At 38.9% G+C, this 110,514-nt stretch carries 84 protein-coding genes; 42 read left to right on the top strand and 42 right to left on the bottom strand.

Translation table 11 applies throughout. From position 1 onward, the window contains the following. Positions 1 to 162 precede the first annotated feature (162 nt). From I6F49_RS11180 to udk, 3 genes are all read right to left on the bottom strand, one after another. A complete protein-coding gene (locus tag I6F49_RS11180) occupies positions 163 to 873 on the bottom strand; it encodes a substrate-binding periplasmic protein (RefSeq protein ID WP_197180486.1) in 711 nt (236 codons plus the stop codon). A 309-nt stretch (positions 874 to 1,182) separates the two neighbouring features. Next, a complete protein-coding gene (locus tag I6F49_RS11175; RefSeq protein WP_166421342.1) occupies positions 1,183 to 2,409 on the bottom strand; it encodes a NupC/NupG family nucleoside CNT transporter in 1,227 nt (408 codons plus the stop codon). 17 nt (positions 2,410 to 2,426) lie between these two features. Continuing rightward, positions 2,427 to 3,059: a uridine kinase gene (gene udk, locus I6F49_RS11170; protein ID WP_166421341.1), complete on the bottom strand. Its 633-nt coding sequence runs from the start codon at positions 3,057 to 3,059 to the stop codon at positions 2,427 to 2,429. 192 nt (positions 3,060 to 3,251) lie between these two features. Here udk and I6F49_RS11165 point away from each other — a divergent pair, with 192 nt between their 5' ends. The 3 genes from I6F49_RS11165 to I6F49_RS11155 all read left to right on the top strand — a co-directional run bounded on the left by I6F49_RS11165 (position 3,252) and on the right by I6F49_RS11155 (position 5,482). Continuing rightward, the gene (locus I6F49_RS11165) at positions 3,252 to 4,484 is read left to right on the top strand and encodes a phosphopentomutase (RefSeq protein ID WP_197180484.1); all 1,233 of its coding nucleotides are present in this window, start codon (positions 3,252 to 3,254) and stop codon (positions 4,482 to 4,484) included. Continuing rightward, entirely contained in the window at positions 4,484 to 5,188 is a 705-nt protein-coding gene (deoD, locus tag I6F49_RS11160) for a purine-nucleoside phosphorylase (protein WP_002959109.1), read from the top strand. The genes I6F49_RS11165 and deoD overlap by 1 nt, the downstream gene beginning before the upstream one ends. Before the next feature lie 105 nt (positions 5,189 to 5,293). Next, complete coding sequence (locus I6F49_RS11155; protein WP_197180482.1) at positions 5,294 to 5,482, top strand: hypothetical protein; 189 nt, start codon at positions 5,294 to 5,296, stop codon at positions 5,480 to 5,482. Between the two features lie 159 nt (positions 5,483 to 5,641). On the opposite strand, the gene I6F49_RS11150 is transcribed toward I6F49_RS11155, so the two are convergent. Then, complete coding sequence (locus I6F49_RS11150) at positions 5,642 to 6,532, bottom strand: tetratricopeptide repeat protein (protein WP_166421803.1); 891 nt, start codon at positions 6,530 to 6,532, stop codon at positions 5,642 to 5,644. A gap of 796 nt (positions 6,533 to 7,328) precedes the next feature. On the opposite strand from I6F49_RS11150, the gene katG reads away from it, so the two are divergent. Then, positions 7,329 to 9,509, top strand: a complete 2,181-nt coding sequence (gene katG / locus I6F49_RS11145; protein ID WP_197180480.1) for a catalase/peroxidase HPI — start codon at positions 7,329 to 7,331, stop codon at positions 9,507 to 9,509. 150 nt (positions 9,510 to 9,659) lie between these two features. Here the strand turns inward: katG and I6F49_RS11140 are convergent, their stop codons facing one another. After that, positions 9,660 to 10,568 carry a LysR family transcriptional regulator gene (locus I6F49_RS11140; protein ID WP_197180478.1) on the bottom strand — a complete coding sequence of 303 codons (909 nt, stop codon included), beginning with the start codon at positions 10,566 to 10,568 and terminating at the stop codon, positions 9,660 to 9,662. 113 nt (positions 10,569 to 10,681) lie between these two features. Between I6F49_RS11140 and I6F49_RS11135 the strand changes: the two genes are divergently transcribed. From I6F49_RS11135 to I6F49_RS11115, 5 genes are read left to right on the top strand one after another with little or no spacing between them, the layout of a single operon-like run. Then, positions 10,682 to 11,902, top strand: a complete 1,221-nt coding sequence (locus I6F49_RS11135; RefSeq protein WP_197180476.1) for an acyl-CoA dehydrogenase family protein — start codon at positions 10,682 to 10,684, stop codon at positions 11,900 to 11,902. 9 nt (positions 11,903 to 11,911) lie between these two features. Further along, entirely contained in the window at positions 11,912 to 12,733 is an 822-nt protein-coding gene (locus tag I6F49_RS11130) for an SDR family oxidoreductase (RefSeq protein ID WP_166421807.1), read from the top strand. 12 nt (positions 12,734 to 12,745) lie between these two features. Then, a complete protein-coding gene (locus I6F49_RS11125; RefSeq protein WP_197180474.1) occupies positions 12,746 to 13,819 on the top strand; it encodes a phosphotransferase family protein in 1,074 nt (357 codons plus the stop codon). Further along, the gene (locus tag I6F49_RS11120) at positions 13,819 to 14,523 is read left to right on the top strand and encodes a histidine phosphatase family protein (RefSeq protein ID WP_197180472.1); all 705 of its coding nucleotides are present in this window, start codon (positions 13,819 to 13,821) and stop codon (positions 14,521 to 14,523) included. Before I6F49_RS11125 ends, I6F49_RS11120 begins: the two co-directional genes overlap by 1 nt. Before the next feature lie 12 nt (positions 14,524 to 14,535). Next, positions 14,536 to 15,282, top strand: coding sequence for an SDR family oxidoreductase (locus I6F49_RS11115; RefSeq protein WP_197180470.1), 747 nt, complete (start codon positions 14,536 to 14,538; stop codon positions 15,280 to 15,282). 62 nt (positions 15,283 to 15,344) lie between these two features. On the opposite strand, the gene I6F49_RS11110 is transcribed toward I6F49_RS11115, so the two are convergent. Next, positions 15,345 to 15,917, bottom strand: coding sequence for a short-chain dehydrogenase (locus I6F49_RS11110; RefSeq protein WP_197180469.1), 573 nt, complete (start codon positions 15,915 to 15,917; stop codon positions 15,345 to 15,347). Positions 15,918 to 16,109: 192 nt separating this feature from the next. Between I6F49_RS11110 and arfB the strand changes: the two genes are divergently transcribed. Then, positions 16,110 to 16,523 (top strand): alternative ribosome rescue aminoacyl-tRNA hydrolase ArfB, encoded by a 414-nt coding sequence (arfB, locus tag I6F49_RS11105; protein ID WP_197180467.1) that lies wholly within the window; start codon positions 16,110 to 16,112, stop codon positions 16,521 to 16,523. Positions 16,524 to 18,039: 1,516 nt separating this feature from the next. Here arfB and arfA read toward each other — a convergent pair. The 3 genes from arfA to I6F49_RS11090 all read right to left on the bottom strand — a co-directional run bounded on the left by arfA (position 18,040) and on the right by I6F49_RS11090 (position 22,178). Further along, complete coding sequence (gene arfA / locus I6F49_RS11100; protein WP_197180465.1) at positions 18,040 to 18,240, bottom strand: ribosome alternative rescue factor ArfA; 201 nt, start codon at positions 18,238 to 18,240, stop codon at positions 18,040 to 18,042. Between the two features lie 204 nt (positions 18,241 to 18,444). After that, positions 18,445 to 20,973 carry a TonB-dependent receptor plug domain-containing protein gene (locus I6F49_RS11095; protein ID WP_197180463.1) on the bottom strand — a complete coding sequence of 843 codons (2,529 nt, stop codon included), beginning with the start codon at positions 20,971 to 20,973 and terminating at the stop codon, positions 18,445 to 18,447. A 251-nt stretch (positions 20,974 to 21,224) separates the two neighbouring features. Beyond that, a complete protein-coding gene (locus I6F49_RS11090; RefSeq protein WP_197180461.1) occupies positions 21,225 to 22,178 on the bottom strand; it encodes a sensor histidine kinase in 954 nt (317 codons plus the stop codon). 200 nt (positions 22,179 to 22,378) lie between these two features. On the opposite strand from I6F49_RS11090, the gene I6F49_RS11085 reads away from it, so the two are divergent. The 5 genes from I6F49_RS11085 to I6F49_RS11065 all read left to right on the top strand — a co-directional run bounded on the left by I6F49_RS11085 (position 22,379) and on the right by I6F49_RS11065 (position 27,740). Continuing rightward, a complete protein-coding gene (locus I6F49_RS11085; protein WP_197180459.1) occupies positions 22,379 to 23,707 on the top strand; it encodes an HD domain-containing phosphohydrolase in 1,329 nt (442 codons plus the stop codon). 74 nt (positions 23,708 to 23,781) lie between these two features. Then, positions 23,782 to 24,801, top strand: coding sequence for a ferrochelatase (gene hemH, locus I6F49_RS11080; RefSeq protein ID WP_166421630.1), 1,020 nt, complete (start codon positions 23,782 to 23,784; stop codon positions 24,799 to 24,801). Positions 24,802 to 25,677: 876 nt separating this feature from the next. Beyond that, a complete protein-coding gene (locus I6F49_RS11075) occupies positions 25,678 to 26,421 on the top strand; it encodes a ferredoxin--NADP reductase (RefSeq protein WP_197180457.1) in 744 nt (247 codons plus the stop codon). Between the two features lie 251 nt (positions 26,422 to 26,672). After that, positions 26,673 to 27,410: a nuclear transport factor 2 family protein gene (locus I6F49_RS11070; protein WP_197180455.1), complete on the top strand. Its 738-nt coding sequence runs from the start codon at positions 26,673 to 26,675 to the stop codon at positions 27,408 to 27,410. Between the two features lie 9 nt (positions 27,411 to 27,419). After that, entirely contained in the window at positions 27,420 to 27,740 is a 321-nt protein-coding gene (locus I6F49_RS11065) for a hypothetical protein (RefSeq protein WP_197180453.1), read from the top strand. A 774-nt stretch (positions 27,741 to 28,514) separates the two neighbouring features. Here I6F49_RS11065 and I6F49_RS11060 read toward each other — a convergent pair. The 3 genes from I6F49_RS11060 to I6F49_RS11050 all read right to left on the bottom strand — a co-directional run bounded on the left by I6F49_RS11060 (position 28,515) and on the right by I6F49_RS11050 (position 32,287). After that, positions 28,515 to 28,976, bottom strand: a complete 462-nt coding sequence (locus I6F49_RS11060) for an REP-associated tyrosine transposase (protein WP_166421626.1) — start codon at positions 28,974 to 28,976, stop codon at positions 28,515 to 28,517. Positions 28,977 to 29,714: 738 nt separating this feature from the next. Continuing rightward, positions 29,715 to 31,313 (bottom strand): ABC-F family ATPase, encoded by a 1,599-nt coding sequence (locus tag I6F49_RS11055; RefSeq protein ID WP_197180451.1) that lies wholly within the window; start codon positions 31,311 to 31,313, stop codon positions 29,715 to 29,717. A gap of 236 nt (positions 31,314 to 31,549) precedes the next feature. Further along, the gene (locus tag I6F49_RS11050; RefSeq protein WP_197180449.1) at positions 31,550 to 32,287 is read right to left on the bottom strand and encodes a substrate-binding periplasmic protein; all 738 of its coding nucleotides are present in this window, start codon (positions 32,285 to 32,287) and stop codon (positions 31,550 to 31,552) included. A 248-nt stretch (positions 32,288 to 32,535) separates the two neighbouring features. Between I6F49_RS11050 and I6F49_RS11045 the strand changes: the two genes are divergently transcribed. The 8 genes from I6F49_RS11045 to I6F49_RS11010 all read left to right on the top strand — a co-directional run bounded on the left by I6F49_RS11045 (position 32,536) and on the right by I6F49_RS11010 (position 43,909). After that, positions 32,536 to 33,774, top strand: coding sequence for a UPF0149 family protein (locus tag I6F49_RS11045; protein WP_197180447.1), 1,239 nt, complete (start codon positions 32,536 to 32,538; stop codon positions 33,772 to 33,774). Positions 33,775 to 33,970: 196 nt separating this feature from the next. After that, positions 33,971 to 34,567: a class I SAM-dependent methyltransferase gene (locus I6F49_RS11040; protein ID WP_197180445.1), complete on the top strand. Its 597-nt coding sequence runs from the start codon at positions 33,971 to 33,973 to the stop codon at positions 34,565 to 34,567. Then, a complete protein-coding gene (locus I6F49_RS11035; RefSeq protein ID WP_197119049.1) occupies positions 34,564 to 35,664 on the top strand; it encodes an HNH endonuclease in 1,101 nt (366 codons plus the stop codon). The genes I6F49_RS11040 and I6F49_RS11035 overlap by 4 nt, the downstream gene beginning before the upstream one ends. A 659-nt stretch (positions 35,665 to 36,323) precedes the next feature. Continuing rightward, positions 36,324 to 36,653: a hypothetical protein gene (locus I6F49_RS11030; RefSeq protein ID WP_197119051.1), complete on the top strand. Its 330-nt coding sequence runs from the start codon at positions 36,324 to 36,326 to the stop codon at positions 36,651 to 36,653. After that, entirely contained in the window at positions 36,650 to 38,020 is a 1,371-nt protein-coding gene (locus I6F49_RS11025) for an ATP-binding protein (protein WP_197180443.1), read from the top strand. The genes I6F49_RS11030 and I6F49_RS11025 overlap by 4 nt, the downstream gene beginning before the upstream one ends. Further along, positions 38,013 to 40,832 carry a Z1 domain-containing protein gene (locus tag I6F49_RS11020; protein ID WP_197119831.1) on the top strand — a complete coding sequence of 940 codons (2,820 nt, stop codon included), beginning with the start codon at positions 38,013 to 38,015 and terminating at the stop codon, positions 40,830 to 40,832. The genes I6F49_RS11025 and I6F49_RS11020 overlap by 8 nt, the downstream gene beginning before the upstream one ends. Beyond that, positions 40,825 to 41,802 carry a PD-(D/E)XK motif protein gene (locus I6F49_RS11015; RefSeq protein ID WP_197119830.1) on the top strand — a complete coding sequence of 326 codons (978 nt, stop codon included), beginning with the start codon at positions 40,825 to 40,827 and terminating at the stop codon, positions 41,800 to 41,802. Before I6F49_RS11020 ends, I6F49_RS11015 begins: the two co-directional genes overlap by 8 nt. Continuing rightward, positions 41,795 to 43,909, top strand: a complete 2,115-nt coding sequence (locus I6F49_RS11010) for an AIPR family protein (RefSeq protein ID WP_197119829.1) — start codon at positions 41,795 to 41,797, stop codon at positions 43,907 to 43,909. The genes I6F49_RS11015 and I6F49_RS11010 overlap by 8 nt, the downstream gene beginning before the upstream one ends. Here the strand turns inward: I6F49_RS11010 and I6F49_RS11005 are convergent. Further along, positions 43,906 to 45,432, bottom strand: coding sequence for a DNA cytosine methyltransferase (locus I6F49_RS11005; RefSeq protein WP_197119828.1), 1,527 nt, complete (start codon positions 45,430 to 45,432; stop codon positions 43,906 to 43,908). The two genes, I6F49_RS11010 and I6F49_RS11005, sit on opposite strands and share 4 nt — an antisense overlap. A 779-nt stretch (positions 45,433 to 46,211) precedes the next feature. Between I6F49_RS11005 and I6F49_RS11000 the strand changes: the two genes are divergently transcribed. The 3 genes from I6F49_RS11000 to I6F49_RS10990 all read left to right on the top strand — a co-directional run bounded on the left by I6F49_RS11000 (position 46,212) and on the right by I6F49_RS10990 (position 49,444). Then, entirely contained in the window at positions 46,212 to 46,694 is a 483-nt protein-coding gene (locus tag I6F49_RS11000) for a hypothetical protein (protein ID WP_197119827.1), read from the top strand. Between the two features lie 2 nt (positions 46,695 to 46,696). Next, positions 46,697 to 47,830 carry a DUF1570 domain-containing protein gene (locus tag I6F49_RS10995; RefSeq protein WP_197119826.1) on the top strand — a complete coding sequence of 378 codons (1,134 nt, stop codon included), beginning with the start codon at positions 46,697 to 46,699 and terminating at the stop codon, positions 47,828 to 47,830. A 630-nt stretch (positions 47,831 to 48,460) separates the two neighbouring features. Beyond that, entirely contained in the window at positions 48,461 to 49,444 is a 984-nt protein-coding gene (locus tag I6F49_RS10990; protein ID WP_197180441.1) for an IS110 family transposase, read from the top strand. 317 nt (positions 49,445 to 49,761) lie between these two features. Here the strand turns inward: I6F49_RS10990 and I6F49_RS10985 are convergent, their stop codons facing one another. The 3 genes from I6F49_RS10985 to I6F49_RS10975 form a co-directional block, all read right to left on the bottom strand. After that, positions 49,762 to 51,261: a phospholipase effector Tle1 domain-containing protein gene (locus I6F49_RS10985; RefSeq protein ID WP_197119825.1), complete on the bottom strand. Its 1,500-nt coding sequence runs from the start codon at positions 51,259 to 51,261 to the stop codon at positions 49,762 to 49,764. Between the two features lie 110 nt (positions 51,262 to 51,371). Continuing rightward, positions 51,372 to 53,468, bottom strand: a complete 2,097-nt coding sequence (locus I6F49_RS10980; RefSeq protein WP_197180439.1) for a cupric reductase — start codon at positions 53,466 to 53,468, stop codon at positions 51,372 to 51,374. A gap of 131 nt (positions 53,469 to 53,599) precedes the next feature. Then, positions 53,600 to 54,904: an NAD(P)/FAD-dependent oxidoreductase gene (locus I6F49_RS10975; protein ID WP_197180437.1), complete on the bottom strand. Its 1,305-nt coding sequence runs from the start codon at positions 54,902 to 54,904 to the stop codon at positions 53,600 to 53,602. A 242-nt stretch (positions 54,905 to 55,146) separates the two neighbouring features. Here I6F49_RS10975 and I6F49_RS10970 point away from each other — a divergent pair, with 242 nt between their 5' ends. Both I6F49_RS10970 and I6F49_RS10965 read left to right on the top strand, forming a co-directional pair. Further along, positions 55,147 to 57,075, top strand: coding sequence for a RecQ family ATP-dependent DNA helicase (locus I6F49_RS10970; RefSeq protein ID WP_197180435.1), 1,929 nt, complete (start codon positions 55,147 to 55,149; stop codon positions 57,073 to 57,075). 45 nt (positions 57,076 to 57,120) lie between these two features. Further along, a complete protein-coding gene (locus I6F49_RS10965; protein WP_010554993.1) occupies positions 57,121 to 57,429 on the top strand; it encodes a YkgJ family cysteine cluster protein in 309 nt (102 codons plus the stop codon). Between the two features lie 143 nt (positions 57,430 to 57,572). Here I6F49_RS10965 and I6F49_RS10960 read toward each other — a convergent pair whose 3' ends face one another. From I6F49_RS10960 to I6F49_RS10945, 4 genes are all read right to left on the bottom strand, one after another. Beyond that, a complete protein-coding gene (locus tag I6F49_RS10960) occupies positions 57,573 to 59,192 on the bottom strand; it encodes a methyl-accepting chemotaxis protein (RefSeq protein ID WP_197180433.1) in 1,620 nt (539 codons plus the stop codon). Positions 59,193 to 59,441: 249 nt separating this feature from the next. Continuing rightward, entirely contained in the window at positions 59,442 to 60,059 is a 618-nt protein-coding gene (locus I6F49_RS10955; protein WP_197180431.1) for a glutathione S-transferase family protein, read from the bottom strand. A gap of 49 nt (positions 60,060 to 60,108) precedes the next feature. Further along, a complete protein-coding gene (locus I6F49_RS10950; RefSeq protein WP_197180429.1) occupies positions 60,109 to 61,137 on the bottom strand; it encodes an NADP-dependent oxidoreductase in 1,029 nt (342 codons plus the stop codon). A 185-nt stretch (positions 61,138 to 61,322) separates the two neighbouring features. Next, entirely contained in the window at positions 61,323 to 61,823 is a 501-nt protein-coding gene (locus I6F49_RS10945; RefSeq protein WP_197180427.1) for a GNAT family N-acetyltransferase, read from the bottom strand. A 147-nt stretch (positions 61,824 to 61,970) separates the two neighbouring features. On the opposite strand from I6F49_RS10945, the gene I6F49_RS10940 reads away from it, so the two are divergent. Beyond that, positions 61,971 to 63,176 carry an anhydro-N-acetylmuramic acid kinase gene (locus I6F49_RS10940; protein ID WP_197180425.1) on the top strand — a complete coding sequence of 402 codons (1,206 nt, stop codon included), beginning with the start codon at positions 61,971 to 61,973 and terminating at the stop codon, positions 63,174 to 63,176. A gap of 41 nt (positions 63,177 to 63,217) precedes the next feature. Here the strand turns inward: I6F49_RS10940 and I6F49_RS10935 are convergent, their stop codons facing one another. The 5 genes from I6F49_RS10935 to I6F49_RS10915 all read right to left on the bottom strand — a co-directional run bounded on the left by I6F49_RS10935 (position 63,218) and on the right by I6F49_RS10915 (position 67,967). Further along, positions 63,218 to 63,703 carry a hypothetical protein gene (locus I6F49_RS10935; protein WP_197180423.1) on the bottom strand — a complete coding sequence of 162 codons (486 nt, stop codon included), beginning with the start codon at positions 63,701 to 63,703 and terminating at the stop codon, positions 63,218 to 63,220. A 227-nt stretch (positions 63,704 to 63,930) separates the two neighbouring features. Further along, positions 63,931 to 64,788, bottom strand: coding sequence for a nucleotidyl transferase AbiEii/AbiGii toxin family protein (locus I6F49_RS10930; protein WP_197180421.1), 858 nt, complete (start codon positions 64,786 to 64,788; stop codon positions 63,931 to 63,933). Next, positions 64,769 to 65,758, bottom strand: coding sequence for a type IV toxin-antitoxin system AbiEi family antitoxin (locus tag I6F49_RS10925; RefSeq protein WP_197180420.1), 990 nt, complete (start codon positions 65,756 to 65,758; stop codon positions 64,769 to 64,771). Before I6F49_RS10925 ends, I6F49_RS10930 begins: the two co-directional genes overlap by 20 nt. A 319-nt stretch (positions 65,759 to 66,077) precedes the next feature. Next, entirely contained in the window at positions 66,078 to 67,205 is a 1,128-nt protein-coding gene (locus I6F49_RS10920; protein WP_166377571.1) for a zinc-binding dehydrogenase, read from the bottom strand. Positions 67,206 to 67,289: 84 nt separating this feature from the next. Then, positions 67,290 to 67,967, bottom strand: coding sequence for a glutathione S-transferase family protein (locus I6F49_RS10915; RefSeq protein ID WP_197180418.1), 678 nt, complete (start codon positions 67,965 to 67,967; stop codon positions 67,290 to 67,292). A 174-nt stretch (positions 67,968 to 68,141) separates the two neighbouring features. On the opposite strand from I6F49_RS10915, the gene I6F49_RS10910 reads away from it, so the two are divergent. The 3 genes from I6F49_RS10910 (at position 68,142) to I6F49_RS10900 (ending at position 71,822) form a co-directional block, all read left to right on the top strand. Beyond that, positions 68,142 to 69,068 (top strand): LysR family transcriptional regulator, encoded by a 927-nt coding sequence (locus I6F49_RS10910; RefSeq protein ID WP_166419857.1) that lies wholly within the window; start codon positions 68,142 to 68,144, stop codon positions 69,066 to 69,068. A 221-nt stretch (positions 69,069 to 69,289) separates the two neighbouring features. Beyond that, complete coding sequence (locus I6F49_RS10905) at positions 69,290 to 71,257, top strand: hypothetical protein (RefSeq protein ID WP_197180416.1); 1,968 nt, start codon at positions 69,290 to 69,292, stop codon at positions 71,255 to 71,257. A gap of 106 nt (positions 71,258 to 71,363) precedes the next feature. Beyond that, positions 71,364 to 71,822, top strand: coding sequence for a TlpA family protein disulfide reductase (locus I6F49_RS10900; protein WP_197180414.1), 459 nt, complete (start codon positions 71,364 to 71,366; stop codon positions 71,820 to 71,822). 465 nt (positions 71,823 to 72,287) lie between these two features. Here I6F49_RS10900 and I6F49_RS10895 read toward each other — a convergent pair whose 3' ends face one another. Beyond that, positions 72,288 to 73,166: a LysR family transcriptional regulator gene (locus I6F49_RS10895; protein WP_197180412.1), complete on the bottom strand. Its 879-nt coding sequence runs from the start codon at positions 73,164 to 73,166 to the stop codon at positions 72,288 to 72,290. A gap of 121 nt (positions 73,167 to 73,287) precedes the next feature. Here I6F49_RS10895 and I6F49_RS10890 point away from each other — a divergent pair, with 121 nt between their 5' ends. Continuing rightward, positions 73,288 to 74,370 carry a YeiH family protein gene (locus I6F49_RS10890; RefSeq protein ID WP_197180410.1) on the top strand — a complete coding sequence of 361 codons (1,083 nt, stop codon included), beginning with the start codon at positions 73,288 to 73,290 and terminating at the stop codon, positions 74,368 to 74,370. 26 nt (positions 74,371 to 74,396) lie between these two features. Here the strand turns inward: I6F49_RS10890 and I6F49_RS10885 are convergent, their stop codons facing one another. Both I6F49_RS10885 and I6F49_RS10880 read right to left on the bottom strand, forming a co-directional pair. After that, on the bottom strand, positions 74,397 to 75,716 hold the full coding sequence (locus tag I6F49_RS10885) for a DASH family cryptochrome (protein ID WP_197180408.1): 1,320 nt from the start codon (positions 75,714 to 75,716) through the stop codon (positions 74,397 to 74,399). A 132-nt stretch (positions 75,717 to 75,848) separates the two neighbouring features. Then, positions 75,849 to 77,576 (bottom strand): DUF885 domain-containing protein, encoded by a 1,728-nt coding sequence (locus I6F49_RS10880; protein WP_197180406.1) that lies wholly within the window; start codon positions 77,574 to 77,576, stop codon positions 75,849 to 75,851. Positions 77,577 to 77,802: 226 nt separating this feature from the next. On the opposite strand from I6F49_RS10880, the gene I6F49_RS10875 reads away from it, so the two are divergent. Next, positions 77,803 to 78,390 carry a DUF4202 domain-containing protein gene (locus I6F49_RS10875; protein WP_197180404.1) on the top strand — a complete coding sequence of 196 codons (588 nt, stop codon included), beginning with the start codon at positions 77,803 to 77,805 and terminating at the stop codon, positions 78,388 to 78,390. Positions 78,391 to 78,425: 35 nt separating this feature from the next. Beyond that, a complete protein-coding gene (locus I6F49_RS10870) occupies positions 78,426 to 78,923 on the top strand; it encodes a TFIIB-type zinc ribbon-containing protein (RefSeq protein WP_197180402.1) in 498 nt (165 codons plus the stop codon). Between the two features lie 80 nt (positions 78,924 to 79,003). On the opposite strand, the gene der is transcribed toward I6F49_RS10870, so the two are convergent. The 9 genes from der to ndk form a co-directional block, all read right to left on the bottom strand. After that, positions 79,004 to 80,470, bottom strand: coding sequence for a ribosome biogenesis GTPase Der (gene der / locus I6F49_RS10865; protein ID WP_024592997.1), 1,467 nt, complete (start codon positions 80,468 to 80,470; stop codon positions 79,004 to 79,006). Between the two features lie 74 nt (positions 80,471 to 80,544). Next, complete coding sequence (gene bamB, locus I6F49_RS10860; protein WP_165728755.1) at positions 80,545 to 81,723, bottom strand: outer membrane protein assembly factor BamB; 1,179 nt, start codon at positions 81,721 to 81,723, stop codon at positions 80,545 to 80,547. Between the two features lie 10 nt (positions 81,724 to 81,733). Then, positions 81,734 to 82,354, bottom strand: a complete 621-nt coding sequence (locus I6F49_RS10855; RefSeq protein ID WP_165740736.1) for a YfgM family protein — start codon at positions 82,352 to 82,354, stop codon at positions 81,734 to 81,736. 19 nt (positions 82,355 to 82,373) lie between these two features. Then, positions 82,374 to 83,654, bottom strand: a complete 1,281-nt coding sequence (hisS, locus tag I6F49_RS10850) for a histidine--tRNA ligase (protein ID WP_197180400.1) — start codon at positions 83,652 to 83,654, stop codon at positions 82,374 to 82,376. Positions 83,655 to 84,052: 398 nt separating this feature from the next. Further along, positions 84,053 to 85,171, bottom strand: a complete 1,119-nt coding sequence (gene ispG, locus I6F49_RS10845) for a flavodoxin-dependent (E)-4-hydroxy-3-methylbut-2-enyl-diphosphate synthase (protein ID WP_007583427.1) — start codon at positions 85,169 to 85,171, stop codon at positions 84,053 to 84,055. Between the two features lie 5 nt (positions 85,172 to 85,176). Then, positions 85,177 to 86,046, bottom strand: coding sequence for a RodZ domain-containing protein (locus I6F49_RS10840; protein WP_007583424.1), 870 nt, complete (start codon positions 86,044 to 86,046; stop codon positions 85,177 to 85,179). Beyond that, the gene (gene pilW, locus I6F49_RS10835; RefSeq protein WP_197180398.1) at positions 86,043 to 87,881 is read right to left on the bottom strand and encodes a type IV pilus biogenesis/stability protein PilW; all 1,839 of its coding nucleotides are present in this window, start codon (positions 87,879 to 87,881) and stop codon (positions 86,043 to 86,045) included. Before pilW ends, I6F49_RS10840 begins: the two co-directional genes overlap by 4 nt. A 126-nt stretch (positions 87,882 to 88,007) precedes the next feature. Beyond that, positions 88,008 to 89,138 (bottom strand): bifunctional tRNA (adenosine(37)-C2)-methyltransferase TrmG/ribosomal RNA large subunit methyltransferase RlmN, encoded by a 1,131-nt coding sequence (locus I6F49_RS10830; protein WP_007583420.1) that lies wholly within the window; start codon positions 89,136 to 89,138, stop codon positions 88,008 to 88,010. A 168-nt stretch (positions 89,139 to 89,306) separates the two neighbouring features. Beyond that, positions 89,307 to 89,738, bottom strand: a complete 432-nt coding sequence (gene ndk / locus I6F49_RS10825) for a nucleoside-diphosphate kinase (RefSeq protein ID WP_007377442.1) — start codon at positions 89,736 to 89,738, stop codon at positions 89,307 to 89,309. 216 nt (positions 89,739 to 89,954) lie between these two features. Between ndk and trhP the strand changes: the two genes are divergently transcribed. Beyond that, entirely contained in the window at positions 89,955 to 91,340 is a 1,386-nt protein-coding gene (trhP, locus tag I6F49_RS10820) for a prephenate-dependent tRNA uridine(34) hydroxylase TrhP (protein ID WP_197180396.1), read from the top strand. A gap of 231 nt (positions 91,341 to 91,571) precedes the next feature. Here the strand turns inward: trhP and I6F49_RS10815 are convergent, their stop codons facing one another. Continuing rightward, positions 91,572 to 91,952: a GreA/GreB family elongation factor gene (locus I6F49_RS10815; protein WP_166379200.1), complete on the bottom strand. Its 381-nt coding sequence runs from the start codon at positions 91,950 to 91,952 to the stop codon at positions 91,572 to 91,574. A 626-nt stretch (positions 91,953 to 92,578) separates the two neighbouring features. On the opposite strand from I6F49_RS10815, the gene I6F49_RS10810 reads away from it, so the two are divergent. Beyond that, positions 92,579 to 93,451, top strand: coding sequence for a DMT family transporter (locus I6F49_RS10810; RefSeq protein ID WP_197180394.1), 873 nt, complete (start codon positions 92,579 to 92,581; stop codon positions 93,449 to 93,451). A gap of 44 nt (positions 93,452 to 93,495) precedes the next feature. Here the strand turns inward: I6F49_RS10810 and I6F49_RS10805 are convergent, their stop codons facing one another. After that, complete coding sequence (locus I6F49_RS10805) at positions 93,496 to 94,389, bottom strand: LysR family transcriptional regulator (protein WP_197180392.1); 894 nt, start codon at positions 94,387 to 94,389, stop codon at positions 93,496 to 93,498. A gap of 562 nt (positions 94,390 to 94,951) precedes the next feature. Between I6F49_RS10805 and I6F49_RS10800 the strand changes: the two genes are divergently transcribed. After that, positions 94,952 to 95,212, top strand: a complete 261-nt coding sequence (locus I6F49_RS10800) for a hypothetical protein (protein ID WP_197180390.1) — start codon at positions 94,952 to 94,954, stop codon at positions 95,210 to 95,212. A gap of 333 nt (positions 95,213 to 95,545) precedes the next feature. Continuing rightward, the gene (locus I6F49_RS10795) at positions 95,546 to 98,374 is read left to right on the top strand and encodes an outer membrane protein assembly factor BamB family protein (RefSeq protein WP_197180388.1); all 2,829 of its coding nucleotides are present in this window, start codon (positions 95,546 to 95,548) and stop codon (positions 98,372 to 98,374) included. A gap of 634 nt (positions 98,375 to 99,008) precedes the next feature. Here I6F49_RS10795 and I6F49_RS10790 read toward each other — a convergent pair. The 3 genes from I6F49_RS10790 to I6F49_RS10780 all read right to left on the bottom strand — a co-directional run bounded on the left by I6F49_RS10790 (position 99,009) and on the right by I6F49_RS10780 (position 106,147). Beyond that, positions 99,009 to 100,571: a sodium/sugar symporter gene (locus I6F49_RS10790; protein ID WP_024594187.1), complete on the bottom strand. Its 1,563-nt coding sequence runs from the start codon at positions 100,569 to 100,571 to the stop codon at positions 99,009 to 99,011. A gap of 318 nt (positions 100,572 to 100,889) precedes the next feature. Then, positions 100,890 to 102,464, bottom strand: a complete 1,575-nt coding sequence (locus I6F49_RS10785) for a sulfatase family protein (protein WP_024594186.1) — start codon at positions 102,462 to 102,464, stop codon at positions 100,890 to 100,892. A 77-nt stretch (positions 102,465 to 102,541) separates the two neighbouring features. Continuing rightward, positions 102,542 to 106,147: a TonB-dependent receptor gene (locus I6F49_RS10780; RefSeq protein ID WP_024594185.1), complete on the bottom strand. Its 3,606-nt coding sequence runs from the start codon at positions 106,145 to 106,147 to the stop codon at positions 102,542 to 102,544. A gap of 403 nt (positions 106,148 to 106,550) precedes the next feature. Here I6F49_RS10780 and I6F49_RS10775 point away from each other — a divergent pair, with 403 nt between their 5' ends. The 3 genes from I6F49_RS10775 to I6F49_RS10765 form a co-directional block, all read left to right on the top strand. Beyond that, the gene (locus tag I6F49_RS10775) at positions 106,551 to 108,116 is read left to right on the top strand and encodes a sulfatase family protein (protein WP_024594184.1); all 1,566 of its coding nucleotides are present in this window, start codon (positions 106,551 to 106,553) and stop codon (positions 108,114 to 108,116) included. Further along, a complete protein-coding gene (locus I6F49_RS10770) occupies positions 108,113 to 109,654 on the top strand; it encodes a sulfatase family protein (RefSeq protein WP_197180384.1) in 1,542 nt (513 codons plus the stop codon). The genes I6F49_RS10775 and I6F49_RS10770 overlap by 4 nt, the downstream gene beginning before the upstream one ends. Before the next feature lie 201 nt (positions 109,655 to 109,855). After that, positions 109,856 to 110,514, top strand: a 659-nt coding sequence (locus I6F49_RS10765; RefSeq protein WP_269435372.1) for a multiheme c-type cytochrome, incomplete at its 3' end; no start/stop codon positions are given.

Below are 110,514 nucleotides of genomic sequence, written 5' to 3'. Positions count from 1 at the left end.
AGTAAGACCTTTACCAGCTTGAAGTTCAGCTAATGCTTTGTTGAAATCGAAAGATTGAGTCATGTGTCACTCCTGTTTTCTTAATAATACTGAAATGACACAGATTTCTAAACACTACCAAAGATAATTTTAACGTCTAAAAATATCGTTATCCACACTAACTTATTTTCCATAAGGTAGACCTTTATCCTCTTTTACTTTTAAAAAAGCAGCTTGTAATTTCTCAATTAAATCAGAGTTCGTTTCTTTATTAGCGGCTAAATAGGCATCAACAGTTAGCTCGTCTATTTTATAAATAAAGTTTAAGTACCCTTTTTCAAGCTTTAAGTAGTCACTCATTTGTTGCATATAAAGAGGGTCGTCTACAATTAAGTCTACTTTTTTAGCAAGTAATAGATCATATGACTTTTGAATATCACTAGTTAATACAACTTCAAAACCAAGCTTTGAAAGTGTTTGAGTAGAAAAGTCGTTTCGTTGCATTGCTATTTTGTAGTTTTTTGCTTGTTCGGTATTATTAATAATTATGTCGCAGCGCCCTGCGAGGCTAATAAAGCCTAAATGAAACTTACCAACTGGTGCAATCCAATGAAATTTATTTTCTCGCTCTACAGTGCGAGCAAGGCTGTATATAAAGGTGTTTTTGAGTTCACTCGCAATCTTATAAGCGCGTGCCCACGGGTACATTTGAATATTAGGCGTAAGCTCTGCTTCTTTAAATATATCTCTAATAAACTCAGTACCTACGCCTGCAACTTCTCCATTAATTAATACTTGGTTCGGTGGTGCTAATTCAGTAACTACTAATAAGCTCTCTTTAGCATGAATAAATACAGAGCTTATTAAGCATAAAAGATAAAGAAGGTATTTCACGTTCGAGAGTCATCATTCAATTAATACGAGTAATATCAGGTGTGGCTTAAAATATAAAAAACACAAAAGGTGAGACGCAAAAAGTACTAATTAAAGTATTGGTTTATTTGAGTTATGTATAACTATAAAGGATGTTAGATAGATAAGTGGCTTGAGGTTTGAAGTAGTTGAGGCTAAAAAATTAAAGCCCTAAAACGATAAAAGGGCCTTGCGGCCCTTGGTGAAGTATCGTTCAAGTCAGATAGAGCTTTAACCCCTTAAAGCGCTATCCTCTTGTTTTGCAACACCGGTGTTCATCTCAATAAGTTTCTAAGCTAGCGAGAGGAAAAACCCAGCAATTGCTGCGCTCATAAGGTTAGCCATAGATCCTGCTAACACTGCTCTGAGCCCTAAGCGTGCGATATCCTTCCGCCTGCTAGGCGCCATACCGCCTAACCCACCTAGTAAAATGGCTATCGATGATAAGTTAGCAAACCCACATAAAGCAAAAGTAACAATTGCTTGCGTGTGCGCACTTAACGTATCGCGATAATTTATAAAGTCTAAGTAAGCAACAAACTCGTTTACTACTATCTTTTGACCAATAAAGCTGCCGGCTATAATCGCTTCATCCCATGGCACACCTAGTAACCATGCAACTGGAGCAAATACATAACCTAATATTTCTTGTAGCGTTAATGTTGGGTAATCAAACCACCCGCCAATACCACCTAATAAACCGTTTAATAATGCAATTAGCGCTACAAAAGCAAGTAACATTGCACCTACATTAAGTGCTAAATGCATGCCGTTTGCGGCACCTGATGCAGCTGCATCAATTACATTAACAGGCTTATCGTCGTCATCTAAATCTAAATCAGCTAAGTTATCTTTAGGCGTTTCAGTTTCTGGCACAATCATCTTGGCCATTAAAAAACCACCCGGAGCGGCCATAAAACTTGCCGCAATAAGATACTTAAGATCTACGCCAATAATTACGTAACCGGCCATTACAGAGCCCGCTACAGTTGCTAAGCCACCTACCATTACTGCAAACAATTCCGATTTTGTCATTGTTGCTATAAAGGGCTTAACTATTAACGGTGCTTCAGTTTGTCCAACAAAAATATTTGCTGTTGCTGAAAGCGATTCTGTACGAGAGGTTTTCAATAATTTTTGTAAACCGCCGCCTAAAATCCTAATTATCCAATCCATAATGCCAAGGTGATATAACACAGCAACAAGTGCTGAGAAAAACACGATAACCGGCAAAACTTGAATCGCAAAAATAAAACCTAATGTATCTTGTGAGGCAAGTGGACCGAATAAAAATCCAATACCGTCGTTTGCATAACCAATAACCGATGAAACGGCTGATGACATGCTAGTTAACACATTTTTACCTGCTTCGAAAAACAGTACAAAACCACCAATAACAATTTGCATCGCAAATGCTATACCAACGGTTCTTAAATTAATTGCCTTGCGATTAGTTGACGCAGCAAAGGCAATGCTTAGCAGCACACACATGCCCACTAAGCTCATAAATGTTGTCATACAAATGTTTCCCGTTATTATTCTTGTAGTAAATATTTTATCTTACTTTTTATTATATCAATCGCAACGCGGTTCATACCGCCTCGAGTCACAACCAAATCGGCGTTATGTTTCGAAGGCTCAATAAATTGATAAAACATCGGTCTAACAGTTGCCTGATATTGCTCAACAACAGATTGTAACGTTCTGCCTCTTTGTTCCATATCACGTTGCATACGGCGCATTAAGCAAATATCTAAAGGTGTGTCTATAAACACCTTAATATCAAATTCTTTATTAAGCGCTTTATCACTCAATAGTAAAATACCTTCAACAATCAGTATTTTAGCAGCAGGCACACGGCGAGTTTTTTCGCTGCGTGTATGCTGAGCATAATCATACGTTGGTACTTCTACTGAGTTACCACAACGAATTTGCGTTAAATGCTCAAGCATTAACGCGTGTTCAAATGCATCGGGATGATCGTAGTTTGTTTGCGTACGATGAGCCATCGGCAAATGCGACTGATCCTTGTAATAAGCATCTTCTTCAATAATGGCGATAGCGCCTGGTTCAAGCTCGTTAACCAGCTCATTGTAAATTGTTTGGCTAAAAAGAGATTTTCCCGACGCTGATGCGCCCGCAATGGCTATAATAGTAGTTCGTGTCACTAAAGTTCTCATCCACACAGAAAGATATATTGTTGGTAGATCACAATAGCAAAAAAGACACGATTAATCTCTTTTGCTTCGCTCAAGAGTGCAAATTTATAATGTTTAGGTTTTATGAAACAGGACTTTTGTCCTGTACGAAAAATTCGATCAGCAGATAAAGTAACCGCCTAGAATCAAAGTGAGGTCAAAATGGCAAGAGCAATTATCTTAATGGCAGATAGCCTAGGAATCGGTGCAGCACCAGATGCAGATAAATTCGGCGATCTTGGAGCTAATACATTCGCTCACTTACTAAAAGCATATTACGACGAAACAGGCTCAGCATTGTCGCTTCCAAACCTATCAAAACTTGGGTTAGTGGACGCATGTGAAGCTGCCGGTGGAGAACCGTGTTTAATTTCAGACCGCCAAGCGCCTCAAGGTGCATGGGGTTACGCTAAAGAAATATCTAGCGGAAAAGACACGCCATCAGGTCATTGGGAAATGGCAGGCGTACCAGTGTTATTTGATTGGGGATATTTCCCAAAAACACAGCCAAGTTTCCCACAAGAATTTATAGACGAGTTTATTGCTCGTACAGGTATTCCTGGTATTTTGGGCAATTGCCATGCATCAGGAACAACTATTTTAGAACAGCTAGGTGAAGAGCACGTAAAAACAGGTAAACCAATCTGTTACACCTCAGCTGATAGCGTGTTTCAAATAGCCGCGCATGAAGAGTCATTCGGCCTAGAGAAGCTTTATCAAGTTTGCGAAATCGCACGGGCGCTACTTGATGAAATGAATATAGGACGAGTGATTGCGCGGCCATTTTTGGGTTCAAATAGTCAAGACTATGCTCGAACGGGTAATCGTCGTGACTATTCAGTACTTCCGCCAGCACCAACATTGTTAGATGTTCTAGCAAAAGACGGCGGCGAAGTAATTAGTATTGGTAAAATATCAGATATTTACGCGCATCAGGGCATAACTCAAAAGCACAAAGCGCCTGGGTTAATGAACTTGCTAGAAAAAACCAGCGAAGTAATGAAAAGTGCGCCAGATCGCAGCTTAATCTTTACTAACCTAGTTGATTTTGATGAAAAATTTGGTCATCGCCGTAACCCAGTAGGATACGCAAAAGCATTAAAAGAATTTGATGATTATTTACCAACTATACTAAACCAGTTAAACGCAGATGATGTATTAATGATCACTGCAGATCACGGCTGTGACCCGACCTTTCCAGGTTCTGAGCACACCCGTGAATATGTACCCGTTATTGCATACCAACCGGGTATGAGTAACACACCATTAGGTGAACGCAACAGCTTTGCAGATATAGGTCAAACACTGGCTCAGTGGTTTAACTTATCTGCGCTTGATTACGGCGATAGCTTTTTAAATAAGCTAACAACGCCAACTAAAAAGGAAAACAATTAATGAGTACTCCGCATATCAGTGCAAACGTTGGTGATTTCGCCGAAACAGTATTAATGCCAGGCGATCCGCTACGTGCGCAATATATTGCTGAAAACTTTTTAGATGATGCAGTACAAGTTACAGGCGTTCGTAACATGTACGGTTTTACTGGTACGTACAAAGGCAAGCCAGTAAGCATTATGGGTTCAGGCATGGGCATTCCATCAATGTCTATTTATGCACGTGAGCTAATTGTAAGCTTTGGCGTTAAAAATATTATACGTATTGGTACGTGTGGCGGTATTGGCACAGATATCAAAATTCGTGACGTAATTTTTGCACAAGGTGCAAGCACAGATTCAAACGTAAACCGTGCACGCGTACGTGGCTACGATTTTGCTGCTATTGCTAACTTTGACCTACTTTTAAACGGCGTAAACGCTGCTAAAGAGCTAGGCATTAAAGCAAAAGTAGGTAACGTATTTACGACAGACACATTCTATCAAGCAGATGACTCGTTCTATAAAGACTTAGACAAGTTAGGCATGCTAGCAGTAGATATGGAAACAGCTGGTTTATATGGCGTTGCAGCTGAATACGGCGCAAACGCAATGGCATTATTTACAGTAAGTGACCACGTAATCACTGGCGAAGCAACACCAGCTGATGAGCGTCAAAGCACATTTAACGAAATGGTTAAAATTGCATTAGAGTCAATAGCTTAAATAATACATAACAGTTCCTTGGTAACGTATTCACTAAGTTTTGGAGACACGCCCAAAGTGAAGTGAGACTAAACCTCCAAAGCCGCATTTTATGCGGCTTTTTTTATGGCTGAAGAAAATGAGCCACCATACAATATTGCATCGCATTTTGACGTGATCCGCTGTGTTGTAGGCGCTAAGCATGCTCGCGCGAGAAGCGTAGCTTCTAATTACTTAATCACCCATCCTAAAAACTACGTTTTTAAACGCCTGCAAGCAGCGCGTCTACAGGTGAATATTATAATCGCATTTTGACGTGATTCGCTGTGTTGTAGGCGCAGAGCTTGCTCGCGCGCGAAGCGCAGCTTCTAATTACTTAATAACCCAACAAACTTAACCTTTAAAAACAAAAAAAGGGCTTAAGCCCTTTTTTATTACATTTGTGGCCTGCTCAGGCAGGCTAAACTCTAATACTTAAACTACTTCACCAGCCACTATTGTATTAAAGCTGTCGTTGTCATGTAGGCTTGCAAATGCGCTCTCATGTAATAGCTCGTTACGTAAGTTAGGCGAATAATCAAGAGCCATTTTAATATCGGCTAATGCATCAGCATGCTTATGTGTTAGCGCATAAGCACATGCTCGTTGCCAATAGGCATAACCATAATCACTGTCTATATCAATGGCTTGATTACACAGCTCAATGGCTTGTGCTGTTTCGTTTATTTCTAGTAACGCATCGGCTTTATAAGCAATGGCTTCAACATCTTCTGGTTTACGTTTTAAGATTTCATCAAATATTTCAATTTTATTAGCAAAATCACTTTCTAAATTGGCACGCATCCATAACGAATGAACCTCGTTGGTAACCGAGATACGTTCTTGGTTACTGAGTATTTCTTCAGAGCGTACGCGTAGTTTTTCTTCAAGAATTTTTAATCGGTCTTCATACTCGTCAGTTATTACACTTACACGCGTATTTACAATATCTTCTACTTTATTTTTAACATCGCGTAGCGAATTCCAACCCACTAAAACCAAAATAGATGCTGTAGCGGTAATTATAAAAAATACATTGTTGATAGTGTCTGTTGTGTACGTTAATGCACGATCGGCGGTATCAAGTTGCGCATGAGTAACCTGCTTAGTTACATCCTCACGGAGTTTTTGTTGATCTTGTCTTACCGCTTTTAGCTCGTCGAGTATGTAGCGCTCCATCAGCGGTTTATACATAGACTCTTTAAGTTGTCCAAGGGCTTGTTGTTCTTGTTGCGGTGTAGGAGCTGCAGGTTTTTGTTCAGCAGAATTTACTATGCCCGAAAAAAAAGTTAAACAAACAAAAAGTGTAGATAGGTAATAACGCATTGGTACGCCTAATTAAATTAATTACTGTAATAACTTTAACATGCAGGGCTTAATGGCACTAGGTTTACACAAAAGTTAGTTTAAGCAAAAAAGAGGCAAAAAAAAACCAGCTCAAAATGAGCTGGCTAAAACTGCTTAAAACAACAATATGTCGTAGGGATTCACAGGAGAACAACTTCATACTAACTGAATCTTTCTGAACAAATACTTAACTCAATTCAATCAGTTAAAAATATAATAATACTCAGGGTATTCGTTTATAAAGTAAAGGTGCATTGGGCTTAAGTAATGCACCTTTATCATTATAACTATATAACTACAATTTCATGGTGAAGGGGGGTATTCCAATGTGCGCTTTAAATAAATTAAAGCCACTTTCAAACCCTTCACATACCATTACGCCGAAATTTTTCAATTCGATCACAGGTCTAGTAAAAAGATTAAGGTTAACTTTTTTATTTTACATTTTTAGCCTACGCAATACTTTATACGAGCGTCATCAAATTTAGTTTTACTATTATTTAAAACGTGACTGTAAACCTATCTTTAAATACATAATTAGATAAAGACCAATTAAAAATATAAATCGAAGCAATCGTTTTAAATAGTACGTTGAGGCTGGCGTAGCATAATTTATGCGCCTATATTAAGGATACGTAAGTATTTAGGCAGGCATACTAAATCGTAAGCAAGCTGATTAAATAAAAATAACCGTTACTTTTTAAAAAGTTATAAATACATAAGCAACAATATTGATTGATAAAGTATTTTACTTTTCTATTATAAGGATTCCAGAATGAGCAACCCAAAAGCCGGCCAGTGCCCTGTAATGCATGGCAGTAATACTGTTACTTCAAAAAGTAATACAGATTGGTGGCCAAACTCACTTAACTTAGACATCCTTCATCAGCACGACACTAAATCAAACCCATATAGCAGCGACTTCAATTATGCCGAAGCATTCAAATCAATCGACCTTGAAGCGTTAAAAACAGACGTTAAAAATCTCATGACCGACAGCCAGGATTGGTGGCCAGCCGATTGGGGACACTACGGCGGTTTAATGATTCGTTTAGCATGGCATTCAGCGGGCTCTTACCGTTTAGCAGATGGCCGAGGAGGCGGTGGTACAGGTAATCAACGTTTTGCACCACTTAACTCATGGCCTGATAATGGCAACCTCGACAAAGCTCGCCGCTTACTTTGGCCAATAAAGAAAAAATACGGTAACAAGCTTTCATGGGCCGACTTAATTATTTTAGCAGGCACCATGGCATACGAATCAATGGGCTTAAAAACCTTTGGTTTTGCCGGCGGCCGAGAAGATATTTGGCATCCTGAAAAAGACGTTTACTGGGGAGCCGAAAAAGAATGGTTAGCGCCAAGTGACGAACGTTACAGTAGCGTGGATAAACCAGACACCATGGAAAACCCATTAGCCGCAGTACAAATGGGCTTGATTTATGTAAATCCAGAAGGTGTTAACGGTATACCCGATCCACTTAAAACAGCGGCCCAAATTCGCGAAACTTTCGCACGTATGGCAATGGATGACGAAGAAACCGCTGCATTAACGGTAGGCGGGCACACAGTAGGTAAAGCACATGGTAATGGCAAAGCAGAAAACTTAGGCCCAGAGCCAGAAGCAGCTGACGTACACGAGCAAGGCCTTGGCTGGAATAACACTACAACACGTGGTATTGGCCGCGATACAGTTACATCAGGCGTAGAAGGCGCATGGACTACGCACCCAACACAATGGGACAACGAATACTGTAAGCTTTTATTAACCTACGAATGGGAACTCACTAAAAGCCCAGCAGGCGCTCATCAGTGGGAGCCTATTAATATTAAAGAGGAAGATAAACCTGTTGATGTAGAAGATTCATCAATTCGTTTAAACCCAATGATGACTGATGCCGATATGGCGATGAAAGTGGACCCAACGTACCGTAAAATCATTGAGCGTTTTAATAACGACTTTGAATACTTTTCAGATGTATTTGCGCGTGCATGGTTTAAACTGACTCACCGCGACTTAGGCCCTAAATCATGTTACTTAGGTGCCGACGTACCAAGCGAAGAGCTAATTTGGCAAGATCCAATTCCAGCCGTTGATTACACATTAACAGACGACGAAATTAGTAATTTAAAAACTACCTTATTAAATTGTGGTGTTAGTGCCGCTGATTTAATAAATACAGCTTGGGATAGCGCACGTACTTATCGTGGTTCTGATAAACGTGGCGGCGCAAATGGTGCACGCATTCGTTTAGCACCGCAAAAAGATTGGCAAGGTAATGAGCCAGAGCGCTTAGCGTCAGTGCTTAGCGCGCTTGAAAAAGTGCAAGCAGGCTTAAGTAAACCAGTTAGCATCGCCGACTTAATTGTTTTAGGTGGTACAGCTGCTGTTGAGCAAGCTGCAAAACAAGCCGGTGTTGATGTAAACGTGCCGTTTTCATCAGGACGTGGAGATGCAACAGACGAAATGACTGATGCAGAGTCGTTTGATGTATTAGAACCCATTCACGATGGTTTTAGAAATTGGCTGAAAAAAGATTACGCAGTATCAGCTGAGGAGTTATTACTAGAGCGCAGCCAACTAATGGGATTAAGTGCACCAGAAATGTCGGTACTTATTGGTGGCATGCGCGTACTAGGCACTAACTGTGCAGGTAGCGAGCATGGCGTATTTACTAATAATGTAGGCTCATTAACCAACGACTTTTTTGTAAACTTAACTGACATGTCAAACCGTTGGGAGCCAACTCAAAAAGGCTTGTACAATATAGTAGACCGCCAAAGTGGCACTACAAAATGGACTGCAACACGCGTTGATTTAGTATTTGGTTCAAATTCTATATTACGCGCATTGGCTGAGTTTTATGCACAAGACGACAATAAAGAACGTTTTGTACATGACTTTGTAAATGCATGGGTAAAAGTAATGAACGCCGATAGATTCGATCTTAAATAATCTACACGGTCATAATAAAAGGGGGAGTATTAATTACTCCCCCTTTTTTATAAATTTAATATCAGTTATAAATTATTTGAGGCAAGCGTTGAGCTTGCTCGCGCGAGAAGCGCAGCTTCTAATTACTTAACTACAAAAAAAAACCTTTGCCTAACGCTTAAATATACCCTCTACTTGGCTGCGTAACCATATTAAGGCATCGTCTTTATCGGTGTTTTGGTGCCAATATAAATGCTGGTAAATAGCAGGCATAGTGGTAGGTACAGGGCGAGCTATTAATGTTTCATCAAGTAACTGACTTGCTATCATTGAAGGTAGAGTAAGTAAAAATGGCGAGTTTTTTATAACCTCTTTAGCTGCAAAATAGGTTTGGCAGCGTATCGCCACTTCTCGGTTTAAGCTCAATTGCAGCAATGCAATATCTTCAATTACTGTCCCCGTTGCTCTGTTAGATACCGCTACATGTTTGGCGCTTAAGTAATTATCAATATTTAATTGGTTTTTAAGCGGGTGATCTTTTTTCATTAATACACAAAAGTGATCACTCGAAAGCACAGCATGGCTAATGGGCGCTTTTATTGGCCGTGCTACATCTATCGCCATATCAATTTGATGATTAGCCAGTTGCTTGTGCATATCGTCGCGGTTTAACTTAACGCTCGCAAGGTTTGCCTTTGGGGCATGTTTTGCCAATATTAACTGCAATTTAGGCAGCACTATTGGCTCAATAGCATCGTGCAGCGCTATTTTAAACGTTTGTGCGGTAGTGGTTAAGTCAAAGTCGCCACAGGCTTGCAATACTTGTCGTAACTTTTCAAGTAAATCTATTAGCGCAGGTGCCATGCGCTGGCATGCAGGAGTGGGTAGCATTAACGGCCCTTGGCGCTCAAACAATGGATCGTTCAATACACTGCGCAGGCGTTTAATGGCATGGCTTACTGCAGAAGGCGTTATGTACAGCACTTTGGCTGTTTCGCTCATGTTTTTTTCAAAGTACAAACACTCAAAAATTTTAAGTAAATTTAAATCGAGTTGCTGAATGTGTTTAGCTTCTATCATTATTACCCGCTTATACTATGAATTATATTCACACTTGATTGGTAATATATTTCATTTAATTCATTGAGGCGAATGTTTTATGCTGGGTTAAATAAAAATAAACAGGTTACCTCATGAACTTTGAACCAAGCCAAAAAAGCCAAGACTATCTAAAGCGCGTAACAGCCTTTATGGATGAACACGTATTGCCTATTGAGCAAGCCGTTGTTGAGCATAACCATGCTAAAAATAACTCAAGCGATTGGACTACATGGCAGCTAAGTGAACACATTGAGCCATTAAAAGCCAAAGCAAAAGCAGCAGGCCTGTGGAACTTATTTTTACCCGACCAACATTTAGCACAAGGTTTAAGCTGTTTAGAATACGCACCTATTGCTGAGCAAATGGGGAAGTGTTTATTTGCCTCAGAGATTTTTAATTGCAACGCCCCCGACACAGGTAACATGGAAGTGCTTTATCACTTTGCAAACGATGAGCAAAAACAACAGTGGCTAACCCCATTATTAAATGGCGAAATACGCTCTGTATTTGCCATGACCGAACCCGACGTTGCCTCCTCAGATGCAACCAATATGCAAGCTACCATAGATGTTGATGGCGACGAGCTTATTTTAAACGGTAAAAAGTGGTGGACCACAGGCCTTGGTCATCCTAATTCGCAAGTGGCTATTTTTATGGGGCTTTCTAACCCTGAAAACGATAAACATAGTCAGCATTCAATGGTGTTAGTGCCATTAAATACACCAGGAGTAAATATTAAACGCATGCTAAGTGCTTGTGGCGATTTTGATGCGCCGTACGGTCACGGTGAAATGGAGTTTAATAATGTACGCGTGCCAAAGCAAAATCTTATTTTAGGTTTAGGTAAGGGCTTTGCCATTGCTCAAGGGCGTTTAGGACCAGGACGTATTCATCATTGCATGCGCGCAATTGGTGCTGCAGAGCGTTGCTTAGAACTTATGATTAAGCGCGGACTATCGCGCAGCGCCTTTGGTAAACCACTACTTAAATTAGGGGGCAATTTAGAGCGCGTAGCGCAAGCGCGAATGGCGATAGATCAAGCGCGATTATTAACCCTACATGCGGCATGGAAAATAGATACTCAAGGCGTTAAACACGCAATGACCGAAATATCGAGTATAAAAGTAGTGGTGCCCAATATGCTGCAAATGGTGTCAGATATGGCAATGCAAGTATTTGGCGGTGCAGGAGTGTCGAGCGACTTTCCTATTGCATCGTTTAATGCAATGGGACGCATTTTACGCCTTGCCGATGGCCCCGACGAAGTACATATGGGCATGGTTTCGCGCCTCGAACTTAACAAATACCGCTAAGGCCACCACATGAAAACAAGACTAATAATAACAGGTGGAGCCACAGGGCTTGGCAAAGCATTAGCACTTAGTTACGCCAATAACCTAGGTGCCAATTTACAAATTTGCATTGCCGATATAAACGCCGAGCGCGCAGCCGTCACAATTGCCGAGCTGCAAGCATTAAAAGCTGATGCCTTTTTTTATGCCTGCGATATAACTAAACAAACTGATATAGAAAGCCTTTGCGATATCATTCAAACCAAGTGGCAAGGGGTTGATATAGTTGTAAACAATGCAGGCGTTGCTACTGGCGGCTCGCTTGAAGGGGAGTCACTTGAGCAATGGCAGTGGATTATGGATATTAATTTGCTCTCAATGGTGCGGGTGTGCAAAACGTTTTATCCGGTATTTAAACAGCAAGGCAAAGGCTACTTTATTAATATTGCCTCACAAGCAGGGCTTACTCCTATTCCCTTTATGAGTAGCTACAATGCGGTAAAAGCAGCTGTTGTCAGTTTTAGTGAAACCTTAAAGCTCGAACTTGCCTACGACAATATAGATGTAAGTGTAGTGTGCCCCAGCTTTTTTAAAACTAACCTTGATGAATCAATGCGTACCAGCGAACCAGCTATGCAAACAATGCTAAACCGCGCGTTTGAGCGCTCGCCAATTACCGCAGAGCAAGTTGCTGATATTATTTATAAGCAATCGCTTAAGCGCCCGTTTTTAATTTTGACCCATAAATTAGGTAAACAAGCCTTTTTAATGAAAAAGCTTCTTCCCGTTGAGTGGTACATTAAAAGTATGCTGAAAAAAACACGCTCTATGCAACGTTTAAAATCAAAATAATAAAGGCAAACGATGAACACACAATTATTAGATCAAGCCAAAAGCGTGCGCCAAGGCGAAGAGCTCGACACACAAAAAGTAGATGCCTGGCTTAAACAGCACATTACACATTTAACTGGCGAGCCAAGTGTTACCCAATATGCAGGTGGCGCGTCAAACTGGACTTATTGCCTAGACTATCCAGAGCAATCGCTTATTTTACGCCGCGCGCCAAAAGGCACTAAAGCCAAAGGTGCTCACGATATGGGCCGCGAATACAAACTACAACATGCGCTAAAACCGGTTTACAGTTATGTGCCTCGCATGGAAGCATTTTGCGACGATGAAAGCATACTCGGCACCGATTTTTACGTTATGGAAAAACTCACGGGCATTATTCCGCGTAAAAACTTACCGCGCGACTTAACTGTAACGCCCGAGCGCACAAAGCAGCTTTGCGAAAATGTACTCGACTGCCTAGTTGAGCTACATAAAGTAGATTACAAACACGCTAATTTAAGTCACTTAGGTAAAGGCGAGGGTTACACGCAGCGCCAAATTAGTGGGTGGAGCGAGCGTTTTACAAAAGCTAAAACATGGAATGTACCCAGTGGTAAAAAGGTCATTAAATGGCTTGAAAACAACATGCCAAGCCATGAGCGAATTTGCATCACTCATAACGATTTTAGGTTTGATAACGTCGTGCTTGATGCCAACGACTACACAAAAGTACTGGGCATTTTAGATTGGGAGCTTGCAACGCTTGGCGACCCATTAATGGATTTAGGCAATACACTAGCTTACTGGGTAGAACCCGGAGATGACTTTTTAGCACAAGCTACACGGCGCCAACCAACTCATTTAAAAGGCATGCTTACCCGTAAAGAAGTTGTCGCTTATTACTGTAAAAAAATGGATATAACGGTAGACGATTTTACCTTTTACGAAGTGTATGGCTTATTTAGACTCGCCGGCATAGTGCAGCAAATTTATTATCGTTATCACCACGGACAAACTAAAAACCCCGCATTTAAAAACTTTTGGGTATTTGTACATTACCTTTTATGGCGTTGTAATAAAGCGATTAAAAATCAAGGAAAAGCCTAATGTGCATTTTATATTTAGTACGCCACGGGCAGGCCAGCTTTTCGGCTGATGATTACGACAAGCTATCGGTAAAAGGGCAACAGCAAGCGAGCTTACTTGGCGAATATTTAGCGCAAAAACAGCTAACGCCCGATGCCATTATTGCAGGCACAATGCTACGCCATAATCAAACTGCTGAGCTGAGTTTAGCTGCCCTTAACGATGCACCTATTGTAGTAAATGATGCGCGCTTAAATGAGTACGACCACGAGCATATTTTAGCGGTTTATAACCCAAACCTTGCAACTCCAAGCCAACTACGTGCGGTACTTAGCAAGCAAGCCGACCCAATGGAGTATTTTAAAAACGTATTTATTAGCGCCATAGAGCAATGGGTGCTTAATCCCGACAGCACTCTCTATAACGAAAGCTTTAATGCCTTTAGTGCCCGTGTACTCGGCGGGCTTGAAACAATAGCCAAACAGCATGATGGCAAAAAAGTGATTGTTTATACTTCAGGCGGACCTATTAGCATTATTACCAGCCATTTAATGGGGCTAAAGCTTGATCGTTTTATTGATATTAATTGGAGCCTAGTAAATGCAGGTGTTACTAAAGTGGTCGCGCGCGGCAAAGGTGAAAATCGTAAGCTGAGCATAAGCACCTTAAACGAACATCACTTTTTAGAGCAATATCCACAACAAAAACTAATTACCTATACCTAAGGAGCAAATACAATGCGCAAAAATATACTTATAACAGGTGCAAGTTCAGGCTTAGGCAAAGGAATGGCAAAAGAGTTTGCTAAACAAGGTTGCAACCTTGCTTTATGCGCTCGCCGCTTTGAATTATTAGAACAACTAAAGGCAGAACTTGAGCAAGTAAATCCTAATATAACTATTAGCATAAAAGTACTCGACGTTAACAACCACGAGCAAGTGTTTAGTGTGTTTAAAGCGTTTAACGAAGAGCTTAACGGCCTTGACCGAGTTATTATAAATGCGGGCATGGGTAAAGGTGCCTCTATTGGTACCGGCTATTTTAATGCCAACAAGCAAACCGCCGAAACTAATTTTATAGCGGCACTTGCACAGGCCGAAGCCGCAATGGAAATTTTTAGAGCGCAAAATTATGGCCATTTAGTCACTATTTCGTCAATTAGTGCTGTGCGTGGTTTTAGACGAGCGATGACTGTTTATGCTGCCACTAAAGCAGCTATTACCTCATTAAGCGAAGGCATACGTATCGATGTAATGAATACACCAATAAAAGTAAGCTGTGTACATCCTGGTTTTATTAGAAGTGAAATAAACGAAAAAGTAAAAACAGTCCCTTTTATTGTCGATACCGAAATAGGCTGTAAAGCATTAGTAAAAGCCATCAATAAAGAAAAAGCCAATAGCTTTGTACCAACGTGGCCGTGGTCTTTTTTACATTGGATTTTACGTATAGCGCCGTTAAGTACAATTCGTAAAATGTCGTAATTTTTAAATTTTAGGCATTAAAAAAGGTGGCAACAGCCACCTTTTTTATAAAATACTAAAACTTATAGAAGTGCAAAAAGCTTTTGTAGTTGTGGCATGTATTCGCTCACAAGTTCAAGGTTGCTTTCGCTTACTAAAGAATCCGTAGACTCCGCAGCTGCGCTTGACGATTTACCAAACGAACCCATTAATGAGCTAGCGCCTTTATCTTTAGCACTTTTAAGGCTTTGCAGGCCGCCCATTACTTTAGTTGCAGTTTCTTGGTTATCAGCAGAAAGGCCCGATTTAAGATTTTCGATATAAGCCATTGATACTTCAGAACCTACAGTTATTAGTTGCTCTGGTGTAAAACCATAACTGTTTGTAACATCCGCGAAGCTTTTGTACAGGTCTTGCTCTTTAATCATGCTTAATGCGCTATTAGCTAGCGAGCTTTGCTCACCAACACTTTGATCAGCAGAGCCACCTAGCATACTTGCTAGGTCTAAGTCTTTTAACGACTCTTGGCTGCTTGCCCAGCTAGTTACAGCAGGCAGTGCTTTCATGTAGCTTTGAAGTTGGCCTTCGTTAATATCTTCTGCGAGGCTTGAGAAACTCATTGCTAATAAGCTAAGTGATAAAAGTATTTTTTTCATTGGGCATTTCCTAGTATTAAAGTTGCGCTAATTAAAAACTAATTAACGGCGCTTGCCAACACAAAACGGAGTATTAGCGGATTTTATAGTACAAGTTATGAGAATTTACTTAAGTTCTAAGATTTTAGTTGATTCACCACAAGTCAATGTACAGATGATATAATACATTTTTGACAAATAGAGCTGAACACAATGTTAACAATTTCAAATACTGTCACTATCGATGAATGGGAACTAGAGCTTACGGCTATTCGTTCGCAAGGTGCCGGTGGTCAAAATGTTAACAAAGTAGCCAGTGCTATTCATTTACGCTTTGATATTAACCGCTCTAAATTACCTGATTTTTATAAAGAGCGTTTGCTAGCCTTAAATGATTCAAGAATCACCAAAGAGGGCGTTTTAATAATTAAAGCCCAAAGCCATCGCACGCAAGAGCTAAACCGCGAAGACGCCCTTAAACGTTTAAAAGATTTAATTCTTAGTGCCACGGTTGTCAATAAAGCGCGCCGCGCCACCAAGCCTAGCCGTAATTCACAGCGCAAACGTATGGATAAAAAAACCAAACATGGCCAAAACAAAGCATTGCGTGGAAGTGTGAAAGTTTAGCTGGTAGACGCGCTGCTTGCAGGCGTTTAAAAACTAAATTTTACGCTGTGGTTTATTTAACCTGTAGACGCGCTGCTTGCAGGCGTTTAAAAGCAACGCTTTTACAAAATTATTAAGCCACACATGCGTTAACTCCTACTCCTATATACAAAGCAATTAGAAGCTTCGCTTCTCGCGCGAGCAAGCTCTGCGCCTACAGCGAAAACTTAACGCTGTGGTTTAATTTAACTTGTAAACGCTCTGCTTGCAGGCGTTTAAAAGCAACGCTTTTACAAAATTATTAAGCCACACATGCGTTAACTCCTACTCCTATATACAAAGTAATTAGAAGCTGCGCTTCTCGCGCGAGCAAGCTCTGCGCCTACGTGACAAACTTAACGCTGTGGTTTAATTTAACTTGTAGACGCGCTGCTTGCAGGCGTTTAAAAACGCAGTTTTTAGGATGGTTTTAGGTTAAGTAATTAGAAGCTGCGCTTCTCGCGCGAGCAAGCTCTGCGCCTACGTGACAAACTTAACGCTGTGGTTTAATTTAACTTGTAGACGCGCTGCTTGCAGGCGTTTAAAAACGCAGTTTTTAGGATGGTTTTAGGTTAAGTAATTAGAAGCTGCGCTTCTCGCGCGAGCAAGCTCTGCGCCTACAGGTTAAACTTAACGCTATGGTTTAATTTAACTTGTAAACGCTCTGCTTGCAGGCGTTTAAAAGCAACGCTTTTACAAAATTATTAAGCCACACATGCGTTAACTCCTACTCCTATATACAAAGCAATTAGAAGCTGCGCTTCGCGCGCGAGCAAGCTCTGCGCCTACGTGACAAACTTAACGCTGTGGTTTAATTTAACTTGTAGACGCGCTGCTTGCAGGCGTTTAAAAACGCAGTTTTTAGGATGGTTTTAGGTTAAGTAATTAGAAGCTGCGCTTCTCGCGCGAGCAAGCTCTGCGCCTACAGGTTAAACTTAACGCTATGGTTTAATTTAACTTGTAAACGCTCTGCTTGCAGGCGTTTAAAAGCAACGCTTTTACAAAATTATTAAGCCACACATGCGTTAACTCCTACTCCTATATACAAAGCAATTAGAAGCTGCGCTTCGCGCGCGAGCAAGCTCTGCGCCTACGTGACAAACTTAACGCTGTGGTTTAATTTAACTTGTAGACGCGCTGCTTGCAGGCGTTTAAAAACGCAGTTTTTAGGATGGTTTTAGGTTAAGTAATTAGAAGCTGCGCTTCGCGCGCGAGCAAGCTCTGCGCCTACTGCGAAAACTTAACGCTGTGGTTTAATTTAACCTGTAGACGCGCTGCTTGCAGGCGTTTAAAAACGCAGTTTTTACAAAATTATTAAGCCACACATGTGTTAACTCCTACTCCTATATACAAAGTAATTAGAAGCTGCGCTTCTCGCGCGAGCAAGCTCTGCGCCTACAGGTTAAACTTAACGCTGTGGTTTAATTTAACCTGTAAACACGCTGCTTGCTTGAGTAAGTAAACAGTTCTTACAAAAGCCCTATTTGATCGGTGCTATTTAAGCCGCGATTAAATAGGACTCTTGCCCTGAATGTTTGTTGCTGCGTTTAAACGAGCCTTTGCCTTTTTTAGCTTTAACCACTTGTGGTTTAAATAATTTAGAGGTGACCAACGCTGCTAGTGCATTGTGGTTTATCACGCCTCGTCCTGTGTCTACCGCGCTGTTGTTTGCGGTTTTTGCTTTAGATTTTTTAGTCATATATTTCCTATAAACTAATGGTTATTTTAAGTTAAATAATAAAGAGGCTTTATATTAGCCTATTTATGAGATGGCGATTGTAGGCTTAATTTTCAACCGCGCAAGTATTTTTAATGCCCAACAGGTACTTTTTTAATAATAAAAAAACATAAAAAAAGCGCAGTTAATAACTGCGCTTAATATTACTTTAGTTTGCTTTATAAATTAAAAACTAAAGCTTACTTTTGCATAGTAAGTGCGCCCGTCAAAGCCGTATGGTAATGCACGTACAGGGTATTTAAATGCGCCATTTGTTATGGCATTAAGTACTTCGTCATCACCTAATTCGTCTGGTGTTTCGTCAAATACGTTATCGGCACCTACCGAAAGGGCAAACATGTCATTAATTTGGTAGCTTACGTTTAAATCAACTAACACAGCAGATTCAACCGTACTCGTTGGCTTAAACGAGCCATCTGTTGCAAGCTCTATATGGTCGTTACCAAAGTATTTTACGTCTGTTTCGCCAAAGTAGTTAAAGCGAAGTGTTGATGTATACGCGTCGCGCTCGAAGTCAAACGTAAGCGTTGCACGCTCACTAGGTTGTCCGTCTGTAAAAAAGCTACGTTGTAGGTCATCAAATGCAACTGCTTCAGGAATACCATCTTCTGCGTTTACGCCGTCAATTTTAGTGTCGTTTAGGTTACCGGCAAAGGTTACACCTAAATTACCGCCGTCAACTTCTGTACGGTACGATGCAATAATATCAACGCCTTGCGTAGTTGAGTCAACCGAGTTTGAGAAGTAATTAGCTTGTACAGCTCCTGTTGCTTGTAGCGCTGCAACGGCTTCTGAGCTAAACGATACGTCGTCGGCGGTAAGTAAGCTGCCAAGTGTAATGCGGTCTTCAATTTCTACGCGGTAAAAATCAACCGTTAACGAAAGCTCGCTTGTTACATCGTAAACAAAACCTGCACTGTAGTTTGTTGAGGTTTCAAGCTTTAAGCTATCTACACCTAACGCACTTGGAAAAGCGGTACCAGTGTTTGCTGTAAATGACTGCGTTAATGTGCCGTCTGAGCCTAGGTTAGTTGTGAAAGCTGTATAGCCACTTTGTTGAAGCGATGGCGCTCTAAAACCAGTAGATACTGCACCTCGTACTGCAAAGTCATCTGAAAATTCATAACGTGTTGCTAATTTACCAATTAAATCGTCACCCGCATCTGAGAAGTCTTCATAGCGTAGTGCACCACTTACGTTCCATGCATCGGTGATCATAGTTTCTACGTCTACATAAACAGCGTAGCTGTTACGGTCGCTGTCGTTAGCCGCTTCAGGGCGCAGGCCGTTATAAGCCTGAAAACCACACTGTGCAAATTGATCCGGATCGTTAACCGATGGGTACGAAGTATCCATATTTGCTAATCCACACGCGTATGATGCTTCATCGCCAGGCACTATTTCGTAGTTTTCTTTACGATACTCAGCGCCTATCGTTACATATAAAGGCTCACTTCGGCCAATATCTACAATACCGTTTACATCAAGGTTCACCGTTGTTTGATCAAACCTAAAGCCACCTGAATAGCCGCCACTTGGGCCTGAATTTGCTGCAATGTCAGCATCGCTTGCACTTGGGTTGTTAAATAAATACTCAGCCGCGTAAGAAGCGTTTAATGTATTGCGTGATGTAAAGTCGTATTGGTTTTCACCATAAACGGCCGAAACATCGTAATTCCAATCTGTGTTTATATCGCCTTTAAAACCTACCGCTACTGAAATATCTTGTGCTTCGTTATAAATGCGCGGTAAAAAACCATCGCTGTACACTTGTGTTACGTTTTTAGAGGCTTCGTTAAAGTTACGGTAAAAACCGTTACCCAGCGCAGTACGCTCAGAGTAACCACCAAACGAGTAAAGCTCGCCGTCGCCCATTGGTAATGCCATGTTGTAAAATAACGATGTAAATTCGCTTTCTGAATTACCTTGGCCCCAGCGTACATCTTCACTCAGTGTGCCTGGTTCAACATTAAGCGAGCCACCGGTATCGCGCTCGGCGCGGTTAGTGCCATCGGCATCACGGTACTCAAGCGATAAGTTAATAAAACCGCCTTCGTTACCTAGTTCAAAACCACGGTTTAAACCTGCTGAAATAGTGTCGCCGTCACCTTCACTTGTGCCGCCGTATTGTACAAAACCCGTTGTAATACCTGTTGAGTTATTAAGAGATAAGTTAATTACGCCTGCAATCGCGTCAGAGCCATACTGCGCTGCAGCGCCATCACGTAAAACTTCAACACCTTTAAGGGCCGTTAGCGGAATGGCATTCATATCGGTACCCGCAGCGCCTGCGCCTACTGTACCGTTAAGGCCAAAAATTGATTGATTATGGCGACGTTTGCCATTTACTAATACAAGAGTTTGATCTGGCTGTAAGCCACGAAGTGTTGCAGGTCTAAATAAATCAGAACCGTCTGATACTTGTGTACGCGAAAAGTTAAACGAAGGCGCTGTAGCTTGTAAGCTTTGACCAAGCTCTGTAAAACCACCTTTGGTTAAATCATCTGCGTCAATTAAATCAATAGGTGAAGAAGACTCTGTAGAGGTGCGGTTAGATACACGCGATCCTAATACAGAGATTTGTTCGATATTTTTAGCTGCTTGCACTGGCGCTTCTTCTGCGTTAACAATGCTTGGTGCGCTAAACGCGAAAGCAACGGCTACAGCAAGTGTGTTTAAACGGTATGTTGGCATAGTGACGACCCTGTTTTTGTGTGTTCTTATAATGTGTGTGGTTATGGTGCTCATAACCTGTTGCAAACATCCTAGCAACATATGCAAACAAAAAGAAATGAAAAAAACTAAATATTTGGTCTAAGTATGCAAATAAACTTCAACATGAGGAAAGATCACATCAAATAGATTAAAATAAGCACTACAAGAGGATTGAATTTCAAAAAATAGAATGGTAACAATTTATTTACATTGAGGTTTTATTAGTTTATTTATACTTTTAAAGGTAATAGGCAGCGGATGGTCGTACCTGTTCCTAATATGCTGCTAACTTCTATTTTTCCACCATGTTCATGTACCATAGCGTATACAAGTGTCATGCCCATTCCTGTGCCTTTACCCACCTCTTTGGTGGTATAAAATGGGTCGAACATATGCGTTATTGTGTCCTCACTCATCCCGCAGCCATTGTCTTTTACCTCAAGGCAAATATTTGTGTCTATTTCAAAAATATTTACTTCAATAATGCAGCCTTTTTCTAAATCATACTCACACGCCTGCCATGCATTCATTAGTAGGTTTACAAAAATCTGATTAATAGACGATAAATTGCACCAAATAAAGGGGAGTGGTTCAAACCGCGTTTTTATCTCGCATAGTTTAAGTTTGCTACTTAATAATCTTAAAGCATTATTAGCACCCGTTGTTACATCGGTTAGTTGTTTATCTTGCGAGGAGGAGGGGTGGGCAAAATTTAATAAGTCATGCACAATTTGTTTTATTCGTTTGAGTCCTTCAACGCTGTCGTTAACTTGTCCCTGCAAGTTGTTATAAAGCCACGCATACGGATACTGTAAGTTGAGTATGTCGATTTCGTGTTTAAAACGGCTCTCTTTAATTTCGTTGTTTAAGTATTGCTCGTTAAGCTTTAGCAACGTGATGAGCAAAGGAGTAGAATTTTGTAAGCTTTCTATATTACTCATTGCATAGGCAAGCGGGGTATTTATTTCGTGGGCTACGCCTGCACAAAGCGTTCCTAAGGTTGCCATTTTTTCGGTTTGCACAAACAGCATTTGCTGGTGTTCTAAATCGGCTACTTTTTTTTGTAATTCATTATTTATGGCAACTAAAACGGTGCTTTTATCTTTGAGTAATTGTTCTGCGGCCAAGCGCAGCTTTTGTTCGTTTAAAAAAGCACGTTCAAAATTACCATCTGATCCATTCATTCCTTTCATCCATATAGATAACTTTATACTTAACGTTTAGTCGTCTACATGCAAATTTGCAACTTTAGTGTGAGCATTTATCTACTTATAGATAATAACCACATTAGGTGACTCCTACTCTATATAAAAGGTAAGCATAAACAGGTCACGGATGTTTTTTTAAGCTATTATTTAGCCAGAAGTAATTTAAAGGCGGCGCAATGACTCAAGCAACACCAAACACACCCATGAATCAGGTTGATGTACTTTGTATTGATGATGACGAAATAGTACTACGTACGTTAACACGACTACTTGAAGTAAATGGCTTAACGGTTATTGTTTGCGATAATCCGCAAAACGCACTAACACTTTTTAAAAATCATGAGTTTGGTTTAATTATTAGCGATATGCGTATGCCGGTAATGAACGGTGCCGAGTTTTTAGAAAAAGCACGTGCGCTGGCACCCGACACTCAACGCATTTTATTAACCGGTTACGCCGATATACAAACAACCCTAGCAGCTGTTAATCAAGGGCAAATAAATGGTTATATTCAAAAACCATGGCAAAACGACTTATTACTTCGAAGCATTAAAGATAGCCTAGAAAAATTTGCGCTAAAAAAGCAAAACAAAAAATTAGAAACACAAGTTAAGGCACAAAACCAAGAACTACTAGAGCTAAACAACACGTTAGAGCAACGAGTAGAAAAACGTACCTTACAAATTAAACAAGTTTTAAAAAAGCTTGAAGACGCCAACGAGCGCGAAAAACAAGAGCACAAATCAACCGTTGAGCTGCTATATAATTTTGTTAACGCAAACCCTTACCTTGATGGCAACAAAGCACAAAATATTGCAAATACCTGCACACAAATAGCGCTTTACTTAAACCTGTCGCAAAAAAGCATTGATCTTGCCCCAATGGCGGGTTATTTAGCACAAATAGGTTTGCTTGCTATGGACCCCGATCTTTATAAAAAGCCAGTTAATCGCTTAAATGAGCAACAACGCAAAACATTTTATACTCACCCAAGCACTGCACAATTAATGCTAATGCCGGCAATACATTTACATGACTTATCGGATGCTATTTATTATCAGTTTGAACGCTTTAATGGTAATGGCATGCCCAAAGGCCTTGCAGGAAACGACATACCTATAGGCGCTATGGTGCTGGGTTTAGCGCGCGACTATTGGGATGCGTTTGAACAAAGTAATGCCAGTGATGAAAAGCAGCGCCACGATGACGCGCTCGAAAGTGTAAAGCTTTATAGCGGATCGTTTTATCATCCTAAAATTGTACGTGCACTTGAAGCAAGCCACGTAAAACTAAATGAGCAAAAAAGTACAGCAGGATCAGTATTAATTTGTAATGCCCATGAGCTTAAAGATCAAATGATACTCGGCCATGCCCTACACAGCCATTCGGGTATAATGCTGCTACCTAAAGGTCATGTATTTAGCTCTAAATCGATAGAAAAGCTTCAGCAGTTGGAGTCAAAAAAACCAACCCCGTTTAGAATAATGGTTAAAACTGCTAAATGATTGATCTAAACGACAGTTTTTTTCGTTACAATGTGCATAAAATACATTATTGAATTTGCTTGAAGGAGCACTCTGTGTCGCGATTTTCTGCAGTTACCGACAATCCCCACGACGGACGTTTTAATCAAAAGACGGGCATACTGCTTACTAACTTAGGTAGCCCAGATGCACCAACAGCTGCTGCGCTTCGTACATATTTGCGCGAGTTTTTATCAGATCCTCGAATAGTAGAAATACCACGCCTAGTATGGATGATAATTTTGCACGGTATTATTTTGCGCGTGCGTCCTAAACGTTCGGCTAAATTGTATAAAAGTATATGGACCGAAAATGGCTCGCCGCTTACCCACATTACTCGCCAACAAAGCGTTAAATTAAATACCTTACTAAAAGAGCAAGGTTATACTAATACTGAAGTGGTAATGGCTATGCGCTATGGCAACCCGTCAATAGAGGCAGGCCTTGAGGAGCTACGAGATAAAGGCTTAACGCGTATTATTATATTGCCAATGTATCCGCAATATTCAAGCCCAACAACAGGTTCAACCTTTGATGCCGTATCGAGCGTACTGCGTAAATGGCGTTGGGTACCAGAACTGCATTTTATTAATGGTTATCATAAAAACACCCGTTATATTGAATCCCTTGCTAATAGTATTAGTGAGGATTTAGAAGCGAATGGTATGCCACAAAAAATTGTTTTTTCGTATCACGGAATGCCTAAGTTATTTTTAGAGCGAGGCGACCCGTACCATTGCTTATGTTTACAAACCACGCGCTTAGTTGTCGAAAAACTAGGTCTTGATAAAGACAAAGTAATTAGTACTTTTCAAAGTCGATTTGGTAAAGCCGAGTGGTTAAAGCCATATACCGATGCAACGCTTGAAGCCTTGCCTGATGAAGGTATTACCGATGTAGCTATTATCAGCCCTGCTTTTAGCGCCGATTGCCTAGAAACACTTGAAGAGCTGGAAGGCGAAAACCGTGAAATATTCGAAAATGCAGGTGGTAAAAAATACCGTTACATAGCGGCATTAAACGATAGAGACGATCACATAGAAGCTGTGTATGATGTTATAAAACCTATGTTGTAAATCTGGTTTATAAAAGCGTATAGCTATAAATAGTTCGCATTAAGCGGTGTTAAAATTAACACCGCTTTTTTATTTTAAGGTTTTAGGGTTTTAGGGTTTTAGGGTTTTAGATTAAGTAATTAGAAGCTTCGCTTCTCGCGTGAGCAAGCTCTACGCCTACCCGAAAACTTAACGCTGCTGTTTGATTTAACCTGTAAACGCGCTGCTTTCAGGCGTGTGAAAACGCAGTTTTTAGGGTTTTAGATTAAGTAATTAGAAGCTTCGCTTCTCGCGTGAGCAAGCTCTCCGCCTACCCGCAAACTTAACGCTGCTGTTTGATTTAACCTGTAAACGCGCTGCTTTCAGGCGTGTGAAAACGCAGTTTTTAGGGTTTTAGATTAAGTAATTAGAAGCTACGCTTCTCGCGTGAGCAAGCTTTTCGCCTACCCGTAAACTTAACGCTGCTGTTTGATTTAACTTGTAAACGCGCTGCTTGCAGGCGTGTAAAAACGCAGTTTTTAAAATGGCTAAATAATCAAAAACTGCACTCATCGCAACATCAAGCTCTCCGACTACAATATCACACACCACCTACTATAAAACCTAACTCATAAATACAACTTTTTGCTAGCGCGTAAAGCTGTAAGTCTTTGTCACTTAATGCTAATGTTTATAAATAAAACTTACTTTAAAGTGAGTCATTCAAAACTTAATACCAATTCGCTTAATTAAGTTGTCTATTTTGAGGTAAGAAAACCGTGTCGATAACAAGGCAAAATTTCGTTATTTAGTTGTTCTATATGAGAAATTTTTAACGAAGTTAACGTGCGGTTTAATCCCTCAAATTGATTAGGTATTATTGCGGGTTGGTATAACTAGCTAAACCAAGGGGTAACTATGTCTAACTGGGTTGAAGCAACAGTAAAAAGTGTAACATGGTGGAGCGAAACGCTCTTTAGCCTAACCGTAAATGCAAACGTAGAGCCATTTAAAGCAGGGCAGTTTACAAAGCTTTCGATAATGGATGGCGACAAGCGTATTGCTCGAGCTTATTCTTATGTAAATGCACCTGAAAATCCCGATCTTGAGTTTTATCTAATTAACGTTATTGATGGTTTACTATCCCCGTGTTTAGCTAAATTACAGCCCGGCGAAACCGTACTTATAGAGCAACGCGCTACGGGCTTTTTTACCCTTGATGAAATACCACAAAGCGATCAGCTTTGGATGCTAGGAACAGGTACCGCCATAGGGCCTTTTTTATCGATATTACAACAGCCCGATGTATGGAAAAAATACAAAAGCATAAACTTAGTGCATGGTGTGCGTTTTAATAACGACTTAAGCTATCAGGCACTTATTAACGAGCTATTAAGAGTGTACCCCGAGCAGCTCAGTTATATTCCCGTTGTAAGTAGAGAAGAGCCATTACAAGGCTTAAGCGGGCGAATCACAAACGCTATTGAAAATAATAGCTTGTTTGAACATGTAAAATTAAACCCAGCTCCTAGTAACGCGCAATTTATGATTTGTGGAAACCCACAAATGGTAAAAGACACAACCGCGCTACTTCTCGATAAAAACTTTACGCGCAACCGTCGTAAAAATCCCGGCAACATTACCGTAGAGCAGTACTGGTAAGCTACAGTAGTGGTATTAACTACCCGATAACGTTAAAATTTGCTATGTTGCACCCTTATACCAATTTTATCAAAAATATGATCATTCTATCGCATTAAATAACTCACTAACTGCGTTAAAAATTATTCATATAGAACAACTATATGTCACAATTTTCGCCTTGTTATTGTGCTATTTTCTTGACGCTATAATAGATCACTTATTTAATGCAATTGGTATTACACGTGTTTAGTGTTCATTTTAGGAAAGTTATGAAACCGTTATCTATTATTTTTGCCTCATTAATCACTACCGTCGCGCTTATTACTTATGCTGCAGAACAAAGCGAGCCTGAGCAAAAAGAGCCGCAAGTTGAAGCTCAAGCAAACGTCGAAAAACCAAAAGCTGAACAACCAGTAACTCAAACCAACACTGACGACAAAGTAAATACGCTTGAATACAAAGCGCCAGAGCTTAAAAAGCCAGTTATTGATACGACTAAACCAGACGATTCAAAAGTACTAGGTAACGAGCAAATCAAACCAGCCGAAAAACCTAAAAATAAAATAGAAAAAGCAGTGGCTGTAGCGGAAGCTGAAAAAGCAGTAACGCAAGCAAAAGAAGCGCTAACAGTTAAGCAGCAAACTAAAGCTAAACAATCGCGCGAATCGCTGGCAGTGGTTGAGCAATTAGTTAAAGCGTATAACGCCCGTAATATTGAAGAGTTTCTTCGTGTATATGCCGAAGATGTTGAGTTTTATATTTTCCCTAATGAGCTATTATTTAAAGGTAAAGAAAAACTAATAGAACGTTATGGGCTAATGTTTAAAAAGTTAAAGTGTATACACTCATCACCGATTAAGCGCATAGTGCACGGTGATATAGTGATTGATCACGAACTGTCAGAAACCTGCTCAACAGACGAAAACGTAGTTGATAAACGCTCAGAACTTATTTCGAGCTACCAAATTAAAGATGGAAAAATAGTAAGAGTACTGTTTTTTAGATAAAGGCTTTATATGCAAATAAATGACGACAAAAAAATTCGCTTAATGTATCGCATTGAGCCCGGTTGCCTCGGCCCTGAAGGGGTTGACCATATTGAAGATTTTTGTCGTTTTGCAAACAAACATATTAAATCCCCATTTTATGGCCAATTTGTATTTTTACCTCGTTACGATAAAACCATAGACGAGCGACAATACAGCGTTAACAGCCGTAATTTATCACTTGCTCAGGCTCATGCGTACTTAAAGCATTTTGATATTGATATAGAAGAATTTGAAGAACAGCTCGACGAGCTCCTCACCAAAACCATCGATTTATACTTTAAGCGATAGCGTCTAATTACTATTGCTTAGGTACTCCCCAAAACTATTTTAATTATTAATATTTATTAAAAACTACGTTTTTAAACACCTGGAAGCAGCGCGTCTAAAGGTTAAATCAAACCTCAGTGTTAAATTTGGCGGTAGGCGTAGAGCTTGCTCACGCGAGAAGCGTAGCTTCTAATTACTTTGTATATCGGGGTAGGAGTCAATGCATATGTGGTTTAATAACTTTGTAAAAACTACGTTTTTAAACGCCAGCAAGCAGCGCGTCTACAAGTTAAATCAAACCACTGCGTTAAGTTTCGCGGTAGGCGTAGAGCTTGCTCCCGCGAGAAGCGCAGCTTCTAATTACTTTGTATATCGGGGTAGGAGTCAATGCATGTGTTGTTTAAAAATCTTGTAAAAGCGTTGCTTTTAAACGCCAGCAAGCAGCGCGTCTACAGGTTAAATCAAACGACTGTGTTAAGTTTTGTGGTAGGCGTAGAGCTTGCTCACGCGAGAAGCGGTAGCTTCTAATTACTTAATCACCCATTGTAAAAACTACGTTTTTAAACGCCAGCAAGCAGCGCGTCTACAGGTTAAATCAAACCTCAGTGTTAAATTTTGTGGTAGGCGTAGAGCTTGCTCACGCGAGAAGCGGTAGCTTCTAATTACTTAATCACTCATCCTAAAAACTACGTTTTTAAACGCCAGCAAGCAGCGCGTCTACAAGTTAAATTAAACCACAGTGTTAAATTTTGTGGTAGGCGTAGAGCTTGCTCACGCGAGAAGCGCAGCTTCTAATTACTTAAGCTCACCATCACAAAGATAAACACAATCCCAAAATGGATATTCACCAACATCATTTACAAGCCCAGCGCGTAACGGATTTGAAACGATATAGCGTGCTTGATTAATTAAATCATCTTCTGCTCTCAGCTGGTGCTCAAAATAGTTTTGTTGCCAAACTGGCCCTGTGGTGCAATTGAGCTTATTTATTTTCACAGTGGTAATACTTTTATACTGCTTCATAACATCAGCAAGCGGTAAATCTTTCAATTGAAATAACCAATGAAGATGATCTGGCATTAAGGTATAACAAATTGTATCCACCTTATTTTGCATATAAACCAAGCCTCTTGCCGCAATACATGCATTTTCAAAGTTCTTAAATAACGGAATTCTTTGTTTTGTGCATATTGTTACAGAGTAAAATTTATTTTTAGAGGAGTGGCGCCCAACTAATAATTTTTTAGAGGAATACATAAAGGTTTTAATTTATTGGTTTTTATAAATATAGATAAAAAAGGGTATTCAACAAGTTAAATCAAACCTCAGTGTTAAATTTTGTGGTAGGCGTAGAGCTTGCTCACGCGAGAAGCGATAGCTTCTAATTGTTTAATCACCCATCCTAAAAACTACGTTTTTAAACGCCAGCAAGCAGCGCGTCTACAGGTTAATTCAAACCACAGCGTTAAATTTGGGGGTAGGCGTAGAGCTTGCTCACGCGAGAAGCGCAGCTTCTAATTACTTTGTATATCGGGGTAGGAGTCAATGCATATGTGGTTTAATAACTTTGTAAAAACTACGTTTTTAAACGCCTGCAAGCAGCGCGTCTACAGGTTAAATCAAACCTCAGTGCTAAATTTGGCGGTAGGCCTAGAGCTTGCTCACGCGAGAAGTGCAGCTTCTAATTACTTTGTATATAGAAGTAGGAGTCAATGCATATGTGGTGTAATAATTTTGTAAAAGCGTTGCTTTTAAACGCCTGCAAGCAGCGCGTCTACAGGTTAAATCAAACCTCAGTGTTAAATTTTTTGGTATGCGTAGAGCTTGCTCACGCGAGAAGCGCAGCTTCTAATTACTTAATCACTCATCCTAAAAACTGCGTTTTTAAACGCCTGCAAGCAGCGCGTCTACAAGTTAAATAGCAACACACTATTCATCACCCATAAAAAACGGCGCTAAATTTAGCACCGTTTTTACAAGCAATTAAAAAAGCGTTTACGCTTTTTTCTCTTCACAACTTGCAAGGTATTCGTCAAACGTACCTTGGAAGTCGACTACTTTTTTATCTTTAATATCAATAATACGCGTCGCTAATGACGATACAAACTCACGGTCATGGCTTACAAAAATAAGCGTACCTTCAAAGTCTTTAAGCGCATTGTTAAGTGCTTCAATGGCTTCCATATCCATGTGGTTAGTTGGTTCGTCCATTACAAGCACATTAACGTCTTGCATCATTAACTTACCAAATAACAGGCGGTTTTTTTCACCACCAGAACAGTTACGCGCTTTTTTGTTTGAATCGTCTGCTGTAAACAACAAACGGCCTAACATGCCACGAACCATTAAATCGTTGTGCTTAGCTGTACGCCATTGCGACATCCAATCAAACAATGTTAAATCGTTTTCAAAATCTTTTGTGCTGTCTTGTGGGCAATAACCAAAGGTCGCATTTTCAGACCATTTAATTTCGCCTTCATTACTTTTAAGCTCGTCTACTAAACAGCGTAAAAAGGTGGTTTTACCCACACCATTTTCGCCAATTACAGCAAGCTTAGCGCCGGCTTCTAGCAGTAAATCACCACCAGTAAATAACATTTCGCCATCAAAACCATGGCCAATCTTGTTAACTTCAAGCGCTTGACGATACATTTTTTTACCTTCGTCAAACGAAAGCGATGGGCTCATACGGCTTGAAGATTTAACTTCATCAAGCTTAATTTTATCCATTTTTTTAGCGCGTGAACTTGCTTGTTTAGCTTTAGATGCGTTAGCACCAAAACGGTTAACAAAGTCTTGTAGTTCATCAATTTCAGCGCTCTTTTTAGCGTTTTCAGCTAAAAGTTGCTCGCGTTGTAGGCCGGCAGCGTCTAAAAACTTCTCATAGTTACCAGGGTAAATACGAAGCTCGCCGTAATCAATGTCGGCCATATGCGTACATACCGAGTTTAAAAAGTGACGGTCATGCGAAATAATTATCATTGTACATCTACGTTTATTTAGCTCGTTAGCAAGCCACGTAATTGTATGAATATCCAAGTTATTGGTAGGCTCATCGAGTAGCAATATGTCAGGGTTTGCAAACAACGCCTGTGCTAAAAGCACGCGTAGTTTCCAACCTGGTGCTACGTTTGCCATTAACCCGTAATGAAATTCTTTATCGATACCCGCTTCAAGCAAAATTTCTTCTGCACGGCTTTCTGCTGTGTAACCGTCCATTTCAGCAAATACGCTTTCAAGATCGGCTACTTTCATACCGTCGTCTTCGCTCATTTCTGGCAAAGAGTAAATACGCTCGCGTTCTTGTTTTACTTTCCAAAGCTCTACGTCGCCCATAATTACGGCATCAACTACGCTAAACTCTTCAAAAGCAAACTGGTCTTGGCTTAGGTTACCTACTTTTAACCCTGGAGTAATAGATACATTACCCGCACTTGGAACAAGCGCACCGCTTAAAATTTTCATGAAAGTCGACTTGCCGCAGCCGTTAGCGCCAATTAAACCGTAACGGTTACCGTTACCAAATTTAGCTGAAATGTTTTCAAACAACGGCTCTGCGCCAAACTGCATCGTAATATTTGCGGTGGAGATCAAAAAGGGTAATCCTAGATTAGTACTGACAGGAGTACGCTGCAGCAACACGCCACAAACAAGAACCAGACAATAGGGTAAATTAGCTGGCGAATTATACAGATCAGCCACAACGAATGAAAGATAAAAGGCAGCTAATTTATAACCAAGCGTTTGCGCTAATAAAAACAAGCAAAAAACACTGCATTGGTTAAGTAAATAATGCCAATAATAAAGCGTTCATCACGCTCCAATAACTGCTATTCGAAAATTGCTTTGAGCGCTGCTTCGTTATTTTTTATGTGCTTATTAATTATTTTAAGTTCATTAACCGACACCGTTCTTTTGCTAAGCATTAAATAAATATCGTCTTTATTTACATACTCAATGTTGGTGACTAATTTTATGTTCGAGTTTTCTTTGGCAAAATAAGCACCCACTAACTCGTCTTCAATAGCAAAATCAATACGTTGTTTATTAAGCATTTCAAAGCGTTTACTGGTTGCACTGGTGTATTCAATTTGTTTTTTATGTGTTGTTTTATATTGCTCAAACTCTTCGCCGTAGTAGCTTCCAAAGTTAGCGCCTATGGTTAAACCTTGGTCAAAAATATCAGCCAAACTTTTAACTACATGCGTATTGTTTTTGTTTTCGTATAAACGCATAACCTCAGTACGATAGCTAACAGTATAGTGAGCGTATTTAGCACGTTTTTCGGTATAGCTACCAGCCCAACCCAAATCTATTCGGCCATGTCTAACTTCAGTAAAAGCGCGTTTAGAATTAGGAAGTAGCTCTACTTTAAAGCAAAAAGGGGAGTCTTTAAAAATTAGGTTAAGCGCATCAACTTCAGTACCTTTAAATACATTACTCATGCCTATTACATACGGCGGCCAAAAGGCATCGTGCGAAGCAACGCTAAAGGTCCTGTCACAAGCAAATGCATTTATTTGAGCGGTAAACAGCACACATAAAAATATGGTTATTATTTTATTCATTGCGCCTCATAGTTATTATTTTTGCTCATTATTACAACAGTATAAACCAGCTTTTATGTTTTAGCGGCGCGGGTTTGTGTGAATATGTAAATAGCTCGTAAAAATGTATTTGAGGATAAAGTAACCTAGGTATAGTTATTGGTCACCTAATCTAAAATTGTATTTATTGTGTGAATTTAACAGTCATATTGTTGGTAACCTTATCTATGGGTACACTAATAATAAATTAATACATAGCAGGGCACGTTATGTCGCCAACTAAAATTCGCAACAATGTTATAAAACTCAGTGAATTAAGCACTAAACAACCAAACTACTATCTTATACAAGGTTATTTAATGGGGTTAGGTGTATTACCCCAAATGCTCACCCCGAGTGAGTGGCAACCTGATTTATTTGGAGATATTAACCTTCAAAAAGAGAGCGAGCTAAAATACCTCGAAAGCTTAATGGCGCTGTATAATCAAAGCATGGATAAAGTAATTCAAAACGAATTAAAAATGCCAGCAAAATGCAGCCTATCTAAGCAAGACTACCGGGATTCACTAAAGCCGAACATGCCCCTACCAAGTTACTGTAAAGGGGTTTTACAGGCGCTTAAAAATATAAATAAACGTATGCTTGATGCAGTGCAAAAGCAGGCGCTTAATAATCTAAGTAGCGTTTTAAAAGCGTTTACTAGCGAAAAAGCAGCGGCAAAAGAATTTGGTGAATTTGCCCAATACAACGCCCAAGAATATAAACGTAATTATGTTTATTACATGGCCGACGCTATTTTTGAGCTTCGCTTTAGTAACGACCTAACTTTAAGCGATGAAGATGAGGCACAATTTAACAACAGCTTTTTAGACGAAGAACCAAATGAGTTAGATGAGCTTGATGAACTACTTGAACTGGTACTTGCCGACACAGAACTAAAAGCACTTGAGCCAATGCTGATGCTTTTAGAAATGATGGAAGGGCACATAACAAAGCAATTTATTAAAGACAACACAGGGCACTTTTGGGGCTTGCACGAAACCCGCCCTTATATGATGCTTCGCGCGCATCGAGCAAAAATACATGCGCTGCATGGTTATACCCAAAAAGCACAGTCAGAGCTCGAAGAGTTATTAACGCTAAACCCAAACGACAATCAAGGTAATCGCTTTTTATTAATGAATTGCCTAATAATTAATAAAGAATGGGACAAGTTAGACGCTCTATTGGTTAAGTCCGACAGTGAAGAGCTACACGCAACAGCAAGCCGTGCGCTAAGTGCTTTTGTAAAACATGGCGATTCAAAACCAGCTAATGATTACAAAAAAATGCTCCAGCAGCAAAGTAAACACTTTGCCAAAATACTCACAGGGCAAGAAAAACTAAAAGAACAGCCGCCATATTACAGCCCAGGCAGTAAAGAAGAGGTAGGTGTTTATCTTGATTCGTTAGGTAAACAAGCGTGGATTTCGGTTCCAGCCAGTCTTTTTTGGCTAAGAAAAAAATAACAAAAAACGTTTAGCGTGATTTATGTCGCGCTCAGTGCTCAACATAAGCACTTAATAATAACAGCGTATTAATTTAAAAATTTCTACTTATTAAGCCTATATTTAATGCGCCTGTTCCTGTAGATTAAACAAATAATGAATGCAGTATTAACAGTGCCTTAGCTGTTAAACGATTAGCCAAGGAGCGGTGAGTCTCGTGTCAAATACCACACTTACTTATTACAACCAAAATGCCAAAGCCTTTAGCGACTCAACACTTAACGTTGATATGTCGGCACTTTATGCTGAGTTTTTACCGCACGTTGCACAACACGGGCATATTTTAGATGCCGGTTGTGGCAGTGCGCGCGATGCCGCATTTTTCAAAGCGCAGGGTTTTACTGTAAGTGCGTTTGATGCAAGCCCAGAGCTGGCAGAGTTGGCAAGCAGTTACTTACAACAACCTGTAGCGGTTAAAACATTCCAAGAGCTAGATTGTGTAAATCAATACGACGGGATTTGGTGCTGCGCTAGTTTATTACACGTTCCAAAAGTTGAGTTACCGCAGGTGTTTTTAAACCTACAACGTGCGCTTAAACCGAATGGCGTTTTGTATGTATCGTTTAAATATGGCGATACAGAGCGTGTGCATAATGGTCGTGAATTTACCGATTTAAACGAAACTGCTTTAACACATTTACTTAGCCATACGCAGCTAAAAGCCATTAAACAATGGCAAAGTGTTGATCAGCGCCCAGAGCGCGAAAGTGAAGTGTGGCTAAATGCGCTTATTAAAGTAGTGCACGTTTTATGATTGGAGCAATGCAGCAACAGCTCGACTTTATTGCTTATATTCAGCGCTTATTAGTTGAAGGTGATTTTAGTGCTACTTATAAGTTTGCACTTTTACATGCACTGGCTGATATTAGTATCGAAAAACATCACGCCGATCCGCAAGCACAGTTACAAATAAAGTTTGATGAATTAGTCGACAAATTTATTACTTTATATTGGCACCAAGCATCGCCATTTGGTGCAATTGGTAATAATAGAGAGCAACTACTTTTACAAAATACCAACTCTAATAAACAAGCCAAGATTATAACTACGCTTCATGATGCAAAATTAAATAATATTAATTCTATTAGCCAGCTAAAAAAGAGCCAAGATTGGAATAATATACGCAGTTCAACATTAAAAACCATTAAAGACGGCCCGCTGTGGCTATTACAAAAATTAAATGGCAAAGAAGAGTGTTTCTTGTATCCCCATATTAAAGGCCAATCATACATTACCTTAAATGAAGGTATTGCAGGCTGCTTTAGGCGTTTTTACGACCTAGTTGTTTATTTAGCAAAAAATGCATGGCTGCAAAAAATTCAAAGTATTAAGCATAACCAAGCCTTAATTGGCCCACAAAGCCAACTACATGACTTTTTATTTGGCTTCGATCGCAATGCACTGAGTAAAGCAAAGCCTGTGTTAATAGAGCTGCAGCATGGCAATTGTTTTTATTGCCAAAAACCATTGAACAGTAAAACCGAGGTTGATCACTTTATACCGTTTGCCCGCTACGCAAATGATTTAGGTCATAACTTTGTGGCAGCACATAGCACTTGTAACAACAGTAAAAGTGACTTTTTAGCCGCGCAACTTCACCGCGAACGCTGGCAAGAACAAAATTTAGTGGTTAATAGCCAGCATTTAACAAATGAACTTAGTGATTACTTCAATTGCGATTCAGATAAGTCACTTTCGGTTAGCGATTGGGCGTATCAGGTTGCACAGGCAAATAGTGCAAAGTTATGGGTAAAGAAAGGTTATTTTGAAGAGGCGGCTGGTTTTAAATATCAACAACCAATTACAGAACTTGATTTAGTAGCGGAAGAAAAGCCAAGGTATGACGTGTAGTCGTAGCGTAGTCGCGATTTTACATCGCGCTTAACTTGTAGGCGCTGAGCTTGCTCGCGCGAAAAGCGAAGCTTTTAAATTTCGGTGTAATTAATGTGTAGGTGCGATTTTATATCGCGCTCATAAATTGGTGTTTTGATGTGGATTTAAAGGATTAAAAACCTCTATTCGAGGTTATATCGCGTTGGCGATGGCAACCAAAGGGCGGCTGCCGCCGACCGCCCTTTGGAATCCCACGGCGCACCCGAGGATCATACTGTATCTTCAACTTACGTTAATGATGTGAACGTAACCAGCGTAGATAGGCCATCCATGGCCAAGCTACGCTTTTTACAGCATCCATGCTGTAAATTACTCATCATTAACTAAGTTTCAGGTGTGATCACGGGGAATTGGAGTGTGTTGGTAGTTGGATGTTTAATTTTTTTGTAGATTGCAAAAAGTTTATAGATCTAATGTAAATGTATTAATATTTATCTCATTTGGACTGTCTTTTACCCAAAGGTTCATGCTAAATTTATTTTAGGGACAAGATTTTACTGATTGTTTTAAAGCCATGGATTGGTTCATATAAACCTCCGATCCTTATATATTTAAGTGAAAGTCACTAAATCATATTTTTAAAACTTTATTTTTATTGGTTTATTAATGGTGTGCTTATGGATATAAAGTTAATTGACTGTGCTGTTAAGATTGCAGCATGTGTTTGTGGTAAAGATGGTGTTATCTCTCATACTGAAGAACTCGCTATCTATGAGTATGTGAACACTAGATTCTCAGAATATTCACAAGAAAGGTTTAACGATACATTGGATGAATTTTTTGATGAGAACCATCAAATTGAAATGTATTTAAACAATATAACGGATATAAATTTAAAAAAATTTATAATTAACTTATGTGAATTTAGTGCGGGTTCTGATGGTCTCGATATTAAAGAAAATATTGCACTAGACAAAGTTAAAATCGTTTTAAGTGAGGGACTATGAGCTACTTTGCTGATGCCTCACCAGATCCTAGGTCACATATTAAAACACTTATGCGTATTGGTTACACAATGCCTTCTGCAATATCAGATATTATTGATAACTCCCTCACAGCTAATGCGTCCAATATAAGTATTTACTCATTACCAAGCCTTGCTGAACCTAATATATCCATTCTAGATGATGGAGTCGGGATGTCTCCACAAGAATTAATTCATAATATGAAAATAGGCTGTAAAGATCCTAGTGATGAAAGACTGAGAGGGGACTTAGGGCGATTTGGTTCTGGTATGAAAACAGCTAGTTTTTCACAAGCTAGAAGGCTAACTGTATTTTCTAAGCGTCAAGGTTATCCTATGTGTGCGGCTGTTTGGGATATTGACCAAATAGAGAAAGAAAATACTTGGTGTTTAGAAATTTTGGATGAAAATGAAATTTTGCAACATCCTCTATTATTGCTTAATAAAGAAATGATTCAGGGAACTCAGATTGTCTGGGAAAAATTAGCATGTCTAAATAAAACAAGTCATTCATTGGATACAGATACTGTTTTAGCTGCAGCATTAAGTGAATTAGATTCTTATATTTCTTTGCATTTTCACAAGTTTATGGAAGGCAAAGAAAAGCGTAACTTCTTTATAAATAATAAAGGGTTACATCCAATAGATCCATTTATGACAAAATCTCCAGGATATCAAGAAGGGCGCTCAGAAAAGCTAAGGTGCAAAGGTGGATATATTGAAATCAATACTCACGTACTACCACACTTTAAAAGAATGGAGACTAAGCCACTTGAAAGGTTAGGAGGGGCTAATGGAATTGTACAAAATCAAGGCCTTTATATTTATCGTGAAAATAGATTAATTAACGCAGGCGGATGGCTTGGTTTGGCAAAAACCAGTCAATTAGGGGCTTTAGCAAGAGTTGAGGTAAATGTACCTTCTTCTTTAGATCAGGAATGGTCAACAGATGTAAAAAAAGCAAGTTTGCAGCTCCCTCCTAGAATTAAAAAAGAGCTAAGGAAGTTTCTTTCAGATCCAATAAAAAGATCTAAGCGAGTATATACCTATCGTGGAAAACAAGACCAAGCTAATAAATATTGGGATATTCAAGAAAACGAAACAAACAAAGTCATCAGTTATCAGATTTCACCCGAGAATGAAATTTTAATGGAAATACTCGGCAATTTAGATAAAAGCCAAAAGTCACTATTTATTAATTATCTAGGCCAACTTGCAGAAAATTTACCTCTTAATCATATTTACCAAAAAATGTCAGAATCTCCTAAAGATATAGTCCAAGAAAATGTAACGGACTATTTATTAGAATCTATTTTGAACAAAGTATTTGAAGGCTCAAGTAATGAATAATAATCTTTTTGATCAATTAGTATTATCAATTTCAGAAAGGCTAAAAGCTAGCCGGAGCACAGGAGTTAATATTACCCCTGAATTAGTTAGTAAAAATGTAATAAGAACTTTAGCTGAGCTTAAAGAAGACGCGCCAAAGGTTGAGTTTAATGACTCTGATATAAAGGCATTAATCTTTAATATATCCAACGTGTTTACAATTACTGTGGATGAAGAGCTAGTTATATTATCAGATACTCTGATTCAAAAATGGTTTGATTCATCCAAAAAAGATATTGAATGGGGTCATTGGAGTGCTTATGAAAAAATGCTCAAGAAACAAGCACGATCCGAAGCTACAATTAAAGCAAATGAAGATGTAATTAATGCTGTGCTTGATTGCTCTGGAGATCCTCGCAGGCAAGGTCCTTGGGCTAGCAAAGGACTGGTAATGGGTAATGTTCAATCAGGTAAAACACAAAATTATATTGGGCTAATAAATAAAGCGATAGATTGTGGGTATAAGACAATTATTTTACTTGGGGGTCATCTAAACGATCTAAGGCAACAGACTCAAGAACGAGTTGATGAGGGGGTACTTGGTAGGGAATCCAAGCATTTAATCGATATAAAAAAGGGAAAAACATCTCCTATTGGCGTTGGGGAGTTTGGGATAAATAATGTTAATTCCGGTACTACGACAATTGGTGACTTTACTAAACCGTTTGCAGATAAGCTTGGTTTCAGTTTAAGTGGTTCAGATCCTGTTATTTTTACAATAAAAAAGCACTCTGGGGTAATGAAACGGCTTCACGAATGGATTAGAGACCACCATTACTTAGATGTGAAAGAAGGTAAAAAATTAGATAATCCACTTTTATTGATTGATGATGAAGCCGATTATGCAACGGTTAACACTAAACATCACAGAGAAGAAATAACAAGTACAAATGAAGGTGTTAGAAATTTACTATCTTTATTTAACAAGAGCACTTATGTTGGTTATACAGCAACCCCATTTGCAAATATATTCATAGACCCAGATGAGAATACATATTCAGATGAGGATGACTTATTCCCCTCTGATTTTATGATAAAAATTCCCGCACCAAATAATTATTTAGGTCAGAAGTACTACTTTGATGGTTCTTCAAAGGCAATTATTCCGTTAGAAGCTAATAATTCATTATACGAACTAAAAAAAGATAGTGTAATAACAAAAATACCCAAGTCTTTGCAAAAAGCTGTACGGGCTTTTTGTTTAGTCTGTGCTATCAGAGCTATTAGAGGGGATGATAAAGCACACAGCTCAATGTTAGTAAATGTTTCACATCTAAAAGATCACCAGAATAAACTTGAACTTTTGATCCAAGATTATTTCGATGAATTGAAAAATGCATATACAGCCTACTCTGGGCTTGGAATGATAGGTGTTAGATCTAATCCGTTGCTCAGTGATTTAGAAGATACTTTTTATGAAATATTTAAAATAAAAGAAAACTATTCGGATGTATTTAAATACTTGGTTACTCCATTTGACGAGATAAAAGTATCGGCCATAAATCAGTCGAATGGCAAGAATGATAAAGTTTTGGATTACTCTACAAATAGAGAGAATGGGTTAAAGGTTATTGTTATTGGTGGGCATAAACTTTCACGAGGACTTACTTTAGAAGGTTTAGCAATATCTTATTTTACTAGAAATTCAAAAGCTTATGATACTTTAATGCAAATGTGTAGATGGTTTGGTTATCGACCTAATTATGACGACCTTTGCCGAGTATTTATGTCTAGGGAGTCTGAAGCTTGGTATTCGTTCATAGCGGAAGCAATTGAAGAACTCTACAGTGAATTAGGGATTATGCGAGATAGATCCTTCACGCCAAGAGATTTTGGTTTGAAGGTAAGAGAGCATCCCGGCGCAATGATTGTTACAGCAAAGAATAAGATGGGATCCGCTGTTTCGGAAGTTAGAACTCAAGACTTGTGGGGGCAAATTTTAAGGAGATTTAGGTTTAAGAGTGATATTAATCAAAACTCCATTAATTTAAAGTATACAAAAGATTTTTTAAGAAAATTATCAGATGATCGGAATGGCAAATTTTTTAACAAAGTTCCCATGATGTATAAAGATCCAAGAACTAGTTCATTGATTTTTTCAGAAGTTGGCTATGATGATGTAATTAACTTTATAAATAATATAAATCTTCCTGAAGATGATGTAGGTAATAAAGCACTGATACATCAGTTAAAAGAAATGAGTAAAGATAATACAATTCCTAAGTTTAAAGTTGCTATTTTTAATCAAAAAAATATTGGTAATACAACTTGGGAAAAAAATATCGATGACCAGTCTGAAATTGATTTTATAAATACACCATACGACTTGTTAGGTGAAAATATAAATATGCCTAAGAGATTATTACTCTCTAATGGCGATACATTCTATAAACCAAGTGTAAATCTAGGTAATAGTGATGATGAAAAAATATTTTTATCCGAAGAAGAACGAGATCGAATCAAAAGTATTAAGAATAATGCAGTAAGTTATGACTACATAGCATCACCAGATAGAGATTACCCAACTTTAATTATTTATTTTTTTGCAGTAGCAATTGATAAATTAGAGCAAGATAAAGACTCTTACAAGTTAGGGCACGGAAAAATGCCAACGGTGGGTTTTACAGTCGCAATACCTAGGCCTGAACATTTAAAAGGTAAGACTCAAAAAGAACTTAAGAAATTAGTAAAAAATACCAAATATAGTTATCAATTAAATAAAATAGCACAGCGCCTCAGTATTAATTTCATTGAGGAGTACACAGATGAGTAGTTATGATGATTTTTTTAGTAATGATCCTTGGAAGTGTATAGATAAGCCATGCTATCCAGAAGGGCACCGATTATATTTAGATGATGAACGCCTATGGGTTTCGATGGATACTAATGGGCATATACTTTTTTTTATTCACGACAATATCTCTACTGAAATAAGTCCACCAGAAAATTTAGCTGGTATCAAAATTGATTTCGTTAAATATATGAATAACGCAAGTCGATTAGTATGCACCTTAACTTCAAATGATCCCGATCTTAAAAGTAAGTTTATTATAGTTACTAAAGACATTGCGTATAAGTGCTCCGGTTTAAAAGGTCGAGTTCTATTTAAAAAAGTCTTGGATCTAATCGATTCTTGGGCAAGTTTTTTACAGCCACAAAGAAATGGTTTATCAGAGAGTGAATATATCGGTTTATGGGGAGAGTTGTATACTTTGGCTGAGTTTGTTTTAAAAAATTACAGCCCATCAGATGCAATGAGGTTTTGGGTAGGCCCCGAAGGGAAAAAGCAGGATTTTACGTTTAATAAATTAGCGATTGAAGTCAAAACCACTTTTTCAAGTAATGCTCGTTCAATAACAATAAGCTCTTTAGAGCAATTAGAGCAGATAACAGAAAAGTTGTATATCTTACATATTGTAGCAAATCCCTCAGATAATCACGTTGGTCTATCTTTGGAGGAGTTATATGAAAAGTGTAAATGTTACATAAGTAAAGAATTTACATGTGAACTTATTTTCTTTCAAAAAATTTCTGATATGTATGCTAAAGCTACGGTAAAGCAATTGAATAATAAAAACGTATTATTATCTGAAACTATCTATGAAGTTACAGATTCATTCCCTTGTTTAAGACCAATAGATATACCCAGCTCCATAGTTAATGTTAAATACGACTTGCTGATTTCGTCTATTCGTGAATATGAAAGCAAAAAGTCAGTTGAGGAGGTAATTAAAAATGGATGATATTTTAGAATATAAAAATGAGTTGTATAGCATTTCAAATATTGATGCCGATAAAAATTCTATTTTTCCAGAAGAAAGCTTTTTTGAGCATGTGAGCGAAATGCTTTCTGAGGCGGGTATAATGGATGATGTCGAATATTGTCCGTACCGGAATACGCGTAAAGGCATGCGATTAGATGGATATAGTTGGAACGCCTTAGAAAAAACTATATGTGGGATAATCGTTAATTTTACAAATGAAAAAGATTACATAGAAACGCTTATTAACTCTCAAATTAAAGATATAAGTAAGAAAGTAACAAAATTCTTCGAAGGGAGTATTAATAAAGACTTTATAGAAAGTATGGAAGTGACAGATCCGGGCCGATACGCTGCGCAAGAAATAAGTCATTATATTGAAGATGCTCTCAAAATTAGAGTAGTTATTTTTACAGATCAAAAGCTTAGTGACAGAGTAAAAAAACTATCAATTGGTGAAATATTAGACAAGGAAACTTCGATAGAGATTTGGGATATTGAGCGATTAAAAGAGCTCTCATATTCAGATTCTGACTCAGAAGAGTTTACTGTTGATATTAAAGCTCTAGGTGGAGAGTTAAAAGTATTGCCTGCTAATAATTTAGAAAATGGTGTAAGCACATATTTAGGTATTATGCCGGGAACTTTATTAAGTGATATATATGATGAGTTTGGACAACGATTACTAGAAAGTAACGTAAGAACCTTTCTTGATTTTAGAGCTGGTACTAACAAAGGAATGAGAAAGTCGCTTTTAACAGAGCCAGAAAGATTTTTTGCATATAATAATGGCCTAACAGTAACAGCTACAAGTATTAAAACCGAAATTGTTGATGGTCAAACGGTAGTCACTGAGTTGGAGAATATGCAAATAGTTAATGGCGGGCAAACAACAGCTTCTATATATTTCTCACCTAAGGATAAAGGAAAGCTAAAGGGTGTAGATCGAGAATATTCTTATAGTGAAATAGATTTATCTAAAGTTTTTGTCCAAATGAAGTTAACAGTCGTAGGAGAAAAAGAAACAGCCGATATTCTAAAAAGTAATATTGCTACGTTTGCTAATTCACAAAACTCAATTCAACAATCTGATTTAGTTTCAAATCACCCTTTCCATATAAATATTGAGAATCGCTCACGTAAACAGCTAATGCCAGCTGGTAAAACTGGTTTTCCCACTAAATGGTTTTATGAAAGAGCCAGAGGGCAATATTCAACTCAGTTGCGTGCTATGAGTACTAGTCGTAGTAACAAGTTCATTGCAGAATATCCGAAGGATCAAGTCTTTACGAAAACCGATATGGCTAAATATGAAAATACTTGGAGAATGAAGCCCTATGAAGTGAAGCGTGGAGCGCAGGCTAACTTGAAATTATTAGGGCAGGCAATTCTTAAAGAATTTGAGAATAATGAAGATGACTTTGGTGCTGTATTTTTTAATGATTTGGTTTCTAAAATGATTCTTTTTAGAAATGCTGACTATGCAATTCCAAGATCAGATTGGTACAAAGAGGAGAAGGGACTAAAAGCAGAAGTTGTAACTTATACCTTAGCTCTATTAAGGTATAACTTAAGAAAACAAGGGAAAGATATTAGCTTAAAAAGAATATACAATAATCAAGTTGTTAGCCCTAGTTTATTAAGTTTTATAGTTGATTTAGCTTATAAAGTTAGAAGTTGTATTACTGATCCTAATTTTAGAAATGGTGTTGTTAATCCATCTGAGTTTTGTAAGTCAGAGAAGGGTTGGTTGAAATTCCAAGAATTGGAAATTGACTGTAGTTTAATCGATCCAAGTGATTTATTAGATGAAAAACAGTTAAATGATATTCTAAAAGAAAATAATGAAGTTAAAGATACTTCAAAATCAATTTCAGACTTTGAATATGTTATGGGAGTTACAAGTGCAGAATGGCAAAGTATATCTGATTATTACTCAGCAACTTATCCAGCTACGCATAAAAATGTAGGGATTCCTTTAAAGTGTGTAGCCCTTCACTTATACAACAAAGTACCTTCTGATAAACAGATGAAAATGGCGGTTGAAGTTAGAAAAGCTGCTTATATATCAGGTTTCGACTTTGTTTAAATTAATTTAATAATTATTTCACCAATTTGCTGTGCCAAATATGGCGGCACAGCATTCCCTACCTGTACATACTGGTTAGTTCTAGTCCCTTCAAAAATATAATTATCAGGAAACGTTTGTAAGCGAGCGGCTTCACGTACGCTTAAACTTCTGCACTGCTGTGGGTCATAATGAACAAAGTAATGCCCATCTTTTGAGATATGGCTTGTAACTGTCGTAGCATATTTACTGGCAACTTGTACCCTAAATCGATCTGAATGTGTTCCAGTATCCCAATTAGCGTGGGCCGGGGCTAGTTCTTGTGGGAAATGACGAGACTTAGGCGATAAACCTTGAATTTGTGCGTATGCAGCACAGTATGAGTAACGTAGTAAATCATCAACCATATGTCCTCTGGTTTCATGATTTAGAACGACTTTAAGGCTTGGATCGATATACCAAGATTTTAAAGGCTCTGGCATGATTGGATCTTTGTTACTTAAAGCTTTTTCTTTTCTTGTTAAGCCTATTTTTGGTAAAAGATTCAAGCTGTTTGCTGATTCTTCATTAAATTGCTTTGTAAGAATTACTTTTAATTTAGCTGCATTTTTAGTAACCGCTGTTTCCCAATCTTTTGCGTTATCTTTTTGTTTTGAAAAGCCGCTGCGTAAATTTGGTAAGTCACTAATAGCTTGTTCTACGGTAACTTGGTGTTCGCATAGTTTTAGTATTTCTGGGGGGGCTTTAATATCCTCACGTACACCAAGTAAAATTACACGATGCCTAGCTTGAGGTATACCATATTGCTCACAGCGAATTAGGAAATCAGCAGAGTCTTTGTATTGTGGATCTTCCGGGGTTTTGGCATCAACGACTAATGAGTAGATTTTATATTTTGGAATCTTTTTATGCTTTGTTACTGAACCAGGACTACGCAAGTCTTCCAGTATTTGCGGGAACATCACTTGGCCATTTACTTTTGCCGTAAGTATTCCTCTTACATTTTCCATTACAAAAATATCAGGCTTCGCTAGGCAGATTACTTCTAAGTATTCTTTATATAAAAAATGGCGAGTATCTTCTTCTGCGATGTAACTTTTATTCCCAGCATTTCGAGAACGTCCTGCAAGTGAATAAGCTTGGCATGGAGGCCCACCAATTAGTACTTTTGGTCCTTTATGCTCTTTTACAAGATCTTTAATACGCTTATGAATAAGCTTATTATCTTTGCCAAGTTCTTTAGCACCATTGAGAGTTTCTTGATTAGCTTCTGTTGCAATATCAGGGTGAAGTTTAAACAACTCATCTCTTGTGATTTTTCCGTGTAGATAATTATAGTAATTATCTAATGGTTGAGACTTTGTTTTGAGTGAGCGAAAGAAAGCACGAGTAGTAAGAGTTTTATGGGCATGAAAATCTTTCTCGACAGAAATGCCTATTTGAAAAGGTGATTTACCATCTGAGGTTTGGGCTGCTGAAATCCCTTCGCCAAGACCACCAGGGCCTGCGAATAAATCTATAACAAGAATTTCACCGTTTTCCATAACTTTACTACTAAATAATTTAATGACGTAGGATGATACCAGGCTTATACACGGTCTTAAAGTTTTAAATAGTAGCACTACTACTAATAGAACAAATTAGCAGCACTAATTTAAATTTAAAGGCATTAGCCAAGGCAATCCCCCCGTGATCACACCCGAAATTTAATTAATGATGAGTAATTAACAGCATGGATGCTGTTAAAAGCGTAGCTTGGCCATGGATGGCCTATCTACGCTGGTTACGTTCATATTAATTATTTAAATTGAGGAAATAGTGTGATCCTCGGGGCGCCGTGGGTGACGAATGACCAAAGCGTAGCTTTGCAGCTTGAGGAAGTGGAAGCATGGATGCTGACAGGAACCCGGCTTCAAGGATGAATTATTAGCAGCAGAGCTTATTTGAAGAAGGCCGCCCCTTGATTGCCATCGCCAATGCGATATTAAGTCAATTATTTTAAAAGCTACGCTTTTCGCGCGAGCAAGCTGAGCGCCTACAGGTGTTTGGGTGAGCTTTGTAGCGTTAATTGGGATTATGAGCTAGTTACTAAAGAGCTAGTTACGAAAGATAAAGCGCGATGTAAAATCGCGCCTACGCTTTTGTTGAATATGGTGGTTTAATTATTGTAGGTGAGGTTTTATACCTCGCGGGTGCTTTGTAAAAACCAGCCACAAGGCGAACTCCCACCCATAGCTTTAATTTTTTTTGGATTAGTAATGTTGATGTGTTTTTTCACATTTATAGGTACACTATTTTAAAGTTTTAATTCAGGGAATGAATAATGATTAAATGGATCTTACTGGTATTTATTAGCGTATTTACAACTTTTCCTCAAGCTGGTGAGGCTTATACACAAGCCCAATGCGATAGCATTAAAAAGCAGCGAGAAGCTATTCGATCTCAATTTAGAAGTGGCTACAGTAATAAAGAAGGTGAGCGTTTAACTGCACGCGATAAAGCGCTATTTACTTTACTTGCTAATCACTGCAGTAAGCCTAAAAAGAGCGGTAGCGCTTATCAGGCTACTTCTACTCCAACTCGTACGCCTAATAGCAATTGGTTACTCAATCAAAAAGTATCAAACATGTCTTTGCACAGCGATAGCTATAAAGATGCCGCTAAGCTTGATGCTTGGTCAAAATTTTATAAATTGCCTAAACGTTGTCGTAAAAAAGGAATGGAGTCGGCCGATTTCGTATGGTGTAGCGAGTATCGGGGTAAGCAAAAAGAGTTATTTGAAGCACAGTGGCAAAGGCGCCCATAAATATGTTTAAAACAAAATTACGCGTGGTGATTGTATTTTTTGTGCTGCTAATTGCATCGGCGCTCATTGCTAATCATTTTACTGGGCGGGTATTTAATTATCACGATCCTATAGGCGAGGTTAAACGAATTTATAGTAGTTTATCGTCGCAGGTAACTACTGAACCGTTAGCAACTAAACAGCTTAAAAATGTAAGCTCGGCAACTTTACAAAATGTATCAGTATCTGCCGATAATCATTTATCGCAAGCTAACAATACGCGCTGCGTGGATGTATCGTTAGGGAAGGTTAAATATAAACGTAATGGCGATATATTTACGTGGACAGACAGTGACGGTGTGCCGCATTTTAGTGACAAAAAACCGGATTTTGCGGTAGCAACTTACGATCCTGGTTTTATTGAACCGTTAGATTACTTTGACCTCACTTTAAATACGCCTAATTTACCTTCGTCATTTAACCAAGCGTTACGCATAAAACTCAATACTGTATTTAAAGTATATGGACAGATTATTGGCGTGCACGCACTTAAAAAGGTAAAGCTTAATTTAACGGTACTGCCTACGCGCCGCACTTATGAGGCCGCAATTAAGCAACGCAGTGCTGACCCTACAAATACTGCGGGTATGTATTTTCATGCGAGTAACTCTGCTTTTATTCATTATGATAATGCACACAGTGCAATGCGAACTGCCGTACATGAGGCAGTGCATGCCATTAATAAAGCAGTTTTAGGCTACACCCCTAGATGGTTTAATGAAGGATTTGCTGAATACTTTGAGCTTACTAAAAATAATATGCAAACAGCTATTGTTGAGCCGAATAGTTCATGGACGAAAAATAACAATATTACTCAAAGTGTATTTTCAATTGATTCGTTAGTGGGTTTAGATGACTCGTGGAAAAAAGGTGATACCAGCAAGCTGTATGCAAGCAGTTGGGCTGCAATTTACTTCTTAATGGATACGAAAGCAGGGAGAGCGTTACTTAAGAATATAATGCTTGCTGAGCAAGAATTTCTCTGTAATAAGTTATCTGAAAAGCAATTAAAAACGATGATGTATAAGCAGCTTCCTAATCTTAACCGTGAATATTCTAAGCGGTTAAAAACTCCTTTAAAAGTGCATATATTTTAAATTACAAACCAAAAGCGCGAGGTAAACTCCCGCCTACAGCTTTTCTCGCGAGCAAGCTGAGCGCCTACAGGTGTTTAGCTTGGCCTTATTTAAAAGCCAAAGCGCGATGTAAAATCGTACCTACGGGTTTGTTGATAGTGGTGATTTAATTATTGTAGGTAAGGTTTTATACCTCGCTTATAAATGGATTTTTTTTACCATTGAAAAATGAATTATTCTTCTGTTTAACGCTTAAATGTAATGAGGCAATTAACTTTCCTATTCGCCTCATTGTATGAGGCAAATAAATTGTTATTCGCCTCACCATGTGAGGCGAATAGGTGTTTAGGTGAGCTTTGTAGAGTTGATTGGGGTAATGATCTAGTTACTAGAGGGCAAAGCGCGATGTAAAATCGCGCCTACAATTTAAAAGCTTCGCTTTTCGCGCGAGCAAGCTGAGCGCCTTGTATCTCTCATTGATAAATGATTAGCTATCATTTATCACATCGAAGTCAGTGAGCTTGCCTCAGCGCCTAGTATTTAATACTGCTCCGTAGATAAAGCCCTGACTTTCTATTCTCAGAAACTGAATGGTATCCAAGCACACTTTTATTTAAGTAGATGCTGTATGTACAAGGGGAGTAAGTAGAGATGATGTTTATCGGCATTGATATTAGTAAAGAGAAGATTGATTTATCGTGGTTGAGAGACCAGCTTACAAACAAGATTAAAACAAAAGTCTTTAAAAACAAGCATCAAGACTTTTTAGCAATAGAAAAATGGCTTTTAAATACAACTAAAAGCGCTGCTAATGAGCTCGTTATCACCCTCGAACCAACGGGTGTTTATCATGAAGCACTGATGTATTTTTTACACGAGCAAGGCTTTAATATTATTTTAGCGAATCCCGGTAAAGCTAAAAAGTATGCAGACGCTTTAAACATAATTCATAAAACAGACAAATCTGATGCAACGATGCTTGCCCATTACGGCTGTGCTAAGCACGCAGTCGTTAGTTATTGGCAACCTGATGCATTAGAAGTTAGAGAGCTTAAAGCCCTTATCCGTCGTTTAGATGCGCTTGAGAGTAACCGACAACGAGAAGCTAACCGATTAGAAGCAAGTGAATTCAGCAACGTTTCTGCGCGTGTTTGCCAATCAATAAAAGTGACTATCGCGTTTTTAGACGATGAAATTAAACAGCTTAAATCTGACATTGATAACCACATAGATAATGAACCTGATTTAAAAAGAAACAGGAAACTACTTGAGTCTATCCCTGGCATTGGGCCCGTATTATCGAGAGAGCTGACGTATTTATTTGCCGCTAAAAAATTTAATAAAGCCAAAGAAGCGGCGGCTTATTGTGGATTAATCCCACGGCACAATGAATCGGGTAAATTAAAAGGGCGAACATCAATCAGTAAACTTGGGCCAGCCAGAATTCGATGTAAACTTTATATGGCGGCCATTGTCGCTGGGCAATGGAATAAAACAATAAAACGACACAAGTTAACGTTAATAAATAATGGTAAAACACCGATGCAAGTTGTGTGTGCAAATATGCGAAAGCTAATTCATATATGTTTTGGTGTAATAAAAAACCAAGAAGCGTTTAAGCTCCAAGAAAGTTAAATACGACCTTGAAGCTTAAAATGAGAGATGGTATCTACAGGTGTTTGGGTGAGCTTTGTAGCGTTGATTGGGGTGTTTGAATTGTTGTAGGTGAGGTTTTATACCTCGCGGGTGTTTTTATAAGAGCAAAGCGCGATGTAAAATCGCACCTACGGGTTTGTTGAGTGTCGTGTTTGAGTTGTTGTAGGTGAGGTTTTATACCTCGCATGGTGTTTTTATAAAGCCAAAGCGCGAGATAAAATCGCACCTACAATTTAAACGCTTCGCTTTTGCGCGATGTAAAATCGCACCTACAATCTAAAATACTGTGCAATCTACTATTCCAACCGCGTTACTTTCACTTTTATTTTACCCGCATTAGCGCCATAAAAGCGGCTTAGGTCGTTTGCAAATGGGCAAAACTCGCCTGATTTATCTATTTTAATATCGGCGCCGTTGGCTATTTCAAAAAGGTGGTCGTCGTTTTTATTAATAGCACCAATGAGTGAAAACCATTGCGCGCGAGGAAATCGTCTAAATGGTTCGAGTACGGCCATTGGGATTTCTTTTACGCCAAGTTGTACGTTGTCGCGGTTCCAGCCTAATGGCGTGCACTTTATGCCATCGTCAAACCAGTATTGATTTGGATATGGGGTAAAGCGGTACGTAGCGCCTTGCTCTAGCATGAGCCCGGTTGCGTTGTATTGCTCAGAGGCAAATACCATTACATCTTGGCTTTGGTTAATGCTCAGCACACTCATGTTTTGATTAGCCAGTTCTATATGTTGGCTTAAACCAATAAAACTAAGCGTGGTGTTGTCGTTGTAGCTAATTTTGTAATGCAATTTTTTAAGCGACTCTGGGCGGTAACTGGTTAGCTTATTAATGCGTTCGGCTACGCTGAAGTGCACTAAGGGCTCAAGGTTGCTGGCTTCGTCATCAATTAATACATAGCACTCTCTATCTACTAATTTAAAAAACGGGTTAAACCAAAAGTAATTTTGTTGATGACTTAATGCGAGCGGATCGGGCGTTACTGTTACGTCATCTTGTGCTACTAAGTTGCTGTCGGGGAGTAAGGTTTCGTAATCTATGTCGTGGCTAGTGAGTAACGATATATTAAGCGGTTGTTCTATTAACCACTCAAGTGCATAGCGCAAGCTAATATCGGCTAGGCCATCGCGGTAGTAACCACCGCCAATGTCTGAATGCGCACCTGCAAACCATAGCTCGGTAATATTGTTTTGATGGTTCATGAGTGTGGGTTCAAAGGCGCGGCGTTTTTCGTCAAGGGCTACGCAGTGCAGCGCTTGAGTAATGTTGTTGGCAATGGTGTGGTTTTCAAAAATAACGTGCTCTGCGCCACGAGTGGCTTTACTTACTTTTGATAAGCCAATAGAGGCAACGGTATCAAACACACATACATACACGTTGTTGCTTATTAAGGGTTCTAAACATTTAGCAAAGCGTCTGGCAAGCGCAGCGCCTCGGCTAAAACCTGTTAGCAGTATGGTATCGCCTAATTGATAGTGAGCTTTAAAGTCGCTTAACGCTTGATTTAAAATACTGGCTACGTCGTCACCACGAGGTGCAAGGGTTTGGTTTAAAATACGTTTAAGGCGGCTGCCTTTGGTACCAATACCTTGATAATAAAAACTGAGTTGGTTTAAAAATGGAGTAATAGGGGAGTCTTCTAATTTACCGCCAAGCAGCAAATGCAGTTTTAGAATATTTGTAATATTAGAGTCTTCTTTAAAATGATCTGAGCTAAACTGTTCTGCGTCACGGGGCTCGTTTCCTGTGCCGTCAAAGTTAAAAATTAGCGTTTTACCCGTCATAACCCAATTCCCTTAGTTGTTTTAAATACTCTACACAGACAATGTTAAAAATTAAAGACAATATTCATCAGGTAATGACGAGCTAATTTATGGCTCGCCTGCTATGAAGATCAGTGATTATAAAAAGTATAGCTATTTAACGTTGTTTCCTCTAATGGTTTAAGCGCAGAGTTAAGTTGTACCAACTGCTGATAAACTTCAGGGTAAAATATTTTTAATCGGGCAACGCGAGAAAAGTGGTTTGGTTCAAATTTTTCAACAAGCTGCAAAGCTAAAGGAACCATTGGGCTTAACTCACCTTTGGTGTAGCTTTGTTCTAGCGCTAAGTCGAGTATATCTACGCCAAGTTTACTGGGAACAGTCGGTATTTTGTTATCAATTAGAAATTGGACTGCTTCGACAGAAGACGACGCAGCTTGTGTATAAACGTCGCGTCCATGTATATCGGTAATCGAAAAATCAAAACCAAGTTGTGCAAGTTCTTGCCATTGACTAAGCGGAATCCAGCTTAGTCTAACCAACTCTGTTGGAGGGATAGGTAGCGTTCGACTATTCCAAATAGGCACTAAGTCATATGGATTCTTAAGTAACCTAATAAATAGCACGTTTGTCTCTGTTTGATTTAGTGGAGTTGTCTGGCTGTATTCATGTGCTTTTTGAAATTCTTTTTTAGCTAAATACTCACGAAATACACTATCGCTTCTATCTGAAGAGGTACGGCGGGCAAGAGTGTTCCACCAATAATTAACTAAAACAGGGTCTATATTTTGTAATACGTCTTCAAAGTTACTGCCATACTCTTTTTCGATTTTGCGCACTTTGTCGTAAGCATCACTATCTCGTATGAGCTTTTGGGCTGCAAACAGCTTTTCTGTTAATTGATTACAATTGCTTGAGGCTGAATCTAGATCTTCTTTTTTATGTTGTAGCTCTAGTAAAAATTGAGATATTTCAGAGTTATCTGGCTCAGTTACTCTAGGCAGCATAGAGTTTTCAATTATAGAGATTTGGCTAAAGTAGAGGTAACTTAAAGGGTTTGTTTGCTCACTAATAAAAGTACCTTGTTGATATTTAAATTTGTTTTCAAAAAGTAGAGTCTTATCTGATGAATTTTTATAATTAAACTCACCATGGGCTTTATATCCTTCGGCGATTAAGTAATCCATCATATCAGTCTTACTTTTATCTAAATCTTCTAAAGTTAAGTTTCCGTTTTTAGGTAAATTAATTATGGCAATATCTAACGCTGTAAATAGGCCTGCTTTATTGGTTGGCGAGACTCCTGCTTGTTTTAATGCTTTTACTAAGGGTAAATTAAATTGGCTAATAGCTAAATCGGCTAAGTTATATAAAACGGTAAAATTGTCATAAATAGGCATATCATTAAGTGAAGGTACTTGCTTCATTAACGCAAAAATATACTCATTAGGTAGACCGTTATTTATAGCTACTGCGAGTTCATTTACCGTAAATTGATTTACTGTGATTACATGCTCAAATTCGTCAATTGAAAGTTTATTTGCATTGAGCATAAGTAGCGTGGCGGGAGAGATAACATTACTACCTTCAATACGAATAAACGACTGCAAATAAGTGGTAAACGTGTCGGAATTGTTTAATAGTGCATAGAGGGTTTCTTTTTTTACATTTTCATCAAGTGGAACGTTAAATGTTAAACCAGCAGGGCTTTGGGTAGCCGAACCTAACTGCTGCACCATCTCTTTTACTTTATCAGTGGTGAAATTTTGAATAGCTTCAATGCCTTGCCAGTCAGCTAAAATAGCTATGCTTTCAATTATTTTATAGTCTTTTTTTTGTTTATCTTTAATCGCTTCTTTAAGTAGCGTTGTATATGACTGATAAGATGCCTCATACAAACCTGAATACATTAATAGGTCGGCGACAGAAGTACCTTTGTTGAGTTCATTTTTAAAAAATGAAGTAAGCGATTGGTTTATTTCATTTATTTTGTATGCTTTATCAGCCGATTTATTTTTACAAAGGCTAATTTCGTGTTTTAGTTTTACTACTTTCTGTTGTGGGGATGCTTGAACGATCTGCTTTTGTTGTTTTATTTTGGGCTGAACTATATTTGAGGCAGGTTTTAAATTTTGCTTTACTACTGGTGAGCTGGATTGAGCTATAAATATATAAGTTGCCAATACAACCGTAGCAATGGCAATAAGCGCCAGGGGTCCTTTTTTCATAAACGTTAATCCTTTAGGTTCACTATTTCAATTATCCACATGGTACTATTTTAGATACTAATAGTGTAAGAGGCTTTAATAAAGTATTAATTTATTAAAGCCATTTTATAGGCTGCTAATTCAGTTTGCTTTTAATGCAATTTCATTTTAGGACGCACTACACGCAGTACTTTTTCGCTTATCCATAATGCAAAGGTTTTTGCGCTGCCATGTATGGCGCGTTGATGCATACGGTATAAAGATATATACATAAAGCGGGCAATTTTACCTTCAATAAAAAAGGTGTTGCTGGTTAGGTTACCCATTAAGTTACCCACGGTGCTGTAGCTTGATAAGTTAACCAACGAGCCATGGTCGCTGTATTTAAAGCCGCGTAGTGGTTGCTGCTTTAATGTTGCGATGAGATTTTTTTCGACGCACAACGCCATTTGATGCGCCGATTGTGCGCGTGGTGGTACTTGCTTGCCGTCGGCTTGGGTAAATGCGCAGCAATCGCCTAATACAAAAATGCTTTCGTCAACGGTGCTTTGTAAAAACTCGTTTACTTGAATTTGATTACTACGAGTAAGCTCAAAAATACCTAAGTCTTTAATAAAATCAGGTGCTTTTACACCTGCCGCCCATACCATTATATCGGCATCAATGTGTTCTTCATCTTTGGTGATAAAGCCTTGTGCGGTGCCTTCTTTTACTTGTGTTTGTTCGCGCACGTTTACGCCAAGCTTTAATAGCTCGCGTTTAGCACTTACGGCAATGCGCTCCGGTAATGCAGGTAAAATACGTGGGCCGGCTTCTATTAAATGAATATGCAAACGCTTAGACGACATATTTGTTAAGCCATAAAGCTTTAATAGCTCAGACACATGATAAAGCTCAGCTGAGAGTTCAACGCCCGTAGCGCCGCCGCCTACAATGGCAATATTAAGTGATTGCTGTTGGTTGTCGTCTTGATGAAGGCGGGTAAAGCTGTCGAGTAATGAGTGCTGAAAGCGCTCTGCTTGTTGGCTTGAATCTAAAAAGTAGCAATGATCTTTTATACCCGGGGTATTAAAGTCGTTACTTACGCTGCCAATGGCAATAACAAGGTGATCGTAGCGTACGGTACGCCCAGGTAAAATGGTGTGGCCTAATTCGTCGTTAAGTGGTGCAAGGGTAATTGTTTTATTGCTTTGGTCTATATTGCAAAAAGTACCAAGTTGAAAGTTGTAATGATGTTTTGCTGCATGGGCTGAATAAACAACGCCATCTAAATCGGGGTCAATAGAGCCTGTCGCTACTTCGTGCAGTAACGGCTTCCATATGTGGGTACGGTTTTTGTCTATTAGTAGAATTTCTGCTTGTTTTTTCTTTCCTAGCTTATGACCTAATTGCGTTGCGAGTTCTAATCCGCCAGCACCACCGCCAATAACGACAATTTTAGGTGTAGTAATATTCATAACGTTGCCCTCAAAAATAATATACCCAAATAATCTGTATTATTTTTAGTGTTTTGAGGTTACTTGGGTATGGCAAAAAGTTATTTTTGGCAAACGTGACTATTTATTTTTACGCTATTAGTCTGCGCCTAAATAAAGGATATGTCAGCAAAAAATGCTGAATAAAGGCATATAAGTTATACTCACTTTTTTATCGTTTAGCTGTGCAGTTAAATTGCTGTTAAAACACCAAAAGGACATTTATGACCACGCCACTAATTCAATCACTTGAGCAGCACTTTGGTTTTAGCCAATTTAGAACAGGCCAACAACAAACTATTGAGCAGCTTTTAAATGGTCAGTCGTCGTTGGCTATATTTCCTACGGGCTCGGGTAAATCGTTGTGCTACCAGCTAACTGCGTTGCATTTACCAAATTTAACCTTAGTTGTATCGCCTTTACTTGCATTGATGAAAGATCAAATTAGCTTTTTAAATAGCAAAGGTATTTATGCTGCCAGCCTTGATTCGAGCCAAGATCAAATGCAAAGCAGCACGGTAATGAATGACGTGCGAAATGGTAAAATAAAAGTATTAATGGTGTCGGTTGAGCGCTTTAAAAACGAGCGTTTTAGAGAGTTTATAAGCCAAGTTGCGCTTTCTATGTTGGTGGTAGACGAAGCGCACTGTATATCAGAATGGGGCCATAACTTTAGACCCGACTACCTTAAACTGCCGCGTTACCGCGAAGAGCTTAATATTCCTTTAGTGTTGTTACTTACTGCAACGGCCACTAAAAAAGTAAAACGCGATATGGCAGAGCGCTTTGCTATTGCGCCTGAGTGCATTGTGCAAACGGGCTTTTACCGCGCTAATTTAGATTTAAGCGTGCTGAGCGTTAAAACTGCCGATAAAAACACCGAACTTGCCAATATTGTACGTGCGCAAAGTGGCCCTGGTATTGTGTATGTAACGTTGCAGCAAAGCGCCGAGCAAGTAGCAAACACACTGAGTGCTCAAGGCATTCATGCTGTTGCCTACCACGCAGGGCTTGAAGATACGCTACGCTGGCAAATTCAAGATGACTTTATGGGCGGTAAAATTAACGTTGTAGTGGCAACCATAGCCTTTGGTATGGGCGTTGATAAATCTGATATTCGCTTTGTTATACATTACGACTTACCTAAATCGATAGAAAACTACAGCCAAGAAATTGGCCGAGCAGGGCGCGATGGCGATCCATCAAACTGCTACACGCTTGCTAACCTAGACGGCCTAAATACAGTCGAAAATTTTGTATACGGCGACACCCCAGAGCTGAGCGGTATTGAATACGTAATTAACGATATTCGCCAAAGCCACCAGCAATGGGAAATGCAAGAATATAGTTTATCGAGCGAAAGTAATATTAGACAACTGGCCCTTAAAACCTTACTCGTACAGCTAGAAATGCAAGGCGCTATAACGCCGCAATATGCATACTACGCCGATTTTAAATATAAATTTTTGGTTGATAAAAACGAGCTACTTGGTCATTTTGATGAGCAACGCCAAGCATTTTTAACACAAATATTTAGCCATACCGATTTTAAAAAAATATGGGGCACGCTAAATTTTGACTCCCTTACACAAGCTGCGCAGGTTGATCGAAAACGCGTAGTGGCTGCTCTTGACTACCTAGCCGAAAAAAACCTAATAACGCTCGAAACCAAACGTATTACCCAAGTATACAAAGTGCATGGAGAGGTTATAAATAACCCAGAGCTTGCCCAGCAACTTCACGACTACTTTACCGACAAAGAACAGGCCGAAATTAAACGTATTGCTGCACTGGTACGCTTTTTTGAGCTACAAAGTTGCTTAAGCTATAACTTAGCGCGCTATTTTGACGATCAAAATGCACCTGAGCAATGTGGGCATTGTAGTGTGTGTAGAGGTCATGCGGTTAAGCTTGAATACTCTATAGAGCCTGCATATATTGACGAGCAACTTATTTATCAAAAGGTAGATGAATTTTTAGCGCATATGGCAGGCAAAGGTAATCATAATGTGGGTATTGAAACCCAATGCCGCTTTTTAGCAGGGATGAGTGTGCCGTTATTTGCGCGTAATAAAGTGCGCCAACTGAGTGGTTTTGCGCTGTGCGAGCAAATGCGTTACAGCGATATTAAAGCAAAACTACTAGCGCGTTAAATTAGTTACTGTATCCTAGTGGCTTATTCAAAAAAGTAAGCCACTATGCCTCATATTGTTATTCCCGTTGAAAATATTTCTACTACCCCAGAGCCCGTTACGTGTGCTAACTGCCAAGCCTGTTGTTGCCAATTAGAAGTGCGCATAGTAACCGACACCGGCGTGCCTTTTAACTACATTGAATACGATAAATGGGGCAGCGAAGTAATGAAACGCGCTGACGACGGCTGGTGCCAAGCACTCGACCGTAATACGCTTATGTGCTCTATTTACGAAAACCGCCCATTAGTATGTCGCGAGTTTGAAATGGCGTCGGGTGAGTGTATTACCGAGCGCGATTTAGCAGGTATATAGTTAGTCTTAACTCAGTACAGTTAATCTCAATCCAGGTTAGTTAACTAGGTTATTACTATCTATAACTTATACCTACAATAAAGGGGCTTAAAGCCCCTTTATTAATTACTGCAAATCTTTTAATCAGAGTTTAGGTTAAACACTTAAACTTTAAAGTAACTAATATACTTTTTAAGTGTGTTTGAAAGGTCGGCTAATGCAACCGCTTCTTGTGCGTTACTGTTAAGCGACATGCTGGTTTCTTTAGACATACTGGCAATTTCTTCAACGCCGGTACTAATTTGCGCCACGGTAGCTACTTGGTTTGATGTTGATTCAACAATTTCAAGCACGTTACTTAATGAGTCGTTAGCTTGTTGCTGTATTTGATGCAGTAACTCGTTTGCTTCGTGAGTAAGCGTTAAGCCATTTTCTACTTGTGGTACTGTGGTTTCCATTGCTGTTACCGACGCTTGGGTGTTTTCTTGCACTTGCAAAATCATCTTTTCAATATCGCCTGTTGCATCACCCGTACGCTGGGCTAGTTGCCTTACCTCGTCAGCAACTACTGCAAAGCCTCGGCCTGTTTCGCCTGCTCTTGCCGCTTCTATTGCCGCATTTAGTGCAAGCAAGTTTGTTTGATCAGAAATACTGCGGATCACACTTAAAATATCGCCAATGTGTTTTACATGTTCTTGTAATACGTTTACTTGGGTAACCGTGGCTTTTACCGTTACTGAAATTTGCTCAATTTCGGCCGCTACTTTTTGCACTGCAATACTACCTTGCTGCGATAATTGCGCGGTTATTTTTGAATTATCTTCTGTTTGCCTAACCGAGTCGGCTACAGCATGAATACTACGGCTCATATCTTCTAGGCTGCTTACAGCAGAGTTTGTATAAGTTACTTGTGCGTCAGCGGCACTAAGTGCTTGCTGCGAGCCAGACGCTACGCTTGCAGAGTGCGTAGAAAGCTCTTCAGATGAGTTAATAATACTATCTACAATGGTTTTTAATTTAGATTGCATCACCACTACAGAAGCCATCATGCTATTTGGACAACACGATTGTACATCACCTCTCAAATCACCTTGGGCTATAAGGGCAATAACTTCTGCGGCTTCTTGTGGTTCGCCACCTACTGAATTTCTGATCAGTTGGCTAATAACATACGCAACGCTTGTGCCTATTAAAACAGCAATTACAGTAAGCGCAATCATCCAGGTTTTAAACGAGCTAGCTACTTCGCGGGTATCAATTGTTGTTATTTGGTTTGCTTGCTCTTGCAGGTTTATAAATTGGTTTATAACATTTAGCCACTGGGTAAACGCAGGGCGTGCATCAGTTAATAAAATGCGCTCTGCTTCGTTTAGGTTTCCAGTACTTTTAGCGTTTATAACACCTTGAATAAAAGGCTGAGTGCGTTGCTCTATTTGATTTATTTTATTAAGTAATGATTGCTCTTCACTCGACATTTTGTCGGTAAGGTCGCGCATTGCGCGGCTAGATGTTTGGTAAAAAGCATCTAGCTCTTTTATGTTATTTAAAACAGTGCGTAAATTGTTTTGGTCGGTAATTAACACTACATCGCGCACGGCTATGGCTCTGTCGTGTACGCTGCCTCTAAAGTTAATAGCGTAACGCTGTTTTACCGAGTTTACGTCGGTCATGTGGGTAATGTTATTATTAATGAGGCTAACGCGGGAAATGCCAATGATGGTTAAAATAAGCATCATTGATAAAATTACGCCAAAACCGGTCGCTAAACGCATGTTTATTGTCATGGATGATTCCAAGTTTGAGTTAATACCAGTAAGGGGAGCCAGCATTATTAGTGATAATTTCAAAATAATATCGGCATTATGCCCTATAAACTGAAGCTTTATTAGCAATAAGGGGGTATTTGTTAATTTAGTTTACAAGCGTAACTTTAGTGGGGTTGTTTTACAGGTATATTTTACTGACATATTTATAGGCATAAAAAAGGGGCTAAATGCCCCTTAGTGTTACATAAAAAGATTATATAAAAGTAGTTAGTCGTACTTTGCTTCTAGCTCATTCGCTGTATGAAACTTCTCATGGCTTTGTAATTGCTCGTCGTATTTAACGAGGTTTTTAAAGTGCGCTAATTGACCTGAATTTTTAACAATTTCAACAATAAACGACATCATAAAATCAGCGCCCGTTAGGGTATCGCCCACTAAATAACGCTTACCTTCAAGGCGGTCGTTAAAGTAGCTAATTACTTTAACTGTTTCGGCGTCGGCATAGCCCTCTAAAAACTGCGTTTTAGCGCCGTCTTTTAGTACAAACATTTTAAGTAAAAGTGGCAAAATTGCTGAGCTTTCTGCAAAGTGTAGCCATTGCTGATAATCAACGTATTCAGCGGTATCTACTTTTGGTGCAAATTTACCGTTACCGTATTTAGTAATAAGGTAGTCGGTAATAGCGCCTGATTCAGCAATAATTAGGCCGCCGTCTTCAATCACTGGCGACTTACCAAGTTGATGTATATGCTTTAATTCGTCAGGAGCTAAGAAGGTGTCTTTATTGCGCTGATAAGCCACAATTTCGTAATCAACATTTAGCTCTTCTAAAAGCCAAATTACGCGTTTTGAGCGTGACTTATTTAAATGGTGTAGTTTGATCATGTCAGTCCTTTTGAGCTTATAAGGGCTAAGCCCTTATAAGCTATTTAAATTAAAGAGGGTTATTAATTTTAACCACTGTTTTACCAAAGTTTTTGCCGCATATCATATCGTTGAACGCGCCTACTGTATTTTCGATGCCTTCTACCATGTGTTCACGGTATTGAATTTTTCCGTCTTGCAGCCATTTTTGCATGTCTTGTGCAAACTCGTCATAACGGTCGCCGTAATCATCAAAAATGATAAAGCCTTGCATTTTAATACGCTTAGTAAGCAATTGACCCATTAGCATACCTAAACGGTCTGGGCCTTCTGGCAAGCTAGTGGCGTTATATTGCGATACTAAACCACACAGTGGTACGCGTGCTGCGGTATTTAGTAGTGGTAGTACGGCGTCGAATACTTTACCGCCCACATTTTCGTAGTAAACATCAATGCCTTTATCACAGGCTTTTTCTAGCTGTTCTTCAAAGTCATCTGCTTTATGATCAATACAGGCATCAAAACCTAGCTTTTCAACAGCATGTGCACATTTTTCGCTACCACCAGCAACACCCACTACTTTACAGCCTTTAATTTTAGCTATTTGACCAACCGTTGCGCCCACCGGGCCTGTTGCTGCTGCAACAACTACGGTTTCGCCTTCATTAGGCTGGCCAATATCAAGTAAACCCATGTACGCGGTAAAGCCAGGCATACCCATAATACCTAATGCGTAAGAAGGATTAGCAGGCTCTTTACCTAATTGCATTAAGCCTTCGCCATTGGTAATGGCGTAGTCTTGCCAACCAGTGTAGGCAAGTACCCACTCGCCTTCGCTAAATTTATCGTTTTTAGATTCTTCTACTTGGCACACTGTTGCGCCAACCATTACATCGCCAATATTAACTGGGTCAGCGTACGACTTAGCATCACTCATGCGACCACGCATATACGGGTCTAGTGATAGGTAAATAGTGCGCAGTAAAACTTCGCCGTCTTTTAATGCAGGAAGCTCTACCGTTTTTAATTTAAAGTTTTCGTCTGTTGGAGCGCCATTAGGGCGTGATTCAAGAGTAAGTTGGCGACTAGTCGTAGACATATAAGATCTCCTATTAATATAAATAAACTACTTACCGAATGTTTACGCTTTAAAAATCGTGTTCAGCTAAACAATAATGCGCGCTAAGTAGTATAAGCATGTACAAATTTGTACCTTATAACAGGAGTTTTGGGCGGGGGACTGGTAATTCAACCCTTATAGGCAGAGTATTTATTCTAAATACTTTATTTAAGCTTGCTAAAAATGTGGCTATTGTAAAACACGCCGTTTTTATAAATGGCCTGTTTAAGCACAGCCTCGGCCTCAAAGCCATTATTAGTGAGAGCTTTCATTGAGCCTATATTACCAGCAAATACGGCACCAAAAATTCTATTTAGGTTCGATTGCGCAAACGCTTCTTCGCAAATAAGTGCAATAGCGCGAGTAATAATACCTTGCCCCCAGTAGGCTTTATTTAGCCAATAACCAATTTCTCCACTGCGGCTATACTCAAACTCCCCTGGGGTTATGCCAATACAGCCTGCAAATTGCTCATTTACAACAATGGCCTTAACCGTTGCATCAATTACGCCATTTTTTGAGCCTTGGTTTATCCACCAATCAGCATCGGCTTGCGTATACGGAAACGGAATTTTTGACGATAAATACCGTGTTACCCGCTCATCGTTTAAGGTTTTAATAATGTGTGGCGCATCGTGCGGTTGAAAATCTCTGAGCGTGATCATAGCGATAGCTAATTATTAGTTGAATACACGATAACTTAGCAATCATTTAAACCTTGTACAATCATTAAGATTAAACGGTTTACGGCTATTACTTTGTTTTAAAGTACTCTAATATAAGCAAAATATTACACCTGTTTAGATGCCATTATGCACCCACATATAGCCGCCCTTTATAATAGTGCCCAAAAGCCAAGCCGTTTAATTATTGGTTTAATGAGTGGTACCTCGTTAGATGGGCTCGATGTTGCACTGTGCAAAGTAACGGGCGCAGGCTTAAATACACACATTGAGGTTTTAAATTTTACCACCGTTGACTACAACGACGACTACAAAACCAAAATAAAGCAGGTATTTGCTAAGCGCGAATGCGATTTAGAGCTAGTTACCTTACTGCACCCTTGGGTAGGTAAACTCCATGGCGATATGGTTAACCAGTGCTTACATACTTGGCAAATAAACCCAGCAAATATTGATGTAATAGCCAGCCACGGGCAAACCATTTACCACTGCCCGCAGTCGCAGCATAACCATAAAGACTTTAATAACGGCACCTTACAAATTGGCGATAGCGACCAAATAGCCGTTACTACCGGTATTACTACCATTGGTGATTTTAGGCAAAAACACATAGCCGCAGGAGGCGAGGGCGCACCACTGGCGGTGTATGGCGATTATTTATATTTTTCGAGCGCTGTTGAAAGTCGGATTTTGCTAAACATGGGCGGCATAGCTAACTTAACATTTTTACCTAAAAATGGCGATGCAAACGGTGTGTTTAGCGCCGACATTGGCCCCGGGAATACCATTATGGATGCGTACGTACAGCAACATTTTAAAGATATGCATTATGACGATGGTGCAAAAATAGCAAAAGCAGGTACGGTAAATACGCCATTATTGAGTGCATTGTGTAATAACGCATTTTTTAAACTCCCAATGCCTAAAACAACTGGCCCAGAGGTATTTAACTTAGCGTATTTAAACGCCGCACAGCAGCAAACACATACTCAGCATTTAAGCCATGGAGATGTTATGGCTACTTTAAATACCTTTACTGCCACAGTAATAGCAAGCGCATTAAATGAGTGTGCAGAGCGCGCACAAAATTGTGTGGTGTATGCAAGTGGTGGCGGTATTCATAACCCGTTACTAATAGCGCAACTTACAGCGCTTTGCCCACGTATTAAGGCTTTTAAAAACACCGACGATTTAGGTATAAACCCTGATGCAAAAGAGGCTGTGTTATTTGCTATTTTAGCAAACGAATGCCTAGCCGGTGAGCAGCAACACCTAAGTAATACTGCACAAGGTATTGCGGGAGTTACTATGGGTAAAGTAAGTTTTGCTGATTAAGGTTTTATAAGTAGCGTCGCGTAATTTAAGTACAGCCAGCACTAAAACAGTGATAAAAACGTAGATCCCATACTCGCAAAGTAACCACGAATACCTTGAGGCTTAGCATGTTCAGTTGTTATGTGCTCAGGAATATAGCCTTGCTCAAATGCTTTAATGTACACATCGAGTTGTTGGGTTTCTTTTAAGGTCGTGTTTTTTCCGTGCAGCATCATTTGCACTACAAAACACTGGCTTTGTGTAATGTTACTTAAAGTTAGGTTTACAGTACCAGATTCAAGGTCTGCATTGCTCAGCGTTTTTTCAGTAAAATACTGCGCCCCACGTGCACTGGGCTGCGTAGCACTTAGTGAAATAACATCGCTCTCATTTGCGCCATCAGGCAACACACATTGCAGCGTAACATTATGCGCAGCACAGGCTTTTAGTGATAGTTTTTCATATTCCATAGCGTGGCTCATCGCCGCAGACATAGAATCATCAAATGATTGCTGTGCAAATGTTAGTTGCACTAGTGGTGTACTCATTTTACTTAGTCTTCTTGATTATAAAAAATACAGTTCGAGTTTGAATTATCATCTATTTTGATTGCACTTTTATGACAAATTGCACTTAATCGGATAATCACTGTTTTTTGATCAAAAAAGATCGCTATAAGCAAAGCTGTTTTAGTAACTTATGAGGAACAAGAGAATTGTATCGAGCGGTTTCAATAGCGATTACTTTATATAAAACAAAGCAGTCATTAAAACAGTTAAGAAGTATTTAGCTGCTTAGAAATAATATTTAAAAGCTCTTCAGCATCACTATATTCAATTTGAACTGCTCTGCTTATATCTAGTACTAAATTGTCTACTTTGGACTCTACATTGAACAATTTTTCATTAATGAACGAAAGAACTTCTGCGTTAGCGATGTTGCAAGCATCAGTGGCTAGTTTCATTGTGCTCGCTTTATGTTCATCATAGTCTTGTGCGTCCATAAAATCATCTTCATAAAGTGAGTCTGCGATAGTAGGTATTTTTGAGTAGTGCCTAGTAAGATAAAAAATATCCATTGCGTCTTTACGTCTAACGCCATGCTCCCTTTCTAGCCATGAGATTAACTTCAACAGTAGCATTCCAGCAGGCGATGCAACTTTAATATTAAGGTTGGGGCTATTGGCAATTTTTACGTCAAGTGCATGTTTAAATGCCTCGTTAAAGCCTGTTACTGACATTCCAATATCGTGCTGTGGCGGCCAAGTAATAGAGTTACCATCACCAGCAATATTTCCAAATGGAATAATATCAATTTCCCACTTTTCACCGCTAGGAACGGTAGTTACTAGTTGGTGTACTTTTGTTTTATCAGGTGTAAAACCATTTTTTAAGAGATGCTCCTTTAACTGTTCAAACTGATCCCAGTTTTGGACTTGTATACCAAAATCAATATCTCTTGTACCTCGCTCAATTGCAGCACCGTAACCATGATGGAGTATAATGTCTCTGGCGGTAGCACCTATGACTAGGTAAGGGATCCCTAATGCTTCAGTTTGGACGTTTATTTTTTGATAAAGGCCAACTAACCCTTGTGGTAATTTACCAACGACATTAAGCGATGTGCTTTTCATAAAACCTCGTTGCGGCATCTATGTTTCTTGCATCTCTACTAGCTAATAAATTGGCATAGATTAAATACGGGTGTACTAAATTAACCTTTGGGCCGACAAGTTTTTCTATGCCTAAAAATGGCTCCACTAAAACTACTTTTGTTAGTGCATCGTTTATATCATCTTCTGCTTTTACTTTTCGTAATCGTGCGGTTTTTAAAATGACTTTTTTATGTTCAGGGTTTACGTAAATTAGATAATTTTTTGCATTTAAATAATTGTCATATTGTTGAACAGCATATTCGCCTCCCCACATCGCTTTTACATTATTTAGTTTAAGTTTTTGTAGTAGCTCTGTGTTATCAGTGGTGAAGATTTCTTGTTTTAATTTAGCTTCAACAGTTACAGGGTAAGCGTCTAACCACTTATCTAGTAAAGCTTTTGAATTGTAGATTATTTTAGTGTGTTGGTCTTTTTGAACTATAAACTCTTGATATATTAAATCGTCAATTACTTGTTTAACCGTTCCCAGTGCAACTTCGGCCACCTTTGCAATTGTGCGCATGGGTTTATTTACTAGCTCCGGCTGCACTAAAAACATAAATACTACTTTCATGCCCTTAGGTTGAAATGCCTTACCTAATTGTTTAGCCAAGGCTATTTTATTATGGGCTTTTTCGGGCTTATTTCCCTGAATATCAATATAAATTGGAGGGCAATTAATATACGTGTTACCAACACAGTCTATAAAAGATATTTTTTGCTCTTTTAATAAGGCTGCTTGATTTGGATTGATGTACTCAGTAATTAATAGGGCATCGGTTATCTGATTCTTTATTTTGAATTCAGCAATATACTTTTGTAAGGTGGTTGTATGTAGGTGTTTTTTGCATTTAATAATTAAATTGCTTTTAACATTAGGCAAAGTGAGTTCGCCCTCAACACACTCTTTTTTAAAAGTTTTATACTCTGCGCCTAAACCTGTTTGCAAGTTTAGTTTTTCAATAGTTGCCTGTATTAGCTCTTGGTTTATCATTTGTTCACTAAATTAGACTGTTCATTATTTATGAACATAGGTAAAAATTGAACGATAGTCAAGTTTTGTTCACTAAACTAATATGTTCATTATTATTGAACAACTACTTTTAATGAACTCGGAGTATGGTAAGTTCTATTGTTTATAAAAGCTCAATATAAATAGCCCCCGTGTTAAACGTAAAAAAGTAGATACCTAATTAGCATCTGCTTTTATATTTAAAAACCACAGTGCTAAGTGCTGCGGTCTTTAATACTTAATTAAACCTATTTAATTAAGCTTGAGGTTTAATTAAATACTTTTCGCCTGTAGCTTGCTTTGAATAAGCGGCAATTGATTGTAAATGTAATACCTCAGCTAGTGACACTTCGTGCGTGTAGTTGCTCGCAAATGTTGTGGTGATTTCGTCTGCAATACGTTTGCGCATTTTTATTACTGTATCTGTGCCTAATTTACCTAAGGCATTAAATAACAAGAATCCGTTTACACCCCATGCAAAACCAAAGTTACGGTTTATTGTGATAGGGCCTCGGTTTAATGCACCATAAATATACACTTGTTTGTAAGTGTCTGAGCCATAAACGCTGTGCTCTTTCATATCGCGTGCAGCTGCAACTTCCATACAGTTAAGAATATCACTTGTTAGTTGGCCGCCACCGATTGGGTCGAACGCTATAGTTGCACCCGTTTCAATTATTGCAGCGGTTAGATCAGCAAGAAAAGTGTCGCTGCTTGAGTTAACAATATATTTTGCACCCATATCGCGCAGTAATTTTTCTTGTTCTGGTTTACGAACAATATTAATTAAATCAACGCCATCAGCAATACAAATACGGTTTAGCATTTGGCCAAGATTAGAAGCTGCAGCCGCGTGAATAATAGCTTTATGACCTTCAGCGCGCATGGTTTCTACCATTGCTAGTGCGGTAAGTGGGTTAACAAAAGATGATGCACCTTCTTTAGCGGTAGTCCCTTCTTTTAGCTCTAGGCAACTTTGTACATTGGCACAAATAAATTGACGATACGTACCACCGCCAATTACAGCAACGGTTTTACCCATTAATGCTTGTGCGGCTGGTGATGAACCTGCTGCTACAACGGTGCCTGCGCCTTCATTACCTACTTGTGTGGCTTTACCTACGCGTGTTTTAAGTGATGGCATAAATTGAGCTGGAACATCGGCAGTAATTACTGGGTTTTCATCAGTACCCGATTGCTTTGCAGTAGACATATCAGCTGCGCTGAATAAAACGCCTAAGTCTGATGGGTTTAATGGTGCAGCTTCAATACGAATAACCACTTCATCGGCACTAGGCTTTGGCATCTCGATGTTTTTTAAGGCAAGTGTTAGTTTATTGTCTTCGCTGATAGTTGAAGTAAGTTGGATATTTTTATCTGTCATTATGTTTGCTCCCACAAAAATGAGTATTGATTACTGTTATAGCTAAGGGCTGTTATAGCTAAAGGCTTCTTATATAGCTAAGGGCTATTTAGCGTTTACTGCTTGAATTTGAGCTTTCACTTTTTGCATAAAGTCAGCCATATTTGCTTGGCGGTCGGCCTCTATGCTTTGGGCAATGGCTAATTGGCTCATTGATTCGCTCCACTCCTTCATGCCAGGAACTTGTGCTAGTACATCCCAATCAAGCTGAGTAGAGCCAAAGGCGCTAACAATGGTGTTTACGTAATAAACGTAAATGTCTGCCATTGTGAATTGCTCGCCTGCAATCCAAGGTGAAAACTTACCTAGCTTGCTTAATGCAGTAACGCCGCGAGTTAATACTTGGCGTACTTCTGTTTTAAGTGCCTCAGGAACTTCATTACCCGAAAATACATAAGGGATGAATCGTCTGCTTGGCAGTTCAAAATAAAGCTCTGCTATTTTCATAATTTGACGTACAACTGCGCGCTCACCTGCATCTTTAGGGTATAGCGGAGTTTGTGGGTACGACTCCTCTATAAAGTCGCAAATAACACTCGACTCTGAAATATTAAGGCCATTGGCTGTGGTTATTGCCGGCACTTTACCTGCAGGACTGATTGCTAATAACTCTTCACTTCCACCGTAAACAAGGTGTTCTTTAAATGGCAGTTGTTTGTGTAAAAGTACATGTTTAACTAGGTTGTAATAATTGCTAGCAGCAAAACCGTGCAAAGTAATCATAAGTCAGCTTTCCTTTATTAACGTGAGGATACTCATTGCCAAATAATGCAATTTTGGTCCCCGTGTTTAAGTTGAACCTATTATTACTTGTTTTAATTTGCTTATATATAAGGGAAAATGCGAATCACTTTTGTCTTTAAGACAATAAAGAATTTTATTTAGTGGAGAAGCGACTTGGATCAACTAAAAGCCATACGGTATTTTATTAAGGTGGTTGAAACGGGCAGTTTTACCAAAGCCGCAAAAGCATTTGGTGTGCCGCCTTCGTCGTTGTCGAGGCGAGTTGCCGATTTAGAAAAAAGCTTAGGAGCAACACTTTTAAAGCGTTCTACCCGCATAGTTAAGCTGACTGAAGTTGGGCAAATTTACTACAGCGATGTACAAAAAATAGTGAACCAGCTTGAGCAAAGCCACGAAACGGTTCGAAGTTACCAAACAACCCCAAAGGGGCGTTTATCTATAAGTTGTATGGTAGGTTTTGGCGATAAAATGCTCATGCCGCTGCTTGATGAATTGAGCGCGTTATACCCTGAAATAATACTCGATGTAAGCTTAAGCGATGAGCTATCGACACTCGGGCGTGACGATGTTGATATTGCTATTCGTGGTGGTTATGCACCCAATGAGCGCGTGATAGCAATAAAACTTATGGATAATGGTTTTATACCTGTGGCGTCGCCCTGCTATTTACAAAAACACGGAGTGCCAAGTAACGCCATGGAATTAAAGCACCATAATGGGCTTTATTTTAAAACGCCTTCAGGGCCAACGCCGTGGTTATGTAAAGTAGATGAGCAATGGCATGACGTTTCTGGGCCTGCGGTCGCTATTTCAAATAACGGGTCGTGGCTTGCCAAAAAAGCATGTAACGGGGAAGGTATTTTAATGTCAACTCGATGGGCACTGGCTTCATATCTTGAGCTGGGTGAGTTACAAGAGCTTAAGTTTGAGCATGAGGTGGCAATAACTCAAAATTCTAATATGGCTGTTTATTTGTTGTATCAAAAACAACGTTATTTGGTACCAAAGGTAAAAGCGGCGGTCGATTTTTTAGTACAAAGAATAAAAGAAACAGGTGAAGGTAGTAAGCAAATAAAATAGCCCTTAAGAGTAAGGTGAGTAGATTAATAGAGTGTCGGATGGCGCTGCGCTTATCCGACCTACGCTTATCTGGTTTATCTTATCTGGTTTAGATTTATGTTTGTTTAACTTATTAATAAATTATTTGTATAAATAATAGGTAAAAAATGCGCCTTTAGGCTAAAGCTTTTAACTAAGCGCCCGATAAGTTACTTAATAGGGTTTAGCGATTAAGGATAATCATGGTTAATAATATATTAGGCAGTCAGGCTAATCTAAGCACTATGCTTGCCCAATCAGTTAATAACGCCAACCAAACATCTGCGACACCTTCACTGCATAGCAGTGGCGACCTTCAAGCTATTAATGATTTACAAACTAACGCGCCTAAAATAACCGACGAGTTATTAAGCCAGCTAAATGATGAAACGATTTACGAAACAATAAGTAGCAATCAAAAAGTAGGGGATATTTTACAACAGCAACTTACCTCGCTATTTATTATTACAAGCACGCCTAGCACGCTTAACTATAAACTCTCCGATGAAGAACTCGCCCTGCGCACCGTAATAAGTTCTCAGCATGAGGGGTTATTAAAAAATGAAAACAGCACCCAATTAATTGAGCGATTAAATACATCCGTTAAAAATATTCAGGGTGCTTATGCTAATACCAGCGATATTTTATCAAGCTTGGGGCAACTTGGGCATGAGCAAAAAACGTTTTTAGCCTCAAGCCAGCAACGTGTTGAGCGCACGCTTAATCCATACATGGAAAGTGCTAACCGTAGCAAGTACGAGGATGACGATAATTATTTATTTGAGCTCTCGGTAAAAACCAAAGAGGGTGATGTAATAAATATCACTTTTAATTCGTCACAAGGCTTTGATGAAAAAACGGGCGAAGCCGTTGATGGCTTTGGCATAAGTTACGAAGTAAATGGCGATTTATCTGAGGCTGAACATGCGGCTTTAACGCAGGTTATGGCGGGTGTTGGCGAAATGGCCGATGAGTTTTTTAAAGTGAGTGAAAACTCATTTAATCCTATTATAGTGCCAAACCAAACAGACATGAGTTTAGACTTTTTAGCAGGCTTTAATAGTGAGCAGCTAGCGGGTTTTAATGTGTCGTTTTCAACAACGCAAAATGATGCGCTTGATACAGGCGAAAACACGCTTGATTTAAGTTACTCAATAGATGAAGCGACAAATCAACAAGCACTTGTGTTTAAGGCTGAGAATGGGAAAAACGAAATCGACTTTGCACTCGATATGTCGACCATTGGCGCTAAAGACACACAGCAAATGCAGCAGTATTTAGCGTCCCTCGATCAAAGCTTAGAAGATAGCCGAGTAATCAGTACCGAGGATAGTAAAGACTCGGCATTTGGTCGTAAAGGGGATGAGACAATGCAGCAAGGTTTTGCATTATTTAAAGGCGCTTTTACAAGTATGTCGTCAGCGGCTGAACGTTATAGCAATATTGAGTCGCTTGCAGATAAGCAATTTAATGACGGGCGCGCTATGGTTGCCGATTTAGTTGATAACATGATCGCAAACGATCCCCGTTACCAAGGGCTTGGTAATAAAGCACCCAATACATTGGGGGCGGGTGTGTCTAAGCTCGCTGATTTTGATGCTACGTTTTCTTACGCACTGGATGGCGGTGACTATCAGCCTAAAAGTACCATTGAGCTAAGCCAAGCGACTGAGCAAACCCAATTAGGCGAGCTTAGCGGTTTAACACAAAGTAAAAATGTAAGTAGCCACTTTGATTATCAATACAGTCGCCCCGACTACTACGACAAAGAAGAGAGTTATAACGTAGGTACCGCAGTTAAAAATAAAGAACTTGTGGGGCTTGACCAGTCTCACGAAGTTGATGTTGATACAAAAATGTATGCGTTTAACCCTCAAACAAATCAATACGAGCTGCAAATGGCGATGCAAGAGCAAACCATTAGTAAAAGTGACATTCGCTTAATTGACGATATTTGGCTTGAAGAAAACGAAAACAGCTACAACATGAATAAAAAAGAGCGTGTTGAGAGCGACGAAAAGCAAGACGACTTTAAAACAACCAGCAGTCATTCTCATAATAAGTTAGTTACCTTAATTGGTGATTTAGACAAGCTGGCTGAAAATAAAGACATAAGGCGAGAATATTTAACTAACTTATCGCAAGTTAACTTTTTTATGGATAAAAAGTAACGCCTTAGAATTATTCACTCCGCGCTCAATATTGGGTATAGTCGTTTAATACCTAATTTAATACCTAATTTAATACTTAATTAAATACCTAATTAAAGAGTACCTTATGTTTAAACAATTAATTTTATTGTGTGCTTTAAGCATGCCGCTTGTAAGCTGCGCTGCTACGGCGCCATTTTCGGGCGAGATAAGTACGCAAGAACTGCTAAGCGACTACAACAAGTTTAACGAGCAATACAAAGCGTATACACCAACAGCACAAGATATAGCCCTAATGCAAAAGCTAGAAGGCAAAGAGCTTATTGTATTATTTGGTACGTGGTGCCACGACAGTGAGCGCGAAGTACCAAAGCTGATTAAGTTACTTGATGCGTCTAAAGTTGAACTTGCAAGCATTGAATATGTGGCCGTAGGTTACAACAAGCAAGACGATGCAGGCATTGCACAGGCTCACGACTTACAATACACGCCTACATTTATTGTTAAACAAAATGGCAAAGAGTTAGTACGCGTAATTGAAAAACCAACGGGTACATTGGCACAAGATTTAACGCAGGGTTTGTAAGTAGAAATTTGGGATATGAGATTACCGAATTTAGCTAATAGACTTATAAGTTAGCTGTTGGGTTATTATGAGTGATCTCTTAATATTATAATGTGTGAAGGAAATTTAGCCCCCTTGGCTTTTAGCCACTTAAGTAATGCATCTCCCCCTGTAGTGGTCAATAAAACTTGGCCACAATTTTAGAATCTTTGTATCTAATCTCAGATTCATCTGGCGCTAAATCTGAATTATAATGATGTCGCCTAACGTTGTTACAATATCCGTCGATATAGCAGTAATGCTATAATTAGCATCTTTAAAGTTTTCATACCGAACCTTCGGCATCCATTCTGTTTTAAAGCTTCTAGAAAATCAGTCCATTGGCGCATTGTCCCAACAGTTTCCACTGCTATTCATACTTTACTTACATTTACTTATTGAACATACGCGACTTACAGATCGAGTTTAGATTCACTCACATAATCACTATTCACTAAACAGGCTTTTTTCAAATGCTTGCGCAGCATGAGAAGAGGGTCTGTCTTTGTAGTGTAATTGGTATAATGGTCTTGATAACTCGACGTTATTTGGCTGTTTTAGCCGTGTTAATTTACCTAATTGTACTAAATCCTCAGTGACTACGTTAGGCAATAAAGCAACGCCCATTCCTTGTGCTACTGCTCTTGCTATTGCTTCATTACTTCCGAGTTGCATACAGTTTTTTGCTGTAATACCGTGTTGCTGTAGTAACTTAACCGACACCTCTAAAGTGCCAGAGCCAGGTTCGCGTAGTAGCCAAAATTGTTTGTTTAACCATGCTTTTAAGTTTTTAGCGGGTTTTAAATTACTCGGTATAACCACACTCATTAAATCATTTTGCCAGTGCTTACTTATAATATGCGGCTCGGTGGGTGTGCCCTCAACGAGTGCTAAATCGATGGTGCATTCAAGTAGTGCGTGCTCAATTTGCGCGGTATTAGCCACTTGTACTTCTACTTTTATATGTGGGAACTGGGCGCAAAATTTAGCTAAATAAGGTGGCAGCCAATAGCTGGCAATGGTGGTGCTGGTGCCTATAACAAGTGTGCCGCGCTTAAGCCCTGTGCGCGATTTAATATCGTCAATGGCGGCTTTTTCGATAGCAAAAATACTACGCGCATGTTCAAAAAGCGCTTGCCCGCCTTCACTTAAAGTGAGTTTTTTGCCTTTAGATGCACGTTCAATAAGTTGTATGTTTAGTTGATACTCAAGCTCTTTTAGCGCTTTAGATACCGCCGGCTGGCTTATAAAAAGTGCCTCGGCTGCGCCTGAAAAACTACCAAGCTTTGCTACCGTATAAAACACCCTAAGTGCATGTAAATTCATTGCGCCTCTCAAATTACATAACCTTAAGTTATCGAATCATGATTTTAATATATTGGAGTTATATTTTGGCCTTTATTAAAATGAAGTCAACTAATTAGAGTTGTTTGATTGAGGGAATATTATGCTTAGCGCTATTAAAAATGGGTTACAGCCTTTAGGTGTTAACACTAAACAGTATGGTGACTCTCGCTGGTGGATTGGCATGTTACTGGTTATAGTACTTGCGGGCGTTGCTGTTGCGCTTAGTAAATTACCAATAATGCAAACTGCGCAATTTAGCTCACTCACCATTGGTATTGTGGTTGGTATTATTGTGGGTAACAGTATTTTTTCGCGTATAGCGACTCATACCGATGTGGGTGTTGATTACGCTAAAAGTATTTTGCTCAAAGCGGGCGTTGTGTTGTTTGGTTTTAGAATAACCTTTACGCAAGTCGCGGGCGTTGGTTGGAGTGGCTTACTAACCGACATTGTTATACTTGTTGGTACATTTATATTAGCAATTCAACTTGGCAAACGTGTATTTAAGCTTGATGAGCAAACAACCATACTAATAGGCGCGGGTAGTTCTATTTGCGGTGCTGCAGCGGTAATGGCAACCGAGCCTGTTATAAAAGCACAGGCGCATAAAGTATCAGTAGCGGTAGCAACGGTGGTGGTGTTTGGTACGCTAAGCATGTTTGCCTACCCAATAATGTTTGAATATATGGGGCTGAGCGAGCACGCATACGGTATTTTTGTAGGCTCAACCATTCATGAAGTAGCACAAGTGGTTGCAGCGGGCACAGCTGTAAGCGCTAATGCGGCCGACACAGCTGTAATAGAAAAAATGCTAAGAGTGATGATGCTTGCGCCATTTTTAGTGGGTTTATCATTTTGGAAAAGTAAAAAAAGAGCAAAAGCAGGTAATGCAGCAAGCAGTGAGGGCGATAAATCAGGTATTACTATCCCTTGGTTTGCGGTGTTATTTATAGTGGCAAGTGGTGTGCATTCACTCTCTATTATTCCTCAAGTGACTACAAACGCAGTTGTTTGGTTTGATAATATATTACTCACCATTGCGATGGTGGCTTTGGGTTTACGCACACATGTTGGGGCAATTCGCCAAGCGGGTATTAAACCGCTGTTACTGGCGCTGTGTTTATTTTTGTTTTTAACGTTAGGCGGCTTTGCCATTAATATAGGTATTGCTGAGTTGTTTTAAACGTTGCTTTGCAAAAGTTGATTGGTTTAAATTGGCCAATCAACTTCGTTTAAGTTATCCAGCTGCGCGCTGGTATTTTTATTACCTTGCCACTTATTAGTGTAAATACCGTGCGGATCGAACTGCGCGGTTTGCTTTTGTATATTAAAGTGCCTACCGCCACGCGGATCTACGCCCACGCCCGCTATATATTGCCAGTTGCCCCAATTAGCTGCCACGTCGTAATCAATCAATTGCTGTTCAAAATAAGCCGCGCCATAACGCCAATCAAGGCCAAGTTCGTTAACTAAGCAGCTTGCTGCAACTTGCCTTGCTCGGTTTGATATATAACCAGTGGCATTAAGCTCATTCATAATGGCATTGACCAATGGGAAGGGTGTTGAGCCATTACACCACGCAGCAAAGCGGTTTGGCATAAACGTTGTTAGGGGTTTGGTTTGTTTTTGGCCTTTAAAGCTAAATAAGCTGTTGCCCGCATTGAGTGCATGCCATTTAAAATACTCTCGCCATAGCAATTCAAACTTAATCCAATAAGTAGATTCGTTTGCGATATGTTTATGTTCGTACTCTTCAACCGCTTTATAAACTTGCCGTGCACTTACACAGCCAAAGGCAAGCCAGGTACTAAATTTTGTGGTGTTATTAAAGCCATCAAGCTCGTTTCGAGTTATTTTATAGGTACTTGGCAGTAAGCCCGAAAAGTACTGCGCTAAATGAGCTTGCGCACTTTTAAATCCGCCGTGCATTATCGCGTTGTTGTCATCAGTATGTTCAGTAAGCTCAATTGGTTTGGCCGCACATAATGTTATAGGTTGAGGGAGTAAACCTTCAGGTAACATTGAGAGAGTTATAGGTATATTGGCTGCCTCTACCTTTTTACGAAACGGGGTAAAGCTTTTGGGTAGCTCGTTTAAATCAAAAGGTAGGTCGCTTTGTTTAAATAGGGTGTCTTGCAGCACGCCTGTAAATTTTGTATTTGGGCTATGCGCTTTAAGTAAACTTATTTGGCGTTGCTCGTACAAACCGATTTGCTTGCTAAATACAACTTCATCAATGTTTAGATCATTTATACGCGCTTTTAAAAGCGCTATTGGTTCACCTTCAAGCACGTGCAGTGTTTGCCCGTGTTCAGTAAGTGCTTGTTGTAGTTCATACAAGCTTTGCATTAAAAACTGTTGTTTATGCACACCATAGGGTTTTTGTTGGTAGTTATTACTTTTAAACCAATGCGGATTTATTACAAATACAATATCGAGTGCACATTGCTGCGACGCAAGGTCACTAAAAATAGGGTTGTCGTCTATTCGTAAATCGTTTTGTAGCCAATATAAAATGCGTTTGCTCATACTTATGCTCTGGTTTTTGTAATCATTAACTTTACGAAGTAAAAGCGGGTAGGGATTAGTTTTGAGATGGTTAATAGACTTTTAAAAAGAGGCGATTATTAAACCGCCTCTTAGCTTATTGAAGTATTGTTTTTAAATAGCCGATTTTTGCTCTGCTATCCAATCGTTTATTACATCCTCAAGTACTGACATAGGCAATGAACCTTGGCCGATTACGGTGTCGTGAAAGCTGCGAATATCAAACTTAGCACCTAGTTCTTGTTCAGCTTTTGCGCGTAGTTCGCGTATTTTTAGCTCCCCCATTTTGTACGAAAGCGCTTGGCCTGGCCATGATATATAACGATCTATTTGATCCTCCACCGCGCTTTGTGGCAATGCAGTGTGATCTGCCAAGTAGTCTATTGCCTTTTGGCGGCTCCAGCCAAATGCATGAATACCTGTATCAACAACAAGCCTCACTGCGCGCCACATTTCGTAACCTAAACGACCAAAGTCGCTATAAGGGTTTTGATAAAAGCCGGCTTCTTTGCCTAAGCGCTCGGTGTAAAGCGCCCAGCCTTCGCCAAATGCTGAGTGGCTAAGTGTGCGTCTAAACTGGGGCACGTCTAACTCCATTGCAATGGCGTTTTGTAAATGATGCCCTGGTATTGCTTCGTGTAGGCTAAGTGCTTCTAAATTATATAAAGGTTGTAGCTTAGGTGTTGAGGCTAAAAAATAAGTACCCGGTGAGCGATTATCAGCCGGTGGCATATAAAACGCGCCACGACTCGCTGAGCCTTTTATTGTAAAGGTGTTACGTGGTAAATGGCCAAAGTAGGTGGGTAACTTGCCATACATTTTTTGCGTTATAAAAGCTGTTTTTTCAAGTAAGTCTTGCGCGTCTGTTGCGTAAAATTGCTCATCGGTTGCTAAAAATTCTAAAAACTCAGCATAAGTGCCATCAAAGCTTACTTTATCAATAATGTTTTGCATCTGCGTTTTTATACGCGCCACTTCTTTTAAGCCAAGCTCGTGTATTTGCTTGGGTGTGGCATTGGTTGTGGTGTAATAATTTACCGCATATTTATAATACTCAAGCCCGCCTTTAACGCTTGAAATACCTGGCTCTGCTCTACAGTTAGGCATGTAATCGTTTTCAAAAAAGTCGTAAAAGTGCTGATAAGCTGGTACTACTTTTGAGCTAATTAAGGCTTTAGCTTTGTTTTGGTATGTGGCCTTTTGCTCTGCTGTAAATGTATTTGGTATACGGGTGAAGGGCTCGTATAAGGCGCTATTTTCAGGTTGCTTAACTATATGAGCGTTAATGCTCTGGCTGTAATTTTCAAATGTTTTGCAGTAGTGGGTGTAACCCTTTTCAATGCCTTCCTTCATCAAGTTAATGTTTTCTTGATTAAAGCGAGGATAGTCGGCAAGGCTTACTAAAAATGCGTTGTAATCATCAGGCGTTAAAAATGCCATATTAGCCGGCGCTTCGGCAAAGTAGGTATGCCAACCACTTAAAAAGTTAACCTGAAAATACTTATCTTGAAAAAGGTAACTTTGCTGCTCTGTTTCACGCTCGTATTTAAATAAGCGGTAGTTCATTAGTTGCTCGTTGTTGAGCGTTTTTGGGTCAATGCTGGCTAAGCTTTTTAGTACGCTGTTGTTATAAGCTTGGCGCTTTGCAATAGCTTGCTCGCTCCAACTTGGTAGTGTGCCACTGGGTTTCCAACCGTCTGGGTCGGTACGAAAGAATATTTTTTCGACTTTTGCGTTTTGCCAGTGGCTATCAATAATCGTTTTTAAGTCACTGTTACTATCGGCAATGCTTGGCAATGATGTAACCGCCAAGCAAATAGCTAAAATACTTTTTTTAAACATAATCATCCATTTATTGCGCGTTAATTTTTATTAGTTTTCGCGTATTTATCGTTTTTGTTTTTAATATAGTACCAAGTTAACTTTATTAATGCGCTTAATTTTATAACCTGTAACTATTGGTTTTTCTTTTTGATTGAACAAATTTCACTGTGCAAGTGAGTGGCGCACTAGTTTATTGCTTTATCAGCGTTTAGAATGATTAAAACTAATTATAATAAAGGTCGTCATGTTTAATAAAGTAATAGCGCTGATTGATGAAGCGAATAATCAAGATCCTAATAGCGAACAACACAATGGCGAAAATTTCCCAAAAGAAAGTTTATACGCCTTACGCATGAGCGAAATGCTAACTCGCTTTAAACCCGATGGCGATGAACTTATGCAAATTGCAGTGCGCGCACAGCATATTCAGCGTTGGAAGTCGCCACGTAGTGACTTTGAAATGAATAAGCAGGGTTATCATCAGTGGCGCAGTGCTCTTTATATATTTCATGCAAGTAGTGTTGTTACGCTTATGCAGCAAGCTGGTTACGGTGAGACTGAGCAAAACCGTGTTTACGATGCGGTTGCTAAAAAAGATATTAAACGTAACCCAGACAGCCAATTAGTAGAAGATGTAGCAAGCCTTGTATTTATTGAGCATTACATGCTTGGTTTTGCCAATGCAAAGCCAGATTACAATGTAGAAAAATGGATTGGTATTATTCGCCGTACATGGCAAAAAATGTCAGATGAGGCACACGAGTTTGTACTTACAGGTAATATTACGTTACCCGCGCCGCTAGTTGGGCTTATTCATAAAGCGCTTGAATAAATAATAAAAGTATAAAAATAAAAAAGGAATTTTAAATGTATTGCCCTAGAACTAATACGCCACTTGAGCCTTTACTTGTTGGCGGTTTTACTGTCTTTACGTCAGCTCAAGGCGGCGTATTTTTTGATAACAGCCAAATTTTTAAGTTTAGCTCGCCAGAGTTAAAGCACGGTGAGGTATTACTTAAATATTTGAGTGATCATATCGAGAGTGAATACGATGTATCGCTACGAATTAATTGTCCAAAGTGCATAAGCATTGTGATGATGCGCAGGTATTTTTCGCCAGTAAAGGCTGTCGAAATAGACGAATGCCCAGGCTGTGCAGGCATATGGCTTGATAGCGGCGAGCTGGCAAAAATACACGAAAACCATTTAACACCTAAAGAGCGAAAGCTATTAGCTCATGAAATGGCAACCAATCATGGCTTTATAACTATTAAATCACCTACTTCTAGGTTTACGCCAACTAATAAAAATGCACATGAAGCCACGGTGGAGAACTTAGTGCGCTTAGCTTTACTTGGTTTGTAACTCTTAATAACATATTAAAACAAAAACGGCGTACTAAAAAGTACGCCGTTTTTATTGTAATAAACTAACTCTTGAAAAGTTTATTTATTACGGTTTTCTTTAGCAAATGCACGTATTTTACGCTTTTGCGACAGTGTTACTTTATTAACACGACCAGCAAATGGGTTTTCACCTTCTCTAAATTCGATTTTGATAGGTGTGCCCATAATTTTAAGCGCTTTACGGTAGTAGTTCATCAGGTAGCGTTTATAACTATCTGGTAAATCTTTAACTTGGTTACCGTGAATAACAATACGTGGTGGGTTATAACCACCGGCATGCGCATATTTGAGCTTAACACGACGACCACGAACAAGTGGCGGCTGGTGATCGGCTTGAGCCATGTCCATAATACGACGTAACATTGCAGTACTTATACGTTTAGTCGCTGATTCATACGCTTCGTCAACAGACTCGAATAAATGACCAACACCTGTACCGTGTAGTGCAGATATAAAGTGTAGGCGTGCAAAGTCAATAAACCCTAAACGGCGATCGAGCTCTGATTTAATACGATCTTTAACGTAATCGTCTAAGCCATCCCATTTGTTCACTGCAATTACCAATGAACGACCTGAGTTAAGAGCAAAGCCTAATAAGCTTAAATCTTGATCAGAAATACCATCGCGAGCATCAACAATCAATAACACAACGTTACAATCTTCGATTGCTTGAAGCGTTTTAATGACAGAGAACTTTTCAACTACGTCGCTTACTTTTTTACGCTTACGAACACCTGCGGTGTCAATTAACACATACTCTTTTTCATTTCGAGTCATCGGAATGTAGATAGAGTCACGTGTTGTACCAGGCATGTCGTATACAATTACGCGATCTTCACCCAGTATACGGTTTGTAAGCGTTGACTTACCAACGTTAGGACGACCAATAATCGCAAGCTTGACAGGTTTGTCTGCAAATGCCTGGTGATCGGTATCGCTGTCTTCATCTTCTTCGTAAAGATTAATAAGCTCTTCGTCATCGCCTGTTACGTCTTCGTCTTGTGCAGCTAATTCAGCAATAAGCGGCTGAAGTGTTTGCTCAAGTAATAACGTAATACCACGGCCATGCGATGCAGCAATATGATGAATTTCACCTAATGATAATTGGTAAAATTCAGCACAGTTTGAATCTGCATCAATACCATCGGTTTTATTAGCAACAACAAAACACTTTTTATCTTGCTTGCGCAAGTGATTAGCAATTGCTTGGTCAGCTACGGTCATACCTACACGAGCATCTACTAAAAACAGAACAATGTCGGCTTCTTCAATGGCTAGCAGAGATTGATCTGCCATTTCGATTTCGATGCCTTCTTCTGAGCCATCAATACCGCCCGTGTCTACCACGATAAATTCATAGCCATCGTAACTAGCTTGGCCATATTTTCTATCTCGTGTTAAACCTGGAAAATCGGCTACGAGTGCATCACGAGTACGTGTTAAACGGTTAAATAATGTGGATTTGCCCACATTGGGTCGCCCAACTAGAGCGATCACGGGAAGCATAAACTACCTCTTTAAAAAACAACAAAAGGCTTCGCAGTGCGAAGCCTTAAAAAAACCATATGACTATTAGTAACTTAGTTTGGTATTTTTACCATACTAACTTCACCATCACGGGTGTATAAAATTAGCTTATCGTCGGCAACAACTGGCTCAACAAAAAAGCCCGAGCTGTCAAAGTCTTCACGAGATACTAGCTCGCCAGTTTCTTTATTTAGCCAATGTAGGTTACCTTCTTGGTCGCCTAAAGCTAAGTGGCTACCTGCAACTGCAGGCCCTGTTAGGTACCAACCACGTAGAGCGGGTTGGCTCCAACGTTCAATACCTGAATTTTTATCTAATGCGTAAATAACACCATCGCTATCTACTAAATAAATTGTTTGTGCATCCATCGCAATTTCGCGGTAGCTGCTGTACTCACGTTTCCATACAACATTGCCAGAGCGAATATCTACAGCAGCTAAGTTGCCGTTGTAAGCTATAGCGTAAGCGTATGGACCGCTAATAAGTGGTTGAGTGTCTACGTCAACTAGGCGTTCAAATTCTGATGCGCCTTTAGCAACCGCAATTTCTGCGCTCCATGCTGAGTAACCACTGTCTGAAATTAATACGCTTAGCTTGCCTGTTTCAAGGCCTACTAATACACCACCGTTAGCAACGGTTGGCGAGCTTTGTCCGCGTAATGTTAGTGGTGGAACTTCTTGTTCAAAGCTCCAACGCTCTTCGCCTGTATCTGGGTGAAGGGCTAACAATTTACCAGAGCCTAAATTTACAAATATTAAGCCATCGCCTGCTGTTGGTTTAGACAGTGATTCGCCTGGTACGTTTTTACGCCAAACTTCTTCACCGGTTTCGCGATCAAGAGCAATAATAAAGCCGTGTTCAGAACCTATATAAATTTTACCATAGGCTTGCAAAATACCACCTGATAATTTTGCATTTCCGTTGTTAGCCCAAGGCCAAAATGATAAGTCTTGGCGTACATCGGTTTCCCATTTTGTATCGCCATTATCAAGCGAAAGCGCTTCTACTTGGCCTTCGCGGCTAGCAACATACACAGTATCTTTGTAAACTGCGGGTGTTAAACGAGAAAAATAATGCTCTACGCCATCACCTACAGATTCTTGCCAAACAACGTCAGTTTCAAATTGGTTTACAATTTCAGGAAGTACTAGTTCATCTTCATCATCACTTGATGAACAACCCATCAATGTTGCCATACATAAGGCAAGAGCTGCTGTTGTAAATTTTTTCATGCCTAAAACCTTATGCCGCTGGGCTAGTTACTGCTAGGTCATCTAACTTAATTTGTAATAGTGGGTTACTTGTTAATCCACCCGCATCTATTGCTGCTTGGTATGCAGTACGTGCTTGATCTTTATTACCTTGCTCAGTGTAAATGTCGCCTTTAAGCTCGGCCACGTTTGCATTGAACGCTTCAGGTAATGGTGCATTTAATGTCGTTAATGCATCGTCATATTTAGTTTGCGCAATTTGAACACGTGCTAAACGTGTAATCGCAATTGCTTTTAATTCTGTATTTGGCGTATTAGACACAACCCAGCTTAGCTTTTCGCTTGCTACGTCTAGTTTTTTCGCTTCTACTGCGTCTTTTGCAGCTACAAATGCTGCAAGTGTTGCGTAGTTTGTATCTTTATTTTCGCTAATAAACGCATCAGCTGAAGATAATACATCATCGCTTTCAACAAGTGTTGTATATGAATCTGATGCTTTTTCAGCGGTAGTAATTTGGTTTTGGTTATATGCTTTCCAGCCATATAAGCCACCTAGGCCAACAAGTATACCTAGCGCAAGTGAAATGCCGTTTTCACGGAAAAAGCGTTTAATGGCTTCTGCTTGTTGTTCTTCTGTTGAATAAATGTCCATTCTTACCTCTAATGTTCGCTTAGCCGTTAATAAGCTCAGCTAATAGCGCTTTAGCTTGTTCTAATTCTAATGTGACTTGTTCTTTACGCTCGCGTAAATACTTGATGGTCACAACGCCTTTTTCTAATTCATCTTCGCCAATAATCACTGCAACAAGTGCATCGCTTTTATCAGCACGTTTTAATTGTTTTTTAAAGTTGCCGCCGCCCGCATGTACCATAACGCGCAAACCCGGTACGTCTTTGCGTAGTTGCGCTGCAATTGCAGGTGCTTGAATGCTTGCTTTGTCGCCCATTGCTGCTAAATATACATCAGCATTACGACGAATGTCACCTACACACTCAAGTGCTTGTAGTAATAATACTAAGCGCTCTAGACCCATTGCAAAACCAACTGCTGGCGTTGCTTTGCCGCCAAGTTGTTCAACTAAGCCATCGTAACGTCCGCCAGCACATACAGTGCCTTGTGCACCTAAACTGTCGGTTACCCATTCAAATACAGTGCGGTTGTAGTAGTCTAAACCACGTACTAACTTTTCATTAACCGTATATGAGACGCCAGCAGCGTCTAAACGTTCACATAAATTTGCAAAATGTTCTTTTGATTCAGCATCTAAATTTTCAGACAATTTAGGCGCATCAGTTAAAATTGCTTGTACGTCTGGATTTTTGCTATCAAGTACGCGTAATGGGTTTGAATACATACGACGTTTTGAGTCATCATCAAGCACATCAATGTGTTGCTCAAGGTAGGCTACTAACGCATCACGGTAATCTGCACGCGCTTCGTTAGACCCTAAAGAATTTAGCTCTAAACGAACGTGGTCAGTAATACCAAAGGCTTCCCATAGTTGCGCTGTTAATAAAATAACTTCTGCGTCTATATCTGCTGTAGCAATACCAAATGTTTCTAAACCAAATTGGTGAAACTGACGGTAACGACCTTTTTGCGGACGCTCGTGACGAAACATTGGACCCATGTACCAAAGGCGTTGTTCTTGGTTGTATAGTAAGCCATTTTGGTTGCCAGCACGTACGCATACTGCGGTGCCTTCTGGGCGAAGTGTTAATAAGTCGCCATTGCGATCGGCAAAGGTGTACATTTCTTTTTCTACTATATCGGTAACTTCACCAATAGAGCGTTTAAATAAGTCGGTTGATTCTACAATAGGAAAACGAATTTCTTGATAACCGAACGATGCTACTGTCTCGCGTAAAATGTTTTCTACTTTCTGCCAAACTTGTGTATCGCCCGGCAGACAATCGTTCATACCGCGAACTGCCTGAATTTGTTTTGCCACTGATAAATCCTAAATGCTGTTTTTTTGTGTAATGAAAAATGCTTACACAACAAGAATGCTAAAAATTGACCCGTCATTATATACCCAAATGACCCCATGATGCGAGTTTCAGTTGGAATTAAAAGCGATTTAGGCAAGGCATTGATTGAAAGTAATAGTGGTTCTATTGTTAAAATCAATAACGCAGTATAAATCGCTTTTAAACCAACCCGTTGGGCGGTTCACAGACACTTACTCTCATCGTTGTTACTTTTTAAAAGGGATTGCCATTCTTGCAAAGTAACGCCTTGATATTAAGAGCCTGTGAAACGCTGAATTCTGTATCTTGGGGTCGTTTGGGTATCCACTAGCTATAAAGGTAAACGGCAAACCACGGGGTTTGCCACCTTAAACGGTATTTATTCGACTATTTTTATGTCAATCGGTGTTTGGCTCTGCTTTTTTTCTATAAAGTCGCGTACATAACCTTCAAGCTGATCAACAATGTTGTTGTTATCAATGCGCGCTTTTTGGCGTTCGCCATTTATATACAAACCAGAGCGACGATTTGCACCGGCAAGCCCTATATCACTCACAAGCGCTTCACCTGGTCCATTTACAACGCAACCAATTACCGAAACTGACATAGGTTCGATAATATCCTCTAAGCGCTCTTCAAGTTGGTTCATGGTGCTTACTACATCAAACTCTTGGCGTGAGCAGCTAGGGCAGGCAATAAAGTTAATTCCACGCGAACGAATGCGCAATGAATTTAAGATATCAAAGCCGACTTTAATTTCTTGAACAGGATCGGCAGCAAGTGATACACGCAGGGTATCGCCAATACCTTCGGCTAATAACATACCTAAACCTACTGCAGATTTAACAGAGCCTGAGCGCATGCCGCCCGCTTCGGTAATACCTAAATGTAGTGGTTGGTCTATTTCTTTAGCGAGTAAGCGATATGCTCCTACAGCTAAAAATACGTCAGACGCTTTTACTGATATTTTAAATTGGTCAAAATCAAGGCGGCGCAATATATCTACATGGCGCATTGCTGATTCTAATAAGGCTTCTGGTGTTGGTTCGCCGTATTTTTCTTGTAAGTCGCGCTCTAGTGAACCGCCATTTACACCAATACGAATAGGAATGTTATGCTCGCGTGCTGAGTCTACTACGGCTCTAATACGCTCTTCACTACCTATATTCCCTGGGTTTATACGCAGGCAATCAACGCCGTATTTTGCCACTTTTAAGGCTATACGGTAATCAAAGTGAATATCGGCTACTAGCGGAATCGTTACTTGTTCTTTAATACTTTTAAACGCTTCGGCTGCATCCATTGTTGGTACTGATACACGGACTATGTCGGCACCTGCATCTTGTATTGCCTGTATTTGTGCAACAGTTGCATCAACATCCATGGTGTCGGTGTTGGTCATTGATTGCACTGCAATAGGGGCACCATCACCAATAGGGACGTTACCTACATTGATTCGGGTGGATTTTCTGCGTTTAATTGGAGATTCTGAAAACATAGCGACTACTCTGCTAGTGGTAATGTAAATTTGGCTAAACGGTTTTGAGGAAATGCAGAAACATCTACAGGTTCACCGTTTAAAGTAATGTCTACAGCGTCATGCTTACCAAGCACAACTGAAAAAGGAGGCGTACCGCTTACGGTCATAATGTAGCCTGCTTTTTTAACGCCGAATGCTATTTTCTCGCCTTCGCCGTCGTAAATTTCAACCCAACTTTCGCCATTAAAGTTCATGACAATTGTACTGCTAGCATCGTCTTGACTTGCGCTGTTAGAAGCAATAGGAGCCGTTTCTTTAACTATTTCTGGGCTTGTTGATGTTTCACTAGACGTGCTTTGTGATTCTAATAATGATTCATCGTCAATTTCGGCTTGTTGCTGTTGCTCTGAAATACTGGGTTGAGCGGCTTGGCGCTCGCTCATTTTTGAGTTGGCAACGTTTATGTTACTCGTTTGCTCTTCAATAGGTGTCGCGTTTTGCCAAAACCATAAAGCAGATGAGCCAATAACAATCGCTAAAATTAAATAGCTAAAAAACATTAAGCGGCTGTCGTTTGCTTCTTTTTCTGTACGGCGTGAAAAACTCTGCATATTAGCGGGTTTAGCCGGCTCCGGTGGGGCTGGCATCATTGCTAATATAGGTGCGCTATCTACTTTTAATTCACGGCAATAGTTTTTTATATAGCCTTTAACAAAAGTAATAGGGCCTAGTAATGTAAATTCATCATTTTCAAGGCGTTTAATTTGAAGTTCAGACAGCTTTAACGGTGCAGCAATAGTCGCTATGCTAACGTTCGCTTGTTCTCTGTGATTTTTTAATATCTGGCCTACAGTTGGCTGTTCGCTCTGTGTTTGCGTATTTTCTTCATTCATAATGTGTATGAGTCTGGATCCACTAGTAAAAGTTTGTGCCCTGGTTTTAGTGCTATATCAGGACTTAATTTATTCCATCGCATTAATTCATCAATTAATACATGCCGCTGGGTAGCTATATCGTAAAGGGAATCACCAGCTTTAATTTCGTAATAAATATTTGGATCGTTTAGGTATATTTTACTTCCATTCATTACCCGATCCGACTCTTTTAGACCATTCCATTGCAGGAGCTTTTGTAGTTTAACATTGTATCGCACCGAAATGCTAAATAGGTTTTCGCCAACAGCAATTACGTGAAATGGCACGCGTAAAGGCGATACTTTAGGGTTAAGCATTGGGAGCTCTGTTTTTTGTACTGCTTCGTAACTTTTAAATTCAATATCTGCATCATTTTGATAGCTGCTATTTTTAAATACAGTTGTATTTTTAGTCGCTTCGTAGAATACCACGTCACTACTATTTTTTTGAGCGGTAACTGCAGGAACTGAATTACTATAGTTACTAGTTTGCTGCGAATTAAACTGGCCTGTTTTAGGTGCGCCAAACGAAATTATTGTAACTTCGTCATCGGCTTTAGCTGGTTGTTTTGTTGCTATAACTTCTTTTTGAGGTTCGTAAACGGGCTTAGCTTTTTTAGGTGCAGCTACTACGGAATCTGCAGAGTCGTGCTTAGTAGTAAGTGCAAGCATAACAGCCGATGTATCGGTAGGGTTGCTTGGCGCGACGACTTTAGGAGCATCTTCTTTTTGAGTTGTTATTTGTTTTGCTATTACGGTTGCTTCATCGGCTTGCTTACTGACCGTGTTTTTTACCGTCTTAGCTTGCTTTTCTCTTACTATAACTGGATTTACATCTTGGTTATTTGCTATTGCGAGCTTTTTATCTGTTTTTTGCTCGTCGTTTGTTACCAAGCTTGTTGAACCGTCTTGTGGTGAACGTTTCTTTCTGATTACTTTTATTTTTGGTTTTGAACTAACGTGCGCGCCGCTTTCGTCATTTTTTAGTTCTTTTAACTGCGCTTTACGGTATTTTTCGCGGAGTATTTCAAACTCATTAAAACGTGTTCTTTTTTCTTTTAGTGCATAGGCTTCGTCGCTTGTAGAATAAGTTTGTAAAATAGTGCTGGAGATTTTTTCAGCCTCTTCTATTCTGCCCATTCTGTTTTTTACAAGGTAGCTAAGCATTAATGCACGAGAAGATACTCGACCTGTGCTTTCGTAGCGTTTTAAAAGTTCACTGGCTTTGTACAAGTCGCTTTTAGCGTAATACAAAGCAGCTAAGCTTATTAATGTAGATGTACGCTGAGAGCTATGATTAAGTGCTTGTTGAAAGTAGCTTTCTGCATTTTCAAAGTCATCAAATTCAATGGCACATAAGGCTAAGTTCTCATAGCTTTCGGCAACGCGAATATAAGTAGGTACTTCAATGGCTTTTAAAAACTGATCAGTAGCGCGATCGTATTCATCAATACCACATAAAAACACACCGTAGTTATTAAGGGTATTAGGATCGTCTGGTTTGATTTCAAGTGCTTTTTGGTAGGCTTTATCAGCTCGCGGGTTTTCGCCCACTTGTTGAAAGTAATAAGCAAGAGAGTAATGTACTTCAGGTAGGTCAGGAGCAAATGCCGCTGCGCGTTCTAAATTGTATTTGGCTTGAGAGTTATTACCCGTTTTTAAATACTGTAGGGCTAAAGCAATTCGTGTTCGTGCTGCGCCAGTATTATTAATTTTATTTTCGACGACGGGTTTATTGCTGCCGTTATAACTACTTTCGCTAACACAGCCACTTAGGGCAAGTGTTGATAGTGTTATAGCAAGTATAGATCGCATTACCTTATCTCTTTATTTTTAGTCCATGGCGCCTATCTTACCTAAAACCTTTATTCTTGCATCATTTATTTAAAAATAAACAACTTAACTGCCCTATATGACTTATTCACATAGGGCAGTTATAGATTATGCTTGGTGGATATTAACGCTAATTGCGTTATCGTCACGCATTTTCTTTTTAGCTAAACGTTTAGTACGGTCAACTACGTCACCAACTAACTGTCCGCAAGCGGCATCAATGTCGTCACCGCGAGTACGACGCACAATACAGGTAACACCCGCTGCTTGTAATACTTTTGAAAAACGGTCGATACGGCTATTGCTTGAGCGAGTGTACTCGTTACCCGGGAACGGGTTAAACGGAATAAGGTTGACCTTACAAGGTGTGCCTTTTAACGTTTGCACTAATGCATGCGCCTGATCGGTGCTGTCGTTAATACCATTAAGCATAACGTATTCAACTGTTACATCTTTATTGGCTTTTGAACCGTCGATATAACGACGACACGAGGCCAAAAACTCTTCAATAGGGTACTTTTTATTAACCGGTACTAAAATATCACGCAGGGCGTTATCTGGTGCGTGAAGTGATATAGCCAGTGCTACGTCAATTTTCTCTTTTAATAAATCAAGAGCAGGCACAACCCCTGAAGTACTTAATGTTACGCGGCGCTTAGATAAACCAAAGCCCCAATCGTCCATCATTAGTTCCATTGCTGGCACTACGTTTTTAAGATTAAGTAAAGGCTCGCCCATACCCATCATTACAACGTTAGTTACTGGGCGCTTTTCGCTATGACCATCAAGGCCAATATCTTTAGCTACACGCCAAACTTGGCCAATAATTTCAGATACTTTTAAGTTACGGTTAAAGCCTTGTTGCGCAGTAGAACAAAAAGTACATTCAAGCGCACAACCTACTTGTGATGATACACATAAAGTAGCGCGCTCTTTTTCAGGGATCCAAACAGCTTCTACTTCTTGGCCGCCTTCAAGAATAAGCGCGTACTTAATAGTACCGTCGCTTGCTTGTTGGCGAACTGTGATTTCTGGCGCAACAATTTCGCACTCAGCTTTAAGTTTTTCTTTAAGCTTTTTGTTTACATTGCTCATATCGTCGAAGTTGTCTACGCCAAAATGATAAATCCATTTCATCACCTGGTCACTACGAAACGGCTTTTCACCGAACGATGCAAATAGCTCGCGCATTGCTTCTCGGTTTAAATCTAATAAGTTAATCTTTTTTTGCTCGGTCATGAAACAACCTCAATCGGTGACGGTGGAGATAAAATTTACGAGGACGAATTGTACACAATTCACTCAGTTTAATCATTAATAAAACATCAACAAATACACTGACAAATACTTTACGTAATGACTAAAAAAGGGCCCGAAAGCCCTTTTCATTTTGTTAACGAGTTCGAATTAACGAGTACGTGAACAAAGCTCTTCGTCAGCGAAGAAGTACGCGATTTCGCGAGCAGCAGATTCAACAGCGTCAGAACCGTGAACAGCATTTTCGTCGATGCTATCAGCGTAGTCTGCACGTAAAGTGCCAGCTAGTGCTTCAGCAGGGTTAGTAGCACCCATGATTTCACGGTTTTTAAGAACAGCGTTTTCGCCTTCAAGAACTGTAACCATTACTGGACCAGATGTCATGAAAGATACTAAAGCACCGAAGAAAGGACGTTCGCTATGTTCTGCGTAGAAACCTTCAGCTTTCTCTTGTGAAAGGTGAACCATTTTAGCTGCAACGATTTTAAGGCCAGCAGACTCGAAACGGTTGTAGATAGCGCCAATGTGGTTTTTAGCTACTGCATCAGGTTTTACGATTGAAAAAGTACGTTCTAAAGCCATCTTTATGCTCCAATAATTTTAAGTAAAAGTGTGAATATTAACGGGCGCGAATTATACGCGTTTTAAGTGAAAAATCCTAATTTTATTAAAAACCAGTTTGATTGCAGTTTTGTGATCTCGATCAAAAGCAAATTGCTAATCGTACTTATACTGCCGCGCTTATAAATTAATTAATCATACAACTGGCTTAAACCCAGTTCGCTGTATGGAGCGCACATGTTACCAGCTATCTCTTCAACGCCTTTTATTCCTGAATTACTATGCCCTGCAGGCAGTTTAAAAAACATGCGCTACGCCTTTGCTTATGGCGCAGATGCGGTTTATGCAGGGCAACCTCGCTATAGTTTGCGTGTGCGTAATAATGAATTTGACCTAGACACTCTGCAAATAGGCATTAATGAAGCTCATCAGCAAAATAAGAAGTTTTATGTGGTATCAAATATTGCGCCGCATAACGCGAAAGTTAAATCGTACTTACGTGATATAGAGCCTGTTATTTCAATGAAACCTGATGCGCTAATTATGTCAGACCCTGGTTTAATTATGCTTGTTCGTGAAAAATGGCCTGCTATGCCTATTCACTTATCAGTACAGGCAAATGCGGTAAATTATGCGAGTGTGCAATTTTGGGCAAAGCAGGGGATTGAACGCGTTATTTTGTCAAGGGAGCTATCGCTCGAAGAAATAACCGAAATACGGACACTCTGCTCAAACACCGAACTTGAAGTGTTTGTACATGGTGCGCTTTGTATGGCGTATTCAGGGCGTTGTTTACTTTCGGGCTATATTAACAAACGCGATCCAAATCAAGGTACGTGTACTAACGCATGTCGCTGGGATTACGATGTAAAACCAGGGGTTGAAAACGAAACGGGCGAAATGGTGCATAAAATTGACCCCAAACAGGTGATTCCTACACTAGGCCAAGGCGCGCCAAGTAGCGAAGTATTTATGCTTGAGGAACAAGGCCGCCCTGGCGAGTATATGCCTGCGTTTGAGGATGAACACGGCACGTATATTATGAATTCAAAAGATTTACGCGCTGTGCAATACGTAGAGCAGTTAACAAAAATGGGTGTACATAGTTTAAAAATAGAAGGGCGTACTAAGTCATTTTATTATGTAGCACGTACTGCACAGGTATATCGCAAAGCAATAGACGACGCGGCTTCGGGTAAACCATTTGATACTGATTTATTTAAAACACTCGAAAACTTAGCGCATCGTGGTTACACCGAAGGCTTTTTAAAACGCCACGCCCATCAAGATTATCAAAACTATGAATACGGTCACTCTGTATCAACTAAGCAGCAATTTGTGGGTGAAGTACTCGAACGCTGCGAAAATGGCTTAGTTGAAATAGACGTTAAAAATAAATTTTGCACAGGGCATTCACTCGAACTCATGACACCGCAAGGTAACATTACTTTTAAGCTTGAATATATGGAAAACAAAAAGGGTGAAAGTATTAACGATGCTAAAGGCTCTGGTCACATTGTAAAAATCCCCTTAGATGATGCCATTAACTTAGAACACGCTATTTTAATGCGTAACCTTGAGACACACCAAGATACCCGTAATCCATTTAAACAAGCTGTTTAGCTACAGCTTAATATAGTTTTTTAAAAAAACTCGGGATTATAAAAACCCCGAGTTTGCGACTTTATTTAAAATAATATTAATTACTTTTCAAGCTGCTTTAGCTTATCTCTTCGCTCTTTACGTTTTTGTTTTAATGTTTTTCTTGCATGTTTTTTAGGTTTTTCTTTACTCATTACAAATAACTCCAATTAAATATATAAAATTAATAAATAAAAATTGAAATGATTTACTCTATATTTCCTCCTTAATATTTATGGCTATGATTTCCCAAAGATAGGACTCCCCAGCTTCTTTATATTCAATAATATGATTTATTTTATGCCCTAAAAGAGCGACCCCAAGAGGAGAGTGAAATGATACGTCACTAATAAAGTGCCTTCGTTGGCTTGGAGGCACTAAAGTTATACGGCGTTTAAAACCGGTGGTTATATTTTTAATAACCACCGTGCTATTAATTTGTACATGCGGATTGAATTTTGACCAAGGCCGCTGTGAATACTCGACTTCTTGTAGCAAATACGCAAGCTTCAGCGGCTGTAATAGTACCGCTGCATCTGTGAAGTCATTTTTAGACAGGAAAGGTTTTTTACGCTCGAACAGAAAAGAAAGCACGGACTAATCCCCACAAAAACTAAATCGAATTTAAATATATAAAGGTACAGTGTAACTGCCGAGTGTAAGGGTTACACTCGGCTTAAATTCCGAAGATGGTATTTGTTTTTAGCAGGTATGTGATTAAAGTAAACATATTATCCTCTTTGTTTAAATCAATCATATTGAGTTAAAAAATAAAGTCAATTGAGTTTTAGGTTAAAAAATATTTTGACGATAAAATAATAGTTTAATAGCTATTTTTTATGCTTTTATAAACTCGTTTTTTCTCACTGAAATGTTGTAATTCCTACGTGTTAATTTATCACTATGCAATTGAAGATAAACGACTAAATGATTAAGTGCTATTTATGGGATCTATAGTGTCATTTATGCCTGTTTATAATGTTTATAGATTAAATATACTGGTGCTGTTGTTTATTAAAGTGTGATTGTGTGACTCGTATTTTATTATGCAAAGCTAAGCTGCTTATTTTATAAAGTAAAATTAGGTGTTGGGTAACAGTTTTATAGTGGCCACATGCTCTATAGCTTAACCTTTATGTAATAGTCATTGCATTGAACAATGTTAAATAACCACTTCTTATTAGGGTTCATCAAAGTAAATTATAAAGGGTCTCATTTATATGTGGATAATTTTTGCATTACTCGCCACTATTTTTTTTGGTGCACGAGGGATAATGTATCAATGGACGTCGCAGAAAAAAATTAACCGTAATCTATTATTGTTCGGTGTATTTTTTGTGGGGTTTATAATTAGTGCGCTAGGTACTGTGGTGTTTGAGCACACATGGTACGGCTGGGCAGATATTACGGTTGGACTTGCTTTAGGTTTTGGATCTTTTGCGGCCAATGGGTTTTTGCACAAAGGGTTTTCGGTTGGGAAAGCATCTTTAATTAGTATTCTATCGGGGTTAACGCCTTTATTTGTGCTTTTATTTGCCTTTTTACTATGGCATGAAACCTTAACAACGATTCAATTAATTGGCTTTTTTATTATTTTTGGCGGCCTTTATATTATTCGCTACTCCAGCGATATCTCATTGAGTAACTTACAAGGCGCGCAATGGGGGTTACTGGCTGCACTATCCTTTGCATTTAATGATTTAATGGGCAAGCAATCAACGCTCCTTGAAGCTGATACGTTTGCAACTTTAACGTCTATGTTTGGGTTTGGTAGCTTCCTTTTTGCTGTTAGTTGGTTAGTAAAACGCAAAAAGATGTTAGTAGAGCAAGGCACTTCTCAAGCATATTGGTCTGCGAGTAAAACATTTTCATGCGGGTTACTTATTGGGTTAACTAATGTAGCTGGCATGGTTGCAATAATATCAGCCTTTGCTATTGGTAATACTGGATTAGTTTCAGCGATTTCAGGTATGAATATTTTAATTATTTTGTTGTACTCACGCATCATTCTAAAAGAGTCTTTTACACGGCAAGAAGTTATAGGATTAACAACGGCATTTTTAGGTGTAATCGTACTAAGGCTTAGTTTTTAAAAGATGAATTAGCTTAATTACTTTGCTGTGAAAAGCCTACACTGCTACATTTTAGTAAAGTGTTGCAGTGCATGCTCTATAAGTAATCGCACTCGATAAGGGATTTGTTTTCTGTCGCGATAAAGCATAGAAAATGGCTGCCCTTTACTTTGCCAGTCAGGAAGAATGTGTTTAAGCTTTCCTGCTTTAATAAGTGGTAATGCTATATAATCAGGAATGTAGCTAATACCTACGCCAGACTCAACGGCTTGTTTCATCATTTGAATTTCATCAACTTCCAATCGAACATGTGTGTTTGGGTTGAAGCTATATTCCTCGTTCGTGTGCTGATTTTTTAATTGCCACGGTACCAACCCAACGCACGTAATTTTTGGTTGCTCTTCTAATTGTTTAGGATGAGTGATAGATTGACAATCATGGTTTGGGTGAGCACACAACACATTATGAGTAAGCTTAAGCTCCCTAATAATCCAATTATCAATGGCAGGGTTTCTTACTCTAAATGCTATATCAATCCCTTCTTTTTCAATATCAATAAGGTTATTTGAAAAGCGTAAATCTAATTGAATTTCGGGATACTGTAGTAAAAAATCACAAAAAATAGCACTTAAAAAATGTTTACCCATGTAAATGGGTGCAGAGATCCTAATTTTCCCTTTAGGTTGGTCTTTCTCATCACAAAGTGCTTGCTCTATACACTCTACTTCCTCAAATAACTTGCGATAGCGGTCGTAATATAACTCACCAGTATGGGTAAGTGTCACCCGATGGGCATCTCGATTTAGTAGCGTTAATTGAAGAGCTTGCTCTAATAGGCGTATTCTACGGCTCAAAGTTGATAGTGACATATCAAGGTCTGCTGATGCTTTTTTAAAGCTACCAAGTTTTACTATGGTGCAAAAGTAACGTAAATCATCGAGAGAATAATTAGTTGCCATCAAAACTACTTTATTGTTTAGGAGGTAGACAATATTAACAGCGACGCTTTAAAATTTCATTAGAGATTAAGAGGGGAAAGGCTGAGGTTATGTAATTAAATTATATCTGTTATGAGTAATATAAAGAAGAATATTGCCTAGGATATTATTGATTAAGTTCAGCATTGCAAAGGCTAGCTGTGCATCGCTTTCGCCTAATAATAGATAATTAGTAACTGAAACCTTAAAAAAGCATAAAACATTACTGTATCTAAAATCGCTTTTTTATAGTGATAGTGGGTGCGGTAGTATCCATTAAGTTACGAGATAAGGGCTGTAACACCAATTGAATATAGTTTATGGCGATTATGTAATTGTTTAAATAGAAGGCGCAGTTAAAAGTATCAATTAACAGTGTCTCATTTTATCAACTCTCGTTTTTAATCCTAAATAAAATCGAAGAAAAGCCAACAGTGAGTAACATAACGGGTACGAGTATTATAAAAGACCATACGTAATTTCACTTCAAAAAGTCTCACCTAACTTCCATATCAATACTTTAAACGTATTGTGCAATATTTTAATGAGCATCAAATTTCAGCTTATTCGTAAATACCAACGAGCTAGTAAATCAGCGTGGGAAGATAACCCAAGGATATTGTTGTTTGTTGATAGGCATTTTTTGCAGTTTTTTGAAGGCAATTCTGATTTTCATGGCGATATTAAGAAGGTGTTGAAGTGGTTAGTTTTTTTACTTATTTACACTGGCCAAATTAATTATGCCGATATAAGGCTTAATACTTTGGTAACAATTGTGAAGAATCGAAAGTTACAATTTATGTAAAGGGATGGTTACAGTGGCATCGTTATCTCTTATTGATGGTTTTTTCATTTATTTAATATTGCTTACCTGTCTATGACCTAATAAATTAGGTACATCCAAGTGTTTTTATAAATAATATAAGTATTATAAATGATTTGTCTTACATAATTAATTTGCTTAATCTATTTGTTAAATCAATACAAAAGGATTGTTTATGCACTGATTTTGCCTTGTTTACTATTTTCACCCAAACTTTGATCTTCTATTCAAAAAAAGCATAAACTTTTATTCTAGGAAATAGGTACACACCTAAGTCCTAAATATTTACTAATTTATATTTATGCGAGGAATGTTATGAAAGTAAAAATCTTATCTGCAGTAATAGCAAGTACGCTGTTAATTGGTTGCGCTCTCCCTGTCGTTAAGGCTTCTCAATCGGCCATTAAAAGTATTGAAACAAATCGAACAGTTACTAAAGTTAGGACTGGAATGCTGAGCAGTGGCTCATCAATCATAACGACTAGTTATGAGGGGACAGTAGCTGCTTTTAATTTTAATGGACAAAAATTATGGGAAAATGAACTCTCGGGTTTTATGAACCATGATATTTGGGTTCAAGATATTAATGGTGATGGACTTGTAGAAGTATTTGCTGCGAATGCAGATGGTAATGTTTACTGTATTAATAGTGATGGTTCTTTAAAGTGGACGTTTGGACTTAATGAAGTTCCTATGAACTCTGTAACTGTAATCTCTGATGCAGATAACAAGTATGTTGTTGCAGGTGGCTATGATAAAAACTTGTATTATATATCTACTGATGGTGAATTATTAAAAACTATTGAATCAAAAACATACTCAGAAGAAGGTGTTTTTGGTGATGGCGTAAAACCTGAAGCGGGTACTCACACAGTGAATTTTGTACGCCCTATAAAATCTAGTGATGGTACTGAAAAGCTGGTTGTTCTAGGAACAAATAATAGCCTTCAAAGTTCTGGCCGCTTTTATATCTTTGAACCATTTGCTGACTTACCGAGCGAAAAAAGTAGAGTATTAATAAAAAAAGGCATAGGCGACCTGCGTACAGTCGATTTTGATAATGATGGTAATGATGAGCTAACTATAGGTAATAGCGCTCAGATAGGAGATGCCGCTATTTCAGTTATGGACTTAAGTGATCTTTCGCAAAAGAAAAGTCAAATAAATGATATAGCAAGACAAATCGACCGTTTTGGATACCGTGTCGCTCAAACTGAAGTCGTTATTAATGAAGGTATTTCGACGTACTTAACACTTTTTGGATCGAGAATACTTCTAACCCCAGAGTCATTTGATGTGAATGATTCGGAAATACTAGCCAGTAAGTATTCATATTATGATATCTGGAAAGACAAGGATTCAAATAAAATTTTACTTGCAAGTGCTCAAAGTGGAGGCAGCCAAGTACACATAATTGATACATCTAACCCAGATTGGAAGAATGCCTATAAAGAGCTAGAGCCGCAAGGCAAGCTGGCAGCTATACAGAACAATACTAGAACAATTGAAAGGCAACTATCATCTTTTCAAAAGCCGACTCGCGAACGTGAACCTTTACCCGTTTACTTTATTTCAGAGAGTCGTAATGATATCCCAGATACAATCGAAAGAAGTGAGTCTTTGTATGATTCACCTGTATTTTTAAATTACTCGACCTTACCAAATGTAGAGAACTGGGATAGAAGTGAAATACTTGCTGATAACCCGAAGTACCGTGATAAAAGAGATCGCCGTAAAAATTATACATTATCACCTGAGGAAATGTTTAATCAGCTTTCAGATGGTTATGAAAATAGCGATGGGATATCACAGTGGGCAGGTCATGGAAATGATCCGTACATGATTAGTTTAGCCACTATGAAAAGAATTATAAGTAGTGGAGAAGGCAAAAAGACAGTCAATATATACCCGGAGATCGAAGGGCATGGAGAGGCATTTAATAAAGTACTAAATCATCACTTTTATCCTTTAGCCAAATTTAGTAGTGAAAACAACGCTAATTTATTTATGCGAAATAAACATACATTTTGGCAGTCCACTATATATGCTCCGGAATGGTTGGAATTAAGATCTGGACGTTTAGCTGATGCTTTTGTTCCTGCAATGGAAGAAACAACAGATAAATCAATGGAAATAAGTGTGGCAGGGAGAATGGGTCTTTGGGCGGCTGGTTCTGTCGATGATTGGGGTGAGAGGTATGCGAGAGATAACCCTAGTTTTGACCGATTACGTCAACACTCTCATCAAATGGTTCCTAATCATGCGCTTAGACAAATAATCTATAAATTAGCGTCAGGTGCACGTTATATTAATAACTTCGGCTTTAATCAAGAATACATGAGTCTTGCTTGGGAGCTAATTGGTCAAGGAGCGCTTTATGTTCCTAAACGTGATGAGCTATTAAGTTTATCGCCAGTTCACATCAGTATGAAAGAGCCAGACCCTGTTTATAGAGAAACATCAAATAATGTGAAATGGACTACGTTTTATGATGAAGAGAAAGAATCTGTGCCATATGTATTTAGTCGCCTAAATGGCACGTGGCCAGGTGCAAAAACGTTGCCGTGGGATTATTCTAGTTATGCTGCTGATACGAAAGAAAGACGATTAGATTTTATACCAAAATTTCCTAAAGGATTAGTTTTAATCACACCGGTTCAGCAAGGTAAATTTAAAGATGAAGGTACAGTTAGAGGCGCATTGGCTGATAATATGCACCCTATCTATAAAAATATTATGAAGGAATATATTACTGACGGTAAAAGTTACTTCGATCCTAATGGGGAAAATGTAATGGCTGCTGATAGCATTCGATATAAACAAATTAGGGATAAGATTGAAGAAAAATCTAACCTTCTGCCAATGACTGTATCAGGAGAAACTGCATGGGTTGTTGCTCAGTCAGACAAAAAACACTTAAGGCTTACACTTGTTGATAGTGGATACTTAAATCCAGGTGATAAAATTGCTAAGGTGAAATTTAACTCAGTTACACCTGAAACGATAGTAGATATTCTATCAGGTGAAATATTCTCTCCGGATTCAAATGGAGTAGTTGAAATTCCAGTTTTAGCTGGTGCATTTAGATTTATTGATGTGAAAATTACTGAGGATATTAGAAACACCGAAAGTACGTCAATGTAAATACAGCGTTTAATATATGGCGCAGGATTAATATTTATTAGTCCTGCGCTATTTATTTGACATTTTATAAGTCTTGTAAAGTGTTGCTGATAATCAATTAAGTAAGCCGAAATACACTACATCCTCTAATACAAAAATGGTATTTGCCTCTAAAGTTAACTCAAATTTCTTTTCATTTCATAGCGTCTCTTAAGTCTGATGAGACACATGATAAAACCTCTAATTAGGTAGTCAAATTAACTTTGTTACTTCAGGAGCAGCATAAATTCCAAACATGCTTTACACTTTAGTTTGTCCATAGAGTCATTTTCTTTTTGTTGCCTACACCATTATAGATAAAGAGCGTGAGCAGCACGGGAAGCTTTGTTCTATTTTTACTTATTTATACTAGGTGTAGTTTGTAGAATAGCGCAGTAGTAGTGACTTAGTAATAGTGATTGGGCCCTACTGAGTTATAAGCCTCATACGCGACTCCATTGCTCCTAGATAGAACGAGCTTTAACCCTGAAAGTCCCTAGATTATTACATCAGGTTATGTAATAAAATACATTTATTAAAAGCCAAAAAAGCCACTCAAATTATGAGTGACTTTGATTTGACATACACACTTGTTTAAATCTTACGATTTAATTTTTTACCACCATACAGCGTATAACGTTGTTAGGATTATTACGACACCTAGAGCGGCTATGTTAAAGTTAGTCTCAGTTGCAAAGCTTATCTCTTTTAAATTTACGCTTCCGTTAGTGCCTTTATCTTTTATTAACAAAGAGACAATTACACAGATAACTAGGCATAATAAAAAGACAATTCCAACGCGATCCATAAAAGGGAGTTCAGGGTATGCGAATTTTAAAATCAGGGAAAATAATGCGGAGCCAACACCTGCAGCTAACGCGCCAGCTGAGCTCGCTTTTGACCAAAACATTCCCATTAAAAATATTACAACAATACCCGGAGTGAAAAACCCTGTAAATTCTTGTATATATTGAAAGGCTTGATCAAATTTACCTAATAGCGGCTCTGCCACTATTAAAGCAATAATTAATGAAACCAAAGCGGTTAATCGACCTACTTTCACATAGTGTTTTTGAGTTTTTCCCGGCTGAAGTTTTGAATAAATATCCATCGTGAAGATAGTCGATATACTATTTGTCATCGATGCTAAAGATGAAACGACAGCGGCGACTAGAGCAGCAAAAACAAGTCCTTTAATACCCGATGGCATTAATTCCATCATTGATGGGTAGGCTTGATCTGGTGAACTTAACTGTGGGTGTAACACAACTGCGGCAATCCCTGGTAGTACAACTATTATTGGCATTAGTAGTTTTAGATATGCGGCAAATGCAATGCCTTTTTGGGCTTCCTTAATACTTTTTGCTGCTAAAGCTCTTTGAATAATATATTGATTAAACCCCCAGTAACTAAGGTTCATTATCCACATGCCACCAACTAAAACAGAGATACCAGGTAAACTCATATAATTACTGTTATCTGGGCTTAAAATCATATCAAAGTGATTAGGTAGCTGCTCAGTTAAAATACCGAACCCTGCAAGCACACCTTGCCCGCTAGATACTTCATCTAATGCCAAATAAACTAAGAATAGGCCACCGAATACCAAAAGGACTACCTGTAATATATCGGTGTAAGCAACTGCTTTTAGGCCTCCATATAAAGAGTATGCTACTGAGAATAGCGCTAAAAAAATCATGCCGTACATCCAATCAACACCTGCAACTGTTTCTATTGCAAGCCCGCCTAACCATAACACAGCCGTTAAATTAACAAACACATACACGGCAAGCCAAAAAAGAGCTAAAACAGTTTTAACTTTACTGTCGAAGCGCTGTTCAAGATATTGGGGCATAGTAAAAATTTTATTTTCTAAAAAAATAGGCAGCATATACTTGCCTACAATTAATAGTGTTATTGCAGCCATCCATTCATACGATGCGATAGCCATACCTATTGCAAAACCAGAGCCTGACATTCCAATAATCTGTTCTGCAGATATATTTGATGCAATTAATGATGCACCAATTGCCCACCAAGGAAGGGACTTAGAGGCTAAAAAATAATCTTCAGTGTTTTTTTGTTTCTGCTTGCTTTCTCTTGATATCCATAACGCGAGTATTAGTAGTCCTAATACATAAGCTACAAACACACTAGAATCGAGTATGTCTAATTTCATTAACTTTCCTCATAATTTGTATTTTAAAATATAAAAACGATTAGGATAGCGTTATCCTTTTTGTTTTGGAGTTTGCCTTTTATATTTTTAAGTAAATACAATGTTTTAGTAATTAGATTATTTATATCGCTGATTTTTATAAGTATAGTAACAAGATTAAAAGAGATATCCGTAAGCGAAGTAGGGGTGGATTTCAGCTAGTAAACTGTTTTATATCATGAAATAACTAATTAAATTAGTTTGAATAAGCGTAAGTTGACTACTTTTAAATAGCCGAGATTAACTACCTATAGTCAACCTCGGCATGTTTAAAATTTATTACTTACGAGCTTTAATTTTATCTATCTTAGCTTGTAGTGAAAATACTAATTTTGGGTATTTATCTGCCACATTGTGTTGCTCATTTCTGTCTTTTGATAAATCAAATAACTGTGACTTAGTTTTTAAACCATTTTCAATTGCGGTTTTATTTGCAAGCCAGTCGGGAGTAGTCCCATTAAATGGCGCTATGTATTTCCAATTTCCACTGCGAATTGCCAAAGTAAATGACTCTTCAAGCATTTCTGTACGTCCGCTCTCTTTAGCATCTAAAAAAGCTGGCAACATATTTTCACTATCAATCGCTTCGCTTTCATCTAGCTTAACACCGGCTAATTCAGCGAGTGATTTATAAATATCTATATGGCTAACTAATGCATTACTATCCCCGTTGTTTTTAATTCCTTTAGGGTAAGTAATAATCATAGGTACACGTGTTCCGGCTTCATATGCACTATATTTTCCACCTCTATAACCTGCCGCTGGGTCATGATCTCCTCGTAGCTCTTCGGCTTGGTCTGCATAGCCATCATCCATTACAGGGCCGTTATCACTAGAAAATATAATAAGCGTGTTATCATATAAATCTTGTTTTTTTAACTCATCAATAATCTGTCCTGACATCCAATCCATTTGCAATATTGCATCACCCCTTGGCCCCATTCCTGATTTATTGGCAAACATCTTATTTGGAACTCTAGGTACGTGAATATCACTGAATGGAAAAAACAGCATAAACGATTCACCTTTATTATCATTAATAAAATCAATAGCTTTTTTAGTGAAAATGTGAGGAAACTCTTCATCTTTCCACTCAGCAGACTTTCCGCCAGCCATCCAACCAATGCGACTAACACCATCAACAATGGTATTGCTATGTTGAAGATCTGCTGACATTTTAAGTAGCTCAGGATGCTCTGTACCGACAGGGCGGTTCCCTATACGCTTTTCATAGGAAATCGTTATTGGGTCATTCGGGTCTAGATTAACTACGTGATGATTTTCTAAAAATACAGTGGGTACTCGATCTGCAGTCGCAGGGATTAAAAAGCTATAATCAAATCCTAGCTCTATCGGCCCTGGCTTTACAGCTTTATTCCAGTCGACAAAGCCATCGCCTAGTCCCAAGTGCCATTTACCAACGACACCCGTTTTATAGCCTGCTTTTTGCAACATTTTAGGCAGAGTAGGCTTGTTATGATCAATGATAAGCGGTGCGTCGCCCGGTAAAATTGCAGCATTATTACGAAAAGCATACTGGCCAGTTAACATTGAATAACGCGACGGTGTACAGGTTGCGGCAGAACTGTGTGCATCGGTAAAGCGAATCCCCTCAGCTGCTAATGCATCAATATTAGGGGTTTGAGCTTGCTTCATTCCGTAACTACTTAAATCCCCATAACCAAGGTCGTCTACATAAAATATTACAATATTCGGCTTATCATTAAGTGAGCTCACTTTATTTTTGTTTTCTTTTAGCTCTATACTATTATCTGTCAGTTCTGCGTGAGCACTTGTTGCCAAGGATAAAGTCAATACAGTAAAAAAGTATAAGTAATTAATTTTAAAGTTCATAAATACCTTCAATTTGATATAAATGGGCAGAAACTCCTACCCATTTAGAAAAGTGATATATTTCTATATATTTGTAATTAGAATGAAGCTCTAATACCTATTCTATATTGGCGACCAGTTCGATATTCTGAAATCGTCCGACTAGTATCAACTGAGTTATTAAGGGCATTACCTTCGTCATACACTTCGCCATCAATTATATAATTCCTACTTGTTAGAAAAGTTCTGTTTGTTTCGTCTGTGAGGTTAAGCGCCTGGAAGCTAAGGGTAAAATGATCATTAATTTTATAAGTTGAGCTAAAATCCAACTTACTTGTTGAATCTAACCACGCAACACCTTGGCCAAATGCAAAGTTATCGTTTACAAGTTGTACAGAACTATAACGATGTGCAAGGCGCAGCATTAAATCGTCTTTCTCCCAAAAAACAGTTGTATTAGCTGAATGTTTTGGCGTGTAAGCTTGAGGTAAAGGTGTTATTGAAACACCCGAAACGGCACTAACTTCAATGTCTTTCTCTGACTCTGCGTATGTATAATTTACGCTTAAGCCTAGGCCTGATAATGCACCAGGTAGAAAATCATAGTTTTGTGTATAGTTTACTTCAATGCCTTGAGTTGTCGCCCCTTTACCATTTCTCACGGTTGCTAATTTTACAGTGTGACAATTAGCTGTTAATGAGTCTTGCAATTCAATGTGAGCAACTCTATCAGGCATACAAGTATTACCGCTTTCATCTAAAGGTGTGCCTGGTGTTTCCTCATATTGATTAAGTTGAGCATTTTGCGTATCAGGAATAGGATTACCGTCGGCATCCTCTTTTAATGTTGGCTCTACGAGTACATCATAGATTGAGTCGACTGACGACAAGTCGTAGTCTGTTCGGATATCCTTCCAAATATAGGTTTCGGTTATATTCTCTTCAAAATTTGTCATGTCCTTGTGAAAAAATGCAACAGAAACTAAACCAGAGTTGTTAAAGTACCATTCAAAAGAAAGATCTAAGTTAGTAGATTCTAGAGGTTTTAGAGCTACATTATTCGCTTTGCCTATTCCCCAAGCACTAACGTATTTTTCATCAATGTTAGCCCCTGGCGTAGTCGAGTCGAAAGTAGGACGAGACATTGTTTTTGAAACTGAGAAACGACCGATGAAGTCGTCACTAAATTTATAATTTAGATTTAAACTAGGAAGAAAAATATCGTTGCTAGCCGAGCCTTTTGCGCGTTTAGAGCGAAGACCTGCTTTGAAACCTAGAGGTTGGCCTGTTACAGGGTCAATAAACTCATCGATAGTCGAGCGGTCAAGCCATGCTGCTAAATCAGGATTTTCCGTTGAGCGTCCATCTAATGATGATACGCCATTATTAAGTACGTGTTGAACGCTACCATCGTCGTTGTAGACTACTTGTAAAATATAGTTAGGGTTGCTTGAATTTAAAGCCGATGGTGCTAGATAAGTATCACCATCACGATTAACAAAATCAGGGAAAGTAGATGGATCATTCATGTCATAGTTATACATAAGCTGCCATGCTGCACAAGAGCCTGAAGCTGGAAGGTTTGATGGTGTTTGAGTTACATCATCATTAGGGTACTGAGGTTCAAAATCACATACAGGCAAATTACCATTAGCTAGCCCACGGTTATAGATTAAATCGTAGAAGTCGTAAAGAATCGGCGTTTTTTGGAACTGAACTTTATTAAACGCCTCTGCGTTGGTTTCTGTCTTTACGTAGCGAAGACCAAGGTTACCGGTTAGACGTCCATCAAAGTATTCAAAATTAATTTTGCCATAAAGTGCATTTACTTCTTGCTCAATAATTCTTGATGCAGATTCATCAGGTTGTGGCTTTACATCTAAACCCGACTCACTATCGGTTGCTAAAGCAAGCGCTTTGAATGGGTCTACTATTCCCCATCCATCTAAAAAGTGGACTTGATTAGGATCTGCAATACCATCCATAAAGTTATTTACAGGAAAATCATTGGATACTAATAGATCGGCCATCGTTATATCTGTTAGGCCTCCGATACTTAGCTCGTCTCCATTAGCGTCAACTACTACCGAGTTGTTTAGAATTTTAGTTGTAAGGGAGTAAACATCTTTAACTCTCTTTGAATACTTTCCTCCAAACTCAACCTTAGTAACGCCCAAATAATCTACATTCCAGTCAAAATCTAAGAATAGAGACTTATTGGTATCTGAATTATGATCCTCATCATTAGATACATTCCCTACTCGAAAGTTTTGAATGTCGAGTGGATTTGTTCTTCCTGGTGCTAAACCAAAAGATGGGTCGGTGATGCCATCAGGAAATTGGATAAAGCCTTTATTAGCGATAATTTGACAGCTACCACTTGAGCAATCGTAACCTTGCGGCTGTAAAGTTACTTCATTTGGATCATTTGATGTTATTGGTAATTTATTTGTCTTAGATTTACCTGCTAACATAACTCTAGCGTTAGGGAGCGAGTCTTGGCTTGTTTTAGAATAACCAGCTATTAGTTTACCAGAAAAGTTATCTGTAAAATGATGGTCTATGCTAAGTGTTCCGATATTGTTCTTAATTTCAGAGCCACCTTTAAGGCGAAATACTCGACCGCGATTTGAACGATCAAGGCGCTTAACCAATGTATGATTCTCATTGTTTATGGTCCACCAATCCTCTTGAGGATCACTATTTTTATTTTTTAAGTTTGATAAAATTTGCAGATCATATTGATGATTATCTAATATAACCTCCTGATTAGAATGGGTAAGATCTAATTGGATGTCGGTATCAGCAGTTGGTTGATACTGTAACCCTAAGGTTATAGATTGCCTATCTTGTTTATCTAAATTTAAACCGTAACTTTGTGAACTTTGAGATAAAAACTCACTTTCTTCTGTAATAATTTGTCCTGTCGAAAAATCTCTAGCTTTACCTGCTTTAGCACTATGAATCTCATCATCCCAACTAGCACTATACTCATCTCTTCGAGTATTTTGAGTTTCATCAGCGAAAGTGAAAATAACACCTAGTGAGTCATCAAGGTATTTATCTGAAAAAGAAGCGGAGACTTTTCGGTTTGCATCTTCAGAGTAATCGTTATAACGACCTTGAAGTTCTATACTGCGTATCGGCTTTTTTAAAGATAATGGTTTAATGGTTTTCAATACAACGTTTGCACCCAGAGAGCCTTCATCTTGGTCTGCTGATGCTGTCTTTTGCACTTCAATAGACGATAGAATATCAGAGGAAAATGAACTTAAATCAACACCTTGCTCTGCTGATGCATTAGAACCTGATCCTGAAAGCCCGCTTGTTAGGGTAACTCCGTTCATTGAAATATTATTTAAATTAGAATTAGCACCACGGACCGATATTTTAGTACCTTCACCATTAGACTCCTGAACTGTAACCCCTGTAACACGAGAGAGAGCATCTGCAATATTTTGGTCTGTTGACTTACCAACATCCTCAGCATGGATTGAATCTGTAACACCTTCAGAGAATCTTTTATTATTCATTGCTCGCTGCAAGCTGCCTCTAAATCCAGTTACAGTGATAACCTCAACGTCAGATTCTTTTTTATCGACTTTCTTTTTTTCATCGGTGTTTTCTTCAGCTACAGAGATACCTGAAACAAAGGTGCAGATTAGTGCCGCTGATATGGCATTTAATTTAAAGTGACTTTTCATCTTAGTTACCCATTAACCATTATTGTATTGTGTGTGATCGCCTTACCTTATCGATTGAACATCAACCAAATCGAAAGGGGATTGCGTTGTCCTTACTTGGGTCCTAATCGTAACGTACAAGCTTAAGCTTTTCCAATAGTATTTAACAATTGTGGTCAATAAATAACAACTAATACACAATAACAGTTGTTTAATGGTGGTTTTAGAGGTGTTTATAAGTGTTTTTGTTAATGGTTTGTTTTGGGTGGTTTGGGGATAGCGTTACCATTTTTGTTGATTTGTTTTATTAATGTATTAATATGAAGCCTAAAAATTAATCTCCTTGATTTTTAGCTAGGATTTTAATATTTCTATTTAAAAGCTGTTACTGGTTATTTCACACATATAATTTGAGGTTATTCGAATGTTACCAAATAAACTTTTAGTATTGGGGTTATTTAGTATTGGGATTTTCAACACTTTTTATTCGGATGCCTATGCAAAAGAGGCGCAAAATAGTGCGGGAAAACCAAATATTGTTTTGTTTTATGTTGATGACCTTGGGTGGGGAGATTTAAGTAGTTATGGTGCTACTGAGGTCAACACTCCAAACATCGATGCGTTAGCGAAAAATGGTATTAGATTCACTGATGCGCATAGCTCTGCAGCAACATGCTCTCCATCAAGATATTCATTACTGACCGGTGAGCATGCTTTTAGAAAAAACATTCGCATACTTAAAGGTGATGCCCCGCTAGTTATTTCTGAAGTACAAAAAACATTACCAAAAATGCTGCAAACAGCAGGGTATCGAACAGGTATTGTTGGTAAATGGCATTTAGGCCTCGGTGATGGCAATACGCCAGTAAATTGGAATGAAAAAGTTAAGCCTGGCCCACTAGAAGTTGGATTTGACTATAGTTTTCTGATTCCAGCGACAGGAGATAGGGTCCCTTCTGTTTTTCTTGAAAATCATGATGTTGTGAATTTAGAAAAATCAGATCCATTGTTTGTGAATTATCAAAAAAAAATAGGTACGCGACCTACAGGCTATGAAAACCCAGAGCTATTAAAGCAAGGAGCCGATGAGCAGCACAACAAAAGTATTATTAATGGTGTAAGTCGTATTGGCTGGATGCAAGGGGGAAAGTCTGCACAGTGGCGCGATGAAGAATTTAATACAGTCTTATCAGATAAAGCAAAGCAATTCATTTCAAAATCAAGTCAACAGCCATTTTTTTTACTTTTCTCGTTTCATGATATTCATGTGCCTCGCTTACCCAATAAAATGTTTAGAGGTAAAACGAATATGGGTGTGAGGGGGGACTCAATCGTACAAATGGATTGGACCACAGGCCAAGTGGTGGAAAAACTCAGGGAGTTAAATTTACTAGATAATACTTTGATTATTTTTACTAGCGATAATGGTGCTGTTTTAACAGATGGTTATGATGACGAGGCATTAAAGCGCATTGGAACCCATAAGCAAAATGGCCCATACCGTGGTGGTAAGTACAGTATTTACGAAGCTGGAACGCGTATTCCATTTATTGTTCACCATCCTAACAGAGTTAAACCGGGGGTGAGTAATTCTCTATTTAGCCAAATTGATTTATACGCATCAATAGCTGAATTATTAGGAGTACCTCTTGAGGAAACAGAGGCGATTGATAGCCAAAATCAATTATTACCACTTTTTGATGCAAGTAAATTGGCTCGTACAACCTTAGTGCAAGAAACCCCACATGCAAAAGGTTTAAGAGAGAACAGTTGGAAGTACATTAGGCCTGCAAAAAAAATTGCAAGCTGGGTTAAAACAAAAAAAAATATAGACCCAGGTACCTCAAAAGCGCCTCAATTATTTGATCTTGATACCGACCCATCTGAACTACACAATCTTGCGGCTAAACACCCAGATAAAGTTAAGTTACTGGAACAAAAGCTTCAAGATATTGAACTTCAATCTATCCGTTTAAAGAGTCTAAAATGAAATCTTATAAATATGCAGTTACGGCATTAGTATTGATTTGCGCTGCTATTATTAACAAAGCAGACGCACAGCATGTTGGTGATAGTAATAAACCAAATATAATTTGGTTGGTACTGGAGGATATTTCTTTAGATCTATCTGTATATGGTACTCCAGAAGTTAAAACACCTAACCTAGATAGGCTTGCAAACGAGGGGATTCGTTATAATCACGCATACGCCACTGCGGCAGTTTGTTCTACCGCACGTTCTGCTTTTTTTACTGGTATGCATGCAACAAGCATAGGTGCGCAAAACCATAGAAGTCATTTAGATGATGGTTATTATTTACCAGAAAATATTAAAATGACTTCACAATTTATGCGTGAAGTTGGTTATGTAAACTTATTAATGGGCCCTAAACAAAAAACGGATTTTAACTTTTCTACCACTATAAATGCTTTTGATGCGCAAGATGGCGAAGTTAAATACTCTGGAGGCGCTTATACGCATGCCCCTGCCGATCTTAAGCTTTTAGAGCGCCCCGCATGGCAGACTTATATAAAAGAGTATTCCGGGCAGCCATTTTTTGCACAAATTAATTATAGCGAAACCCACCGTACTTTTATTGCAGATAAAAACAATCCTATCGATCCCTCAAAAGTTAAAATTCCGAGTTATTACCCTGATCATGATATTACGCGCCGAGATTGGGCACTTTACTTAGAAACAATACAAACTGTAGATCAAAAGGTCGGTAATTTATTTTCTGAGCTTGAAAAAGCCGGTGTAATAGACAATACAATTGTCTTTATTTTTGGAGATCATGGGCGTGCAATGCTGCGTGATAAACAGTGGTTATACGATGGTGGGTTAAGAGTGCCTCTTATTGTTTGGGGTAAAGGTATTGAGTCTAATCAAGTTAATAATGAGCTAGTTAGCTTAATTGATGTTATGCCTACAACGCTTGATTTGGTGGGCTTAAAGGTTCCTGACTACGTAGAAGGGCATATATTTTTAGGAAAAAACAAACAAAAAAGAGATTATATTTATGCTCATAAAGATAGAACCGACGAGACAGATGACAGAGTACGGGCTGTGCGAGATCTTCGTTTTAAGTATATTAAAAACTTTTATCCCGAAAAACCATATAACGACTTCAATGCCTACAAGCATCTACAATATCCTGTATTGGCGCTTATGGAATCAATGCATGCTAAAAAGCTATTAACTCACGAACAAGCATTATTTTTTGCACCCAATAGACCTCCAGAGGAGCTCTACGATACAATTAATGACGCTGATGAAGTGCATAATTTAGCACTAAATAAAGATTATGCTGAGCAACTACTTGTAATGCGCAGTGAGCTTGAACGCTGGCAGAAAGAAACTAATGATCAAGGGATGATTGATGAAACGCCAGAAGTGAAAGCATATTGGGATAATTTTTTTAAAAAGCATTACCTTACCCAAATGAAAATAAGAGGCTTATCGGAAGATATTACTCCTGATGACTATTTAATTTATTGGGATGAATTTTTAACTGCTCATGGCAAGTAGATAAACTACTTTTATAAATTTAATCACATAAATGAATGAGTTTATAAGCATCTTTTTAAGTGGCTCCTAAAGCGAGCCACAGCCTAACCTTAGTTCTTTTAATGGGCTACTTATTGGCAGCGTGCTACTTTCAGCTGTTTAGCACTGCATAATATATGTGTAGTTTAGAGCCCATCATCGTTTTTTAAAGTAGAGCCCATAATGATAAATATAAAAAACAGCCTTTTTGTTGTTCTTTTTTTATGCAGCTGTTTTTCAGCGGTTGCAAATGATGAGTGCCAGTCTTGCCATCAACAACAAACCCTCGATTGGAAACAATCAGACCATGCAAACTCAATGGCTTTAGCCAATAAAGATACCGTGCTTGGTGATTTTAATAATATAACTGCGACCCACTTTTCTCAAAAAGCCGTGTTTTATAAAGAAAAAGAGGCCTTTTTAATTGATTTGACCGAGCAAGGTACAAAAAAAACGTACACCGTAAGTTATGTATTTGGCTTTGACCCACTGCAACAGTATTTAATTGAAGTTGAAAAAGGCAAATACCAAGTATTTCCCTTTGCATGGGATAGTCGCGCTAAATCACTAGGCGGAAAGCGTTGGTATGCCAACTACGCTAACGAAGATGTAAAACCCAGCGACCGTCTCCATTGGCTGCAACCTCTGCAAAACTGGAACGGCATGTGCGCCGATTGCCATTCAGATAATTTAAAGCGTAATTACACTACTGAAAAAGAAAGCTTTGATACGCACTTCTCGAATATAAATGTGGGCTGTAAATCGTGCCACAGCGATATAACGGATGAACATAAAACTAAAAAAATAATAAAGACAGCTCAAACAAGCCCTACCAATATGTC

The organism is Pseudoalteromonas sp. SWN166 (genome assembly GCF_015864485.1).
Classification (GTDB): Bacteria; Pseudomonadota; Gammaproteobacteria; order Enterobacterales; family Alteromonadaceae; genus Pseudoalteromonas.
Note: the sequence above shows the minus strand (reverse complement) of the source record. Positions and strands in the feature narration are given on the sequence as shown.

Bases quoted from the DNA above. Each gene is read 5' to 3' on its own strand.
- I6F49_RS11175 (WP_166421342.1), bottom strand. From the start codon at position 2,409: ATGACAACATTTATGAGCTTAGTGGGCATGTGTGTGCTGCTAAGCATT.
- I6F49_RS11165 (WP_197180484.1), top strand. From the start codon at position 3,252: ATGGCAAGAGCAATTATCTTAATGGCAGATAGCCTAGGAATCGGTGCA.
- deoD (WP_002959109.1), top strand. From the start codon at position 4,484: ATGAGTACTCCGCATATCAGTGCAAACGTTGGTGATTTCGCCGAAACA.
- I6F49_RS11155 (WP_197180482.1), top strand. From the start codon at position 5,294: ATGGCTGAAGAAAATGAGCCACCATACAATATTGCATCGCATTTTGAC.
- I6F49_RS11150 (WP_166421803.1), bottom strand. From the start codon at position 6,532: ATGCGTTATTACCTATCTACACTTTTTGTTTGTTTAACTTTTTTTTCG.
- katG (WP_197180480.1), top strand. From the start codon at position 7,329: ATGAGCAACCCAAAAGCCGGCCAGTGCCCTGTAATGCATGGCAGTAAT.
- I6F49_RS11140 (WP_197180478.1), bottom strand. From the start codon at position 10,568: ATGATAGAAGCTAAACACATTCAGCAACTCGATTTAAATTTACTTAAA.
- I6F49_RS11135 (WP_197180476.1), top strand. From the start codon at position 10,682: ATGAACTTTGAACCAAGCCAAAAAAGCCAAGACTATCTAAAGCGCGTA.
- I6F49_RS11130 (WP_166421807.1), top strand. From the start codon at position 11,912: ATGAAAACAAGACTAATAATAACAGGTGGAGCCACAGGGCTTGGCAAA.
- I6F49_RS11125 (WP_197180474.1), top strand. From the start codon at position 12,746: ATGAACACACAATTATTAGATCAAGCCAAAAGCGTGCGCCAAGGCGAA.
- I6F49_RS11120 (WP_197180472.1), top strand. From the start codon at position 13,819: ATGTGCATTTTATATTTAGTACGCCACGGGCAGGCCAGCTTTTCGGCT.
- I6F49_RS11115 (WP_197180470.1), top strand. From the start codon at position 14,536: ATGCGCAAAAATATACTTATAACAGGTGCAAGTTCAGGCTTAGGCAAA.
- I6F49_RS11110 (WP_197180469.1), bottom strand. From the start codon at position 15,917: ATGAAAAAAATACTTTTATCACTTAGCTTATTAGCAATGAGTTTCTCA.
- arfB (WP_197180467.1), top strand. From the start codon at position 16,110: ATGTTAACAATTTCAAATACTGTCACTATCGATGAATGGGAACTAGAG.
- arfA (WP_197180465.1), bottom strand. From the start codon at position 18,240: ATGACTAAAAAATCTAAAGCAAAAACCGCAAACAACAGCGCGGTAGAC.
- I6F49_RS11095 (WP_197180463.1), bottom strand. From the start codon at position 20,973: ATGCCAACATACCGTTTAAACACACTTGCTGTAGCCGTTGCTTTCGCG.
- I6F49_RS11090 (WP_197180461.1), bottom strand. From the start codon at position 22,178: ATGAATGGATCAGATGGTAATTTTGAACGTGCTTTTTTAAACGAACAA.
- I6F49_RS11085 (WP_197180459.1), top strand. From the start codon at position 22,379: ATGACTCAAGCAACACCAAACACACCCATGAATCAGGTTGATGTACTT.
- I6F49_RS11075 (WP_197180457.1), top strand. From the start codon at position 25,678: ATGTCTAACTGGGTTGAAGCAACAGTAAAAAGTGTAACATGGTGGAGC.
- I6F49_RS11070 (WP_197180455.1), top strand. From the start codon at position 26,673: ATGAAACCGTTATCTATTATTTTTGCCTCATTAATCACTACCGTCGCG.
- I6F49_RS11065 (WP_197180453.1), top strand. From the start codon at position 27,420: ATGCAAATAAATGACGACAAAAAAATTCGCTTAATGTATCGCATTGAG.
- I6F49_RS11060 (WP_166421626.1), bottom strand. From the start codon at position 28,976: ATGTATTCCTCTAAAAAATTATTAGTTGGGCGCCACTCCTCTAAAAAT.
- I6F49_RS11050 (WP_197180449.1), bottom strand. From the start codon at position 32,287: ATGAATAAAATAATAACCATATTTTTATGTGTGCTGTTTACCGCTCAA.
- I6F49_RS11045 (WP_197180447.1), top strand. From the start codon at position 32,536: ATGTCGCCAACTAAAATTCGCAACAATGTTATAAAACTCAGTGAATTA.
- I6F49_RS11035 (WP_197119049.1), top strand. From the start codon at position 34,564: ATGATTGGAGCAATGCAGCAACAGCTCGACTTTATTGCTTATATTCAG.
- I6F49_RS11030 (WP_197119051.1), top strand. From the start codon at position 36,324: ATGGATATAAAGTTAATTGACTGTGCTGTTAAGATTGCAGCATGTGTT.
- I6F49_RS11025 (WP_197180443.1), top strand. From the start codon at position 36,650: ATGAGCTACTTTGCTGATGCCTCACCAGATCCTAGGTCACATATTAAA.
- I6F49_RS11020 (WP_197119831.1), top strand. From the start codon at position 38,013: ATGAATAATAATCTTTTTGATCAATTAGTATTATCAATTTCAGAAAGG.
- I6F49_RS11015 (WP_197119830.1), top strand. From the start codon at position 40,825: ATGAGTAGTTATGATGATTTTTTTAGTAATGATCCTTGGAAGTGTATA.
- I6F49_RS11010 (WP_197119829.1), top strand. From the start codon at position 41,795: ATGGATGATATTTTAGAATATAAAAATGAGTTGTATAGCATTTCAAAT.
- I6F49_RS11005 (WP_197119828.1), bottom strand. From the start codon at position 45,432: ATGGAAAACGGTGAAATTCTTGTTATAGATTTATTCGCAGGCCCTGGT.
- I6F49_RS11000 (WP_197119827.1), top strand. From the start codon at position 46,212: ATGATTAAATGGATCTTACTGGTATTTATTAGCGTATTTACAACTTTT.
- I6F49_RS10995 (WP_197119826.1), top strand. From the start codon at position 46,697: ATGTTTAAAACAAAATTACGCGTGGTGATTGTATTTTTTGTGCTGCTA.
- I6F49_RS10990 (WP_197180441.1), top strand. From the start codon at position 48,461: ATGATGTTTATCGGCATTGATATTAGTAAAGAGAAGATTGATTTATCG.
- I6F49_RS10985 (WP_197119825.1), bottom strand. From the start codon at position 51,261: ATGACGGGTAAAACGCTAATTTTTAACTTTGACGGCACAGGAAACGAG.
- I6F49_RS10980 (WP_197180439.1), bottom strand. From the start codon at position 53,468: ATGAAAAAAGGACCCCTGGCGCTTATTGCCATTGCTACGGTTGTATTG.
- I6F49_RS10975 (WP_197180437.1), bottom strand. From the start codon at position 54,904: ATGAATATTACTACACCTAAAATTGTCGTTATTGGCGGTGGTGCTGGC.
- I6F49_RS10970 (WP_197180435.1), top strand. From the start codon at position 55,147: ATGACCACGCCACTAATTCAATCACTTGAGCAGCACTTTGGTTTTAGC.
- I6F49_RS10965 (WP_010554993.1), top strand. From the start codon at position 57,121: ATGCCTCATATTGTTATTCCCGTTGAAAATATTTCTACTACCCCAGAG.
- I6F49_RS10960 (WP_197180433.1), bottom strand. From the start codon at position 59,192: ATGACAATAAACATGCGTTTAGCGACCGGTTTTGGCGTAATTTTATCA.
- I6F49_RS10955 (WP_197180431.1), bottom strand. From the start codon at position 60,059: ATGATCAAACTACACCATTTAAATAAGTCACGCTCAAAACGCGTAATT.
- I6F49_RS10950 (WP_197180429.1), bottom strand. From the start codon at position 61,137: ATGTCTACGACTAGTCGCCAACTTACTCTTGAATCACGCCCTAATGGC.
- I6F49_RS10945 (WP_197180427.1), bottom strand. From the start codon at position 61,823: ATGATCACGCTCAGAGATTTTCAACCGCACGATGCGCCACACATTATT.
- I6F49_RS10940 (WP_197180425.1), top strand. From the start codon at position 61,971: ATGCACCCACATATAGCCGCCCTTTATAATAGTGCCCAAAAGCCAAGC.
- I6F49_RS10935 (WP_197180423.1), bottom strand. From the start codon at position 63,703: ATGAGTACACCACTAGTGCAACTAACATTTGCACAGCAATCATTTGAT.
- I6F49_RS10930 (WP_197180421.1), bottom strand. From the start codon at position 64,788: ATGAAAAGCACATCGCTTAATGTCGTTGGTAAATTACCACAAGGGTTA.
- I6F49_RS10920 (WP_166377571.1), bottom strand. From the start codon at position 67,205: ATGACAGATAAAAATATCCAACTTACTTCAACTATCAGCGAAGACAAT.
- I6F49_RS10915 (WP_197180418.1), bottom strand. From the start codon at position 67,967: ATGATTACTTTGCACGGTTTTGCTGCTAGCAATTATTACAACCTAGTT.
- I6F49_RS10905 (WP_197180416.1), top strand. From the start codon at position 69,290: ATGGTTAATAATATATTAGGCAGTCAGGCTAATCTAAGCACTATGCTT.
- I6F49_RS10900 (WP_197180414.1), top strand. From the start codon at position 71,364: ATGTTTAAACAATTAATTTTATTGTGTGCTTTAAGCATGCCGCTTGTA.
- I6F49_RS10895 (WP_197180412.1), bottom strand. From the start codon at position 73,166: ATGAATTTACATGCACTTAGGGTGTTTTATACGGTAGCAAAGCTTGGT.
- I6F49_RS10890 (WP_197180410.1), top strand. From the start codon at position 73,288: ATGCTTAGCGCTATTAAAAATGGGTTACAGCCTTTAGGTGTTAACACT.
- I6F49_RS10885 (WP_197180408.1), bottom strand. From the start codon at position 75,716: ATGAGCAAACGCATTTTATATTGGCTACAAAACGATTTACGAATAGAC.
- I6F49_RS10880 (WP_197180406.1), bottom strand. From the start codon at position 77,576: ATGTTTAAAAAAAGTATTTTAGCTATTTGCTTGGCGGTTACATCATTG.
- I6F49_RS10875 (WP_197180404.1), top strand. From the start codon at position 77,803: ATGTTTAATAAAGTAATAGCGCTGATTGATGAAGCGAATAATCAAGAT.
- I6F49_RS10870 (WP_197180402.1), top strand. From the start codon at position 78,426: ATGTATTGCCCTAGAACTAATACGCCACTTGAGCCTTTACTTGTTGGC.
- der (WP_024592997.1), bottom strand. From the start codon at position 80,470: ATGCTTCCCGTGATCGCTCTAGTTGGGCGACCCAATGTGGGCAAATCC.
- bamB (WP_165728755.1), bottom strand. From the start codon at position 81,723: ATGAAAAAATTTACAACAGCAGCTCTTGCCTTATGTATGGCAACATTG.
- I6F49_RS10855 (WP_165740736.1), bottom strand. From the start codon at position 82,354: ATGGACATTTATTCAACAGAAGAACAACAAGCAGAAGCCATTAAACGC.
- ispG (WP_007583427.1), bottom strand. From the start codon at position 85,171: ATGTTTTCAGAATCTCCAATTAAACGCAGAAAATCCACCCGAATCAAT.
- I6F49_RS10840 (WP_007583424.1), bottom strand. From the start codon at position 86,046: ATGAATGAAGAAAATACGCAAACACAGAGCGAACAGCCAACTGTAGGC.
- pilW (WP_197180398.1), bottom strand. From the start codon at position 87,881: ATGCGATCTATACTTGCTATAACACTATCAACACTTGCCCTAAGTGGC.
- I6F49_RS10830 (WP_007583420.1), bottom strand. From the start codon at position 89,138: ATGACCGAGCAAAAAAAGATTAACTTATTAGATTTAAACCGAGAAGCA.
- ndk (WP_007377442.1), bottom strand. From the start codon at position 89,738: ATGGCTTTAGAACGTACTTTTTCAATCGTAAAACCTGATGCAGTAGCT.
- trhP (WP_197180396.1), top strand. From the start codon at position 89,955: ATGTTACCAGCTATCTCTTCAACGCCTTTTATTCCTGAATTACTATGC.
- I6F49_RS10810 (WP_197180394.1), top strand. From the start codon at position 92,579: ATGTGGATAATTTTTGCATTACTCGCCACTATTTTTTTTGGTGCACGA.
- I6F49_RS10805 (WP_197180392.1), bottom strand. From the start codon at position 94,389: ATGGCAACTAATTATTCTCTCGATGATTTACGTTACTTTTGCACCATA.
- I6F49_RS10800 (WP_197180390.1), top strand. From the start codon at position 94,952: ATGAGCATCAAATTTCAGCTTATTCGTAAATACCAACGAGCTAGTAAA.
- I6F49_RS10795 (WP_197180388.1), top strand. From the start codon at position 95,546: ATGAAAGTAAAAATCTTATCTGCAGTAATAGCAAGTACGCTGTTAATT.
- I6F49_RS10790 (WP_024594187.1), bottom strand. From the start codon at position 100,571: ATGAAATTAGACATACTCGATTCTAGTGTGTTTGTAGCTTATGTATTA.
- I6F49_RS10785 (WP_024594186.1), bottom strand. From the start codon at position 102,464: ATGAACTTTAAAATTAATTACTTATACTTTTTTACTGTATTGACTTTA.
- I6F49_RS10780 (WP_024594185.1), bottom strand. From the start codon at position 106,147: ATGAAAAGTCACTTTAAATTAAATGCCATATCAGCGGCACTAATCTGC.
- I6F49_RS10775 (WP_024594184.1), top strand. From the start codon at position 106,551: ATGTTACCAAATAAACTTTTAGTATTGGGGTTATTTAGTATTGGGATT.
- I6F49_RS10770 (WP_197180384.1), top strand. From the start codon at position 108,113: ATGAAATCTTATAAATATGCAGTTACGGCATTAGTATTGATTTGCGCT.